The sequence below is a fragment of the Isoalcanivorax pacificus W11-5 genome (assembly GCF_000299335.2).
Classification (GTDB): Bacteria; Pseudomonadota; Gammaproteobacteria; order Pseudomonadales; family Alcanivoracaceae; genus Isoalcanivorax; species Isoalcanivorax pacificus.
Genome location: NZ_CP004387.1, coordinates 2,927,317 through 3,040,961, shown reverse-complemented (window position 1 = coordinate 3,040,961; position 113,645 = coordinate 2,927,317). Strand labels below are relative to the sequence as shown.

At 62.2% G+C, this 113,645-nt stretch carries 101 protein-coding genes, 2 tRNA genes and 2 pseudogenes (1 of these 105 running past the window's edge); 30 read left to right on the top strand and 75 right to left on the bottom strand.

Annotation, left to right across the window (positions count from 1 at the left end; all coding sequences use genetic code 11):
• Positions 1–69 precede the first annotated feature (69 nt).
• Both S7S_RS13440 and S7S_RS13435 read left to right on the top strand, forming a co-directional pair.
• Positions 70–348 (top strand): CopG family ribbon-helix-helix protein, encoded by a 279-nt coding sequence (locus S7S_RS13440; RefSeq protein ID WP_008734248.1) that lies wholly within the window; start codon positions 70–72, stop codon positions 346–348.
• A complete protein-coding gene (locus S7S_RS13435; protein ID WP_008734250.1) occupies positions 336–629 on the top strand; it encodes a type II toxin-antitoxin system RelE/ParE family toxin in 294 nt (97 codons plus the stop codon). Before S7S_RS13440 ends, S7S_RS13435 begins: the two co-directional genes overlap by 13 nt.
• A gap of 257 nt (positions 630–886) precedes the next feature.
• Here S7S_RS13435 and S7S_RS13430 read toward each other — a convergent pair.
• The 17 genes and pseudogenes from S7S_RS13430 to S7S_RS13350 all read right to left on the bottom strand — a co-directional run bounded on the left by S7S_RS13430 (position 887) and on the right by S7S_RS13350 (position 16,154).
• Positions 887–963: transfer RNA gene (locus S7S_RS13430), tRNA-Met, on the bottom strand.
• Positions 964–1,022: 59 nt separating this feature from the next.
• Positions 1,023–1,781, bottom strand: a complete 759-nt coding sequence (locus tag S7S_RS13425) for an IclR family transcriptional regulator (RefSeq protein WP_008734251.1) — start codon at positions 1,779–1,781, stop codon at positions 1,023–1,025.
• Positions 1,782–1,844: 63 nt separating this feature from the next.
• Positions 1,845–2,435, bottom strand: a complete 591-nt coding sequence (locus S7S_RS13420; protein WP_008734253.1) for an NUDIX hydrolase — start codon at positions 2,433–2,435, stop codon at positions 1,845–1,847.
• 15 nt (positions 2,436–2,450) lie between these two features.
• Positions 2,451–3,464 (bottom strand): 2Fe-2S iron-sulfur cluster-binding protein, encoded by a 1,014-nt coding sequence (locus S7S_RS13415; RefSeq protein WP_008734254.1) that lies wholly within the window; start codon positions 3,462–3,464, stop codon positions 2,451–2,453.
• Positions 3,465–3,466: 2 nt separating this feature from the next.
• On the bottom strand, positions 3,467–3,817 hold the full coding sequence (locus tag S7S_RS13410; RefSeq protein ID WP_008734257.1) for a non-heme iron oxygenase ferredoxin subunit: 351 nt from the start codon (positions 3,815–3,817) through the stop codon (positions 3,467–3,469).
• A gap of 29 nt (positions 3,818–3,846) precedes the next feature.
• On the bottom strand, positions 3,847–4,743 hold the full coding sequence (locus S7S_RS13405) for a DMT family transporter (protein ID WP_008734259.1): 897 nt from the start codon (positions 4,741–4,743) through the stop codon (positions 3,847–3,849).
• Positions 4,744–4,771: 28 nt separating this feature from the next.
• On the bottom strand, positions 4,772–5,578 hold the full coding sequence (locus S7S_RS13400) for an SDR family NAD(P)-dependent oxidoreductase (protein ID WP_008734260.1): 807 nt from the start codon (positions 5,576–5,578) through the stop codon (positions 4,772–4,774).
• 37 nt (positions 5,579–5,615) lie between these two features.
• Positions 5,616–6,473: a VOC family protein gene (locus S7S_RS13395; protein WP_008734261.1), complete on the bottom strand. Its 858-nt coding sequence runs from the start codon at positions 6,471–6,473 to the stop codon at positions 5,616–5,618.
• A gap of 24 nt (positions 6,474–6,497) precedes the next feature.
• Complete coding sequence (locus S7S_RS13390; protein WP_008734262.1) at positions 6,498–8,444, bottom strand: TRAP transporter permease; 1,947 nt, start codon at positions 8,442–8,444, stop codon at positions 6,498–6,500.
• Between the two features lie 116 nt (positions 8,445–8,560).
• On the bottom strand, positions 8,561–9,886 hold the full coding sequence (locus S7S_RS13385; protein WP_008734263.1) for an OprO/OprP family phosphate-selective porin: 1,326 nt from the start codon (positions 9,884–9,886) through the stop codon (positions 8,561–8,563).
• Positions 9,887–9,983: 97 nt separating this feature from the next.
• On the bottom strand, positions 9,984–10,961 hold the full coding sequence (locus S7S_RS13380; protein WP_008734264.1) for a TAXI family TRAP transporter solute-binding subunit: 978 nt from the start codon (positions 10,959–10,961) through the stop codon (positions 9,984–9,986).
• Between the two features lie 226 nt (positions 10,962–11,187).
• The gene (locus S7S_RS13375; protein WP_008734265.1) at positions 11,188–11,718 is read right to left on the bottom strand and encodes an aromatic-ring-hydroxylating dioxygenase subunit beta; all 531 of its coding nucleotides are present in this window, start codon (positions 11,716–11,718) and stop codon (positions 11,188–11,190) included.
• A 27-nt stretch (positions 11,719–11,745) separates the two neighbouring features.
• Positions 11,746–13,047, bottom strand: a complete 1,302-nt coding sequence (locus tag S7S_RS13370; RefSeq protein WP_008734266.1) for an aromatic ring-hydroxylating oxygenase subunit alpha — start codon at positions 13,045–13,047, stop codon at positions 11,746–11,748.
• 53 nt (positions 13,048–13,100) lie between these two features.
• A complete protein-coding gene (locus S7S_RS13365) occupies positions 13,101–13,934 on the bottom strand; it encodes an alpha/beta fold hydrolase (protein ID WP_008734267.1) in 834 nt (277 codons plus the stop codon).
• Positions 13,931–14,137 (bottom strand): annotated as a pseudogene (locus tag S7S_RS13360) (2-hydroxymuconate tautomerase family protein); the annotation flags it as partial. The pseudogene S7S_RS13360 and the gene S7S_RS13365, both read right to left, overlap by 4 nt.
• A gap of 18 nt (positions 14,138–14,155) precedes the next feature.
• Positions 14,156–15,166, bottom strand: coding sequence for a 4-hydroxy-2-oxovalerate aldolase (gene dmpG / locus S7S_RS13355; protein ID WP_338010709.1), 1,011 nt, complete (start codon positions 15,164–15,166; stop codon positions 14,156–14,158).
• A 19-nt stretch (positions 15,167–15,185) separates the two neighbouring features.
• Positions 15,186–16,154 (bottom strand): acetaldehyde dehydrogenase (acetylating), encoded by a 969-nt coding sequence (locus S7S_RS13350; protein ID WP_041026007.1) that lies wholly within the window; start codon positions 16,152–16,154, stop codon positions 15,186–15,188.
• Between the two features lie 497 nt (positions 16,155–16,651).
• On the opposite strand from S7S_RS13350, the gene S7S_RS13345 reads away from it, so the two are divergent.
• From S7S_RS13345 to S7S_RS13340, 4 genes are all read left to right on the top strand, one after another.
• Complete coding sequence (locus S7S_RS13345) at positions 16,652–17,143, top strand: MarR family winged helix-turn-helix transcriptional regulator (RefSeq protein ID WP_008738654.1); 492 nt, start codon at positions 16,652–16,654, stop codon at positions 17,141–17,143.
• Between the two features lie 407 nt (positions 17,144–17,550).
• Positions 17,551–17,715, top strand: a complete 165-nt coding sequence (locus tag S7S_RS20045) for a hypothetical protein (RefSeq protein WP_008738651.1) — start codon at positions 17,551–17,553, stop codon at positions 17,713–17,715.
• Positions 17,712–17,900 carry a phage integrase N-terminal domain-containing protein gene (locus S7S_RS20040; protein WP_238582898.1) on the top strand — a complete coding sequence of 63 codons (189 nt, stop codon included), beginning with the start codon at positions 17,712–17,714 and terminating at the stop codon, positions 17,898–17,900. The genes S7S_RS20045 and S7S_RS20040 overlap by 4 nt, the downstream gene beginning before the upstream one ends.
• A complete protein-coding gene (locus tag S7S_RS13340; RefSeq protein ID WP_008738649.1) occupies positions 17,879–18,442 on the top strand; it encodes an integrase domain-containing protein in 564 nt (187 codons plus the stop codon). The genes S7S_RS20040 and S7S_RS13340 overlap by 22 nt, the downstream gene beginning before the upstream one ends.
• 48 nt (positions 18,443–18,490) lie before the next feature.
• On the opposite strand, the gene S7S_RS13335 is transcribed toward S7S_RS13340, so the two are convergent.
• The 14 genes from S7S_RS13335 to ychF form a co-directional block, all read right to left on the bottom strand.
• Positions 18,491–20,209, bottom strand: a complete 1,719-nt coding sequence (locus S7S_RS13335; RefSeq protein ID WP_008738647.1) for a DUF262 domain-containing protein — start codon at positions 20,207–20,209, stop codon at positions 18,491–18,493.
• Positions 20,210–20,223: 14 nt separating this feature from the next.
• Positions 20,224–20,991 (bottom strand): HNH endonuclease, encoded by a 768-nt coding sequence (locus tag S7S_RS13330; protein WP_008738645.1) that lies wholly within the window; start codon positions 20,989–20,991, stop codon positions 20,224–20,226.
• The gene (locus S7S_RS19695; RefSeq protein ID WP_035205309.1) at positions 20,988–23,174 is read right to left on the bottom strand and encodes a hypothetical protein; all 2,187 of its coding nucleotides are present in this window, start codon (positions 23,172–23,174) and stop codon (positions 20,988–20,990) included. The genes S7S_RS13330 and S7S_RS19695 overlap by 4 nt, the downstream gene beginning before the upstream one ends.
• Positions 23,171–24,361: a hypothetical protein gene (locus S7S_RS13320; RefSeq protein ID WP_008738640.1), complete on the bottom strand. Its 1,191-nt coding sequence runs from the start codon at positions 24,359–24,361 to the stop codon at positions 23,171–23,173. The genes S7S_RS19695 and S7S_RS13320 overlap by 4 nt, the downstream gene beginning before the upstream one ends.
• Entirely contained in the window at positions 24,361–26,373 is a 2,013-nt protein-coding gene (locus S7S_RS13315) for a coiled-coil domain-containing protein (RefSeq protein WP_008738637.1), read from the bottom strand. The genes S7S_RS13320 and S7S_RS13315 overlap by 1 nt, the downstream gene beginning before the upstream one ends.
• A 16-nt stretch (positions 26,374–26,389) precedes the next feature.
• The gene (locus tag S7S_RS13310; RefSeq protein ID WP_041026006.1) at positions 26,390–30,988 is read right to left on the bottom strand and encodes an Eco57I restriction-modification methylase domain-containing protein; all 4,599 of its coding nucleotides are present in this window, start codon (positions 30,986–30,988) and stop codon (positions 26,390–26,392) included.
• Between the two features lies 1 nt (position 30,989).
• Positions 30,990–32,450: an ATP-binding protein gene (locus S7S_RS13305; protein ID WP_144401670.1), complete on the bottom strand. Its 1,461-nt coding sequence runs from the start codon at positions 32,448–32,450 to the stop codon at positions 30,990–30,992.
• 8 nt (positions 32,451–32,458) lie between these two features.
• A complete protein-coding gene (locus tag S7S_RS13300) occupies positions 32,459–35,725 on the bottom strand; it encodes a DEAD/DEAH box helicase (protein ID WP_035205305.1) in 3,267 nt (1,088 codons plus the stop codon).
• Positions 35,722–36,525 (bottom strand): hypothetical protein, encoded by an 804-nt coding sequence (locus tag S7S_RS13295; protein ID WP_169745571.1) that lies wholly within the window; start codon positions 36,523–36,525, stop codon positions 35,722–35,724. The genes S7S_RS13300 and S7S_RS13295 overlap by 4 nt, the downstream gene beginning before the upstream one ends.
• A gap of 121 nt (positions 36,526–36,646) precedes the next feature.
• A complete protein-coding gene (locus tag S7S_RS13290; protein ID WP_008738627.1) occupies positions 36,647–39,448 on the bottom strand; it encodes a helicase-related protein in 2,802 nt (933 codons plus the stop codon).
• Entirely contained in the window at positions 39,445–44,742 is a 5,298-nt protein-coding gene (locus tag S7S_RS13285) for a DEAD/DEAH box helicase (RefSeq protein WP_008738625.1), read from the bottom strand. The genes S7S_RS13290 and S7S_RS13285 overlap by 4 nt, the downstream gene beginning before the upstream one ends.
• A 9-nt stretch (positions 44,743–44,751) precedes the next feature.
• Complete coding sequence (locus S7S_RS13280) at positions 44,752–45,852, bottom strand: Fic family protein (protein ID WP_008738624.1); 1,101 nt, start codon at positions 45,850–45,852, stop codon at positions 44,752–44,754.
• A gap of 197 nt (positions 45,853–46,049) precedes the next feature.
• Positions 46,050–46,526: an integrase arm-type DNA-binding domain-containing protein gene (locus S7S_RS13275; RefSeq protein ID WP_008738623.1), complete on the bottom strand. Its 477-nt coding sequence runs from the start codon at positions 46,524–46,526 to the stop codon at positions 46,050–46,052.
• Positions 46,527–46,732: 206 nt separating this feature from the next.
• Positions 46,733–47,824, bottom strand: a complete 1,092-nt coding sequence (ychF, locus tag S7S_RS13270; RefSeq protein WP_008738622.1) for a redox-regulated ATPase YchF — start codon at positions 47,822–47,824, stop codon at positions 46,733–46,735.
• 207 nt (positions 47,825–48,031) lie between these two features.
• On the opposite strand from ychF, the gene S7S_RS13265 reads away from it, so the two are divergent.
• Entirely contained in the window at positions 48,032–48,790 is a 759-nt protein-coding gene (locus tag S7S_RS13265) for a glutathione S-transferase family protein (protein WP_008738621.1), read from the top strand.
• Here the strand turns inward: S7S_RS13265 and pth are convergent.
• The 7 genes from pth to S7S_RS13230 form a co-directional block, all read right to left on the bottom strand.
• The gene (pth, locus tag S7S_RS13260) at positions 48,777–49,367 is read right to left on the bottom strand and encodes an aminoacyl-tRNA hydrolase (protein WP_008738620.1); all 591 of its coding nucleotides are present in this window, start codon (positions 49,365–49,367) and stop codon (positions 48,777–48,779) included. The two genes, S7S_RS13265 and pth, sit on opposite strands and share 14 nt — an antisense overlap.
• Positions 49,368–49,382: 15 nt before the next feature.
• Entirely contained in the window at positions 49,383–50,021 is a 639-nt protein-coding gene (locus S7S_RS13255) for a 50S ribosomal protein L25/general stress protein Ctc (RefSeq protein WP_008738619.1), read from the bottom strand.
• Between the two features lie 144 nt (positions 50,022–50,165).
• Positions 50,166–51,125: a ribose-phosphate pyrophosphokinase gene (locus tag S7S_RS13250; protein WP_008738618.1), complete on the bottom strand. Its 960-nt coding sequence runs from the start codon at positions 51,123–51,125 to the stop codon at positions 50,166–50,168.
• Between the two features lie 96 nt (positions 51,126–51,221).
• Positions 51,222–51,297 (bottom strand) — tRNA-Gln (locus S7S_RS13245).
• 3 nt (positions 51,298–51,300) lie between these two features.
• Complete coding sequence (ispE, locus tag S7S_RS13240) at positions 51,301–52,164, bottom strand: 4-(cytidine 5'-diphospho)-2-C-methyl-D-erythritol kinase (protein ID WP_008738617.1); 864 nt, start codon at positions 52,162–52,164, stop codon at positions 51,301–51,303.
• Positions 52,161–52,736 (bottom strand): lipoprotein insertase outer membrane protein LolB, encoded by a 576-nt coding sequence (lolB, locus tag S7S_RS13235; RefSeq protein WP_008738615.1) that lies wholly within the window; start codon positions 52,734–52,736, stop codon positions 52,161–52,163. Before lolB ends, ispE begins: the two co-directional genes overlap by 4 nt.
• Positions 52,737–54,464, bottom strand: a complete 1,728-nt coding sequence (locus tag S7S_RS13230; protein ID WP_008738613.1) for a tetratricopeptide repeat protein — start codon at positions 54,462–54,464, stop codon at positions 52,737–52,739.
• 194 nt (positions 54,465–54,658) lie between these two features.
• Between S7S_RS13230 and hemA the strand changes: the two genes are divergently transcribed.
• The 5 genes from hemA to S7S_RS19355 are packed head-to-tail and all read left to right on the top strand — an operon-like array spanning position 54,659 to position 59,212.
• Positions 54,659–55,939 (top strand): glutamyl-tRNA reductase, encoded by a 1,281-nt coding sequence (gene hemA, locus S7S_RS13225; RefSeq protein WP_035205291.1) that lies wholly within the window; start codon positions 54,659–54,661, stop codon positions 55,937–55,939.
• Positions 55,936–57,024: a peptide chain release factor 1 gene (gene prfA, locus S7S_RS13220; RefSeq protein ID WP_008738609.1), complete on the top strand. Its 1,089-nt coding sequence runs from the start codon at positions 55,936–55,938 to the stop codon at positions 57,022–57,024. The genes hemA and prfA overlap by 4 nt, the downstream gene beginning before the upstream one ends.
• On the top strand, positions 57,024–57,881 hold the full coding sequence (gene prmC / locus S7S_RS13215) for a peptide chain release factor N(5)-glutamine methyltransferase (protein WP_008738607.1): 858 nt from the start codon (positions 57,024–57,026) through the stop codon (positions 57,879–57,881). Before prfA ends, prmC begins: the two co-directional genes overlap by 1 nt.
• The gene (locus tag S7S_RS13210; protein ID WP_008738605.1) at positions 57,871–58,644 is read left to right on the top strand and encodes a HesA/MoeB/ThiF family protein; all 774 of its coding nucleotides are present in this window, start codon (positions 57,871–57,873) and stop codon (positions 58,642–58,644) included. The genes prmC and S7S_RS13210 overlap by 11 nt, the downstream gene beginning before the upstream one ends.
• Before the next feature lie 58 nt (positions 58,645–58,702).
• A complete protein-coding gene (locus S7S_RS19355) occupies positions 58,703–59,212 on the top strand; it encodes an REP-associated tyrosine transposase (RefSeq protein WP_008738604.1) in 510 nt (169 codons plus the stop codon).
• 166 nt (positions 59,213–59,378) lie between these two features.
• On the opposite strand, the gene S7S_RS13205 is transcribed toward S7S_RS19355, so the two are convergent.
• Positions 59,379–60,251, bottom strand: a complete 873-nt coding sequence (locus S7S_RS13205; RefSeq protein ID WP_041026005.1) for a MaoC family dehydratase — start codon at positions 60,249–60,251, stop codon at positions 59,379–59,381.
• 240 nt (positions 60,252–60,491) lie between these two features.
• On the opposite strand from S7S_RS13205, the gene S7S_RS13200 reads away from it, so the two are divergent.
• A complete protein-coding gene (locus S7S_RS13200) occupies positions 60,492–62,324 on the top strand; it encodes a hypothetical protein (RefSeq protein WP_008738602.1) in 1,833 nt (610 codons plus the stop codon).
• 51 nt (positions 62,325–62,375) lie between these two features.
• Here S7S_RS13200 and S7S_RS13195 read toward each other — a convergent pair whose 3' ends face one another.
• The gene (locus S7S_RS13195) at positions 62,376–63,011 is read right to left on the bottom strand and encodes a TetR family transcriptional regulator (protein WP_008738601.1); all 636 of its coding nucleotides are present in this window, start codon (positions 63,009–63,011) and stop codon (positions 62,376–62,378) included.
• Positions 63,012–63,208: 197 nt separating this feature from the next.
• Between S7S_RS13195 and S7S_RS13190 the strand changes: the two genes are divergently transcribed.
• The 3 genes from S7S_RS13190 to S7S_RS13180 all read left to right on the top strand — a co-directional run bounded on the left by S7S_RS13190 (position 63,209) and on the right by S7S_RS13180 (position 66,637).
• Positions 63,209–64,327, top strand: coding sequence for a ferredoxin reductase (locus S7S_RS13190; protein WP_008738600.1), 1,119 nt, complete (start codon positions 63,209–63,211; stop codon positions 64,325–64,327).
• A gap of 77 nt (positions 64,328–64,404) precedes the next feature.
• Positions 64,405–65,529, top strand: coding sequence for a fatty acid desaturase family protein (locus tag S7S_RS13185; protein ID WP_082027730.1), 1,125 nt, complete (start codon positions 64,405–64,407; stop codon positions 65,527–65,529).
• A gap of 106 nt (positions 65,530–65,635) precedes the next feature.
• Positions 65,636–66,637, top strand: coding sequence for an AraC family transcriptional regulator (locus S7S_RS13180; protein ID WP_008738598.1), 1,002 nt, complete (start codon positions 65,636–65,638; stop codon positions 66,635–66,637).
• Between the two features lie 72 nt (positions 66,638–66,709).
• Here S7S_RS13180 and S7S_RS13175 read toward each other — a convergent pair whose 3' ends face one another.
• Positions 66,710–68,128, bottom strand: coding sequence for a 3-oxoacyl-ACP reductase (locus tag S7S_RS13175; protein ID WP_008738597.1), 1,419 nt, complete (start codon positions 68,126–68,128; stop codon positions 66,710–66,712).
• Between the two features lie 294 nt (positions 68,129–68,422).
• On the opposite strand from S7S_RS13175, the gene S7S_RS13170 reads away from it, so the two are divergent.
• Positions 68,423–69,709, top strand: a complete 1,287-nt coding sequence (locus tag S7S_RS13170; protein WP_008738596.1) for an acetyl-CoA C-acetyltransferase — start codon at positions 68,423–68,425, stop codon at positions 69,707–69,709.
• A 38-nt stretch (positions 69,710–69,747) separates the two neighbouring features.
• On the opposite strand, the gene S7S_RS13165 is transcribed toward S7S_RS13170, so the two are convergent.
• Positions 69,748–70,374 carry a TetR/AcrR family transcriptional regulator gene (locus tag S7S_RS13165; RefSeq protein ID WP_008738593.1) on the bottom strand — a complete coding sequence of 209 codons (627 nt, stop codon included), beginning with the start codon at positions 70,372–70,374 and terminating at the stop codon, positions 69,748–69,750.
• Positions 70,375–70,486: 112 nt separating this feature from the next.
• Here S7S_RS13165 and S7S_RS13160 point away from each other — a divergent pair, with 112 nt between their 5' ends.
• A complete protein-coding gene (locus S7S_RS13160) occupies positions 70,487–72,523 on the top strand; it encodes an NADPH-dependent 2,4-dienoyl-CoA reductase (protein ID WP_008738584.1) in 2,037 nt (678 codons plus the stop codon).
• An 89-nt stretch (positions 72,524–72,612) separates the two neighbouring features.
• Here S7S_RS13160 and S7S_RS13155 read toward each other — a convergent pair whose 3' ends face one another.
• The 12 genes from S7S_RS13155 to S7S_RS13095 all read right to left on the bottom strand — a co-directional run bounded on the left by S7S_RS13155 (position 72,613) and on the right by S7S_RS13095 (position 84,412).
• Positions 72,613–72,972: a hypothetical protein gene (locus S7S_RS13155; RefSeq protein WP_144401669.1), complete on the bottom strand. Its 360-nt coding sequence runs from the start codon at positions 72,970–72,972 to the stop codon at positions 72,613–72,615.
• Positions 72,973–73,136: 164 nt separating this feature from the next.
• On the bottom strand, positions 73,137–73,487 hold the full coding sequence (locus S7S_RS13150; RefSeq protein ID WP_008738580.1) for a DMT family protein: 351 nt from the start codon (positions 73,485–73,487) through the stop codon (positions 73,137–73,139).
• A gap of 85 nt (positions 73,488–73,572) precedes the next feature.
• Positions 73,573–74,106, bottom strand: coding sequence for a hypothetical protein (locus S7S_RS13145; protein WP_008738558.1), 534 nt, complete (start codon positions 74,104–74,106; stop codon positions 73,573–73,575).
• Between the two features lie 171 nt (positions 74,107–74,277).
• Positions 74,278–74,691 carry an MliC family protein gene (locus S7S_RS13140; RefSeq protein ID WP_008738554.1) on the bottom strand — a complete coding sequence of 138 codons (414 nt, stop codon included), beginning with the start codon at positions 74,689–74,691 and terminating at the stop codon, positions 74,278–74,280.
• A 139-nt stretch (positions 74,692–74,830) separates the two neighbouring features.
• Positions 74,831–76,036: an acyl-CoA dehydrogenase family protein gene (locus S7S_RS13135; RefSeq protein WP_008738551.1), complete on the bottom strand. Its 1,206-nt coding sequence runs from the start codon at positions 76,034–76,036 to the stop codon at positions 74,831–74,833.
• A gap of 25 nt (positions 76,037–76,061) precedes the next feature.
• A complete protein-coding gene (locus S7S_RS13130) occupies positions 76,062–77,369 on the bottom strand; it encodes an acyl-CoA dehydrogenase family protein (protein WP_008738549.1) in 1,308 nt (435 codons plus the stop codon).
• A 291-nt stretch (positions 77,370–77,660) separates the two neighbouring features.
• Complete coding sequence (locus S7S_RS13125; protein ID WP_041026004.1) at positions 77,661–79,265, bottom strand: Ig-like domain-containing domain; 1,605 nt, start codon at positions 79,263–79,265, stop codon at positions 77,661–77,663.
• 44 nt (positions 79,266–79,309) lie between these two features.
• Complete coding sequence (locus tag S7S_RS13120; protein WP_008738546.1) at positions 79,310–80,386, bottom strand: OmpA family protein; 1,077 nt, start codon at positions 80,384–80,386, stop codon at positions 79,310–79,312.
• 630 nt (positions 80,387–81,016) lie between these two features.
• Positions 81,017–82,180, bottom strand: coding sequence for an OmpA family protein (locus tag S7S_RS13110; protein ID WP_008738539.1), 1,164 nt, complete (start codon positions 82,178–82,180; stop codon positions 81,017–81,019).
• A gap of 211 nt (positions 82,181–82,391) precedes the next feature.
• Entirely contained in the window at positions 82,392–83,174 is a 783-nt protein-coding gene (locus tag S7S_RS13105; RefSeq protein ID WP_008738537.1) for a GGDEF domain-containing protein, read from the bottom strand.
• 104 nt (positions 83,175–83,278) lie between these two features.
• Complete coding sequence (locus S7S_RS13100) at positions 83,279–83,806, bottom strand: chalcone isomerase family protein (RefSeq protein ID WP_041026003.1); 528 nt, start codon at positions 83,804–83,806, stop codon at positions 83,279–83,281.
• A 30-nt stretch (positions 83,807–83,836) separates the two neighbouring features.
• The gene (locus tag S7S_RS13095; protein ID WP_008738533.1) at positions 83,837–84,412 is read right to left on the bottom strand and encodes a nuclear transport factor 2 family protein; all 576 of its coding nucleotides are present in this window, start codon (positions 84,410–84,412) and stop codon (positions 83,837–83,839) included.
• Between the two features lie 103 nt (positions 84,413–84,515).
• Between S7S_RS13095 and S7S_RS13090 the strand changes: the two genes are divergently transcribed.
• From S7S_RS13090 to S7S_RS13075, 4 genes are all read left to right on the top strand, one after another.
• Positions 84,516–85,085 (top strand): DUF2878 domain-containing protein, encoded by a 570-nt coding sequence (locus tag S7S_RS13090; protein WP_144401667.1) that lies wholly within the window; start codon positions 84,516–84,518, stop codon positions 85,083–85,085.
• Complete coding sequence (locus S7S_RS13085; RefSeq protein ID WP_008738528.1) at positions 85,082–85,855, top strand: DUF1295 domain-containing protein; 774 nt, start codon at positions 85,082–85,084, stop codon at positions 85,853–85,855. Before S7S_RS13090 ends, S7S_RS13085 begins: the two co-directional genes overlap by 4 nt.
• Positions 85,845–86,882: an SAM-dependent methyltransferase gene (locus S7S_RS13080; RefSeq protein WP_008738526.1), complete on the top strand. Its 1,038-nt coding sequence runs from the start codon at positions 85,845–85,847 to the stop codon at positions 86,880–86,882. The genes S7S_RS13085 and S7S_RS13080 overlap by 11 nt, the downstream gene beginning before the upstream one ends.
• Positions 86,883–86,959: 77 nt before the next feature.
• Positions 86,960–88,258, top strand: coding sequence for a sensor histidine kinase (locus S7S_RS13075; RefSeq protein ID WP_035205321.1), 1,299 nt, complete (start codon positions 86,960–86,962; stop codon positions 88,256–88,258).
• 25 nt (positions 88,259–88,283) lie between these two features.
• On the opposite strand, the gene S7S_RS13070 is transcribed toward S7S_RS13075, so the two are convergent.
• Entirely contained in the window at positions 88,284–88,985 is a 702-nt protein-coding gene (locus S7S_RS13070; RefSeq protein WP_008738519.1) for a response regulator transcription factor, read from the bottom strand.
• Positions 88,986–89,072: 87 nt separating this feature from the next.
• Positions 89,073–89,531 (bottom strand): YaiI/YqxD family protein, encoded by a 459-nt coding sequence (locus S7S_RS13065; RefSeq protein ID WP_008738518.1) that lies wholly within the window; start codon positions 89,529–89,531, stop codon positions 89,073–89,075.
• 319 nt (positions 89,532–89,850) lie between these two features.
• On the opposite strand from S7S_RS13065, the gene S7S_RS13060 reads away from it, so the two are divergent.
• Positions 89,851–91,611 (top strand): DEAD/DEAH box helicase, encoded by a 1,761-nt coding sequence (locus tag S7S_RS13060; RefSeq protein WP_008738517.1) that lies wholly within the window; start codon positions 89,851–89,853, stop codon positions 91,609–91,611.
• 183 nt (positions 91,612–91,794) lie between these two features.
• On the opposite strand, the gene S7S_RS13055 is transcribed toward S7S_RS13060, so the two are convergent.
• From S7S_RS13055 to S7S_RS13025, 7 genes are all read right to left on the bottom strand, one after another.
• Positions 91,795–92,127: a type II toxin-antitoxin system HicB family antitoxin gene (locus tag S7S_RS13055; protein WP_008738516.1), complete on the bottom strand. Its 333-nt coding sequence runs from the start codon at positions 92,125–92,127 to the stop codon at positions 91,795–91,797.
• Complete coding sequence (locus S7S_RS13050) at positions 92,124–92,378, bottom strand: type II toxin-antitoxin system HicA family toxin (RefSeq protein WP_035205267.1); 255 nt, start codon at positions 92,376–92,378, stop codon at positions 92,124–92,126. The genes S7S_RS13055 and S7S_RS13050 overlap by 4 nt, the downstream gene beginning before the upstream one ends.
• A gap of 99 nt (positions 92,379–92,477) precedes the next feature.
• Positions 92,478–94,835: a fatty acid cis/trans isomerase gene (locus S7S_RS13045; protein ID WP_008738515.1), complete on the bottom strand. Its 2,358-nt coding sequence runs from the start codon at positions 94,833–94,835 to the stop codon at positions 92,478–92,480.
• Between the two features lie 131 nt (positions 94,836–94,966).
• Positions 94,967–96,022: a lipase secretion chaperone gene (locus S7S_RS13040; RefSeq protein ID WP_082027727.1), complete on the bottom strand. Its 1,056-nt coding sequence runs from the start codon at positions 96,020–96,022 to the stop codon at positions 94,967–94,969.
• 2 nt (positions 96,023–96,024) lie between these two features.
• Positions 96,025–97,374 (bottom strand): sphingomyelin phosphodiesterase, encoded by a 1,350-nt coding sequence (locus S7S_RS13035; RefSeq protein ID WP_008738513.1) that lies wholly within the window; start codon positions 97,372–97,374, stop codon positions 96,025–96,027.
• A 356-nt stretch (positions 97,375–97,730) separates the two neighbouring features.
• A complete protein-coding gene (locus S7S_RS13030) occupies positions 97,731–98,306 on the bottom strand; it encodes a hypothetical protein (protein ID WP_008738511.1) in 576 nt (191 codons plus the stop codon).
• A 193-nt stretch (positions 98,307–98,499) separates the two neighbouring features.
• Positions 98,500–98,985 (bottom strand): DUF1643 domain-containing protein, encoded by a 486-nt coding sequence (locus S7S_RS13025; protein ID WP_008738508.1) that lies wholly within the window; start codon positions 98,983–98,985, stop codon positions 98,500–98,502.
• Between the two features lie 136 nt (positions 98,986–99,121).
• Between S7S_RS13025 and S7S_RS13020 the strand changes: the two genes are divergently transcribed.
• Positions 99,122–99,844, top strand: a complete 723-nt coding sequence (locus S7S_RS13020; protein WP_008738506.1) for a nitroreductase — start codon at positions 99,122–99,124, stop codon at positions 99,842–99,844.
• Between the two features lie 9 nt (positions 99,845–99,853).
• Here the strand turns inward: S7S_RS13020 and S7S_RS13015 are convergent, their stop codons facing one another.
• The 4 genes from S7S_RS13015 to S7S_RS13000 all read right to left on the bottom strand — a co-directional run bounded on the left by S7S_RS13015 (position 99,854) and on the right by S7S_RS13000 (position 102,813).
• Positions 99,854–100,090: a hypothetical protein gene (locus S7S_RS13015; RefSeq protein WP_008738504.1), complete on the bottom strand. Its 237-nt coding sequence runs from the start codon at positions 100,088–100,090 to the stop codon at positions 99,854–99,856.
• A gap of 132 nt (positions 100,091–100,222) precedes the next feature.
• Positions 100,223–101,848 carry an ABC1 kinase family protein gene (locus S7S_RS13010; RefSeq protein ID WP_041026002.1) on the bottom strand — a complete coding sequence of 542 codons (1,626 nt, stop codon included), beginning with the start codon at positions 101,846–101,848 and terminating at the stop codon, positions 100,223–100,225.
• 75 nt (positions 101,849–101,923) lie between these two features.
• Positions 101,924–102,424 (bottom strand): hypothetical protein, encoded by a 501-nt coding sequence (locus S7S_RS13005; RefSeq protein ID WP_008738501.1) that lies wholly within the window; start codon positions 102,422–102,424, stop codon positions 101,924–101,926.
• Between the two features lie 107 nt (positions 102,425–102,531).
• Complete coding sequence (locus tag S7S_RS13000) at positions 102,532–102,813, bottom strand: DUF427 domain-containing protein (protein WP_008738499.1); 282 nt, start codon at positions 102,811–102,813, stop codon at positions 102,532–102,534.
• A 323-nt stretch (positions 102,814–103,136) separates the two neighbouring features.
• On the opposite strand from S7S_RS13000, the gene S7S_RS12995 reads away from it, so the two are divergent.
• The gene (locus tag S7S_RS12995) at positions 103,137–105,008 is read left to right on the top strand and encodes a choice-of-anchor I family protein (RefSeq protein WP_008738497.1); all 1,872 of its coding nucleotides are present in this window, start codon (positions 103,137–103,139) and stop codon (positions 105,006–105,008) included.
• A gap of 145 nt (positions 105,009–105,153) precedes the next feature.
• Here the strand turns inward: S7S_RS12995 and S7S_RS12990 are convergent, their stop codons facing one another.
• Together S7S_RS12990 and S7S_RS12985 are read right to left on the bottom strand one after the other, a co-directional pair.
• A complete protein-coding gene (locus S7S_RS12990; RefSeq protein ID WP_008738495.1) occupies positions 105,154–105,870 on the bottom strand; it encodes an MgtC/SapB family protein in 717 nt (238 codons plus the stop codon).
• 57 nt (positions 105,871–105,927) lie between these two features.
• Positions 105,928–106,566, bottom strand: a complete 639-nt coding sequence (locus tag S7S_RS12985) for a peroxiredoxin (protein WP_008738494.1) — start codon at positions 106,564–106,566, stop codon at positions 105,928–105,930.
• Between the two features lie 236 nt (positions 106,567–106,802).
• On the opposite strand from S7S_RS12985, the gene S7S_RS12980 reads away from it, so the two are divergent.
• The 5 genes from S7S_RS12980 to S7S_RS12960 all read left to right on the top strand — a co-directional run bounded on the left by S7S_RS12980 (position 106,803) and on the right by S7S_RS12960 (position 109,494).
• Positions 106,803–107,201 carry an acyl-CoA thioesterase gene (locus S7S_RS12980; RefSeq protein WP_008738492.1) on the top strand — a complete coding sequence of 133 codons (399 nt, stop codon included), beginning with the start codon at positions 106,803–106,805 and terminating at the stop codon, positions 107,199–107,201.
• Positions 107,202–107,243: 42 nt separating this feature from the next.
• A complete protein-coding gene (locus S7S_RS12975) occupies positions 107,244–107,570 on the top strand; it encodes a YbjQ family protein (protein WP_008738490.1) in 327 nt (108 codons plus the stop codon).
• Entirely contained in the window at positions 107,567–108,016 is a 450-nt protein-coding gene (locus S7S_RS12970; RefSeq protein WP_008738489.1) for a YbjQ family protein, read from the top strand. The genes S7S_RS12975 and S7S_RS12970 overlap by 4 nt, the downstream gene beginning before the upstream one ends.
• Positions 108,013–108,828 (top strand): M48 family metallopeptidase, encoded by an 816-nt coding sequence (locus S7S_RS18915; protein ID WP_008738487.1) that lies wholly within the window; start codon positions 108,013–108,015, stop codon positions 108,826–108,828. Before S7S_RS12970 ends, S7S_RS18915 begins: the two co-directional genes overlap by 4 nt.
• A gap of 102 nt (positions 108,829–108,930) precedes the next feature.
• A complete protein-coding gene (locus S7S_RS12960) occupies positions 108,931–109,494 on the top strand; it encodes a chalcone isomerase family protein (protein ID WP_008738485.1) in 564 nt (187 codons plus the stop codon).
• Positions 109,495–109,729: 235 nt separating this feature from the next.
• On the opposite strand, the gene S7S_RS12955 is transcribed toward S7S_RS12960, so the two are convergent.
• From S7S_RS12955 to S7S_RS12935, 6 genes and pseudogenes are all read right to left on the bottom strand, one after another.
• Positions 109,730–110,173 (bottom strand): DUF4351 domain-containing protein, encoded by a 444-nt coding sequence (locus S7S_RS12955; protein WP_238582897.1) that lies wholly within the window; start codon positions 110,171–110,173, stop codon positions 109,730–109,732.
• 272 nt (positions 110,174–110,445) lie between these two features.
• Positions 110,446–110,955, bottom strand: a complete 510-nt coding sequence (locus tag S7S_RS12950; RefSeq protein WP_052269213.1) for an Rpn family recombination-promoting nuclease/putative transposase — start codon at positions 110,953–110,955, stop codon at positions 110,446–110,448.
• A gap of 317 nt (positions 110,956–111,272) precedes the next feature.
• Positions 111,273–111,617, bottom strand: coding sequence for a DUF3301 domain-containing protein (locus S7S_RS12945; protein WP_008740502.1), 345 nt, complete (start codon positions 111,615–111,617; stop codon positions 111,273–111,275).
• Positions 111,618–111,837: 220 nt separating this feature from the next.
• A complete protein-coding gene (locus S7S_RS12940) occupies positions 111,838–112,524 on the bottom strand; it encodes a methyltransferase domain-containing protein (RefSeq protein ID WP_238582896.1) in 687 nt (228 codons plus the stop codon).
• Between the two features lie 33 nt (positions 112,525–112,557).
• A pseudogene (locus S7S_RS20150) lies at positions 112,558–112,695 on the bottom strand (putative RNA methyltransferase); the annotation flags it as partial.
• A gap of 126 nt (positions 112,696–112,821) precedes the next feature.
• Positions 112,822–113,645 carry the 3' portion of a LysR family transcriptional regulator gene (locus S7S_RS12935; protein WP_008740504.1) on the bottom strand. It continues 67 nt past the right edge of the window, so 824 of the gene's 891 nt are visible here — the last part of the coding sequence; the start codon falls outside the window, past its right edge; its stop codon occupies positions 112,822–112,824.

Here is a 113,645-nt window from a genome sequence, read left to right as displayed (position 1 = left end):
ATCATGGACAGCGAGGCGTGCACTGACTATAGTCGCGAAAGGTATTACCTTTTAGCAAAAGGAGCGATCATGGCATCCGCGACCTCGATCAAGCTCGATGACGAACTCAAAGGCCGTGTGCAGCACCTCGCTGAATCCCGGCGCCGCACGTCGCACTGGATCATGCGGGAGGCTATCAGGCAGTACGTTGAACGCGAGGAAAAGCGCGAGGCGCTGAACCGGGACACGATCAAGGCGTGGGAGGAATTTCAGGCCACCGGGCTGCACGCCACGGCAGACGAAGTCGATAAATGGCTGGAGAGTTGGGGAACTGAAAACGAGTTGCCCGCGCCCGTATGCCACAAGTGATTTTTGCCCCGGCCGCGCTCCGGGATTTGCAGCGGCTGCGTGATTTCTTGCGCCCCAAGAACGCCGACGCTGCCCGCCGGGCCGGTGAAGCGATCCGGCAGGGGGTGCAAGTATTGAGCGCGCACCCGCGAATGGGGCTGCTGGTGGAAGACCTCCCGGAACAATACCGGGAGTGGCTCATCGACTTTGGCGATAGTGGCTACGTTGCCCGATACCGCATTGACGACGATGCGGTGATCATTCTTGCTGTGCGGCACCAGAAGGAAGTGGGCTTCTCATGACGGAACAGCTCCATTGTCATCGCAAGTCCGGTCATCGCAAGTCCGGTCATCGCAAGTCCGGTCATCGCAAGTCCGGTCATCGCAAGTCCGGTCATCGTAAGTGCCATGCATATATGTGCCTGGCCAGCGTGACCGCCGGACCACCTGAGCAGGGCGATATCGCCCAATCCGCTGGCCCTGAGTCAGGATTGGGGCAACGTTGAGTCAACCAGCAAAACAAAAAGGGCCTAGGCGAACACGCCTAAGCCCTTGATATTTGGTGGCTACGGGTGGACTTGAACCACCGACCCCAGCATTATGAGTGCTGTGCTCTAACCAACTGAGCTACGTAGCCATTTCGGGAGCGCGAATTCTCAGACAGTGGCTGCGTGCTGTCAAGCTTCCGTGTTTCCTTCAGGGCGCTTTCGCCAGCTTCGCTTCAATCTCCTGGGCATGTTGCTGCAACGCGCGCGCCACTTCACGGATTTTGCCCGGGTTCAGGCGCGTGGTCGGCGCTGACAACGAAATGGCCAGCCGCACCGGTCGCACGCCGGGTACGGCCACGGCGACACAGCGCAGGCCGGTTTCCACCTCCTCGTCATCGACCGCATAGCCGCGCCGGCGGATCAGCCGCAGCTCGTGGCGCAGGGCGTCCGCCGAGACGGTGGTCTTGTCGGTAAAGCGCTGGAAACTCTGCTGGCTGATGCAGGCTTCCAGCGAGGCGTCGTCCAGTTGCGACAGCAGCGCCTTGCCCAGCCCGGTGCAATAGGCCGGCAGTCGTTTGCCGATGTGGGTGATGACTGTCAGGCTGCGCGAGCCTTCTCCCTTGGCCACATAGCACACCATCTCATTGTCCAGAATGGCGGCATGGATGGTTTCGCCGAACTGTTGTGCCAGGGCCTCGACATGTGGCTGCGCAAGGCTGTGCATGGCATCGCTGATGGACACGCGGCCGCCGAGATCGGCCAGCAGCAGGCCCAGTTCAAAGGCGCCGTTTGGTGTGCGTACCACCGCGCCGACCTGTTGCAGCGTGAGCAGAAAGCGGTGCAGGGTGGCAACGTTGATATCCAGCCGTGCGGTGAGCTGCGCCAGTGTCAGCTTTTCGCCGGCATACGTGAACGCATTGAGAATACGGAATGCCTTGGTCACGGAGGCGTTGACGGGGGTTGCCATGGAAGTCCCTTGCCAGTGGTCACGGGCCGGCCAGTGTAATACGCGGCCGGCAGGGCGGACAGCTCAGGCAGGCAGCAATGCCCGCCGCAGCTCGCGCATGATGCGGGCCGTCAGGCCCCAGATGGCATGGCCGCCGTAGTCCATGACCAGCGTGTCGCGCAATTCGCCGCGATAGTAGCGATGGCGCGGCAGGTAATGCTGTTCCGCCAGGAAAAACGACAGCGGTACTTCCAGCACTTCACTGACCTCGGTCGGTTGCAGCCGCCAGGCAGGCCGCTGCGTGAGCGTGCCGAGCACCGGGTAGACGCGTACGCCGCTGCTGTTGCGCAGCGCCGGCAGCACGGTGCGGACCTGCACGGTGTTGGGTGGGAGGCCGAGTTCTTCGTCCGCTTCGCGCAGCGCGGCGTGCACCACGTCGGTATTGTCTTCCGGTTCCAGCAGGCCACCGGGCAAAGAGATTTCCCCGGCATGATGGCGCATGTCGGCGCCGCGCCGGGTCAGGATCACCGGGCAGTCCGGCTCGGTGGTCAGCAATGCGATCAGCACCGCTGCCACGCGGTCTTCGCCCGGGGCGGGAAACGGTCCCGGCGGCGCGCTCGCACTGGCGGCGCCGCCGAGGGTGCTCAGACGGTGGTGCAGTTGTTCTGGCGTCATGGCGAGCCCCGTCGCTCAGAAGAATCGGTCAAAGTGTACCTGCTGTTGCGGTACCTGGTGATCCAGCAGCAGCATGCGCGTGGTCGCCTGCACCATCGGTGGCGGGCCGGCCAGGTAGCATTCCAGCGTGGCCAGCTTCTCCCCGAGTGTGCGCGAGACCAGTTCATGGATAAAACCGGTGGCGCCGTGCCAGTTATCGCTGGCGCCAGGTTCGGACACGGCGACGTGAAACCCGGCGCGCTCGTTGAAACCGGGCAGGCGTTGCAGTTCTGCCAGGCCGCAGATATCTGCCGGCGTTCGTGCACCGAAAAAGAAATGCAGCCGGCGTTCCGCCAGTGCCGGGTCGCTGAGCAGTCCGCGTGCGATCGACAGCACCGGTGAAATGCCGGACCCTCCGGCAATGCACAGCACGTCGCGCGGCGAGGCCGGTTGCAGGTGCGCGAGGCCATAAGGCCCGTCCAGCAGCAGGCTGTCGCCCGGATGCAGGGATGCAAACAGCGCTTCACTCACTTCACCGCCCGGTTTGCGCCGAATCCAGAAATCCCAGACGCCGTCGTCATTGCCGAGGTTACTCATTGAATAGGCGCGTGGCGTGCGGGCACCGTTCAACGTCAGCATGGCGTACTGCCCCGGTAAAAAATGCGCCGGCGCGTCGGTGTGGAAACGGAATTCGATGATATCCGCAGTGACATCGCGGCGGGCCACCAGCGTGGCGCGCTGGCGTCGTGGCCGGTGCAGTGGCACAAACTGCGCATCGTTCGGCATGCGAATGGTGATGTCGCCGAGCGCACGGCACTGGCAGGCCAGTTTGCGGCCTTTCCTGATGTCGCGCGGTGTCAGCGCCGGCGCATCGGGCCAGAGTTCCTCGATCTCGCCGTCCAGCAACTCGAACTTGCAACTGCCGCAACCACCGGAGTTGCACTCGTACGGCAGGCCGATGCCCTGGCTCAGGCCGGCGCGCAGCAGCGTGTCGTGCGCCTCGCTCTGTTCGAAGCGGATATCGGTATTGTGCAGATGAACTGTCGGCATGGTTACTCCTTCGCGCGGCCGGCGCGCAGATTGATATAGACCTTGCCGTCTTCCACTGCCACCGGATAGCTGCGCACTGGCAGCACGCAGGGAAACGACAGCGCCTCGCCGGTCCGGATATCGAAGGTGCCGCCGTGCCAGGGGCACTCGACCACGAAATCCTCGTCCACCTCGCCTTCTGACAGCAGCGCCTGGCCGTGTGAGCAGGTATCGTCGGTGGCGTGGAATTCATCATTCACGCGATACAGCGCCACCGGATCATGGCCCGGTGGTTTGATCTGGCGAATATGGTTGTTGGCAAGTTCGCTGGCCTCGCACACATAGAAGCGGGCGAAATCAATGACGGCGTTCATGGGTATCTTCTCTCCGTGTTTAAGGGGGCTCAGGCGATACCGTAGGCGCTGACCAGCACCACGCCGGCCACGGTGGCGACCGTGCCGGTGATGACTTTGGGTGTGAACAGCTCGTCGGCACGCAGGAACAGCCAGGACACCAGCAACACGAACAGCGGCGTGGTAGCGGCAATCGGTGCGATCACCACCAGTGCTTCGCGTTGCAGGGACAGGTAAAGCAGCATTGGTCCCAGCCCGGAAAACACCCCGGCCAGGACAAAAAAGAAAAACTCGCGCCGGCTGCAGCGAATCTCGCGTACCTTGCCGGTGGCGAGCACATACAGGCTGGCAAACAGCCAGGACGAAAAGCAGGTGACCGCTGCGGCGGTAATGGCGTCCGTGCCCAGGTCGATGCCCATCTTGCGGAACACCACCGAAATGCCGTAGCACAGCGAGGCGGCCAGCGGCAGCAGCAGGTAAGTGCGTGGCACCTGCGCCAGGCTGCGTGTGCCCTGCTGGCCGCCTTCGGAGCCGACGATCACGCTGCCGACCACTACCAGCAGGGCGCCGGCCATGCCGAGCCAGGACAGATGCTCACCAAGAAACAGGATCGCCAGCAGTACCGACACCACCGGGTGCGTCAGTGTCAGCGGTGTGGTGATGTTGGCGCCCAGGTAGGTCATGCCGTGGAACTGGAACATGCGGCCCAGCAATGGCGCGAACATGCCGGACAGGAAAAAGTAGCGCCATTGCCACCAGTCGCCGAACTGCGGCCCGTGCATCACCAGGCTGATCAGCCACAGAAATACCACGTTCACGGACAGGGTGACCCACAGCGCCGTCGTGGTGCTGGCTGTCTTGACGCCAACACGCACACAGACGAAGGTCAGCGCGAACATCAGCGCGGACAGCAGTGCAATGACGACGGGAAACAGCGCGGGCATCATCGTACTGACACTCCGGTGAGGCGGGCCATCACACTCTGTCTCCGTCGATACGTGTGCCGCGTTTGCCGGTGTCGATCACTTCGCCGGTGACATAGGCGGCGTCGTCCGACGCGAGAAAGGCAATCACGGCGGCCTGTTCCTCCACCGTGGCCGGATGGTCGAACAGGCCTTCGCGGGTCACGTAGTCGTAGAAGTAGTCGTTCCAGCGCTGCTCTTGCTCATCCAGCGGGCGTTCCAGGCGTGGTGTCGGCCGTTCCCTGACCGCCGTGTTGCCCGGCGCCACGCAATTGACGCGGATGTTCAGGTGCGCCAGCTCGACCGCAAGGGCGGTGGTCAGGCCCACTACGCCGCCTTTCGAAGCGGAATAGGGAATGCGGAAAATGCCCATGGTCGCGTTGGAGCCGACATTGACGATGCTGCCGCCGTACTGCATGTGCGGGATGACCGCGCGGCAGCACCACAGGGGCGGCCAGAAGGAGCGGTCGACTTCTGCCCGGATTTCCTCTTCGCTGTAGTGCCAGAACGGTTTTTTCCAGATGGTGCCGCCGACATTGTTGACCAGCACATCAATTTTGCCGAAGGCGTCCTGGGCGCGGGCCATGGTGTCCTGGGCGCCGTCGAAGGTCGCCAGGTCGGCGACCGCCGTCACGGCCTGATAGCCTTCCGCACGCAGGGCGTCGGCCGCCGCCTGTGCTGGGCCGGCGGCCTTGTCAGCCAGTACCACGCTGGCGCCTTCGCGTGCCAGCCGCCAGGCGGTGGCCAGGCCGATGCCCTGGCCGGCGCCGGTAATCACTGCCACTTTGCCGATAAAGCGTTTGCAGCCGTGTTCGCTCATGCAATGTTCTCCTGTCGAGACGGGCGGTGCCCGTCGATCACTCACTGAATTCCTTCACGTTTGGCCGCGCGCCCCACATGCAGAAGGAGGTCGGTTTCATTTCGAAATGCCGTGGCACATAGCCGGCTTCATCGGTAATGCGCTTGACGCCGGAGGAATACTCATAGACCCGTTTGTCCGGGCCGAGGAAGTAGATGAAGATCGCCGTGGAGGTCGGATGGCGGCCGGGGCCGAACACGATCGGCACGCCCTGTTCCTGCAGGAAGTACCAGGAGCGCATGACGTCGTCGATGCTCTCGACCTGGAAATTGACGTGTTGCACGCCGGTCTTGTCCGAGGAAAACAACGCGATCTTGTGGTGCACCGGATCAATGCGCAGCAGGGCACCATCGCCGATACGGTCGCTGACACGCGCATTCATGGTCTGCGTCCAGAAGGCGAGATCGCGTTCGATGTCACGGCTGTGCAGGCCAAAGTGGCCGAACTCGGTAATGCCTGCATCGCGGGAAGGAAAGTACCGCACACCGGTGACATGCGGACGGTACACCAGCTCTATGCGGTTTTCGTTCGGGTCAATGAACTCGAAAAAGGCGTCCACGTGCCGTTCGGCACAGGCAGCCTCGTCACCCCATTGCACCGCGATACCGAGGGCCTGGAGTTCATCGGCGGCCTGTTGCAGGTGTGCGTATTCTCTCAGCGCAAACGCCGAGGCGTCGTAGCTGGCATCGCCCTGGATATAGCACAGGTTGAACACACTGTTGTCGCCGCGCAGATAGGCGTGGGTGGCGGTGCGTTCGCGTAGCTCCAGGCCGAGGATACGGGTGCCGAAGTGCACCATTTCATCCAGGTCCCGGCAACCCAGGCGGAGATAGCAGATGTCATGCAGAGAAATCATGATAAATCTCCTGATCGAAAAAGATCACTGTTTGCTGTGGGCAGCATGTTGTTTCAGCGAGCTGAAGCGCGGTGTGCCGCGCAGACGACGGCTGATCAGGTAGCCACCGGCCAGCACCAGTGCGGTAATGCCGACCGACGTCCAGGGCGAGAATGCCAGCAGGACCGCTGCCACCAGTGCCACGCGTAGCGCTGTGGAAAGCTGGCCGTGGTACCAGCCTTCGGAAGTGCAGGCGAGGATCATCACGGAGGCGGTAGCGAGTGAGATGTCCATGACGATCTGTGGCCATTCGCCGATCAGCAGCAGCCCCGGGTGGTAGATAAAGGCGTACGGCAGCGCGAACACCACCATGCCGATGCGCGCGGCGGTCAGTGACACCGCCATCGGGCGTTCATCGGCGATGGTACTGGCCACGTAGGCGGACACCGCCACCGGTGGTGTGATGTAGGAGGCCACGGCGTAGAAAATCAGAAACAGGTGCGCCTGCAGCACGGTCAGGCCGGCATCCACCAGCGCCGGGGCGACCATCACCGCAACCAGGGAATAGACCGCCACCACCGGCATGCCCATGCCGCAGATAATGGTGACCACGGTGGCCAGCATCAGCGCCAGCAACAGATGTGCTTCGGCAACACTGAAGATCAGCGCCGACAGTTTTGATGCCAGGCCGGTGAGATTCAGGCCGAGCATCAGGATGCCGGCGCCGGCCACGGCGGCGATCAGTGGCGCCAGTGCAGTACAGACTTCCACGCAGCCTTCGATAAAGCGTTTCGGCGTGATGCGCTGCCCTTTGATCAGCCAGCTCGCCACGATCACCGTCAGCAAGGACGTGCTGGCGGCCAGCGCGGGCGTGTGGCCATTGAGCATGTAGTAGACCAGCAGCGCCAGCGGCAGGATGAATATCCAGCCGGTGCGCACCACCGTCCAGAAGGAAGGCACCAGTTCGCTGTCGATCTGCCCGACTTTGTGGCGGCTGGAATAGTTGTGTACCTGAACATAGATGCCCAGGTAGTAGAGCAGGGCGGAGGCCAGGATCGACAGCAGGATGTCGCTGTAGGCGATGCCGGTGAATTCCACCATCAGGAATACCACCGCACCCATGACCGGCGGCAGCAGCGCACCGCCGGTCGACGCCACTGCTTCCACGGCCGCAGCATAGCGGCCGCCGTAGCCGGCACGTTTCATCATCGGAATGGTGATGGAGCCGGTGGTCATCACGTCCGCCGCCGGGCTGCCGGAAATCATCCCGAACAGACCGCTGGAGGTTACCGCGACTTTGGCCGAGCCGCCGACACGACGACCGGCCAGCAGCGCGGACAGGTTGAAGAAAAAATTGCCGCCGCCACTTTTTTCCAGGAACTTGCCGAACGTCACGAACAGGAACGCATACACGGCTGCGACCTGTACCGGCGCCGAGAACAGGCCGCCATCATGAGGCGATACCATCAGGCCTTCGAGAAGATAGTCCCATTCCAGGCCGCGATGACCGAAAAAGCCGGGCAGATGATCGCCGAACAGGCAGTAGGCGATCACCGTCCAGACCACTACGGAGATGCCGGGCCCGACGCATCGGCGGAGCAGTTCCAGCGTCAACAGCAGATACAGCCCGGCCACCAGCAGGTCGGCCGTCTCAAAGTAACTCAGGCCGCTGATCCATTCATGGTAGCGGCCCATCTGGGAAATCAGGTAAAGCCCGCCCGCCAGGGCGAGCGCAGAAAGCAGATAATCCACCGGCGTGCTGCGGTGTACGTCCGGTGCATAACTGAATGCCAGAAAGGCAATCACATACATCGGCACAATGAACACGATCGCCAGCTCCAGGCGACCGAATTCGCCGGCCAACGCGTACCAGATCTCGAACAGGGTCAGTGGCACCGCCAGGCAGGCGAAGAAAATATACTTGTAGCGGTTCATGGGCACTTTGTTGCCCATCTGGAACAGCAACCAGAATGCACGTTTGATGTAGTACATAACACACCTGTTGGGTGGCAGTTACGGGCAGGCCCCGGTTGTGCCGTGGCCTGCGCGGTCAGGAGAGCGGGCCGGCCACGTCAGCGGCCCGCTCCGGTGTCACGACCGGCCAGGGGTTACCATTCCACCTGGGCACGGGCCTGGACGAAGGACGGCTCGTCACCGTCGTTCGGACCGCCATCGACTTTCAGCACGCTGCCGTATTCCAGCGTGAAGCGCAGCCGTTGTTCCGGGAACCAGTTGACGCCGAGCGAGGCCATGTCGATCTGGCCGCCGGTGATGCTCTGGTCACTCAATTCCAGCGTGCTGTAGCTGGCGACAAGCTGCCAGGCACCGACACCACCCTGGCTCAGCGGGCGTGCCGGAGTGGGTGGGCCGAACACATTCAGTCGCGGATCGTAGGCACGGGATTCACCGGTCAGGAATACGCCGGCGTTGACAAAGGCACCGGTGAATTCCGGCTTTTCGCCATCGGCGGCACCGCCCTGGATGGCGTCATACTTTTGCTGAAAGTATTCCGTCTCCAGTTCAAAGCGACCGTGCTGATACATGGCCTGGGCGCCGGCGGCGCTGAAACCGTCTGCAACAAAGGCGCCTGTGTCCACCGGGCGGAACGGACTCAGGTTTGTTTGCGGACGAGTGCGCAGCCGGTGGCCGTCAGCGCCTTTCGAGGATTGTTCCCGGAAGGAGGCGCCGAACATCAGTACGTGGCCCTTGTCGCGGATGGGCGAGTAGGTCACCTGGGTGGCCACATCCACCGGGTCGTCCAGGTTGCTGTCGGTGGCGCGGCTGCCCAGCGGCGCGCGTGCCACCGCCGTGCTCCAGCGCCAGCCGTCCCCGAGTACATCGGCGCGCAGGCTCAGGCGGCGTGCGCCGGCACCCAGCATCAGGCTGGGGTTCGGCTGCTCCATGAACAGGGTGTACTTCGGGCTCTGCTGGCCGAGAAAACCGAACGGCAGGAACTGGTTGCCCAGGCTGACCAGCACCGGCGTGCCGGCCACGTCCAGATTGTTGTAGCGCAGGTAGGCATCCTTGATGCCGTCTTCGGCGCTGCCGGTGAAGTCGTACTGGAACACATAGGACCAGTGTTTATAGAGCGTGCCGCTGGCTTCCAGGCGCGCCTGGCGGAACTTGGTGCCACCGCCCATGGGCGAGATGTCTTCGTCGTACCAGGCGGTATCGAGCAGCATGCGGCCGCCGACGCGCGCGGTGAAGTTGCCGTCATCGCTGTTGAACTGGATACGGCCGCCGCGTTGCTGCGCACTGACATTGCCCTTGTTGCTGTCTTCCAGGCGTTGTTCCAGCTGGCGAATACGTTCGGCCAGCTCTTCATTGCTCTGGGCCTGGGCCGGTTGTGTGCCAGCGGCGAGCAGGCCGCCAAGCAGCAGCAGGGACAGCGGTGCGCGGCGCGCGCGCAGTGAGTCAATTGAGAGTCGATTCATCACGGTTCCCTTTATCATTCTTAAATAGTGAGAATTCATCTTCATATCTGTGCAGGCTAAAAAAAGGGCGGCGCTGGCCGGTGACGGCCGGCGCGGCTTACTTGATCAGCCCGACTTCCCGGTAAAAGGCCTCGGCACCCGGATGCAGCGCCAGGCTGCCCATGTCCGGCAGGCGCTCGCGGCTGGCCAGCGACAGCGCCGGGTGCAGCGAACGGTAGCGCTCCATTTGCTCGTACATGGCTTTGGCCAGCTTGTAGGCATCGTCGAAGGTGGCTTCCGGCCCGGCCACAATGATGAAACTGGTGAACGGCACGATCAGGTCTTCCTGCTGGAAGCTGTAGCTGCCGCCGGGAATCACGCCGGTCTGGATGCCGAGTTCCCCGGCGACGTATTCGGCCAGTTCTTTCGACAGAGGCACAAAGGCGATGTCCTGCACGCTGCCGAGCTCGACGATCGAGCCGGACGGTGTGGCGCCGCCGGTGATGATCACGTCCAGACGGCCATCACGCATCAGATCGTTGGATGCCCCGGTAGGTTGTGGCACCAGACGGCCACCCCAGCGCTCGATGTCCTCCATCGTCTTGTCGTAGTAGGCCAGCAGCGCGCGCACATGTTCGCGTGCCCAGAGGTTGCCTGGCTGGTTGACGGAAACACGCATCGGGACCTGTTTTTTGATCAGGTCGTCAAAGGTCTTCACGCCGTGTTCTTCGAGGAAGGCGCGCCGTGCGTACACTTTCAGTGCAAACACATCCGGTGCGCCGTTGAGCACGCCGGTGATGCTGCCTTCGGGGTAGGGCGAGCGGAACGGCGCGCGGCCGGCATAGGCCATGCGCGGTTCAATGATGCTTTCCAGCGCGAAGGGCCGGCGTCCGGTACGCAGGTGCTCAAGGCCACCGGCCGGGTTGCCCGGTTCATAAATGATGCTTGAATTGGGGTAGGCGCGGCGCACGGCGTCGATCACGCCTTCACCGAATACGGTCACCTGGCCGCCGGAGGAATAGCCGGCGATAGTCACGTTGACGGGACTGTCGTCCACCTCGGCCGCATGGCCGGACAGGGTAAGGCAGGTCAGCATCCCTCCGAGAAGGGCAGTCACAATGAAGCGGCAAGGCCGCTGTAGCGCGTTCAGCATGGCGTTTCTCCGTGTGTGTCGTTTCTTGTAGAAATAGTTTTTCCTGCCGCGGGCACTCCGGCCCGTCGTCGATCCGCACCGCGTGGGTAAACGCGGCTGCGGACAGCTCCTTCTGAAGCGGACGCCTGGCGTCTGGCGCCCGCTGTTCCTGCGGTAGACGTGGCCTGCCTTACACCAGAAAAGTGAGATTCGGCATGGCGTCGTCGTTGTTCAGTAACATCACCTTCTTGCTGCGGATCCGAAACCCATTGGCGGTGTCCACCAGCCGGTACAGTGTCTTGCCCAGCCAGAGGTTCTGCTGTCCGACGCGGGTCTCGCCGAGCACAAAGCTGGCGGCCACTTCCATTTCATCGCCATCCACGGACAGCGGCAGCACGCCGCTGACACTGCGCACCAGTTTTGCCAGTGGCCGGTACGCGTGAGCGGTCTTGTCTTTCAGGCGCATGATCCGTTCCAGCAACCGGGTGCGGTCGTCGTAGATGATGGCGATGCCGGTAGACGGGTCCTGTTCGTCGCTGTTGCAGGGCACCCAGTACAGCACCTCGTCGCTGTCCCACAGGGCCAGCCAGCGGTCGTATTCGTGCGCGTCCATCAATGCCGCTTCCAGCGCCAGGAAGCGCTCCAGCCGTTGTTGTGTCTGTGTGTCGACGATGCCCTGGTGGATGACTTCCGGCATTGCCTTGACGATCTGTTGAGCCATTGAAGTGTTCTCCTCGAAGCGCGGGCATCAGCCCCGGGTCATCAGCTTTTTCCATTCCTGCATCTGTGCGCGCTGCGTGATCTCGTCGCTGATGCAGGACGCCACCGAGCCGTCTTCATCCACTTCTTCACGGTGAATGCCACGGCCAAGCTGCACCCAGGGATCGGCGTCGGCCAACAGGCCGCGCTGGGTTCGTTCGAAAATTTCCGCATCGTCCGGCGAGCCGGCCGCTGCCGGGCCATAGAACGCCTCGTGGGCGCGCAGGCGTTTCTCGTTGATCGACGGGCCGACACCTTTCAGGAATACCGGGTACATCAACACTTCGGTTTCGCCGGGGCTGATCGGGATTACCACGCGCACATGGTCGTGGATCAGTTGCAGATTCGGGAACAGGCCCAGGTGCGGGTCGCCGTGCCAGGCAATCAGATCGCGGGCACGCTCCTCGCCATAGGCGCTGATCATGTCGTCGACGTAACGCGCGCCTTCCTCGCTGCGGCGCAACTCCTCAATGGAGGCATCCGCGTGGGGACGTCGCTGTTCACGAAAATCCAGGCAGGCATGGCCATGCGGGAAACCGCGTGTACGGCTCTTGGACACATCGGCAAACGGATCTTCCAGGTGCAAGGCCCCGACGGCGGAACCGGTGGTGCTTTCGCGCTTGCTGAAAATCTTGAACACCGACATGTGCACGTAGTGCGGGTGATAGCCGTCCATGCCCACCTGCTTCCAGTTGCCCCGGTAGCGGGTGCGGTTGACCACGCCCGGTTTGACCTGAAGCTCGCCGATGGGGGAGGCATCCACCATGATGTCGATATAGGGTTTGGTCGAGCCAAGATAGTCCGACAGCGACATGCCTTCCCTGGCCACGCTGGCGAAAACAAAACCACGATAACTTTCCACGCGCGGTATCCGGGTCAGGCCGTGCGCGTCGCACTTGAAATCCTTGTCGTAGGCTTCCGGGCCGGTCAGGCCGACCAGATCGCCACGGGTGTCATAGGTCCAGCCGTGATACCAGCACTGGAATCGACGCGTATTGCCGTGACTGGATTCGCACACCTGCGCACCACGGTGGCGGCAGCGATTGATCAGCAGGTGGATCTCGCCCTGCTCGTCGCGTGTGGCGATGACCGGGTAACGGCCGATCTGCAGGCGCTTGAAATCCCCGGCGTTGGGAATCTCACTCTCGTGCAGGGCAAACAGCCAGGTGGTATGGAAGATACGTTCCATCTCATCCTGAAAGATCTGCTCATCAGTGAAGATCGCGCTGTGTACGCGGTCTTCCTGTACCAGCGCGCTGTAGTCGCGACCGGTGGGGATGCGGGTTGTCATTGCCTGTGTCCTCGTTACTGCGCTTGCGTCATGATGCTCATCGGTCAAAGCAGTCACTCATCCAGAAAATGCGTGACCAGAAGATTGAAGCGCGCCGCGTGCTCGATCTGCGTCCAGTGGCCGCACTGGCCAAACAGGTGCAGTTGCGCGCGCGGCAGCAGGGAAAACAGTTTTTCAGAGGTTTCCGGGGGCACGATGATGTCCTCGCGGCCGTGGATGATCAGCGCCTCCTTGTCGATGGCGCGGATGTCGTCGTCGCGGCTGGCCAGTGCATCGACCCAGCGCTGCCGTGGCGCAGGAAACATTTTCGCGAACGATTCCTGATAGCCCGGGCGCACACTGGCGCGATAGCGCAGCTCCGCCAGTTCGTCGCTGACCAGGTCCTTGTTGAAGGCAAAAGTATCCATCAGCGTGCGCATATTGCTGACCGAGGGGGTATAACCCCACACCTGGTCCAGCCCCTGGGTGAGCGTGAAGGGCACGCCCGCCGCTCCCATCAGTACCAGGCGGCGTACCCGTTCCGGATGACGGATCGCCAGCGCCAGCGCCAGGGCGCCGCCGTAGGAATTGCCGACGATGTCGGCCTGCGGAATATCCAGTGCATCGAGAAAACCGATGGCATGGCCGACCCAGGTATCCAGGTTGTACTCGATACCTTCGGGGCGTTCGGTATAGCCGAAGCCGACCATGTCCGGCGCCACCACACGGCGACCGCTGGCCAGTACCGGGATGTTCAGGCGCCAGTTGGCCCAGGCGGTCACGCCCGGCCCGGAGCCGTGCAGCAGCAACAGCGGTGTGCCGGTGTCATGGCCCTGGTCGTGATAATTGGTATCGATGCCGGCGGCCTGGATATGCAGGCCGATTTCAGGGTTCTGCGCGCTGCTCATTGCGCACCTCCATCACGTTTCGCAAGCGAAACGCCGGCGCTGCCCCAATGTGTTTTGGGGACTTCCTGAATCACGACGCGCACGGATTCCTTTTTTACGCTGAGCGTATTCACCAGCGTGTCGGTCATGTTGGCGATCAGTGCTTCGATCTGTTCTGGTGTGCGGCCGTGGGTCAGCGTGACCTGCAATAGCGGCATGGTGTTCTCCCGTTGTGTTGTGCTTCAGGCGTTGAGCATGTCCAGCGCCACGTCCACGATCATGTCTTCCTGGCCGCCGACCATGCGGCGACGGCCGAGCTCGACCAGGATGTCGACGGTCTTCAGGCCGTATTTCTGTGCCGCCACTTCGGCATGGCGCAGGAAGCTGGAGTAGACCCCGGCGTAACCGAGCGCCAGCGTTTCCCGGTCCACCCGCACCGGCCGGTCCTGCAACGGCCGCACGATGTCATCGGCCGCGTCCATCAGCGTGTACAGGTCGGTGCCGTGATCCCAGCCCAGCCGTTCGGCAGCGGCGATAAACACTTCCAGCGGCGCGTTGCCGGCCCCGGCCCCCATGCCCGCCAGGCTGGCGTCGATGCGGTCACAGCCCTCTTCCACCGCAGCAATGGAATTGGCCACGCCCAGCGACAGGTTGTGGTGCGCGTGGATGCCGGTCTGGGTTTCAGGTTTCAGGGCGTCTTTCATGGCGCGGAAGCGATCGCGCACGTCCTGCATGCCCAGCGCACCGCCGGAATCCACCACATAGATGCAGGTGGCGCCGTAGCGCTCCATCAGCTTGCCCTGCTCGGCCAGCTGCTGCGGCGTGGTCATGTGGCTCATCATCAGGAAGCCCACCGTGTCCATGCCCAGTTCGCGGGCGTATTCGATGTGCTGCTTCGACACGTCCGCTTCGGTGCAGTGGGTGGCCACGCGCACGATGCGGGCACCGGCACTGTAGGCGGCTTTCAGGTCATGCACGGTGCCAATACCCGGCAGCAGCAGGGTCGCCACTTTTGCATGGGTCACGGTGTCGGCCACCGCTTCGATCCACTCGAGATCGGTGTGGGCACCGAAGCCGTAGTTGAAGCTGGAGCCTTGCAGGCCATCGCCGTGGGCCACTTCGATGGAATCGACTTTCGCTTTGTCCAGCGCAGCGGCGATATCGCGCACGTTCTGCAGGGAATACTGGTGGCGGATGGCGTGGGAGCCATCGCGCAGGGTCACATCGGAGATATAGAGTTTCTTGCTCATGATCGCCTCCTTGATCGGCCGTTCAGGCCGCACCGGCCGCGCGGACGCGCAGGGCCAGTTGTTCCGCGGTGGCCAGGGCCGCCGAGGTCATGATGTCCAGGTTGCCGGCGTAGGCGGGCAGGTAATGGGCCGCGCCTTCGACTTCCAGGAAGATCGAGGTCTTCAGGCCGGAGAAGGTGCCGACACCGGGCAGGTGCAGCGGATTGGCGTCGTCGAAGACGTCAAACTGCACTTTCTGCTTCAAGCGATAACCCGGCACATAGGCGTTTACCTTTTCGGCCATGGCCTCGACGGCCGCTTCGACCTTCGCCTGGTCGGCCAGCTCGGAGAGCACGTAGACGGTGTCGCGCATCAGCAGCGGCGGCTCGGCCGGGTTGAGGATGATGATGGCCTTGCCCTTGGCAGCGCCGCCGATCACCTCGATGGCGCGGGAAGTGGTCTCGGTGAACTCGTCAATGTTGGCGCGGGTGCCGGGGCCGGCGGACTTGCTGGCAATGGACGCGATGATTTCCGCGTAGTGGACCTTGGCCACGGAGGAGACGGCGGCGACCATCGGGATGGTGGCCTGGCCACCGCAGGTGACCATGTTGACGTTCGGGGCGTCGAGGTGTTCGTCCAGATTGACCACGGGCACACAGTAGGGGCCGATGGCGGCTGGCGTCAGGTCGACGATGCGGAGACCCGGCTTCGCTTCACGCAGCAGTTTGTCGTTGTAGACATGGGCGCCGGCGGAGGTGGCATCGAAGACGATGTCGATGTCGGCGAATTCGGGCATGGCAATCAGGCCCTCGACGCCGGTGGCGCAGGTGGCCACACCCATGCGTGCCGCACGGGCCAGGCCGTCGGAGGCCGGGTCGATGCCGACCATCACGCCCATTTCCAGCGCCTGGCCATGGCGCAGGATCTTGATCATCAGGTCGGTGCCGATGTTGCCGGAACCGATGATGGCGGCCTGCAGACGGCGGGCAGCGTGATGCCGGATGTCACTCATGGTCTGGCTCCGTCAGCTCCGGCTGGATGACGCCCAGGCGTCTCGCCGGAGATTTGTTGTTCTCAATATGTGAGACAAGCTCTCACTATTTGTTTCTTCCGTATAAAAGCCACGATACCCTGTCGCCGGGTCGTGGCCACCTGCTTCGTGCCCAAGGTGTCGCCCGGTGCACAGCAGGTCAAATAATCATCTAACTTCGTAATCTAAGTTAGATATCTAAGATATAATCAGACCCCCCTGGCGTGTCAAGCGTTTTTCGGTTGAGCCGGCGTGTCCGGGGAGGGGCCTGGCGGGCAAGGCATTTCGGGCCTGCGGACAGTGGTTGCGCCACCTTCGGCCTGTTCGCGCGCCTTGGCGCGTTAGCCTCTGCGGAGGGAGTGTGGCTACACTACGCATCGCCTGCCTTGCCGGGCAGGTGGCTCAACAATAAGGCAGGCCTTCGACTGGCACGGATGGTCACGGGCCACGGTTGCCGAACAGACATGGATTTCCAACGCATGAGCAAAAAAGATGATCACGCTGGCGAACGCATCCTGCGTCACTGGCGGGAAGAAGTACCGGACGACCGGCTGGCCCACCTGATCCGCGATGCGGCGCGGATACTGGCGAAAAGCATGCAGATACGCCTGAACGAATACTCGGTGAGCTTTGGCCACTGGGCGTTTCTGCGTGTGCTGTGGGTGACCGAGGGGCTGACGCAGCGCGAATTGAGTGAGCAGGTGGGGTTGATGGAACCGACCACCTTCACTGCGCTGAAATCCATGGAGTCACAAGGGCTGATCGAGCGTCGGCACCAGGACGGCAACCGGAAAAAAGTGCATATCTACCTGACCGAAAAAGGCCGGGCACTGAAGCATGAACTGATCCCGATTGCCGAGGAACTGAACGAAGTTGCGGTGCGTGGCCTGACGGAAGAAGAGCGGAAAATCATGCACCGTGGCTTGCTGGCGGTGATTGAAAATCTGGTGGCGGCCGGCGCGGTGTCGTAGGGAATCTCTGACAATTCCCCGGCGATTCTGCGGGCGCTACAGCTGTTGTGGCGCCCGCTTCGAACAAGGGCCATGAGGCTCAGACGTTGATCACACGTTTAAACGTTGATCGGTTGGCAAAGTGCCGTGGGTGCTGGGTTTCGCGGGGAAATCGGGCCACGGCCTTCGCGGGAATCGTTGGAAGTACCCCCAGTTGTACCCCCAAGGGAGGGTATCGGGATGATAGATCAGTCTGGATGCGGGTGCCAGAACTGCGGGTAGCCGGATAAAACGGTTATGGCGCAGACCGAGACCGCACATGCTATGCCGTACGAGCAGAACCATACGTATAAGGCGTACTTGTATAAAAAAGAACGAACGTACCGCACGCGTACGATGAGGCTGTTTCACCGAGGATTCCGACGGCGTTGCTACCATGCCGGGCCAACATCAAGGAAGACCAGCAACGGGACGTGCTGGTCGCATTGAGGCGGCTGCCGGTACAGCATCGCCAAGAGGTTCTGGACGAATTGCAAGCACTCAGCCAGAGCGGCCCCGTGCGCAATGCCGTCGTCTACATTTCCGACGGATGAAAGCTTCGTCGCTCAAGGGCAAGCATGTCCAGGCGCTGCTGGATCGCTGGCAAGGCGAAGGCTTGTCGTCTGGCACCATCAAGAATCGACTCTCTCACCTGCGCTGGTGGGCCGAAAAAATCGGCGAGTCTGGCACTTGCCGGCGGACAACACGCAACTCGGCATGGCCGAGCGCCGCTATGTGACCAACATCAGTAAGGCCCAGGAACTGGGCACAAGTCTTGAACAGATCACTGACGCGCACGTGCGCATGAGCCTTCAGCTACAGGCCGCCTTCGGATTACGTCGGGAGGAAGCGATCAAGTTCCAGCCCAGTTACGCAGATCGGGGCGACCACATCGCCCTCAAGGGATCGTGGACCAAGGGCGGTCGGGAGCGAACTGTGCCCATCACCACGACAGAGCAACGCGACGCGCTCCACGCAGCACACCACTTGGCGGGCACAGGATCACTGATCCCGGCAAACAAGACCTACATTCAGCAGCGGCATGTCTACGACGGCCAGTGCAAAGCGGCGGGTCTGAGTCATATGCATGGCCTTCGCCATCAGTACGAGCAAAGCCGTTATGAGACGTTGACGGGGAGGCCGCCGCCAGCGGCAGGTGGACCATTAGTCACGGAGTTAAGTCCAACGCAGCGGATAGAAGACCGCCATGCTCGTCAGACCATCAGGCGTGAGTTGGGACACGAGCGCGTTCAAATCACTGCCATCTACCTCGGTAGCTAGGTCAGGCAGTATGAGACCCCTGGCCTACATACACAGCCGTCCACCGGCTTAATCTGCAGGCCCAACAAATGTATTCAGCGCCGTTGCAATCCTCTTGCGTCGCTCAAGCAAGAAAGCCTTGTAGCTCTCCACTTCCAGCAGGGATGCCTCAACCGGGATGCACTGTGCTGCGAACGCTGGCTCGCCAAGCTGGTCCACCAGCGGGGGCAGGTAAACCGCCGGGACCTTGTCGCTGATCGCGCGATTCGTCTTGCCGCCGATAAAGGCCAGATTGGCGATGTCATCCGCCTCGCGGGCAGTGAAGAAGCTGGTCTTCAGTACAGCTTTGGGAAAGATGTGATGGAACTGCAAGCGATGCTGGGCGCCCGAATGATCCAGAGCAATGGCCAGATGGCTGCGCCAATCTTTCGCACCGGCAGCGCGGAAAGCCAGGAACATGGTCTTGAACAGCGCGCTGCGCTGGTTGCGGCCTTCCAGCTCCTCCGCGGTAATGTCCAGGCGGCCGAACTGCAGGCGCAGCCGGTCGATCAGCTCGCTCACCGCTCCGCCCTGCCGAATACTTGCCAAATCCTGATCCAGAATGGTTTCGCTGGAGCCTCGGGAGAAGCGGCCTTTGGCATTGGCCATCAGCGCCCAATAGCGCAGTTGGCGGGCCTCATCGTTACTCAACGCATAGTTGCGGCTATGTCCGAAATACGCCAGCACCACCAGCAGGAAGGGCGACGACAGCAGCGCGGGGCTATCGATGCCCAGATTGCTGCGCAGGAAGTTGAGCGCGAATTCCATGCCCTCGCAGGCTTCTTTCCACGCCTTCTTCAGCTTCTCCACACTCAGGCTACCAACGATCTGGAAACGTGATTGACCGGTGGCAAACGCCATCAGGTTCTTCAGGTGCAAACCGAGATCGAGGTCAAAGCCCGTCTTGGCACAGGCCTTCTGAAAATCCTGGAACGTCTGCAGCGAGTGCCGCCACTTGGCGGTGATCTGCGCCAGAGCCAGGTCGGAACTGCGCAGTTTGGCTCCCAGTGAATTGACCCGGACGAAGATTTCCGTGACCTCATCGTAGGAAAGCGTCCGTTCCAGTACATCCATCCGATAAACGTACTTGCGGATGCCACGTAGCCGGGCCAGGCGCTGGCTGTACTTCTCGTAACGAGGATCGTCAAAACCACTGATGCCAGCACGTTTGAGGAAAGGCGCATCGTTGTCGGTCTTGAACACTTCTGACACTTTCACCCAATGCGGCAACTGCTCCAGCTTCCTCGTGGCCACCACGAACGTCATCTTGTTGAAGCGCTTGAGCAGTTCGTCCTCGGTCGAGTCCGTCTCATCGCCAATCAGTTCGCTATCGTCGTCAACATCGTCCTCGTCGTCGCCGTTCTCTTCCACTTCGGTCACCACTGCCAACTGGTCGGGATGCTCCAAGTTGAACAGCAAGTCGATAGGCCGACGACGGCCACGCACCGATACTGGCTCGCCGCGAATGACGGCGGAGAGCGATGTCAGACGCTGCTGACCATCCAGCAGAAGCCGCGTGCTCTGGTAAGGATTCGTGCTCTGGCTGACCGCGAAATCCTGCAGCGGCACAGCTTCATCCGTTTCCCAAAGCAGGATTGCGCCCGATGGGTAGCCGCGATACAGCGAATCCAGCAGATCGCGCACCCGCGTAGAGCGCCACACGTACTGGCGTTGCATCTCCGGCAAGCGCAGCTCGCCGCGCTCGATCATGGATACCAGTTCTTCAACGCTTGCTTCGGCCTTGGCCATGTTTTTTCCTTCGATCAGGCACCGCGCAGGAAGCGCTCGCGGTGCCACTGCAAATAAGGCCGGTGCTCGCTGGCCAGCCAGCGCAGCGTCATGCCCGGATGAATGCCAAGTCCGCTCAGATCACTCTGGGATAAATGGGCGCTGGTCAGCAGATGCCCGGTATCGTCGAAGCTGATCAGAAAGCGGTCGAACAGCGCATCGAGATTGGCCACCAGTAGGAAGCCATTGAAGGCATCCAGCCGTTCGGCGTCGTCGGCACATTCGGCCCAGGGCTTGGCGTGGCTGGCACGTAGCGCTTCGGTGACGGTGACGCCGGTCACGGCACAGGCGCCGACCCAGTAGGTCAGCAGGGCATCGCGGTAGCGTTCCTGGCCGACGCGCTGGCGCACCAGCCGCTCCACTTCCGTACTCCGACGCTCGGCAGGCAGCGCCTCCACCGCCTGCGCCACAGCCGTTTGATAGTCGCGCACGGCCTGATTCGGTAACGCCTGCGACAGGCTGGCTGCACGGCGCAACAGGATTGCCAGATCGGCCAGGGTGGGCACGCGGAATACGCCATCGGTTCCGGCCCGGGGTTGGAAGTCGCGCAACAACTCCGGCAGCAGCGCGGGTGTGGCTGGTTGAACGCGCACGTCGAAGCCATCGGCCAATGCCGTCACCGCCGCCTGGCTTCGATGACGGGCCGAGGCCAGTGTCACCGCATCGCCAGCGGATGGCAGCGCGTGCTCGAAGCCGTTGTCGTGGCCGGTTTTTTCGATGAGGGTGCGTTGCAGGGGGCTCATGCTCGGATTTCCGGAAACTCGGTGAGGCGATCAAAAATAAACCGGATATCCTCACTCATTTCGTCAGATTTTAAAGCGCAGACCTCTCGAAGATGTTCGTTGATCAATTGAAGGCGCCTTGTCCAAAGCGCCATCAAGAACTCCAATGCGGCCTCTCCCTGATCGTTGTTCCAGTTATTGATCACAGAAAAAATCACATCTGCCATTCGGCGGCTGAATGCATGGTCAACCCGATAATCCATTTCTACCGGCAGAGCCGATCTCAATATGCAAGCCTGAATGATGCCGTCGTTGTATCGGTCAAAATTCGCGGGGCTTATCAGCGTGATGTGATAGGTTGTCGCCAGACCATCATTTTCACTTTTGTTGCGAAGATCATGCAGAACGCACTGTATAGTCCAATATGCATCCGCCTGCCTTGTATTCGTCAATCGCTGTTCAGAAAATCCAAGGTCAGACCAGAATGCAAATGTGCGGCGCAATCTTAGCGGGTTGCCTGCGTGATCAGGGAGAAAAAGACCATTGGGGTCGCTGGAATACCTAGCAATAGACTCTTGTCTGTTGGTCAACAATCCGGGCAATCGTACAGTAGCATCTCCCAGAGGGTCATCATCGGTATACGGCTGCAAAACCTCGCGCTCCCAGTCCCAGGACGTTTTGGTGTGCTCCTTGATGCGAGGCACGGGGCAGCGCGCTAAAACAATCAGTTCGTGCCCGCCTTGGCTTAAATCTTTTCTTAACTGATCATGAGCGGCTTGAGTTGGAAGCTTTGAGAAGCCCACGAGATAAACAATGGAAGCCAGCGGATCAATACAGCGAAGCTTTCTGGAAATTGACAAAAGACTTCTTCCTGAAGTGATTGCACCGGCAATCACCAAAACCGATGCAGACCCGCTCATCTCGTTTTCAGCAAGGCTGTCAGAATACAGCCAGCGAATCGAGTCGGACTCTTCACCCAAGTGGTCTTTGATTCTGCGTTCCAACGCCTTCGAGCCTTCATCGTTAAATGTAATAACGGTAGCCAAATCCCTGGAAATATATCGTTTTATATTCTTTGAAATATGCTTTTCAAATTTATCGGAACTGCGGTTGATTGCGCGCTCAACCGCTATATAAAAATGCTCTCGGCTGTCCTCTATATTGCTGGTGACGGTATTCCACTCTAACACTTTGGTGGCGGCAAATTGCCTGAAAAATTTCTGCCTTTCTGCACCGAAGTCAGCCTTCTTGATTATCAATTGATCATGCTGAGGAACTTCCGGAAGAAACTGGTCTCCAGAAATGCGTATCTGTTTTGATCCCGACTTGCAAAAAGGGCACTCTCCCGATTTCTTTGAGACGATACCTCCAGAAACTGCCGGTGAAATATCGAAAACACCCTGTTGGCCGCTGGGTAGGTCGAGGTGGAACAAAGTGACGATCTGGCTGCTGCCGAACCGGGTTTGAGTCTGCAATCGCTTTGCGAGCGATCCGCTCGTGGTTGCAGAAATCAGCACCAGACTGGATGCGTCCTCTACAAAATCGTATGGTTCATTGAGGGCGGCGTAGGATTCGAAACTCTCAATGATCGGAGCAGATTTTGAAAACTGGCCATATAATCCAAGAGCTATGCTGACAAGAAATGAAATAGAAGATGTGTCAACGTAAATCCGTCTCAAGTCACGACGCAAATAGGGCAGCAAGGAAACAGCGAGAAATGAAACCTCTACGCTGGAAACCAGCAAGTTGGATGCCCGAATAAATTTATCGCAGTGATCGCCAGATGGTTTGACGAAGTGATACCCATGATTGGAAACAATCAGACCGGAGTGCCTTTTAAACAGCGAAATCATTCCTTGCTGGAGAATTGCCTTTGTGAGGTTTTCATCCAGAACTTCTCCACTGCAATACGCGAGAGCTCCATCTGAATCTGCCTTCAGACAAAAAAGTGAATTTTCAATATCGCCAATATAGGCGTTGTATTCATTTATGAAGGAGGTATCGCCCAGGCATTCCGTCCGAGTTATTGAGCATCCATCTGGTGAAAACAAAAAAACTTTTTTAGGAACAAGGTTGTTAAAAACATCCTGTTTCAGCACTTTTGCCAACATATCAAATGATGGCTTGGTCGTTGAAAAAACAACCAGGCATCGCTGCTGGTTATCGTTTGGTTCGCAAAACCGAAAGACAAACTGGTCGCTCATGATTTTGCCTCCAGCGGAATCAAGAGGCTAATTGCAACGCCGGCGACATGTGTCATACGGCTCAAATCTTGCTCGGCAGAGGTGCGCTTCAACCAATCGAAAAAAACACAGGAATCCTGGTCTGAGTAAGGTGATGTTACGAAATCCCGGTAGACTGAAAGGCGTCCGCTGCGGATGCGCATCAAACCATTCAGCCGGGTCAATCTATCCATTACCACAGGCAAGCCATTTCCCTTATTGTCTTCCGATGTTGAAGTTTGGCGAAATTTGAAGCATTTCTTGAAGGTTTCGTATTCAGCATCTAGCGACGGGCCATCTGAAAAGTTGTCTAGTGGGTGATCGGCCTGCCAGCGCCCACAATAGCCTAAGCCTGAGTCGATAATACCCAGCTCCAGAAAACGGCGGCTCCCCTGAACATTTAGCTTGCTTTCAATGGACTGAACATAATCAGACAATACCGGCTGCTGGCTGATAATGCCCTTGGTGCCAGCCTCGCTGAGGTTGATTCCCTGGGCATAAATAATCCGCACTCCGGGCTTGAGCCATTCGTGACGCAACTTTCCTTTAGTGCCATGCTCGTGTGTATTGAGGAATAGCTCGTAAAATATTCTGCCGAGGTGATCAAGTGCCTCATGTTCAGGAGCTTTGGCCCCCCCAGGAACGCTGATGGCTTTTTCCGTCATGGATTTAATGATTGTCTTGAACTGCTCGGGCTGACGAGGCTCGGGGTTTTTGTCGGTTTTTTTTATGTAAAAATTCTGGTCAAAACCCTTGGAGCTGTGGTCAACAAACCCAAACCAACAAAGACCGCCGCGTTGCTGGCCATATTGGTGTTGAGACTGCGCATGGATCGCTTGCCTGGCTTTGCTGTTGACCAGTGGTCGAAGGTCAGAATCCTGCGAATCATTCATGACGATGGAGCGTGATGACATGGCTGCCACAAACTTATGGGGTCTGGCTATAAGGTCATCAACAACATCACTTGCGTCACTTTTGCGCAATTCAATTCGGCGGGTTTCACTCGATCTAACCCAAGTGTTTACTGCCTGAATGGCGCTCGCCAATCCACCGAATGCATACCCTTTGGTTCCGACGGGAAATTGCAGCGATACATCACTTTTGGCTGCTTCCAGGTCGTTCAGAAATTTTTCGCACGCCTCGACACTGAGACTTTTTGGAAAATCCATCAATGAAGCTCCTCTGTTCCTTCCAAACTCATTCGACGACCATCGTGAAATCGCTTTCCAAACAACAATCCTTCTTCGGAGCTGGGGTAGAGGGTCAAACAAACGTCCTTGTTTTGCAGTGCTGTCGGTGGTGGTGTGGTCGTGGTGATGATGTACTGAAAATGTGGCTCGCCATCCATACGCCGTTCTTTTTGCAGCAAGTCAATCAAGGACAGGTAGTTTTCATACAGCCCTGTACTCATGTCCGCCTCCCTTGGGCAGTCGTGGATGAACAGGCCGGGCAACGCGCTTTCCGGGCTGGCGCTATCCAGGAGGCAGGCGATGTCTCCGAGCAGCACTTCGAGGACGCGGTAGGCCTCACCGCCGCGCATGGATAAACGGAATGGTCTTGCTTCGTCGCGTGGATCGAAGGTGCCGATGGCGCCGTCGGGCAGTAACTGGCGTGTCAGATCATCGGTAATATGAGCCAGGGTCTTTTCCCGTTCGGAGCGATTTTGTTGCAGCAGGGCCAGTTTCGTGCGCGCGCTGTTCAGTTCGCCTTCGATACGGTCGCTTTCCATGTGAGAGGCATTGATGTCCGCCTGTGCCTGTGTAGAGCCTGCTGCCCGCTCCCAGCGATCTAGCTCATCGAGCAGATCGGGCCAGCGGTTGGCTTCGATTTCGGCCGTTCTCCTGGCCAGGCGGGTTTTCTGCTGGGCGGCTACCAATAGTTTTTCCTGGCGCTGCATCGCTTCGATCTTTTGTTGCAGATCGTTCTTGCGAGCGAGTGCCCCACCAGCGCGGGCAGCCGAATCGGCCATGACTTGCTGAAGATTCTTCTTGTCCCGCACGTCGTGCAGGCTGGCCTGTTCCAGCTTCGCTATTTCTGCCTGCACATGCTGGCATTGCGAAAAAGGCAGATTGCCCTCCTCACAATGACCACTCAGTTGCCGGAGGTTCAGCAACTGTGTGCCAATGGCGCGGAATGCATCTTCATCTTGGCGTTTTGCGGCGTCGGCAAGGTCATATTCGGACTGTGCCCTGTCAAATTCGTTTTGGAGATTTTTCAGATTGGCGCGCAGGTCGGCTACGGCTTGGTCGTCTTTTTCCTGCTTGGCGTTCCACGTTGCCAAGCGTGCAGCGGCTTCCTCGCTGGCTACTTTTATGTGTTGTTCAACGGAATCTGCGAACAAGTCATCGGTTCGAATCGGAAAATCGTCTGGCAGATTTCCTCTTGCACGCAGATTGGATTCGATGCGGTGCCGGATCAGCGTCGGCTCCTGAAGCAGGACCTCCGTTTTCTGTTGAGATCGCTTCAAGTCTTCCTCCAGTGCGGCGATCCGCACCAGGAGATCGGATTCGCCGCGATCCAGCAGCCCCAGCACCGCACGCATGACGATGGGCGGGTCTTTCTGCCTGCGTTGCAGCCCCGTTCCCTCACCTTCACGCCATGCGAAGAAGGATTTGAAGCGAGAACCCTGATCCCGGCTGATCCATGCCAATACATGCTTCCATTCGATGGGTTGGTTGGTTTCCGGGATGTTTTTCGGGAATACGCGGCCCATCATTCCATCCGCCAGCTTCTTCAGGAAGGCGCGATCACTGTCTTCTGCTGGGCGATTCCAGATGCCTGCGGTATCGGTACCCGTGCAGGCAATCCCTTCCTTGTGAGGATTGAAATAGCGGCACAGTGTGAAGGGCTGGCCGTCCGCATGAATGACGGCGATCACTCCTCCCTGGGCAAACTCGCCGAGCAGTTCTTCCCGTAAATCCGCTACGGCTTTGGATATATCGCCCAGACAGAAGCGCAGCAACAGGCATAGCGATGTCTTGCCCACACCGTGGCCAGCCGCGCGCGTACCTGTTGCACTGCCAGCAGCCGGTTCCTTGGCCCAGACCAGATTCAGCCCGCGATGGAGGGGAATGGTGCGAACGACATGGGCTTCATCAGGCTCACTGAAGATCACCAGGCGTTCAAACCACAGTCGCGGGAAACATTGATCAATCGGCAAGTGCTGGGACAGTGGCTCCATAGTGCATTCTCCGTGACTACGCCTGCTTTGCGTCAGGCGAAGATGCCTGATTTTCGCTGCGTGGTGTGCTTGCAGATATGCGGATGGCCGCCTGGGTCAGAACCGTTGCCACACGCGCAGTCTCCTCATCCGCAATCGCATAATCGGGCATTGCTGCACCTTGAACGGCTACAAGCAGTCCATCGCCTGTCTCCTGACGAATCAGTCCGGTCAACTCAAAGTGGCGCAGCCATTGCTGGATGCGAGCACCAGTCAGCCGCTCTTCGCTGAAAATATCTGGATGCGATTGCTCGAACGAACGCAGCAGACTGATGCCTTGCTCATCGAGGAGACGGTTCTGTGATGACGGTTGGCTCACCAAGGTCAGGGCATCGGTCAGATGACGACGCGGCAAGCGTTTCGACTGGCGGATCATTGTCAGCAGCAGGCCCGTCAAGCGGGCGTCAATGTCATCTCGAATAATGCCGTGGGCTGAATAGCTGGGAGCAGCCTGCTCGCCGGGTGGCGGATTGAGCAGGCTGGTGTATGGCTCCCCATTGGCATCAGCTAGGCTCATGCGGGTGAAGGCCTCCAGCACCAGCCGTTGGGTGCGGTATTCGCCAAACTCTTTCAGTTCCTTGTTCTTGAGCACGCGGAAGGTTTCGCTGGGGTAGTCCTCGCCCATAATGTCGGCGGGGTCGAGGATGTAGCGCAGTTCTGCCTCGTTGAGGCCGTAGAGTCTGGCGTAGTAAGTGTCGAGTTCGGCGCGCAGGGTGGCGCGGCGGTCGGGGTCGAAGGGGAATGGGGTGAGTGGTGAGCGGCGAATGGCCTGCGGCGTGCCGGGCTTCCATTCACCATCGGCCAGGCGCCATTCGCTGACCAGTGCTTCGGCCCAGGGTTTCATGTCCCAGGCGGTGTAGGTCAGCTCCAGTACACGCGGGACGATAAAGGTGAGATCGGCTTCGGTGTAGCGGTCGGGTGGCAGACACACTATCTGCTTTTTGACATGGTATTTCAGATGTGTGCCACCTATTTTTTGTCGGGCAACAAAGTCGTGTACCAGCGAGCATTGATCAGCCAGCAGACACGCCCTACGAGAACCATGCTTGATGTCTGGAAACATCAGAAGCAACGTATCCCCGGTTCCTACCCTTGGCACCACCGACGCAATCACCGTCCGTTCATCGGTTGCACGGCAAATATCCCGCCACCCCATCAGCCAGTCGTGCGGCCATTGCCAGGTCACCTGGCCATCGCGGTCGCGTTTGCACAGGCGCTCTTCCACCTCGGCGCGGCTGACCCAGTAGCGCGGGGTGATGGTGAAGTCGGGGTCGGCCTTTTCGGTCAGCGTGGCGTCGCGGCTGCTTCCTTCTTCCGTGTAGGTGGCCCAGCGGTGGTCGAACTGATGGATGAGTTTGGCTTCGTATAGCGGCAGGCAGTCGGGTGCAGGCTCATCCTTGAACAGGTGGCTTGCACTGGTCATGTTGAACAGACCTTGCGAGAACGAAATACCCCACGGGTTTTGCTCGGGCTCCACCACTTTGGCCTGCTTGCCCTCGCCTGCCATCAGGGCGTCGCGTATCAGCACCGGGGCGGCGCGGTAGAGCTTCTTGGTCAGTTCCGCGTCGCGCTCGCTGCGGAACACCGGGCAGGTGAGCGTATTGGGGTTGATCAGGCGGAATTCGTCGGGCGTGAGGGTGAAGCGGCGGCGCGGGTCGGCCAGTTGGCTGACCTGGGTGGCGAAGCAGACGAATTCGGCCCGCTGCGCCGCGCCCAGGGTGAGCAGGCAGAACTTCATGCGGCTATCGACGGCGGGGAACAGCTTCTCGCGGTTCTCGATGTCGTACAGGCTGACCAGCCGCCGGTGCTGCGTGATATGGCCGAAGTACGCCTTGGTGCTGTCGTCGGTGGCGATGCCGGTGGGCACGATGAAACCGGCGCGGCCAGTGTCGGCATGGATTTGCAGGATGGTTTCGGCAAACAAGGGATAGGTGTTGAGCTTGCCGACAGCCGTCAGTGGAAAGCGCCTCGATTCTCGGTAGAAGTTGTTGGCGGCGGCGATCCGTTGGCTTTCCTTGACAAACTGATCCCACAGACGCGGATCGGTTTCAGGCAGTGCTGCAATAGCCTGTTTGCGCGCATCGCCCGCCAGTTCCGCGATGTGCTGCGCGCGCGTTGCGAAAAATTCCTCTTCGCCCATCTGCGACACCTCCCACGGCGGGTTGCCCAGCACGCAGTCGAAACCGCCTTGCGCGAACACCTGCGGGAAGGCCAGCGGCCAGTGGAATACGCGGGCCTGTTCGCAGGCGGCGTGGGCGGCGGCGATGGGGGCGGCGTGCTCGGTCTGGGCGCGTTCCGGCGCGGTCAGCAGTGCGTGCAGGGTGATGCTGGTGGGGGTGGCGTCGGCGGTGTGTTCCGCCTTGGGCAGCAGGTAGGCGCCCACCAATGCATCGGCGGCCTGGGCCAGCGGGCTGTGGGCGGAGTCTTCCAGAAAATGGCGCCAGGCGTGTTCCTTGGCGGCTACCTGTTCGGGGGTATCGGCGGGCAGGGTTTCGAGGGCGCGCAGGGCATCGAGGCCGGTCTGGTTGTCCACGCCCAGCAGCATCTGGCGGCCTTGCAGGTCTTTGGCGATCTGCTTGAGGCCAGCGGCGTTGGCCCTGGCCAGTGCCTTGCACAGGTCCTTGTCGTCGCCGCTCAAGGGTTTGAAGGCGTCCTTGGCGATGCCTTGTTCCAGCGCGTTCAGGTCGGTCAGGCCGAGCAGGGCGTCGCCCACTTGCAGGTGGTGGTCGAGAAAGCTCAAGGGGCGGCCTTCTTCAAAGCCTTCCAGCCACAGGGCCATGCGCGCCAGTTCGATGGCCATGGGGTTGCGGTCCACGCCGAAGATGCAGTGGGCCACCACTTCGCGCAGGGCGTGGCGGTAGTCCTGCGGCTGGATGGCGCCTTCCTGCCCGCCTTCGAGGCTGCGCAACTGGGCGAGTTTTTCCGCCAGACGGCGGGCGGCGGCCAGCAGAAAGTGGCCGCTGCCGCAGGCGGGGTCGATGACGCGGATGGCCAGCAGGGCTTCGGTGGGCTTGGCCGGATTGGCGGCCAGGCGCTGTTCGATGACGGGGTCCAGTGCACTCTTGATGAGTTCCTGCACCAGGCTGTCGGGGGTGTAGTAGCTGCCGGTGAGCTTGCGGGCGTTGCCCTTGGCGGTTTCACTGGCGCTGCCGCCGTCTTCGGTGCGGCCGACGAAGCCGAAGGTGCGCGCGGGCAGGTCGATGGCGGGCACCAGTTCCAGCAGGCTTTCATAGACGCTGCCCAGTTCTTCCGGCCCCATGTTGCGGTAGTCCACCGGCACCAGGCTTTGCGCGCCGGTCGGCTTGGCCCAGCGCAGGTGTTGCAGGGCGGCGAGCAGGTGGGCGTTGTCCAGGCTGGCGCTGTCCAGGTCGGGGCATTGCGCGGGGGCGAACAGGCCGCCCAGCGCGGGCAGCGCCAGGCGCGGCTCACCCTGGGCCAGGCTGCGAAAGACGATGCGGATGGCTTGCCACTGGTCGTCGTGGCGGGTGCGGGCGCGGCGCTTGAGGCACAGCTCGCGCAGGCGAGCCAGGGCGTAGCCTTCGGTGTAGGCGCGGCGGGCGCTTTGTGCTGCCGGGGTATCGTGCTGGTCTTGAGATTGAGGGTGCAGTACGCCGCGCTCTTCCACGGTGAAGACGAAGATGAGCCGGTAGATCAGGCGCAACAGTTGCTGGAAGTAGTCATCCTGGCTGAGCGTGCCGTCGTCGAGGGCGGTGCGCAGGGTCTGGTTGGCGGGGTGTTGCAGAAAGCCCTGGCCGAAGGTCAGCAGGGCCTGCTCGACGCCGTTGCGCAGACCGTCGCGCACGCGGGTGCCTTCCTGCTGGCCTTCGCTGCGCCATTGTTCCCAGATGCAGATGGGTTGCCCCCTCTCCCCCAGCCCCTCTCCCGTAAGGGGAGAGGGGAGTGAATGCGGCGCACGGCTGGCGTGCAGCAGCCGCCAGACGCTGGCGAATTCGGCGTAGCGCTGTCCGCTGAGCAGGTCGGCCAGATCGACTTCGAGATAGCTGGGGCGGGTGAGCGAGGCGGCGTCGCGCAGCAGGCGCAGTTGTCTGCCGTTGCTGACGATGCCCCAGAGCTGATCGGGCGTGGCGTTGAGCCGTTCCTGCATGGCCAGAAAAGGCGCTTTCCTGCGGCTGCTGCCGCCCTGCACGGCAAACTGCGGGGCGGCGTCGTCCAGCCCCAGGGTGTGCGGGGCCACCAATACGGGCAGGTGGTCGGCGATCAGGCTGACCGGGTAGCGCAGTTCGCCCACCGGCTGCGCTGGCGCGGCTTGCAGGGTGGCGTAGCCAAAGGCGTGGCGCAGCAGTTCATCAACGAAGCGGGTGGTGAGTTGCGCGGCATCGACATCGGCGCGTTCCATCTGCGCGGCGAAGTGCTGCCACTGGGCGCAGGCGATCTGGAAAGCGCGGCTGTATTCGTCCTTGAGGCGGACGCCCCTGGGGGTGCCGTAGTCGGCCTCACTTTGGGCACTGGCGCGGCCCTGGGCGGCTTTTTCCAGTTGGTCGGGCAGGAATAGTCCGCCTTCGAGCTTGAGGGTGGGCAGGTTGAGTGTGGCCTGGGTCTTGCGGATGCGTTTCATGTTATTCGTCGGCCTTTGTGATGACTTTCCAGTAGCCGCCTTTGGTGGGGCCAACGTGGCGCAGCTTGCCCTGCTTCTTCAGTTGCTCCAGGTGGTAGCGAACACCCTTTTCCGTGATGCCGACTTTTTGGGCAAGGTCTTTGGCGGTGCTGGCCGGCTCTGATTGCAGGTGGCGCAGGATTTTTTGTGCTGTTGGAAGCCCGGCCAGGGTGTCTGGTGAGTTGGCTTCTGTCCCTGATTCTCTGCTGGTTTTCGTGCTTTCTATACCAGTTTCTCTACTAGCTTCAATGTTTTCTCTACCAGTTTCCGTGCTTTCTGTACTAGTTCCTCTGCTGGTTTGAGTGTCTTCTCTGCCAGTGTCTGTGCTGGTTGCCTGGGTAGTCTGCTGGGCACTTGGCCGCGTAAAGCGGGTGATGAACAGGCCTCCGATTTCGACAAAGCTGGTGGCTGGCGCGTTTTCCAGAATCAGCGGCACCCCCCGGCCCCAGGCTTCCACCAGATGAATGCGGCGCAGCAGTTCGGCAATTTTCGGGTTGCGGCGGCGGGAGACGTTGCCCTGGCGTATCTCGTCAAAGGTCAGGTTGCCGTAGAGGCTGCCGGGGCTGCGGATTTCCAGCCGATCCTTGAACACGGCGACCTGCACGAAATCCGGGTCGCGCCAGTCGCGGTGGCAGAAGGCATTGACCAGCGATTCGCGGATGGCCTTGAGGGAGATTTCGGGCACGTCCACACGGCGCAAGCCTTCCAGCCTCATGCCGATGTGGATGTTTTTCAGGGTGTATTTTTCGGCTTCTTCGATCAGTTCGAGGATGTCGCCATCGAAATCGTGACGGTCGATGATGGTGGAGCTGGTGTGGGTGGCAAATACCGCGCAGCGCAACTGGATGGGTTCGTCGGCGAAAAAAAGTTTGGCGGCGTTGATGGGCGCGCCCTGACGCAACAGGTCGAGCTTTTCCAGGGCGTTGGCGGCGCTGTCTGGCGGCAGGTCGGCGCGTGCAAGGAAGTGGCTGATTTTTTCGGGGTTCAGTTGTTCCAGGGTCAGGCCGCTGGGTTCGTTTTCCCAGCGCAGCGCATCCTGATTGCTTTGCAGGATGAGGTTCTTCAGTTCGCTGGCGCTGAGTTTTTTATCTTCATCCGCCACCCGCATGTAAGCACGACCATAGGCCAGATAAGGCTGCTGCCAGCCCTCGGCCTTGATGTGCAGGCACTGCTTGCCGTCGATGCGCTGTTGGGTGATGTGTGGATAGATGGCCGGTTCGATATGCGCGGCAATGGCTTGCGACACATCGCGCAGGGTTTTCTCGGTCACATCCAGCCCCACGGCCTTGCCATTGGGCGCGATGCCGAACCACAGCTCGGCCTGGCCGTGCTTGTTGAGCATGGCGGCCAGCGAGATCAGGCCCTGCTTCAGTTCGGCTAGGGACTTTTTCAGCTCGGTGGTTTCGGTTTCGGTTTCGGTCATGGCGTGGTTCACCCTTCCGTTCCGGACAAAACACGCCAGACATTCCGATATTCCGCTGCGGAAAGCGGCGAGCTTTCTGACCTTGCCTTGTTCCAAGCCGAAATTTCCGCCGATGCAATGAAATCACGTACCGCATGTATGGAGGCTTTTTGTTTTGAATCACCTGATGCCTGACGGTAACTTTCACCCAACGTTTCTGCGATGGAGCGCGGCACACCATTCATCCGCATCAAAACGCCTTCTTCCGTCTTCACGCCGTGGTAGATCATGGCTGGGAGTAGATTGATATGGCGCTTTTGCTCGTCGGGCAATTGCTCGAAATCAATGCCAGACAACCGGCTCAAGGCCGACAAACCCCAGGTACCGTTGTTGATGAGGTTACGATAGATGGCCTTGCATGCATTTGTAATAGCTTGAGTTTGATTTTCTTCGGCGCGGAAGTAGGTCGACGCAATTTGCTGAATGCTCTTGCCATCTACCCAATCCCGCGTAATGGATGCCAACTGCTGATGCTCCATTCCATTAGTCGTGATGTCCTCAAGGTTTCTGGCCAACTGGGGAATTTTGAGCATGATGCCGTAAAGATCGGACATGCTGGAGGCATTGCCGAAAAGCTTATCTGCCGAAAAATCTGCCGTTGTCAGATCACGGTTCAGTTCGCGGATACCATGCAAGGCTCTGCCAACGCCCTCAAACGAAAAGCCGGTGTTGTCCGCACGTGCGACTTGCCCTGGATTCTCCGAAATCTTGCGCGCATAAAGCTTGGTGGCCTCAATCAGTTTTTGTGCGCGGGTTCGGCCCTCGGACGATTCCTGCAAGATCCGATAGCCATAGGTATTGCGAAGCGAGTTCTCCATGCTGGCTATTACGCGATCCAGATTGCCGATCTCGTGGACAAGATGATTTACATAGCAACGGTAATCCTCCCACTGATCAGCACGAAGTACTCCAAGCAGTGCCTCGCCGTCGTTGGCCTGATCCAGCTCAGCAACCACGCTGACGAGTTGGGAAACCAGTTCTCCTGCCGCATCCCGCACATACTGCCGAATCTCGTTGCCACGATTGGTGTCGGCGATGCCGACTACGCCAACGCTGTCCTGATTCATCCGCCCGGCACGTCCGGCAAGATTCCAGAACTCTCGTTTCTTGAACGGGACTCCGTACGGATACTTTGTCGTTGCGAGAAACACCGATGAAACCGGGAAGTTGATTCCCTGTGCCAAAGTCGTGGTTGCGCACAGAACCTTGATGTCTCCTTCCTCAGTCAGCCACTCGATGAGTGAACGAACTTCATCGGATAGCCCCGCGTGATGCACGCCGACCCCATGCGAGAGCATCTTGATCAGTTCGAACTGCGGGCTGATTTCTGCCGCCAGAAAGTGCTGAACAAGCTGAACCCGATCAGACACACTCTCCTGTGTCGGCAGCGCCTTGACCACTTCCCGTGCCATGCTCCATGTCGTGCCGGGGTCGCTACCCACCGCAATGCTGGTGCCACGAGCAGAAAACACCGTCGCCATGGCGGCGGCCTGTAAATTGAATCCTTGCTGCTGCCCATTTGCCTTGATGAACTTTGATCGTGCGACATCCAATGGCTTGACGCTGCCGACCGGGTGCGTGCCGGACAGGTGAATCGTCTTGCGCGTAGTCAGCAGAGACTCGAACTCCAGTTGCCATCCGGCGCGCACCGTATCGTCTGTCTTAGCGCGGAACATGCCCACCAACTGCTCATTGGGGCGCCAGGGACTGGTGCCAACACTGATGGAGCGCCCGGAATTCGGATCGCTTGCCAGCCAACGTGCCAGTGCATCGGCGCGCTCAACGAACGGCATCAGCAGCAGGAAGTTGGTGCCAGCGCATTCCTGCTTGACGGTAGCAAGCAGCAATTCAATGCGCAGGCCGCGCGCCTCACTCTCCATGTTGTGCGCCTCGTCCATCACCATCAGCGATAGCGGACGGCTTACCTTTTTGTTGCGAATAATCAATTGCAGTTTTTCCGGCGTGGCCACCAATACGTCGAACGCTCTGGTTTCGCCGGTCTCTGTCGAAGACAGCAGGGATTCCTCGATGGCGTCGATTTCCACTGCGCCAGTGAGCTGCTCGACACGCACGCCGACAGGGCTGAAATCACGCCGCAAGCGGCGCGTGATCTGGTTGCCCAGCGCCTTGGTGGGCACGACATAGGCTACCCAGCCACCGCGTTCGGCAAATTGGTTCAAGGCCTGGAGTATGCGGAACTGCGCAAGCAGTGTTTTTCCGCCCGACGTCGGCAGGTCGATAACCACGGCGGTCGCCGCTGCATCCAGCAGCCCCTGTTCCTGTAGTGCGGCCCGTTGGGGCGGTAGCAACTCGAACATGGCTTGATGCTTGGTCGCCGAGCCGACGAAGCGCGTCACCCTGGAGTTGATCGAATGGGCAACCCACCACAGTGAGCCTGCAACCATCTGGCGCGAGCTTGCATGCAGCCAGCGCATGAGCACTTCCAGCGCCGCATCACCGCCCACCGTGGCGGCATCCGTCGCCGCCTCGAAATGCTTGTCGAGCACGGCATGAACACCGCGCGGCTCACCCTGGAGAACGTAGCGGGCTAGCACTTCGGTCGCCTTGGCCCAGTGGTAGAGCGCAATCAGGCGTAAGGCCATGGCTCTGTCCTGGGCGTTGGAGCCGCTGTCCAGCGAGGATTTTTCATACTCGCGTTGATCTTCCCGCAAGCCGGCAATGATTTCGCGGATCTGATCTAGGTCGTCCCAGCCGTTCTTGCGCAGCAACCGTACCCAGCAATCGAACAGGCGATACAGCAGACGCAAATGCCACGGCTGATTGGCCACCGACGGCACGGCAATGGCCGTCCGATTTTCCGTGAACCAACGCCGAATATCCGACCAGCGATCACCGCAATAGGCCAGGCCCGCCAAGTGCAGCACCTGAAAAATCCTTTCCTCAGTCGCGGTGGCAACAGGCATCAAACGGCGGAACTCGAATGCCCGCCAAGCCCCTGCCACGCATTGCAGGCGCAAATCATCCTGTTCGGGAGACTGGCTCAGGAACGCGGGCAAACCTTCAATGGCGGCCATTTCGTAGGCCAGCGCCACCCGTTTCAGCAAGTCTTCCGTGTGGGCGGAATCTGCCATCGGTAAATGCAACTGCCGTCCCACTGCTTTTTGCACCAAGCTGGACTGGGCCAGTTCCGTGGCTTGCTGACGCGCATCGACAGGGATTGCTGCCACCGCCCAGTGCGACTCCAATCGCTCCAATGCCTCTTGCTTAAGATTCATGAGTCACCCCCGTGCTGACGGGACGCGACCACCTTGGCCGAGAGATTGGCAATGCTTCCAGCAGGCAGATAGATTGCAATCAAGCCAATCGCCATCGCATCAGGGCAAGCATCCGTAAGCGTGTTGACCCGCACGCGCAAATCGTCTTCATGGGGAGGCACATCCCGCACCAGCATGCCGAACAGCCGCACCTCGCAGGTGTCGTTGAGATAAACCGCCACCGCAGCCTGATAGCGCGCACGCCAGGCCGCTCCGTTCGCCCGATGCCCTAGGTAACGCACCAGGCCATCGCGTATCTCGCGGCGGTTGCGCAAGTCTTCCATCTGCCGTTTCAACCCGTGTCGGCCATAGACCGCACTCGGTGGGTAACTTGCGTGGGACGAGGTTTTCACCTCGCCAAACACAAAACGCTCGCAGCCGTTCTTGTGCTGAAAGCCAACAAGGTCTGCGCCCGGCAAGCTGGAGCCGCGTTTGCGCTCATCACGCCCATCGGGCCACGGAAAGAAGCAATCATGATCTTCGCTCAGATGATGCTCGGCCAGTGCTTCACCAACACGCCAGTCCTCAGGTGCTGAGGTATCTGCCAGTAACGCATCCAGATTTTCCCGCGAGAACTCCGTATCGGCCAGACCATCGAGCAGTTCGCCAAGGCTGCGGACACCGACGTCATCAAAGACCAGAGCGGCCACCGGCCCGGCAAGCTGCTGATCCAGTTGATCGACAGGCAGGCCAAAGCCCACGCCTGTCACGGGTGCAGAGCCAAGCTGATAGTGTGGTGTGGTGGTTGGGGGCGTTATCACACCTTGGCCTCCGTCTTGATGATGACGAGAAGATCGGCACTGGAGGCGATATCTGCCAGTGAAATCAGGCTTTTTTCCAGATCGGTGGTTTCCGTCTCTGTCATGGATGGCTCGCGCTTCATCAGAGTGAATCCGGCAGCAGTACATACACGCCCATCACATCGACCGGCAGGCAAGGGCTGACGCTGTACTGGCCGACGTCACGGGTGGCCTCACGCACGCGCTGGTGGTCGGCCAGCAGGGCATCGGCCCGCTGCCGGGCCAGCGTTTGCAGTTGCTGCGGGTGCGCAGTGAGGAAGTCGAGTGCGGTACGGATTTCGCGCTGTGCCGCCTCTGGCGGCAGGTTGCCGCTGGGAGTGCATTCGAGCAGGCGACTCACGCCATCGTCGGCCAGCCATTGGGGAGCGTTGCGACCCTGCACAGCCAGAGCAACGGTTTCCTCCGCCATCATCTGGAAGGGTTCGCGACGGCGTACGTAGCTGAGCTGGTGGCGCAGGCGCAGCAGGTAAAGGGTGGTGACGACCTCCACGTCATTGGTAAGAGTGGCAGCGCAACGGGCGGCCAGCGGACGTTCGCCGCCAAGTGCGTCTTCCAGCAGGTGCTGGGCCAGCAGGCCAACCAGCGGGTGGCTGCGGTGCAGTTCGTTGAAGTCGATGAGTTGGGGGGCGTCGATACCCTCATCGGCCAGGCGCTGGCGCAGGGCTTCGGGCAGGTGCTGGGGCAGGAAGCGTGCGCTCTGCTTGCGGCCGATTTCCAGCGGTGACCCTAATCGCACACAAGCGCTTTGCAGAAAGCGCTGCACGTCAGCCTGGGTGCCTAGGGCCTGTTGCTGTTTGTGCCATTCGGGCAGCACTTCATCGGGCCTGATGCGGCGCTGGGCGAACACGGTGCGGTTGGCCCTGGCTTTTTCCAATGCGTCGCGCCATTGGGCTTGCAGCGGGGCGAGCAGTTGTTCCGGCTCGCCGAAATCGAAGGCGGCTTGCGGTGATGCGGTACGGCTGTCGCTGCGTTTCATCAGTGCCGCCTTGACCAGCGCCTGATTGATGCGGGCTTCGTCTTCGGGCAGGGGCACCAGCACGCCCAGTTCTTTCTGGATGGCTTCGCCTTTTTTGAGGATGACGTTGAGCACGAAGCCATCCACCGGGTTGTCCTGGCCGTAGAGCATGGTGCAGCGCACTTCATCGGCCTGCTGACCGAAGCGATCGACGCGGCCTTCGCGCTGTTCGTGGCGGGTGGGGTTCCAGGCCAGGTCGTAGTGGGCGACGGCGGTGAACAGGTGTTGCAGGTTGATGCCTTCGGAGAGGCAGTCGGTGGCGACCAGGATGCGTTGCTCGGCATCCTCCATGCCGTCCACGCGCTCGCGGCGTTCTTCGGGCGTGAGCTCGCCGGTGACAGACTCGATGACGGCTTTGGGAAAGGCGGCCTTGAGGTGCTCGGCCACGTAATGGGCGGTGGCGATGTAGCGGCAGAACACCACCGGGTGGTAGCCGTCCTTTACCAGCAGGTCGATATGCCGGATGAGTGCGGCCAGCTTGGGGTCACCCGCTTTGCCGCTAAGGCGCTGGGCATCGGCGATCAGGGCTTGCAGCCGGTTGGTATCCTGCATTTGGGCGGGCGGCTCCAGATCGTTGCTGGAGAGATCGTCGGCCTCGCCGTCGTGCAGGCGCTCGTCACTGAGCAGATCGCCGTCATCCGGCAGGGCGCCTTCCAGCCGGGTGGTCAGTGCCTTGACGGCGGCGGCGGGTGATGACGCCACGCAGCGCAGCAAGGCCAGGGTGGCGTACCAGATCAGGCGGGCGCCGCCTTGTTGTTCTTGCTGCCCGACGTGCTCTTCAAAATTCAGGGCCAGTTCGCGGCAATAATCCTGCACGGCGTCGAAGAATGCGCCCCAGTCACCGGAAAGCTGGTAGGTCAGCTCGGTCTTCATGCGGCGGGGAAAGCCGCGTCCGTCGCCGGTTTCGGCCTGCCATTCGGCGATGTCCTTGCGGCGGCGCTGGACGAAGTGGCGGGCCAGTTCCTGACGCAGCGGGTCAGCGGTGGTCATGCGGCCCTGCAAGGCGGCAAAGCGCGGAGCGAGCAGCGACAGCAGGTTGTAGAAGGCGGTTTCGTCACCGGAGTGCGGCGTGGCGGTGAGCAGGATCAGGTGGCGCTGTTCATCTTTTGCTAGACGTTGCAGCAGCTCGAAGCGCAGTTGCTTGCCCGCGCCGCTGCTGGCGCAGGTGTGGGCTTCATCGACGATGATGCACTCGGGTGCGGTGGCGAGAAACTGCTCGCGGTGGCGCTCGCTCTTGATGTAGTCCAGGCTGACTACCACCACGGGATGGTGGTCGAACAGGCGCACGCCATGCGGCAGATCACGTTCGATGCGGGAGGCCGAAGACGAAGTCAACGCCACGGCCTGAAGGTTGAAGCGGGCTTCCAACTCACTTTGCCACTGCTCGACAAGGTGTGGTGGGCAGAGAATGGCCAGGCGGGCGATTTCGCCACGGTCCATGAGCTCGCGTGCGATCAGACCGGCTTCGATGGTCTTGCCGATGCCCACGTCATCGGCAATCAGCAGGCGCACGGTGGACAGGCGCAGTGCCATCAGCAGGGGTACAAGCTGGTAGCCGCGCGGCTCCACGGCGATATTGCCGAAGGAGCGGAACGGGCCGGCTCCGGCGCGCAGGGTCAGGCGCAGGGCATCGCGCAGCAACAGCACGGCGGCGTGGTTGCCGGCGCGGGCGGGATCGGGCCAGTCGAAGCGGGCGGGTTCGACGGGATGCAGTTCCAGCTCGGGGATCAGGGCGATGCTTTCGTCATCGGCACCGCTCAAGGGACGCAGGCGCAGCCAGTCGCGGCGGGAGTCGCTTTGCACCACCCATTCGCGGCCTCGGGCGCGCACCAGGTTGCCGGGCAGAAAGTCGTGTTCGAGGATCGTCATACGCTTTTATTTCCTGTTCTCTCTTCCCCAGCGCCGAATACATCGGCGTGCGCGGCGAATTGTTGTGGCCAGCGTGAAGCGTCCGAAAAATCGAGCACCTGCCAGCCTTTGTCCTGCAGTACGCTGGCGGTCTGCTCATCCACCGCGGACAGAAACACCAGAGCACGAGCGGCCTTGTACTGGGCGGCGGCGATGGCGGCGCCATTATTGACGGCTACGTTGAGCGCATCGGGTTGTACCGCGCCTGCTTGCTGAAGTGCTGTCAGCCAGGCATCGAGTGGTTCGTTCGTTGATGTGGTTGCAGCAACGGCAGTCAGGCCGCTCGTCACCGGCTGCACCTGGGCGTTGGCCAGCGCCACCAGCAGCTTGAGCGCATCGGCGTTGCGGCGGTTGATGTGCTCGTGGTCGGGCTGGTTGAAGTAGGACAGCAGGCACTGGTAGCAGCCGGCTTCGCACGGATGATTGCCAAGCGTATCGGTCTGTTCCAGCGACGACAGATCGCCCAGCGTCCAGATGCCGCTCTGCGGTTTGCGATAGTGAATCAGTTGCAGGGCATTGCTGGCTATGAGCGCAAGGTCGTTTCGATTGTTTGCCAGGCGTGTGAGCACACCCGCACCGCCTTCCGCCGCTTCATAGAACAGCAGGGCACGGCGCTCGTCGGACTTCGGCAGTGGCTCGACCACCAGTTCGGATTCCTCGATCTGGAAGGTCATTTCGATACCGCGCCTGAGTGCGGCCTGCAAGGTGGCCATGGCTTCCAGCGACAGGGCCTGTTCGGGTGCGAAGATCAACAGATTGCGGTGGTCTTCCACAAAGGGAACGATGCGCTGGTTGGGCACCTTTTCCAGCAAGGTATCGTTATCGCCCTTGTCGTCTTCCGCATCCGGTGCGTCCTGCTTGCTCCAGGTGCCGGTGATGGGGTTGATGTAGAAGCCCAGTTGCTCCTTATCCTTGCGTCTGCGCCAGCCGCGGTTGATGCGCCAGATTTGCGCGGCGGGGGCATAGGTGAGTTTGCCCAGCGGATCCTCGCCCTGTTGGATCAAGGCCTGCTGCTGCTGGATACGGCCATCGGGGCCGGGCAGAAAGCGGTAAGTGGTTTGCAGCTCGAAGCCCTGACGCTGGCGCTCCTCATCGTTGATGGAGATGCGCTCGGTGGCCACGGTCTCCACGGTTTCGATGCGGTACAGCTCGCGCACCCAATCGTGCTCGGTGAGCAGGGCATCGCAGTTTTCGCAGCGGTTGACCAGCGGCTGTTCGCCGCCGGGCTCGCCGAGATGACCGTAACCGCACTGGCTGCATACCAGCGAGGCGATGGTGGCCAACTGGCTGTTGCCGGAGATGTGATCGCTATTGCCGACGTTGAGCTTGGCGCGCACCACGCGGTACATGCGGCCCTGGTGATAGATGAGGCTGCGGGGGCCGAATTCGGACAGCGCCAGAAAGCGCGGTCGGCTGACCATGCTGCCTTCGTCATCTTTGCCGTTGACGGTCTGACCGCCACGTGCGGGAATCCAGGCCATCAGCGGCAGGCGCGGGAAGTTGTAGCCCGGCAGGAAGCCCTGGCTGGCGAGGTAGCGGTAGGTGTAGAAGTCGTTGTTCTGGCCGTTGCCGGACTTGAGCAGCACGGCATACTGGCGTGCGGCGTCACCGTAACGGCGCTGGGCATTCTGGCGTTCCGTGTGCGAGGCGGTATGGCTTTTGACGATGCGGTCGGCCATTTCCATTTGCTCGCGGGTGGCTTCAAACAGCTTGCGCCAGCGCTCCAGCGCCCCGGAGAACGCTTGTGCCGCGTTGTCGATCACCTGGCGCACATAGTCCGGTGTGAACCAGGTGCTGCCTTCAAGCTCGCCAGCGAGCTGGTCGATCACCCGCCCGGCGCTGGCCAGAGCCCGTTGCTGAACGGCTTGTGCCTGTAGCGCGTTCTGCAAGGGCTGTTTCAGTGGCTTGCGGGACTGATCGAGGTCCAGCATGGGCGCAATGCTGTCGTCCAGCGGCACCTGGGTACTGGCCAGCCAGACCGCTTGCAGATGGCTGTCGATGAGATCGCGGTTGCTCAAGTCAAGGGTCGGCGCGCGCACGACACCATGTACCATCTGCTCGGCATTGTGGAAGAACCACTGGTCATGCGGACTGAGGGCCGCGCAGTAGGTGATGACCAACGCCTGCTGGCCCGAGCGACCGGCACGGCCGCCACGCTGGGCGTAGTTGGCGGGGGTCGGCGGCACATTGCGCAGGTACACGGTGTTGAGCGCGGAGATGTCCACGCCCAGTTCCATGGTGGGTGAGCAGAACATCACCGGCAGCCGCTCCAGCGGCGCTTCGTGGGCCGGGTTCTGCGCCCAGTCCTGCCTGTCTTTCTCGGTGTAGCGAAAACGCTGCTCCAGCAACTGCCGGCGTGGTGCATCCACCTGGGCCGTGTGTTCCTGGGCTTCGAAGTCGAACAGCGGATGCGAGGGTCGTCGCAACAGGTCGGCAATGCCGAGATACAGGGTGCGGAAATACTGGTTGATTCGATTGCTATCAGTTTGTGGCTGATCGGCAATCAGGCACCAGTCTAGAGCAGCCGCATTCAGGCGCCAGCCGACGAGTTGGGCGTCGATGGGTTGGCGCTGCACATAACCATAGTTTCCTGCGGCCTTGAGCATGTCTTCGATCAGCTCGGCCCAATCGGCATCTTTCCACTGCGCGACCTCGCTAGCGCAGGCACTGTCGCGCCAGAAGGCGGCGGTCTTGATCTGTCGCAGCAGGCGCGAGCGCGGGCCACCCGCCACCAGATCGGTACGTGGCTTGCCCCTGTATTCGGGACGCTTGCCGAGGATGAGATATCGGCCGGTATCGAGCTTTTCGTCGGGCGCAAAAGCCCAGCGTTCGTTCAGGTAGGTGTGGGCGTTGGTGCGGGCCTTGTCCTGCTCGACCGGGTCGAGGTAACGACTTTCCAGGCACAGATGGCGGCGCAGGGCGTCGAACAGCAATGCGAACAAAACTGTCCGCTGCGCAGCCGTCAATTGGGCCAGGGTGCCGTTCGCGGCAAAGACGCTGGCGTCAGCGCAGAAGGCATCCAGATCCCGGTAGCGAATCTGCAACAGGCCGAGCTGGTCCAGATTCGGATTGTTGAAGCGCCAGCCGTGCCGCAGATCGCGCAGCAGTCGATGAGCAATGATGAAACGCAATGTGCGTTGTGCTTCCTGCCGGGCCAGCCCCATGAGCTTAGGGGTGCGCAGATACTCCACCAGGGTCGCTTCATCCACCGCTTGAAAACCGAGGGCCCTGAAGACGCTTTCGGCCAGGTGTTCTTCATCGAGCTGGCCGCCGCTGCCTTGAAGTGCGCCGATCAGGCCGGCACGCAGCGTCAGCAGGAAAATGAAGTCGTTGAAATGTCCCGCTTGCAGAGCCGCATCCTGGCGGTTGTCGCTGAAGCCGAGCAATTTGCGCGGGTCGGGCTGGCCGGGGGCGGGTTCAGGCAGCGCGAACAATTGCTGCAAGGCCGCCAGCGCAATCATGGTGGTGGCCGAGGAGCGGCCTTCGCCGGACAGGCTGGAGAGGCGGTTGGCATCCTTGCCGTGGGCTTCGTGCGTCCTGCCGCAGTTCAGGCAGAAGCGGAACTTGCCGGGGATGAACCAGAACTCCGTCCCCGAGCCCGTTTGTCCTTTGGCATCGACCGTAACCTCATAAGGAACGGCATTCTTGTAGGTTGGCTTGACTCTGTCTTCACTGCGGCTGGTATCGATCCAAGTCTCTGGCAAGTCTTTGAGCAGGCCACCGTATTGCTGCCCGGGCACCAGGGGGCACAAAAAGCCATGGCTGGCGTCGTCTTCCGCCGCGATATCGTCGATTTCACGGGCACTGAAGCTGACCGGATGCTGGGCGTGCCAGACCGGCAGGTATTCCTGGCCACAGTCGCGGCAGAAGTGCGCGGGGTAAAGCAACACATTCTCTTGCTGTCGCCCCGGCGCGAAACGCTGGGCATCGAGCGTGACATGGCGTTTGCCGCGTTCTTCCAGCGTGGTGAGTACCTTGCCGGGGCCGCTGATGAACTGGTGCAACTTGAACGCGAACGGCGGCCTGCCCTGAGGCGTGCGCACATCATGGGCTGCCACCAGAAAGCGTTGCAGGGCGGCGCGGGCCGCGTCAGGCGGGCAGCCTGCGTCTTCGGCAAGGCGGCAGCTGGCTTCTTCCAACATCATGGGCCGGGCCCGGCGGGGAGGTTCATCAGACGGAAGGTCGATGCCCAGATTCAACTCGACCCAGATGGCCAGCGGATCGTCGCGGAACGCATCGAAATCCGCCCAGGCATCCTGTTCGCGCGCAATGGCCGCCGTTAGTTCTGGGCGGATGGCGTTGACGTCCTTGAGCGGGTTGGTGACCCGTTCCAGGGTCTCGCCGATGACGTCATGCTCGCTGATCCGGGTGCCAAACAGTTTGCTGGCCACGTCGGCCACCACGCGGTTGCGGTCGGCCTGGCTGCCGGTGCTGGACATGGTGGCCGAGGTGCCAATGCATACCAGTTGCGCGGCGTTCAAGCGCTCGCGCAGACGCCGCACCAGCAAGGCAACGTCCGCACCCTGACGGCCACGATAGGTGTGTAGCTCGTCCAGCACCAGAAACTCAAGCCCCTCGCAGTGCGCCACCACGCGCCGGTCCACTTCGTCGAAGCGTGTGAGGATGTACTCCAGCATCATGAAGTTGGTCAGCAGAATGTCGGGCGGGTCATCCGCGATGGCCGCGCGCTCCGCCTGGCTTTCCTGGCCGGTGTAGCGCTTGACGGTGAAGGGACGAAGCTCCGGCGCATAGCCATGCAGAAACTTGTCGAGCTCTTCCAGCTGGCTGTTGGCCAGGGCATTCATCGGATAGATGACAATGGCCCTGGTACGTGCTTTGCCATCAGATTGCTTGGCCTTGAGAATGCGGTCGATGATCGGGATGAAAAAGGACAGGGACTTGCCCGACCCCGTGCCGGTCGTGACCACGTAGCTTTGGCGTTCCTGGCCTTTGGCCAGGGCTTCCATCTGGTGCTTGTAGAGATGCAGGGGTTGTGGCGTGCCTTCGGACTTGCCGACCTGGAAGATCTCTGCGCAGGCAGCGTGCAGGATGCCCTGCGCCACCAGTTGCTGCACCGTGCCCTGGCGTTGGTAATTCGGGTTGATCTGCACCAGCGGTTCGGGCCAATAGCGGCCTTGCGCATATTGATGTTCGATCTCGGCCTGGATATCGGGCGCGGCGATGCGAACGAAACTGCGGGAAAAGCTGCCGTATCGTTCGATAAGCTGGTCGCGGAACTGGAAAACGTTATCCATGGGGAGTCCTCACTGATCCATCTTGTGGCCAATCGCCAAAGCCGCTGTACGACTGGAGGTGCCTGCTGTGACGCGCTTCCACTTTGCCCCTCGCCCCTTGCCCATCGATTCGATCAACCCCTCTGATTTCATCGCTCGCAGCACTAGTCGAACCATGTCCCGGCTCACGCCCGGGCAGGCTTCTACTATCTCGGAAATCGAAAACGGCAGGCGGCGCTCCAACACTTCTGCCCGCACCCGGTCGCCCTTGCTGCCACGCCCTCGCTCAATGGTGCCGACACGCTCCTCGAACTCACGATGGGCCTGCAGCAAGGCACCCCAGAAGTAGTCGAGCCAGGGTTTGACGTCGTGCTGCCCTTGATGCCACCCCTGCGAACTGGCTTCCAGCGTCTTGTAATAACCGTCCTTGGTATCTTCGAAGATGCGTTCCAGGCTGATATAGCGACCCACGGTATAGTCGAAGTGGCAGAGCAGCAATAGAGTCAGCAAGCGGGACATGCGACCGTTGCCATCTGGGAAGGGGTGAATGCACAGGAAGTCGAGCATCGCCAGCGGCGCCAGCACCAGCGGGTCGGCCAGGTGCTGGTCCAGTGCGGTGGCGTAGCGCCCTGTCAGATCAGCCATGGCCAACGGTGTGAGATGCGCAGCCACCGGCTGGAAGCGCAGACGCGAAGTGCCATCCGAGAGACGTTCGACGATATCGTTATTGGTGGCCTTCCAGCGTCTGCCAGCCTGCGGCATGTAGCGATACAGCAGGGTGTGCAGTTGCAACACCACGCTTTCGTTGAAGGGCATGTGCTCAGCGGGCTCGTGGATCAACGCCAAGGCATCACGGTAGCCGGCGATCTCCTGTTCGGAGCGGTTCTTCGGCCTTGCGTTGCGGATGACCAGAGACTTCAACCGCGACGGCGCGACAACAACCCCTTCCAGCCGGTTGGACGACCCGGTGGATTCGACCACCGCGATCTGGCGTAGCCCCTTGAGAGCTTCGGGCGACTGCACGGCGTAGAGTTGCTGCTTACCCTGATACTCGCCCAGCGAGCGCAACGTGGCAGCCTGAGTGCCATCGAAGCGAAGCGCGGCAAGGTACTCGGGTGTGAGCGAGTGCATGGAAATGTAAGCCTAGGCTGTCTAAATGGGGTAATCATAGCCGCTAAATGGGGTAATTTCTCCAAAAATGCCTCGTTACTCGTGTTTGACTACCCCATTCCCTGAATCGGACTGGTCGTAAGGAGCTGGCATGGCCGTCCAGGAAGGAAATGAGTGATATGAATTTAAAAGGGGCATTAATGTCAAAATTACCCCATTTACTCCATTTTCACGCCAATGTCGCTCATCGGCATTCCATCGAACTTGGGCGACAGGTACTTCCTGATGCGGGACTCTTTCGTGCGGTAGGAACTGAGCGCAAAGACAGGCTTGATCTCGGCCAGATACGCCTGCGCCACCTTGGCAAACGAGCTTTCACGAGCGCGCTTACGTTCTTCCAGCGCTTCGAGGTTGCGCTGCTTGACCTGCTGCCGCTCATGCGCAGGGTGGATACCTTGCTTGACCAAGGCACGCGCTTTCTCGCGGGCAGCGCGAGCCTCCGCAAGGCTTACCTGGGGAAAGCCACCAATGGCAAAGAGGTTCTCCTTGCCTTGCAGGCGGTACTTCCACCGCCAGAGCTTGCCGCCGGTGGGCTTGACCAGCAGGAACAAGCCCCCGCCGTCTGAAAGTTTCCAGTCTCGATCAGTTGGTTTGGCCGACCTGATCTTGGCATCGGTGAGTAGATTCTCGGGCATCGTTGGACTCCACTGCGGGGAAAAGTACCCCCACGGTTGAACACGAGTACCCCAACGCTACCCCCGAATTTTTCAGACCTCGATGAACAATAGGAACGCTCAGTAGACCGTATTGTTTACGCAACCCATTGATTTAAAGTGGGATAACCAATCCACCAAGCGCTACTGAGCACCACCGAGATCCAGCGAAATTCGTCAGACGTTGATCACACGTTAAACCGGAAGTGCACCACGTCGCCGTCTTTCACCACATAGTCCTTGCCTTCCAGGCGCCATTTGCCGGCGTCTTTCGCGCCCTGTTCGCCGTTGTGCTGGATGTAGTCGTCGTAGCCGATCACTTCCGCGCGAATAAACCCTTTCTCGAAATCAGTGTGGATCACGCCCGCTGATTTCGGCGCGGTGGCGCCCACGGGAATAGTCCAGGCGCGTACTTCTTTGACGCCGGCGGTGAAGTAGGTCTGCAGGCCAAGCAGGTTATAACCGGCGCGGATCACGCGGTTCAGGCCCGGCTCGTCCATGCCCATTTCCGAAAGGAAATCGGCTTTTTCGTCGTCGTCCAGTTCGGCGATTTCGGATTCGATCTTGGCGCAGATGGCGACCACGCCGGCGCCTTCGCTCTCTGCCAGTGCACGCACGGCGTCGAGCAGGGCGTTGTTCTCGAAGCCGTCCTCGGTGACGTTGGCGATGTACATGGTCGGTTTCAGGGTGAGCAGGTTGTAGGAGCGTACGCGCTTGAGTTCGTCGTCGCTCAGGGCGACGCTGCGCGCCGGTTTGCCGTCACTCAGGGCGGGCAACAACTTGTCCAGCACGGTGACCAGCGCGGCGGCGTCCTTGTCCTGACCCTTGGCGGCCTTGGCCGCACGCAGATGGGCCTTTTCGACAGAATCCAGGTCGGCCAGGGCCAGCTCGGTGTTGATGGTGTCGATATCATCCAGCGGCGACACCTTGCCGGCCACGTGAATGATGTTGTCGTCATCGAAGCAGCGCACCACGTGGGCGATGGCGTCGGTCTCGCGGATATTGGCCAGGAACTTGTTGCCCAGGCCCTCGCCCTGCGAGGCGCCGGCCACCAGGCCGGCGATGTCGACGAATTCCATCGTTGCCGGCAGTATCCGCTCCGGTTTGACGATGGCCGCGAGCTTTTCCAGGCGCGGGTCAGGCACCGGCACCATGCCGGTGTTGGGTTCAATGGTGCAGAACGGGAAATTCTGGGCTTCGATGCCTGCTTTGGTCAGGGCATTGAACAGGGTGGATTTGCCGACATTCGGCAGCCCTACGATACCGCACTTGAAACCCATCTCTCTGCTCCGCTTTCCGTTATGCACCGGGGCCGCAATGCTACTCAAGCCCGGACGGAAAAACCACCGATAGACCCTTAGGATTGGCTGCCGCGACCATTGGCCGGGGCGCCCACGCCGTGGCAGTGGCGGCGGGGGATTCTAGACTCTGTGGCTGAACCGTACCGGCGGCAGGGATGCGTCGGTCGCACAGCAGGAGTCAGAGCAATGTCCGAACAGCGCGTGGTCTACCAGTTTCCGATTTCCCATTACTGCGAGAAGACCCGCTGGCAGCTTGACCACAAGGGCATGCCGTACCAGATCCGCAACCTGTTGCCCGGCGCACACCGCCTGTTTACCCGCACCCGTGCCGGCGTGAATACGCTGCCGGTGCTGCGCGATGGCAAGCGCCTGATCGGGGATTCCACCCGCATCGCCTATTACCTGGAAAAGTATTACCCGCAAGTGTCGCTGCTGCCGGCCGACAGCGCCGCGCGGCAGCAGGTCATTGAGCTGGAGCAGCAGTTTGACCGCTATGGTGTGCACGTACGCCGCTGGATCTACGGTCAGCTGCTCGGCCGGCCGGAAGTGATGCGCGCCATGCTGGGGCCATACCGGCTGCCGGGGGTTGTGAAGAAAATCTTGGTGCCGGTGATCGAGCAGGGTGTGGCGCAGTTGTACCGCATTCGTCCCGAGCCGGTGGCGCAGTCACAAGTGCGCATGGAGGAAGGGCTGGCGCTGATCGAGGCCCGTATCCAGGGTGATCCGGAGCGCTATCTGGTGGGCGAGCAACTGACGCTGGCCGATATCGCCGCGGCATCGCTGTATGGTCCGTTATTGGCACCGGCAGGTACGCCGTGGGATTTCATGGATGAAAACGATCTGCCCGCCGGGGTGGTGGCGCAACTGCATGCCTACCGGGACCGTCCGGCGGGGCAGTGGGTGCTCAGGCGGTACGAGAAAGACCGGCGCGTTACTGCGGCTTGAAGCTGTTGATGCCGTTCATGGCACGCGGCAATTCGCCGCTGACGATCTCGCCGGTGTAGCGCAGCGCTTCATCGATCGCCCGTTCGATCAGGATGCGGTCGTCCTGTGAGGGTTTGCCCAGTACGTGCGGTGTCACCAGTGCGGCATTGCCGGGGTGGCCGATGCCGATGCGCAGACGCACGAAATCCTTCTGATTGCCGTGCCGGCTGACGATGTCGCGCAGCCCGTTGTGGCCGCCGTGGCCACCACCAATTTTCAGGCGTATGCAGCCGGGTGCCAGGTCGAGTTCGTCGTGGGCGACCAGCATCTGGGTGACGGGAATACGAAAGAAATTCGCCAGCGCTGCCGTGGCCTGGCCGCTGCGGTTCATGAAGGTGGTGGGGATCAGCAGGCGAACGGTTTCACCTTGCTCGGTGAAACTGCCGGTGAGGCCGAAATACTTCCGGTCCTCGGAAAGTGAAACGCCCCGGCTTCGCGCCAGGGCGTTCACATACCATGCGCCGGCATTATGGCGGGTGTCCGCATACTGTGCGCCCGGGTTTGCCAGGCCGACAATAAGTTTGACCGGATCCGCCATGATGCCTGGAAACGCTTAGGCTTCGCTGGCTTCGTCGCCAGCAGCGTCTTCGGCTTCGTCGGCCGCAGTGCCCTTCGGCGCGTGTACCGATACCACCGGCAGATCGTGGTCTGCGCCGTGGGTCAGGGCTACCAGCTCGACACCTTTCGGCAGTTTGATGTCGGACAGGTGAACCACCTGGTCCAGCTTCACGTCTGCCATGTCGATTTCCAGGAACTCCGGCAGGTTCTGCGGCAGACAGCTCACTTCCACTTCGGATGCGTTATGGGTGATCTTGCCGCCCTGCTGCTTCACGCCCACACACTTGTCTTCGTTGAGGAAGTGCAGCGGTACCTGCATGGTGATCTTGTGGGTCTTGTCCACGCGCAGGAAGTCGGCGTGCATCGGGGTGCCCTTGGCCGGGTGGCGCTGCAGGTCGCGCAGTACCGCCTGCTGGGTTTTGCCGTCGATCTTGAGGGTCAGGACATGGCTGTAGAAGGCTTCGTTCTCCAGCGCCTTGACCAGCTCGCGCAGTTCCAGGGTGACCATCTGTGGTTCGGCGCTGCCGCCGTAGACGATGCCGGGAATACGGGCTTCCTGACGACGCAGGCGGCGGCTCGCACCTTTCCCTACGTCGCTGCGGCCCTCGGCATGCAGCAAGAATTCGTTGCTCATGGTGTTCTCCAGTGGTGCCTGGACAGCTCCTGCGACCGGATACTGTTCAGGGGGTCATAAAAGGGCGGGCATTATCCGCTGACAGGCACAAAAAAGCCAGAGGGGCGGGCCGCCTCTGGCTCCTGTGTCCGGCCGGGCGTGGGGTCAGACCAGCTCAAGCCGGTCGAACATTGCCGACAGGGATTCCTCGTTGTTCACGCGGCGGATGGTCTCGGCCAGCATGGGGGCCAGCGACAGCACGCGGATGCGGCCGCTGTCGATGGCGGTGGTGGACAGCGGGATGGTGTCGGTGACGATCATCTGGTCCAGCGCCGATTCCTTGATGTTGTTGATGGCGGCACCGGACAGTACCGGGTGGGTACAGTAGGCGACCACCTGGCGGGCGCCGTGGTCTTTCAGGGCGCGGGCGGCCTTGCACAGGGTGCCGGCGGTGTCGACCATGTCGTCCACCAGTACGCAGCTGCGGCCTTCCACTTCGCCGATGATGTGCATGACCTGGGATTCGTTCGCTTTTGGGCGGCGCTTGTCGATGATGGCGAGGTCGGCGTCGTTGAGCTGCTTGGCCAGGGCGCGGGCACGCACCACGCCGCCCACGTCCGGGGACACGACCATCATGTCCTGGTAATTCTGGCGCTCGATATCGGCCACGATCAGCGGGGTGGCGTAGACGTTGTCCACCGGGATGTCAAAGAAGCCCTGAATCTGGTCTGCGTGCAGGTCAACGGTGACCACGCGATCAATGCCGACGGTGGTGAGCATGTCGGCCACCACCTTGGCGGTGATCGGCACCCGTGCGGAACGCACCCGGCGATCCTGGCGGGCATAGCCGAAGTACGGCATGACGGCAGTGATGCGACCTGCGGAAGAGCGGCGCAGGGCGTCGGCCAGCACCAGGATTTCCATCAGGTTGTTGTTGGTCGGATGGCAGGTGGACTGGACGATGAACACGTCCTTGCCGCGCACATTCTCGTGAATTTCGACGGCGACTTCGCCATCGCTGAAGGTGCCGACGTCAGCGGCGCCCAGCGGGATGTTCAGTTGCCGGGTCATGGCCTTGGCCAGTTCCGGGTTGGCGTTGCCGGTAAAGACGACGAGTTTGGACACTGGCGCTCCCCCGCGGGACTGTTGTATGGCTCGTGGTGGTCGCGCCCTGCGGGACGCAACCGTCAGCTATGCAGCGTAAGTGTACGAGAAGGAAGATGGCTGGGGTACCAGGACTCGAACCTGGGAATGACGGGATCAAAACCCGTTGCCTTACCAACTTGGCGATACCCCAACACTAACTGTTGTCGCTGTGCGAAGCTGCCAGGGCCTCGTGAAGAGGTGACAGGTTCTGGCTCCGCGCGACGAAACCTTTCCAGTGCGGTGGCAATGCGGCGAGCAGTGTTTCGCCGTGTTGCCGATCCGTGACCGGCGCAAAAATGCAGGCGCCGGTGCCGGTCATGTGGCTTTCGCCAGCATGCTTTTCGAGCCATGACAACGCTGCGTCAATTACCGGAAAAAGCCTTCTGGCAACTGGCTCGCAATCGTTGCGAAATGCCGTTCGGGTGGCCGGCTCAAGAAAGGCCGCTACTGTACTGACGGGGGTATTTCTTGTCAATTCCCGGTCACTGAAAATTTGTGCGGTCGCGACACTCACACCGGGATGCACAACCAGGTACCACTGCGGCGGCAAATCGACGAACGAAAGCTGCTCGCCGATGCCTTCGGCAAACGCACTGCGTCCGTGCACGAACACCGGCACATCGGCACCGAGCGTCAGACCGATAGCGGCCAGTTCCGGCAGGGAAAGGCCCAGTGACCAGAGCCGGTTCAGGCCCAGCAGGGTGGTGGCAGCGTCGCTGGAGCCGCCGCCGACACCACCGCCGGCCGGCAGGCGTTTGACCACGCGAATCTGTGCGCCGCGTTGACAGCCGGTGTGTTCACGCAATCGCGTGGCGGCGCGCCAGACCAGATTGTCCTGCGGTGCGCCGGCGACTCCGGGGCTGTCCAGGGTCAGGGTATCCGCCGCTGCAAAATGCAGCGTGTCACCGTGATCGAGCAGGGTGAACAGGGTTTGCAGGGTGTGATAACCGTCGCTGCGGCGGCCGGTGACGTGCAGGAACAGGTTCAGCTTGGCTGGCGCGGGCAGCGTCAGGGTCACGGTTGCGGCACCCAGCGCTGCACCAGCAGCGTGAAACGGTCATCGGCGTGGCTGGCGCGTACGCGGTGTGGCAGGGTCAGGCCGGCCACCGGCTGGTAGCGGTCGAAGCGCAAGGACCAGCCGAGCTGCTCCAGGGCCACCAGCTGGCCGGTTTCATCGTAGGTGGGCGTGCCGTGGGCCAGCGGCCAGGGCATGCCGCGCACCCAGTAGTAGAGGGCTTCGACCGGAATCAGCAGCCCGGTCAGGTACCAGGCCAGTTCGGCCGGTGAGCCGGCGGTGCGCTGCTCGCGGCCGTTGTCCAGCGTGGCGCGGTGGTCGTTCCAGTGCAGCTCGGCACTGCCGAAACCCATCGGGCCGGAGAAGTGGATCTGGCCGCCGTCACGGCGCTGGCGCCATTCCATGTTGGCGTTGCCGCCGTCGGCGGCGGTGCGGTAGCCGAGCCGGCCGCTGATATCCCAGTGGCGCAGCTCCTCCGGGTGGTCGAAGGTGATGTCGGTCAGCGGGGCGCGGCTCTGGCAGGCACTCAGTGCCAGTGGCAGCAGGATTGCCAGCAGCAGGTGACGCAGGCGCATTCAGCGGCCCCCTTCGAGGCGGTCACGCACGGCACGCAGGTGGCGGCTGCCGGGCTGCTGTGCCTCGGCCTCCTGCCACACGGCACGCGCCTCGTCCTGGCGACCCAGTGCCCAGAGCACTTCGCCCAGGTGGGCAGCGACTTCGGCGTCGGGGAACATGTCGTAGGCCCGTTGCAGGTGTGCCAGCGCTTCCTGGTACTGGCCCAGGCGATAGAGCACCCAGCCCATGCTGTCGATGATCGCCGGGTTGTCCGGTTGCAGAGACAGGGCGCGGCGGATGTAGCGATAGGCTTCATCAAAGCGGTCGGTGCGGTCGGCCAGGGTATAGCCGAGCGCATTCAGGGTTTCCGGGTCGTCCGGGCGCAAGGTCAGGATGCGGCGCAGATCGGCTTCGGTCTGGTCGAGGCGGTCCAGACGCTCGGCCAGCAGGGCGCGGGCGTACAGCAGCTCGGTGTGTTCCGGCAATTCGTGCAGTGCTTCATCCAGCAGGGCGAGGGCGGCTTCCGGGTCGCTGCGGCCAAGCAACTCTGCCTCGGCGGCATACAGCTCCGGCAGTTGCACCGGGTGATGCTCGCGCAGGGTCGCCAGCAGGGCGCGCATGGCGGGGATATTGCCCTGCCGTTCGTACAGTTGCGCTGCCTGAAGCTGCGCGGCAAGGGCGTTGTCGCCTTCCTGCACGGCCAGGTAGTGCTCGATGGCGGCGTCGTCGTCACCCAGCATCTCGTCGGCCTGGGCCAGGTACAGGTGAATCTGGTCCGGGCGGTAGCCTTCGTCCAGCAGGGCTTCCAGTGTTTGCCGGGCGCTGTCGACAGCGCCCCGCTGCAGGCCGTACAACGCCAGCGAGAAACGCAGGTCCTGGTCTTCCGGAAAACGCTCGGACAGCGCCTGGAGCTGGGTGATGGCCTCTTCTTCGCGGCCGTCTTCCAGCAACAGGCGGATATAGAGGACGCGCGGACGGCGGGCATCCGGCGCCTTGCGCACCATGCGGCGCAACTGGCGCAGCGCGGCGCTATGGTCGTCCATCTCGAACAGCAGGCGTGCTTTCAGCAATTGCGCATCTTCGTGCTTGCGATTGAGCTTGAGGGCTTTTTCGTTGGCCTGGAAGGCGTTTGCCAGATCGCCCTCCATTTGCAGGTGCAGCGCGCGGGCGTACCACAGCGGCGCCTGGTCGGGATAGCGGTCAGTGAGCTGTGCCAGGGCTGCCAGCAGCTGGGTGTTGCCCTGCTGGTCCAGGCCTTCGGCCTGGGTCACAAGACGGATCAGGCCGGTCTGCGGGTCATCGGCCAGCAGTTGGTCAATATGGGCCGCCGCAGCGGTCGGGTTCTCCATCACGATCTGGGCGATGGCGGCGATTTCATGCGCGGTGCGGTTGCCCGGTTCCTGGGTCAGCCAGCGCTCGGCCATTTCCAGCGCCAGCGGGGCGTCCTGCATATAGGCTGCCAGTTGCGCGGCCTGGCCAGTGACGGCGGGGCTGTTGTGGCTGCGCGCGGTTTCCACGTAATAGCCCAGGCTCACGTCCAGGGCATCGCGTTGCGCGGCGACTTCCGCCACCAGCAGATCAGCGAGCACCGCAGGGTCATAGGGGGCGGTGACCACCGGCTCAGGTTCAGGTGCCGGCGGTGGTTCGGCCGGCTGCCTGGCGGCGCAGGCGCCGAGCATCAGGGTGGCCACAGCCAGCGTCAGCCGGCGCGGGCGCTTCGGAAAACAGTCTCGGAGGCAGATCGGCATTACGCTGACGGGTCCAGTATCCAGAGTGAGGGGCAATAATGGCACAGGCGCCAGGGCCTGCCCACCGAAGGTCCGTCGCGCGGTCCGGTGACGGAGGCGGGCGGGAGTGCACTGGGGCTATGACATTGTTTCGGGTGATTAAATCCCGCAAAATGCGCCACCCGATACCCGCTGCGGTGCTGCGACCCCCTGACATGAAGCTACTGGCTACAGGCGTCAATCACACCACCGCGGAGCTCAGCCTGCGCGAACGGCTGACCTTCCCGGAGGCCCAGATCCCCGCCGCGCTGCAGGACCTGCGACGCCTGCCGGGGGTCGTCGAAGCCGCGCTGCTGTCGACCTGTAACCGCACCGAAATCTACTGCCTGACCAGCGACGACACCCCCGACCTGACCCAGTGGCTGGCCCGCTGGCATGGCCTGGACGGCCAGCGCCTGCGTGAAGCCCTGTACCGGCACGAGAACGATGCCGCCCTGCGCCACATGATGCGTGTGGCCGGCGGGCTGGATTCACTGGTGCTCGGCGAGCCGCAGATCCTCGGCCAGATGCGCGATGCCTATGCCCGTGCCCATGAAAGTGGCGCGCTCAATGGCGAACTGGCGCGTACCTTTCAGCAGGTCTTCAGCGTTGCCAAGCGCATCCGCACGGACACCGGCATTGGCGCGAACCCGGTATCGGTTGCCTATGCCGCCGTCTCGTTTGCGCGGCATATCTTTGCGGAGCTGCGCGACAGCCGGGCGCTGCTGATCGGCGCCGGCGACATGATCGAACTGGTGGCGCGCCACCTGCGTGACCAGGCGGTGGGCCACATCACCATTGCCAACCGCACCCTCAGCCGCGCCGAGGCGCTGGCCGCCGAGGTACAGGGACAGGCGGTGTCACTGGAGGATGTGCCGGTGGCGCTGGAAAAGGCCGACATTGTGATTACCTGCACGGCCAGCCCGGTGCCGGTGCTGGGCAAGGGCGTGGTCGAACGGGCGCTGAAAAAACGCCGTCACAAACCGATTTTCATGGTGGACATTGCCGTGCCGCGGGATATCGAGCCCGAAGTGGGTAAATTGCAGGACGTATACCTCTATACCGTGGACGATCTCCACGAGGCGATCGAAGAAAATGTCCGCCAGCGCCAGGAGGCCGCCCGTCAGGCAGAGGCCATTATTGATGCCGCACTGGACCGGCATGAACGCGAACGCCGCGAACTGGCCGCCGTCGACACGCTGCGCAGTTATCGCGAGCAGGTGCTGGCGCTGGGCGAAGAGGAACTGCGACGCAGCCTGACCCAACTGGAAGGTGGCGCAGACCCGGCGGACGTACTGCGTCGCTTCCAGCGCACGCTGCTGAACAAGGTGCTGCACGGCCCGAGCGTGCAACTGCGCCGGCTGGCGGCAGACAATCGCGGCGACGCGCTGCGGCTGGCTCGCGAACTGCTGTTGCGTGATGATGAGCCGGACTCCGACGGAACAGGTTCTGCATGAAAGACAGCCTGAAGCACAAACTTGAACGGCTGGTGGAACGCCACCAGGAACTTGCCGGCCTGCTGGCCACCCCGGAAGTGATCAGCGAACAGGGCCGTTTCCGCGATCTGTCCCGCGAGTACGCCGAGCTGGAAGACGTGGTCAGCTGCTTCAATGATTACTGCCGTACCCAGGAAGACCTGGCTGCTGCACGCGCCATGCAACAGGACAACGACCCGGATGTGCGCGAGATGGCGGGCGAGGAAATCCGCGACGCCGAAGCCCGCGCAGACGAACTTGCGCAGACACTGCAACGGCTGATGTTGCCGCGTGATCCCCGGGACGGCAGTAACGTCTTCCTGGAAATCCGTGCCGGCACCGGTGGCGACGAAGCGGCGATCTTTGCCGGTGACCTGCTGCGCATGTACAGCCGCTACGCGGACCGCACCGGCTGGCGCGTCGAGATCATCAGTGCCCACGAGGGCGAACACGGTGGTTTCAAGGAAGTGATCTGCCGGGTGGCCGGTGACGGCGTCTACTCCCGGCTCAAGTTCGAATCCGGCGCGCATCGCGTGCAGCGGGTGCCGGCGACCGAATCACAGGGGCGTATCCATACCTCGGCCTGTACCGTGGCGGTGATGGCCGAGGCCGAGGAAATTGGCGAAGTCGTGATCCGCACCGAAGACCTGCGCATTGATACTTATCGTTCCTCCGGTGCCGGCGGTCAGCACGTCAATACCACCGATTCCGCCGTGCGCATCACCCACCTGCCCAGCGGCCTGGTGGTGGAGTGCCAGGAAGAACGCAGCCAGCACAAGAACAAGGCCAAGGCGATGTCTTGGCTGAAAGCGCGGCTGTACGACAGCATGCAGCAGAAACAGCAGCAGGAAATGGCCGCCACGCGCAAATCACTGGTCGGCTCCGGCGACCGCTCCGAACGTATCCGCACCTACAATTTTCCGCAGGGACGGCTCACCGACCACCGTATCAATCTCACCCTGTATCGTCTGGGTGAAGTCATGGAAGGTGATCTCGACGAAGTCATCGGCGCGCTGCTGGCGGAACATCAGGCCGAGCAACTGGCCGCCCTGGCCGAGGCGCACTGATGGACGCCACTGTCGCCACGCTGTTGAGCGAGGCGCGTGCACAACTGGCGGGGTATTCACCCAGTGCGGCGCTGGATGCCCGCGTGCTGCTGGCCCATATCCTGGGCAAGCCTGAAACCTTTCTGTTCACCTGGCCGGAACATGCGCCAACCGATTCGCAACAGCGGCAGTTTCGCGAGTGGATTGCGCGCCGTCGCGACGGCACCCCGGTGGCGCATCTTGTCGGCCGGCGCGAATTCTACGGGCATGAGTTCCTGGTCTCGCCGGACACGCTGATCCCGCGTCCGGATACCGAGCTGCTGGTCGATATCGCGCTTGCACTGTTGCCGGATAACGTCCCGCAACGGGTGGCAGACCTGGGCACTGGCACCGGCGCCATCGCCATCAGCCTCGGCCTGGCACGGCCGCAATGGACTGTGCTGGCGGTGGATTTCACCGTCGCCATTCTGGATCTTGCCGAGCGCAACGTACGGCGGCTTGGCGCCGCCAACGTGCAGGTGCGCCAGTCGAGCTGGTGCCGTGACCTGCCGGGCCAGTATCACGCGCTGGTCAGTAACCCGCCCTATATCGCTGACGATGATCCGCACCTGGACGAAGGCGATGTACGGTTCGAGCCGCACTCCGCGCTGACTGCCGGGGCCGACGGCCTGGACGATATCCGCACATTGATCGCGCAGGCGCCCGCGCATCTGTTGCCGGGCGGCTGGCTGCTGCTGGAACATGGTCATGATCAGGGTGATGCCGTGCGTGCGCTGATGAGCGCCGGCGGTTTTCACGCCGTGCAGACGCGTCGCGATCTCGGTGACCGTGAGCGCGTCACGCTGGGGCAGATGCCGGGGAGCAGCGATGCTCAGTGACGACCAGTTGATGCGCTACAGCCGGCAGTTATTGCTGCCGCAATTTGATGTGGCCGGTCAGGAAGCCGTCGCCGCTGCACGCGTGCTGATCATCGGCGCGGGTGGGCTGGGCTGTCCGGTGGCATTGTATCTGGCCGGCGCCGGTGTCGGTGAACTGCTGGTTGTCGATCCTGACGAGGTGGACAGCAGCAACTTGCACCGGCAGGTCGCCTATCGTGAAAGGGATGTTGGTCAGCCCAAGGCGGAAGCGCTGGCCGCGACCCTGCGCGCGCTGAACAACGACATCGTCGTCACCCCTTATGTGCGTGCTGCCGACGGCGACTGGCTGGCGGCTACGTTGCCGGGTGTCGCCCTGGTGCTGGATTGCTGTGACAATTTCGCCACGCGCAGCGCGGTGAATGCAGCGTGTCACGCCGCGGCTGTGCCGCTGGTGTCGGGCGCGGCCATCCGTCTGGAAGGGCAACTGGTCGCGTTCGATTTCCGTGATCCGGCAACGCCCTGCTATGCGTGCCTGTACGGCGATGGCGACGGGCCGGACACGCTGTGCAGCGAATCCGGCATCCTCGGCCCGGTGGTGGGGACTGTCGGGACACTGCAGGCGCTGATGGCGCTGCGTCTGCTGACCGGCCACAAGGTCGATGGCGTGTTGCATCTGTTTGACGGCGCCACCTTGCAGTGGCGGCAGATGGCCTTGCGCAAGGACCCCGCCTGCCCGGTATGCCACCGTCCTACCAGGCTGACACCCGATGGCGGCAAACACTGACAAACCTTTCCGTCTTACGCCACTGCAACACAGTGTGCCGCTCGCTACCCTTGCCGGCATGTCCCGTTATCACCGTGCCTGGCAGCCAGGTGGCACCTGGTTCTTCACGCTAAACCTGGCCGACCGCCGCCGGTCGTTGCTGACCGATCACGTTGCTGTATTGCGTCGTGTTGTCAGGCAGGTTCAGCAACGCCATCCTTTTACCGTTCATGGCTGGGTGGTGTTGCCTGAACACTTGCACTGTGTTCTTGAATTACCGGCCACGGACAGCGACTTTGCGCTGCGGTGGCGTTTGATTAAAGGGCATTTTTCACGTTCGATACCGCCCGGTGAATTTATCAGCCTTTCCCGCCGTCGGCATGGCGAGCGAGGCATCTGGCAAAGACGCTACTGGGAACATCGCATTCGCAACGAGCGGGATTATCGAATGCACATGGATTATCTGCATTTCAATCCGGTGAAGCATGGTTGGGTCACACGGGTACGGGACTGGCCGTATTCCACATTTCACCGGCTGGTAGCGATGGGCGTTTATGCAGAGGATTGGGGAGGGGCGATGGCGATCTAGGGTATTTGCCGGAGTGAGGCTGGTGGGATTCGCTGCGCTCTTCCCACCCTACACCCCGTCGAAGCTGCCGTAGGGTGGGAAGAGCGCAGCGAATCCCACCACGTCCAAGCCCCTCCTCACTCCCGCAAGCTGGACAACACTCCCCCTCAAACGGCCCTGCCACCAATCAGACCGCCGATTGCACAGAGCCACTCAGATGCGGCTTCACCCCATCACTGGCCAGCAGGCGGAAATCGATGCCGCCGGCGCTTTGTTCGTGGGCGAATTTCACCGTGGCGGGAATGAACATTGGCAGCTTGAACTGCACGTCCACCGTGAACGGGCCTTCCGGCAGTTGATCATGCAGCGCCGCCAGGCAGCGGGCTTTTGACCACATGCCATGCACGATCTGGCGCTTGAAGCCGAACAGTTTCGCGGTCAGCGGGTACAGGTGGATCGGGTTGCGGTCACCGGAGACGGCGCCGTAACGGCGGCCAGTATCGCCGGGCACTTTCCACTGTTCGAAATCGGTCACCGGGGCCGGTGTGGCCGGCGCTTTTCTGTCCTGCCCGCCACCGGTGCCACCACCACGCCGGAACATGGTGGATTCACTTTCCCAGACCAGTTCGCCGGCGGTGCTGACGCTGGTGAGAATGGAAAACTCAAAGCCCTTTTCCACCTGTACCAGTTCGCCGAAACGGCATTCCACATCCAGTTGCTCACGCTCGTTGATGCGGCGGTACTGGGTGATGCGGTTGCGCACGTGCACCAGCCCCATGGCGGCGAACGGGAAATCCGCGTGCAGCAGCAGGCTCATGAACAGTGGGTGCGCGTGCAGGTGCGGATAGGTGATAGGCAGGTATTTGTCCGCCGGGAAGGCACAGACCTTGCGGTAAGTGGCCAGGTGCTTCTGGTCCAGTACCACGTCGCGCAAACGCACGCCGATATCCGGCAGGGCCGGGGACTTGCCCGGCTTGACGCCGGCCCGCAGCACGGCCTTGGCGAACAGCGGCAGCATGGCCGGTGCGTTGCGCAGTTCTCGAATATGGGCGGTGGTCATGGCGCAAATCCTTTTCGATTCATGTCAGAACGAATGCCCGGCAGTATAGGCAGCGGCCGTCGGGCGTTGATTGGCCGTATAGACTGCCGGTGGCGGCCTGCATGCGGCAATGCCGGGGCTGGGGAGCCTCGGATAACCGCCGGGAAAGCCGCGCAGAAGCGCCAGGGAGTTATTCAGTGGCTCCCTGGGGCACAATGAGCGCAGATGGGCCACCTTCCCGGTGGCAGGGAGCAGAGGCCGATGGGCGTTGGGGTGTGGCGATTGCTGTGGCTGTGTGGGCCGGCGTTGCTGCTGTTGGGGCTGAACGTGCTCGGGGCACGCCTGCCGACGGCGGTGCTGGGCCTGGCATGGCTGCTGCTCAGTGCGGTGATTGCCGCCGGGCTGTGGCGGCGCGCGCTGAGCCGGCGGCAGGCATTCGTGCAGGCCTACATCCTGCCGCAGAGCCGGCTGGCGCGGTGGCTGCGCGGCGGTTGGCTGCTGCGCCTGCGGCAGTGGTGCGTGGCGTTGCTGCTCGGGCTGGTGCTGCTGGTGGGCGTGATCCGCCTTGAGGACGGCCTGGCCTGGTGGGTGTTGCTGGGTGGCCTGCTCCTGCTGGCGGTGTGCACAGGCCTGGCCGAGCGGTACCTGGGCCGGCATGTGACGCCGGTGTATCTGCCGGCGCTGAGCATGCGCGTGGCGCTCTGGAGCAGCTTTGTGGCGTTGCTGTGCCTGATGACGATTCCGGCGCTGTTCAGTCATTACCCTGATTTTCAGCATATTTCCCTGATTGATGCGCTCTGGTCGGAAGCAGGGCGGCAGCATGCCGTCAGCGAGCCGCTGCTGTGGCTGTTGCAGGCGGCGGCGATGAAAGATGCGCTGGCCTGGTGGCTGGGGCAGCAGTGGTTGCCGGGGCTTGGCGAACCGCTGTTCCGCTACGGCGGCTGGCTGGTACTGCTGGCGGCGGACGGGCTGTTCCTGCTGGCGCTGCTGATGCTGGGGGGCGGCACACTGGCACGGCTGCCGGCACCGCCCCCCCGACGCGGTGTCCTGCTGGCTCTGCCACTGGTACTGCTGGCGACGCTGCTGGTGGCGGACCATCGCGCCACGCTGCGCGCGCAGTGGCTGCCGGCGGCGCCGGTAACGGTGGCACTGGGTGGCAAGGTGTACCAGGTGCCGGCGGCCCGCGCACAGCAGCTGGCGCTGCTGTCGGCGCTGCGTTTTACCGAGGGCGAGGCCGGAGCGCGTTCGGCGCTGGACAGGCACCTGACGCAGGGGCTGGACCGGTTGTTCGCGCAGCTGGAGGCGCAATTGCCGACGTTTGCTGACTGGTATTACTCACTGGGTGGCGAGTACGCGCGGCTGTCGATGATGATGCTGGAACAGAACAGCGGCGATTATCTGCAGGAAAAAGCCCTCGAACTGATCTACGAACCGGTCGGCTTTGCACAGCAGGTCGATATCCTCAGATTGCAGGCCGACGGCACCCTGCTGCGGGCAGCGGAGGACGCTCGTGAAGCCTGGCTGGCGGAAATGATCCAGGCGCTGACCGGTGAACGGGCCGGGCAGGGCCCTGCATCGGCGCCGGTGTCGCTGGACCTGGATACGGCGCTGGGCGAGTTGGACCGCTACAGCAGTCCGGCTTTCATGCAGAGGATGTCGGTGGCCGGCGGTGCGGCCACGGCTACGGCTGGCGTGGTGCTGTTCCGCGCCTTTGCTGCCCGCGCGGCGGCACGCTCGGGCGCGGCACTGGCCGCGCGTGGTGCGGCAAAAGGCGCCGCCAGGGCCGGCGCAGCCGCCGGGGCGGGAACGGGCGCGGCGCTGTGCGCGCCCACCGGGCCGGGTGCACTGGCCTGCGCGCTGGCGGGTGGCGTGGTGTCCTGGGTGGCGACCGACTGGGCGCTGCTGAAGATCGATGAGTACGCCAACCGCGATGAACTGATCGCGGACCTGCGGGCATCACTGGCGGAGGAGCGATTGCAACTGGAGGCGCAGTGGCGCGCGGCCTACGACACGGTGATCGCGGCGCAATACGGCGGCATGCGCGAAGACATCCAGCGTACGTTCAGTCCGGGACGCGCAGTCCGGGACGCGTAGTCCGGGACGCGCAGTCCGCCGGTGACTCGCCGTCCGGTTAGCGCACGCTGATCACTTGCTGCGCCACGCCAACGCGCCAAGAATAATGACGCGCAACTGTTTTTCCGCCGTGCGGATCAGGAACTGTTCTTCCTCCGCGTCACCGGCCGGCAGGTCGAGAATCTGCTCGGTCAGCGAAGTCATGTTGTTCACCACCAGCCCGGCCATCATCTGCAGGTCCTCGGCGCTGACCTGATTGAGCATCGGGAAGCGCGACAGGTCGGTGGCCAGTTCACTGGTGAACAGCCGTATCTCCTGGCGGATGGCAGTGCGGATCGCCTGGCTGCCGCTGAACCGTTCCTTGGCAACGAACTGAAAGTGCCGCGCATTGGCGCGCACATAGGCGACATAGGTCTCCATCGACTGCCGCATCACCTGCTTCACCGGCACGCTGGTGGAGCGCACTTCCCGCATCAACTGGCGCAGGGTGCGGAAGGATTCATCCACCAGTGCCAGCCCGAGCGAGTCCATGTCCGGGAAGTGTCGATAGAAAGCGGTGGGTACCACGCCGGCCTTGCGCGCCACCAGTCGCAATGACAGGGCGGTGAAATTGTCTTTCTTTTCAACGAGTTCCAGTGCCGCGTCCATCAGTGCGCGGCGGGTGCGGCCGCGTCGCGGGTCGCGGCGTGTCTCGGTGCTTGGCTCCATGAGGCGGGGTTATCCGGCTGTTCGTGTGTACAGGATTGTGGCCTCTGGCACCCTCAAAAGAAAGTGATCGCGAGTGTTCACTTTGCAACTTATTGAATATAAAAGGATATACATTATTTTGTGTACAGGTGTTGACATTTATGCCCTGGCGAAAATAAAGTGCACGCATGTTCACATCAATAGCCGGAGTCGCTGTCATGAACACAGGGAACATCGCCGAGCGCAAGACCCCGGGCCTGAACCGCCTGGGTTATCGCCTGCTGGATAACGCCGTCACCCGGGCGCTGGCCTCGCCGCTGTCCGTGGACGACTACCTGAGCCAGTTCAACCCGCTCTGGTCGGTCAGCGAAGTGCGTGGCCGTATCACCCGCACCGTACGCGAAACCGCCGACGCGGTGACACTGCATATCCGCCCCAATCATCACTGGCAGGGCCACCAGGCTGGCCAGCATCTGGTGCTGGGCGTGGAGATCGGTGGCGTGCGTTACACCCGCTGCTTCTCTATCTCTTCCGCACCGGCCATGCAGGGCGAAATTACCGTGTCGGTGAAGCGCAACGGCAACGGGCTGGTCAGCAACTATCTGGTCGACAAGGCCCAGGCCGGCGAAATACTGCATCTGAGCCAGGCGCGTGGCGATTTCCTGCTGCCGCAGGACGATGCACCGCTGCTGATGATCAGTGGCGGCAGCGGCATCACGCCGCTGATGGCCATGTTGCGCCAGCGTGCGGCCCTGGGTGCCACCGGCAGCGTGGTGTTCGTGCACTACAGCAACAGCTACGCCGACACTCTGTTCTACGGCGAACTGCGGGCGCTGGCAGAGCGTTGCGACTGGCTTGACCTGCGCCTGGTGATTGGCCAGGGCACGCCGATTGGCGAGGACCGGCGTGGCCTGTTCAGCATCGAGCAGCTCGATGAACTGGTGCCGGACGCCAGCGCACGCACTGCGCTGCTGTGCGGGCCGCCGCCGCTGATGGAACGTGTCAACGAGGCGTTCACCGCCCGCGGCTGGGCGCGCCCGGCGCAGGAACAGTTTCAGGTCAAACTCGCTGCGGTGGCGGGCGAGGGCCAGGTGAGATTCGTGAAAAGCGGCCGTGAAGCCAGTGGTGAAGCCGCGCCGAACTTGCTCGAACTGGCCGAAGGACAGGGCCTGAACCCGCCGTCGGGTTGCCGCATGGGCATTTGCCATGGCTGCAAATGCCGCGTCCAGGAAGGCCAGGTCCGTGACCTGCGCAACGGTGAAGTGCGCACCGTGCGTGACGAAGACATTCAACTCTGTGTGCATGCCGCCGCAGGCAGCGTGCAACTGGAACTTTGACCGGCGGTTAACAAACCGCCTGCACGGATGACGCTGAAGAGCGCGCCGTCACATCAGACCAGATTGGGAGAACGGACATGAATGCAGCAGTATCAGCCAGTGCGCTTGCTCAAACCACGACGCCGGTTCCCCGTGGCTGGCGTCACCTGAGTGCTGAACAGGTGGAAGCCTTCGGCGCCGAGATCGAAGCAGTGCGCCGCGAGGTGATGGAATCCCTCGGCGAGCGCGATGCGCGCTATATCCGCCGGATTCTGAAAACCCAGCGTTATTCAGAGATCGCCGGGCGCGGTCTGCTGTTCCTCGGCTTCCTGCCGCCGGCCTGGCTGGCGGGCACGGCGCTGCTGTCGTTGTCGAAGATTCTCGAGAACATGGAGATCGGCCACAACGTCATGCACGGCCAGTGGGACTGGCTGAAAGACCCGGCGCTGAATTCCAGCACCTACGACTGGGACAACACCTGCCCGGCGGAACAGTGGAAGCACTCGCACAACTATATGCACCACACCTACACCAACATCGTTGGCAAGGACCGCGATGTCGGCTATGGCATCCTGCGCATGTCGGATGACCAGCCGTGGCACCCGGTGTATCTGGCGCAGCCGGCCTATAACTGGGTGCTGGCCGGCCTGTTCCAGTGGGGCGTGGCGCTGCACGACCTGGAAATCGAGCGCGTCGGCAAGGACAAGAGCTGGACGGAAGTACGCCAGCAACTGCGTCAGATCTGGAAAAAGTCCAGCAAGCAGGTGCTCAAGGATTACCTGCTGTTTCCGGCGCTGGCCGGCCCGGGCTTCCTGTTCACACTGGCGGGTAACGTGACGGCCAACCTGGTGCGTAACCTGTGGTCCTACGCGGTGATTTTCTGCGGCCACTTCACCGACGGGGTGGAGATGTTTTCCGAGGACGACATCGTGGGTGAAACCCGGGCGCGCTGGTACCTGCGCCAGTTGCTCGGCTCAAGCAACCTGGAAGGCGGCCGTGCATTCCACATTCTTACCGGCCACCTCAGCCACCAGATCGAGCATCACCTGTTTCCGGACATGCCGGCGCACCGCTATGCGGAAATCGGTCCGAAGGTGCAGGCGATCTGCGAGAAGTATCAGCTGCCTTACAACACCGGCAGCCTGCCACGTCAGTTCGGCACGGTGATGAAGCGTATCCTGCGCCTGTCGCTGCCGGGCCGTCGCAAGCCGGCCACGGCCTGAGGTCTCCGACAGTCGGGGGCCGGGCCGGCAGCATGCCGGTTCCGGCCCCGCCCCGGCCTGTGCTAATCTGCCGGTTCTTCAAGCACTGTCAGGATAACCAAGCAGGATGGCAGAACTGACTGATTCAGGTGTGCTGCTGCGTATGGCCTACACCGCCATGCGTGCGGCCGGCATCGACGCTGACGCGGTACTCCAGAAAGTGGGCCTGCAGGCCTCAGTGCTCAAGCAGGCTGATCTGCGCACCCCCCATGACGCCCAGGAATGGTTCTGGCAGGCGGCGGAGGAAGTCTCCGGCGATCCGCACGTTGGCCTGCACCTTGGCGCCCACATCCCGATCTTCAAGGGGCAGGTGCTCGAATACCTGTTTCTGAGCAGCTCCACCTTTGGCGAGGGCCTCAAGCGGGCACTCAATTACCAGCGCCTGCTGTCCGATGCCGCCCGTGGCGAGCTGGAGGAAGAGGGCGATACGGTGGTGCTCAAGCAGATGTTCTGGAGCCGCCGCCTGCACCATTTCAATGAGTGCGGCATGGTCGGCCTCATCAAGTTCTTCCGCTTTGTCACCGACGGCGCGTTCGAGCCGCTGCAGATCTACTTCAAGCATTCCGCGCATGCCGACATGGAAGAGTACGACCGCATCTTCGGCTGTCCGATCCTGTTCGACCAGGAGCACACCGGCCTGCGGTTTGATCGCAGCCTGATGGACCTGCCGTCCTCGCACCATGAACCGGAATTGCTGCGCCTGCACGAACAGCTCGCCATCGAACAGGTGGCGCGTCTGGAAAAGCAGGATCTGGTTGCGCAGGTGAACCGCCTGATCGCCGAGTTGCTGGAATCCGGCCACGCCAACCTGGAAGATGTGGCGGCACGGCTGAACATCAAGCCGCGCCAGCTACGCACGCGGCTGGCGGATGCCGGCACCAACTTCAACCAGCTGGTGGCCGACTACCGCTGCCGCCTGGCCAAGCGTCTGCTTGGCGGAACGGAAGAGTCCATCGACGAGATTGTCTACCTGACCGGCTTCTCCGAGCCGAGCACTTTCTATCGTGCCTTCAAGCGCTGGGTCGGCATGACGCCGATCGAGTATCGCAAGGCGAAAAGCGACGAATAGGCCGGCGCTTGATACCGGGCATAAAAAAACGCGGGTCAGGCCCGCGTTTTTTTATGCGTGATTCCCTGGTGATCAGGCGCCCAGCAGGCTCTGGCCACACACGCGCACCACGTTGCCGCTCACGCCCTGGGACGCCGGGCTGGCGAAGAAGGCGATGGTTTCCGCCACGTCCACCGGCTGGCCGCCCTGGTTCATGGAGTTCATGCGGCGGCCGGCTTCACGGATCGCGAACGGAATCGCTGCCGTCATCTGCGTTTCGATAAAGCCCGGTGCGACCGCGTTGATGGTGATGTCGCGCCCGGCCAGTTCGCCGGCCATGCCCTGCACCATGCCGATGACCGACGCCTTGGACGTGGCATAGTTGGTCTGGCCCATGTTGCCGGCGATGCCGGAGATCGAGCTGACGCAGACAATGCGGCCGCCTTCGTTGAGCGTGCCGTCCGCCAGCAGGCGGGCGTTGATGCGCTCTTCAGAGGCGATGTTGATGTCGATCACCATGTCCCAGAACTTGTCCGGCATGCCGGCCATGGTCTTGTCACGGGTCACGCCGGCGTTGTGCACGATGATGTCCAGGCCGCCGAGTTCGCGTGCCTTGTCACTGATCAGCTGCGGGGCATCGGCGGCGGTAATGTCGCCTTCCAGTGCAATGCCGTTGATGCGCGAGGCCACTTCGTTCAGGTCTTCGGCCATCGGCGGGATATCCAGCACGATCACGCGTGCGCCGTCGCGGGCCAGTACCTGGGCGATGGCCGCACCGATGCCGCGCGCGGCGCCGGTGACCAGCGCGGTCTTGCCGGCCAGTGGCTGCTGCCAGTCAAAGCCCTGGCCGGTGAAGCCGGCGTTGCCGACACGCACGACCTGGCCGGATACATAGGCGGATTTCGGTGACAGGAAAAAGTGCAGCGCGCCGGCAAGCTGGGGTTCGGCGCCGGCATCGGCATACACCAGGTTGGCGGTGGCGCCGCTCTTGATCTCTTTGCCCAGGCTCTTGACCAGCCCTTCCAGGCCGCGTTGCGGAATGCGCTGCTCGATATCGCAGGTTTCCGGGGTGCGACCGATCACCACGATGCGGCCGCATTTTTCCAGCTTGCGGACCACCGGGTTGAAGAAATCCCAGATGGCGCGCAGCTCGCCGGTGTTCTTGATGCCGGTGGCATCGAACACCAGTGCCTTGAAGCGCTGGCCGTCTTCGCGGCTGGGGCTGTAGGCATTGACCTGTTCGCCGGCGGCTTCGGCGGCCTTGCGGATGTCTGCTTCGGCAGCGGCGCCGGCCAGGGTGCTGACGACTGCTTCCGGGGCCGATTTCAGCGTGGCCAGCACGCTTTGCGCCGCACTGCCGCCGGCAGCGGCGCCCAGCACCACGCCGCCCTTGATAAAGGACACGGCGCCGGGCTCAAAGCGCTCGAGCATTACGGGAATCGGCAGGTTCATCGCGCTGAAGACTTTCTTGCCAACGGCGGAGTTGGCAATGGCCTGATAGACGTCGCTCATTATCCTCACCTTGAGAGTAGGTAATCCGGTTGATGTGGGGGCGTGCATGCGGCGCCGGGCCGCAGCAGGGTGCGCCAGAGACAGCACCTTAACATGGGCACCCCCAGGCTGGGCGCTATTGAAGCACCACGCGCCCCGGTCGATATTGACCCGCAGCGGAAGCCCGGTCGGCGGCGCAGCCAATGAGCGCGCAGGGCATCTGGCTAGACTGCGCCCACTGTTCTTGTTTAGTTTGGTTCTTTATGGCTTGGCCCTGCGTGCGCGCCCCGCGCCGCCCTGACCGGAGGAAGGAAGATGTTAGCAGCCAGTAAAGTACGTAGAGTGGCCATCATCGGTGGCAACCGGATTCCGTTCGCACGCAGCAACACCGCCTATTTCGGTGTGTCCAACCAGGACATGCTGACTGCCGCCCTGCAGGGCCTGGTACAGCGTTTCAACCTCAAGGGCGAACGCATCGGTGAGGTGGCCGCTGGCGCGGTGATGAAGCACTCGCGCGATTTCAACCTGGTGCGCGAATGCGTGCTCAGCTCCGGCCTGGCGCCGGAAACCCCGGCCTATGATCTGCAACAGGCCTGCGGCACCGGCCTGGAAGCGGCGCTGCTGGTGGCGAACAAGATCGCCCTGGGCCAGATCGACAGCGGTATTGCCGGTGGCGTGGACACCACCTCCGATGCGCCGCTGGGCGTCAACGACGAGAAGCGCAAGGTGTTCATGGCCATCAACAGGGCCAAGACCAATGGCGAGAAAGCCAAGCTGGCGCTGAAACTGCTGAACCCGAAATGGTTCCTGCCGGATATCCCGAAAAACGCCGAGCCGCGCACGGGCCTGGCGATGGGTGACCACGCCGCGATCACGGCGGTCGAGTGGGGTGTGACCCGCGAAGCGCAGGACAAGCTGGCGCTGGCCTCGCACAAGAACCTGGCCAAATCCTATGAAGACGGCTGGCAGAAAGACCTGATCTCCCCGTTCAAGGGCCTGGAGCGCGACAACAACCTGCGCGGCGATTCCACCCTGGAAAAACTCTCCAGCCTGAAGCCGGTATTCGGCGGCCCGGAAGGCACCATGACGGCGGCCAACTCCACACCGCTGACCGACGGCGCCTCCGCCGTGCTGCTGGCGTCGGAAGAGTGGGCCAAAGAGCGTGGCCTGCCGGTACTGGCCTACCTCACACTGGGCGAAGCGGCGGCCGTTGATTTCGTCAACAAGAAGGAAGGCCTGCTGATGGCACCGGCCTACGCCGTGCCGAGCATGCTCGACAAGCTGAACCTGACACTGCAGGACTTCGATTTCTACGAGATCCACGAAGCCTTCGCCTCGCAGGTGCTGGCGACGCTGAAAGCCTGGGAAGACGAGAACTTCTGCAAAACCCGCCTCGGCCGCGACAAGGCCCTGGGCAGCATCGACATGAGCAAGCTGAATGTGAAAGGCAGCTCGCTGGCAGCGGGCCACCCGTTCGCTGCCACCGGCGGCCGCATCCTGGCCAACGCGGCCAAGCTGCTGAACGAAAAAGGCTCCGGCCGCTGCCTGATTTCCATCTGCGCGGCAGGTGGTCAGGGTGTGGTAGCGGTACTGGAAAAATAAGCCTCCCGCAAAACGCCTGGCGCGCACGGCAGTGAGCGTCAGGCGTTTTTGCCGCCCAGCACCGCGACCATCAACCGCACAGCTTCCTCGCTCACTTCTTCCATATCCCCGCGATCGACATAAATACCGTCCAGCATCAGCTTGCACAGGCCGTGCAGCGTGGCCCAGCTGGCCTGCGCCAGCCGTAGCGGCCGGCTGCCCTGTGGCAGCTGCGTCTGGCTGACCAGCGCGCCGATGCGCTCGGCGTAATGGCGGAAGGCGTGGTAGGCGATATCACGCAGCTCGGCGGTCGGCTCGGCGTTTTTCCAGATCGCGCGGCCGAACATCAGCTCGTACTGTTCCGGATTCTCCGTCGCAAACCGCAGGTAGGCGCGTACGAAGTTGCGCAGGCCATCGCCCAGGTCTGCACCGGGCGCCAGGTGGGCGTCGGTGATCATGCTGTCCAGTGCGCTGAAGCCTTCACTGGCCAGTGCGCACAGCAGCGCGTGCTTGTCCTTGAAATGGTGATAGGGCGCCATGCGCGAAACGCCGGTGCGTTCGGCCAGCCGGCGCAGGCTGAGGGCCTCGACGCCGTCGTCACGCAGTAACAGCGCCGCTTCACGCAGCAGTGCGCTGCGCAGATCGCCGTGGTGGTAGCGTGGAGTGGCAGGGTGCTTGTCAGTCATGCGCGGCAGTATGAGGGTTGTCTTGACAGCGTCAAGATACGCCCCTATCTTGACGCTGTCCAGATGCCGGGGCCAACCGCCCGCCTGGCCTGCTATCAGGGGAGAGACACCGATGACTGCCAACGCCGCAGCCACTGCAGCACCGTATCCGCACATGCTTGAACCACTGGATCTGGGGTTTACCACCCTGAAGAACCGTGTCGTGATGGGCTCCATGCACACCGGCCTGGAAGACCGGCTGTGGCACCGCAAGAAGCTGGCCGCCTATTTCGCCGAGCGTGCCCGGGGTGGCACCGGCCTGATCATCACCGGCGGTTTCAACCCGAACCGCAAGGGCTGGTTCTATCCGTTTTCCGGCAGCATGCTGAATATCGGTGACGCGCTCAGCCATCGTGTGGTCACCCGCGAAGTGCACAAGGCTGGCGGCAAGATCTGCCTGCAATTGCTGCACGCCGGCCGTTACAGCTATCACCCGTTGTCACGCTCCGCCTCGGCGGTGAAGTCGCCGATCAATCCGTTCAAGCCGAAGGCGATGTCGACGAAAGAAGTGCGGCAGACAGTTAAGGATTTTGCCAATGCCGCCCGGCTGGCCAAAAAGGCCGGCTATGACGGGGTCGAGATCATGGGCAGCGAAGGCTACCTGATCAACCAGTTCACCGCGCCGCGCACCAACAAGCGCACAGATCAGTACGGTGGCAGCAGCGAAAACCGGCGCCGTTTCCCGGTGGAAATCGTCGAGGCCGTGCGCAAGGCCTGTGGCCGGGATTTCATCATTGTGTTCCGTATGTCCGTCATCGATCTGGTGCCAGACGGTTCCACGCACGAGGAAGTGCTTGAACTGGCCCGCGCGCTGGAAAAGGCCGGCACGGATATTCTCAACAGCGGTATCGGCTGGCACGAGGCGCGGGTACCGACCATTGTCACCTCGGTGCCGCGCGCCGCCTTTATCGAAGCCACGTGCCAGGTGAAGCAGGTGGTGTCGATTCCGGTGATCGCCTCGAACCGTATCAACACCCCGGAAGTGGCCGAGCAGATCATTGCCGACGGGTTTGCCGACATGGTGTCGATGGCACGGCCGATGCTGGCCGACCCGCATTTCGTCAACAAGGCGGCGGCCAACCAGGCGGATGCGATCAATACCTGCATCGCCTGCAACCAGGCTTGCCTGGATCACACTTTCCAACTCAAGCGTGCGTCCTGCCTGGTGAACCCGCAGGCGTGCCATGAAACCGAGCTGGTCTACCTGAAAACGCGAAAGCCGAAAAAAGTGGCTGTGGTCGGTGCCGGCCCGGCAGGGTTGTCCGCCGCCACTGTCGCCGCCGAGCGTGGTCATGACGTGACGCTATTCGATGCGTCCGACCGTATCGGTGGCCAGTTCAACATGGCCGCGCGGGTGCCCGGCAAGGAAGAGTTCTGGGAAACACTGCGCTATTTCAGCAAACGCATTGAACAGACCGGGGTGAAGGTCGAACTGAACCGCCGTATCGGCCAGGGCGAACTGGAGCAGGCGTTCGACGAGATCGTGATCGCCACCGGCGTGCTGCCGCGTCAGCCGGCCATTGAGGGCATTGATCATCCCATGGTGTGTTCCTACGTGCAGGTGCTGACCGGTGAGGTGACGGTGGGCGCGCGCGTGGCATTGATTGGCGCCGGCGGGATCGGATTTGATGTCGGTGAGTTCCTCGCCCATGACCACGGCGCCACGCAGCCGCAACCTCTGGCACAGTGGCAGCAGGAGTGGGGAGTGAGTTTCCACACCGACACACCGGGCGGCCTGGAACAACCGCAGCCGCAACCGTCTGCACGCCGCCTGTACCTGCTGCAGCGCAAACCGACCTCGCTGGGCAAGGATCTGGGCAAGACATCCGGCTGGGTGCACCGCGCGGTGCTGAAAATGAAAGGTGTGGAAATGATCGCCGGTGCCAGCTATGACCGTATCGACGACAAAGGCCTGCACATCACTGTCGGTGGCGAACAGCACCTGCTGGAAGTGGATAACGTGGTGATCTGTGCCGGCCAGGAATCGCTGCGCGAGCTGTATCAGGAAGGTAACGCCAAGTACCACCTGATCGGTGGTGCGGAACTGGCGGCGGAGCTGGATGCCAAGCGCGCGATCCGCCAGGGCGCGGAGCTGGCAGCGAAACTCTGAGGTAGGTGAGCGCGCGCCTTCGCTCTACTCGCCTGGCCGGGCTGCGTTGGCAGGGTGGGGCGAGTGAAGGCGCCACCCGCCTGCGCTGGTCAGCGGCAGTATTGCCCGTAGCGGTTCAACGCCCGCGTGGTTGAACGTTCCACGATGTCTACCCATACCCGGATTGTTTCATCAGTACGCTGGTTCACCAGCGTACTGAAATCCCGTGGCATCAGATCGGCGTCGGCAGTGAGCCGGTCGCCCGGTTGGGGGGGCTCGCCGTCCAGCAGTTTCAGCAGCGCCTGGCGGCCGGCAAGATCCAGCAGCAGGTAATCGCATTGCTGGCTCAGCAGCACCGTGCCGGTGGGGCCGTCGGCGTGTGCCGGTGCTGTGCCGAGCAGCGCGGCCAGCAGTAACAGCATGCTGTGGTGACATGGCATCCATGCCCGGATGCGACGGACTGATCGCATTAGGTGGTGTTCTCCTTGTTATTGGCGGCGATGCAGCAGGCGCGTCGCCCTCGACCGCCGTCAGCTTACACAAGCGGTCGCTGTGGTGTTTCAGTCTTTCGTCTGGTTTTTATGGCTTTACGTTGCCCGAGCCGTGGCGCCGGAGTCAATCGCAGGCCCGGCTATCAGGCACTGCGAAACATGAAATACACCGCGCCGACCAGGCACAATCCGGCCCAGAGAAAATCCCATTTCAGTGGCTGCTTCATGTAGAACATGGCAAACGGCACGAACACCAGCAGCGTGATCACTTCCTGGGTGATTTTCAGTTGCGGCAGGCTCATCACGGTAAAGCCGGTGCGGTTGGCAGGCACCTGCAGCAGGTATTCGAACAAGGCGACCCCCCAGCTCAACAGGGCTGCGATGATCCAGGGTTTGTCGTTCAGGTGTTTGAGGTGGCCGTACCAGGCGAAGGTCATGAAGACGTTGGAGCAGGTCAGCAGGATCAGGGTGGTCAGCAGCGGGTAAGCGGTCATGGGCAGTGATTCCGGACAGGCAGAACGGGCTGGGATGGCCCGATTCTACGCCTGTCCGGATGCTGCGCCACCGGGCGCCGTCGCCTCAGCGCCGGCGCGGCGGTATCCAGTACAGCGCGGCAACCACGTAGATCAGCACCAGCCCCCATTTGCCTGCCGAACACAGCCAGCTCATGAAGACCAGGCCATCAGTGAGTGCGGCAGGATGGTTCAGGAACATGGCCTGCATGCCATTTTCCAGCACATCGAGCAGGCCGGACAGCATCGGCAGGGGCAATAAACGGTCCCAGGCAGCGCTGGCGCCGCGACGGCTGAACAGCACGGCCAGCACGCAGGTGGCAAAGGTGGCATACCAGACCGGGTGCAGTGCATCGAGAATCAGGTGGGCCTCATACGCGCCGAGCACACCGGCCGCTTCCCACGCGTTGAACTGTGCCTGGTAGTCGGCGGCGGTGGTGAACAGCAGTTGCACCCGGAACAGAATTTCCGGCTCGCCGAGCGGGACCAGTGTCAGCGCCAGGGCGGTCTGCGAAATGATGAAGACAATGCCGGAAACCAGCATCAGCCAGGGCAGGTTGAGCAGCGTGCGCAGGCGCGGCAGCGTCAGTGGTACGGTCATGGTGTCCCTCTCGGTATGGCCGGCGTGGCGTTATCGGTATGGCCGGCGGTGATCCCTGTGGAGCCTGCTATTCTGTCGTGCGGGTCGTGGCGGGATCAATACGGGAGGGCGGGCGCGGGCCGATTGGCCGGGCGGGACTGCTGCCCCCGGACCTGCCGGGGGCGAACGCGATTATTCGGTGACGCGCAGGCAGACGCGCGTGTCGTCGCCGCCGGTGAGCACGGCTTCGTCGCCCTTGGTGTGCCATTCGATCGCATCGTTGCCATACAGGGCGCCGGAAGCCGACACCTGCTGGGTCAGCGCATAGCGCTCGCCATCAATCACCAGCGTCGCGCTTTCGTTGCTGTAGGTGGCTTCCACGATCAGGTCGCTGGCGCACTGATAACGCACCGTGATGGCCGGCTGCGGCGCGGGGGTGTCCGCGTCCGGCACGGCGGGTTCCACTGGCGCGGTATCTGCTTGTTCGGTCGGTGCCGGGGAAGGAATGGCGGTGGATGAACTGGCCGGCTCCTTGTCGCCGTCACTGCAGGCAGTCAGTGTCAGCAGCACGGCAGGCAAGAGCAGCAGGGAAGCAAGGCGGGACATAAGGCACATCCTGTTTGTGTCAGGCGGAGGTGGCCATTATGTCGGATTGAGAACCAGGTCGCAGCGGCCCGGGATGTAAAAAATCAGCTAACAATGGCGCCGCACCTCCGTGCCGGGACGGGCACGGAGGTGCGGGCGGTCATTTCAGTTCGGACGATGACAGCCCCAGCAGACGGCGGGCGATGATCAGCAACTGGATCTGTTGTGTGCCCTCGAAGATGTCGAGGATCTTCGAGTCACGGGCCCATTTCTCCAGCAGTTCTTCTTCGGTATAGCCCAGCGTGCCGGCCAGTTCCACGCAGCGCAGCGTGATGGCGTTGCCGACGCGGCCGGCCTTGGCCTTGGAGATCGAGGCTTCCAGCGAGTTGGACTTTTTGTTGTCCGCCATCCAGGCGGCCTTGATGGCCAGCCAGTAAGCGGCTTCCCACTCGGCCTCCATGCGGTACAGCTCGGCTTCGACGGCGGAGCAGTTGTCCACCGGCTTGTCGTAGTCGTACTCGATATGGTCGGCCAGCAGTTCCCGCAGCCGCTCCAGCGAGGCCTTGGCCACGCCGATGGCCATCGACGCCACCAGCGGACGGGTGTTGTCGAAGGTTTCCATCACCCCGCCGAAGCCTTTTTTGACATCGATCTCGGGGTTGCCCAGCAGGTTTTCCGCCGGCACGCGGCAGTCACTGAAATTGATCGCGGCAGTATCCGACGCCTTGATACCGAGCTTCTTTTCCAGCCGTACCAGTTCCATGCCCGGCGTGCCCCATTCGACCACGAACGACTTGATCGCCGCGCGGCCGACAGACAGGTCCAGTGATGCCCACACCACCACGCAGTCGGCGCGTTCGCCGGAGGTGACGAAGATTTTCTCGCCGTTGAGCACGTAGTGGTCGCCGTCCTTGATGGCGGTCGTGCGGATGGCGGCTGAATCGGACCCGCAGCCCGGTTCAGTGATTGCCATGGCAGCCCATTTGCCCTCAAAGCGCTTGAGCTGCTCGTCGTTGGCCACTGCGGCGATGGCGGCGTTGCCCAGGCCCTGGCGCGGCATCGCCAGCAGGAAGCCGGTGTCGCCGTAGCAAAGTTCCATGGCGCCGAGACAGGTGCTCATGTTGGCACCGTTCTTTACCGTGCCGTCATCGTTGATGCGGCCCTTGCCGGTACGGGTGGCGCCGGCACTGGACTCCGGGTCGCCTTCATTGAAGCCGTCGAGTACCGAGGCGAGCATGTCCAGTTCTTTCGGCGCTTCGTGCTCGGCCTTGTCGTATTTGCGTGAAATCGGGCGGAACACACTCAGCGCCACCTGATGGGCGTTGTTGATGATCGGCCGGATCTTTTTCGGGATTTCGATATTCATGCTGTGCTCTCCTGGATGCGCGCAGTCAAAGATGCAGGCCGCCGAAGGCGACACCAATGGCGCGCAGGTCGCGATACCAGCGCTCGACAGGGTATTCCTTGGTGAAGCCGTGGCCGCCGAGCAGCTGCACGCCGTCGGTGCCGATCTGCATGGCTTTTTCCTTGCACAGGGTGCGCGCCAGGTGCGCTTCGCGGCGGAATGATTTGCCTTGTTCGGCGCGGCACACCGCACGCCAGGTGAGCATGCGCATGGCATCCAGTTCGATCGCCATGTTGGCGATCAGGAACGCGACGGCCTGGCGCTGGCTGATCGGCTCGCCGAAGGCCTTGCGCTCGTTGCAGTAGGGAATCACGTAATCCAGTACCGCCTGGCTGGTGCCGATGGCCAGCGCACACCAGGCCAGCGTGCCGAGATCAACAAAGGCGCGGTAATCGAAATCGTCATCACCGAGTTTCTGTGCGGCAGACACACGCACGTTGTCCAGCAGCAGCGGACGCTGGCCACTGGCGCGTATTCCCATGGAGGGATCGTCGCCGGCGCGCAGCCCGTCGGTACCGCCTTCGACGATGAACACGGCCGGGCCGTCATCAGTCTGTGCGGCGATCAGGAACAGTTCCGCTTCGGCGGCCAGCGGCACCAGCGACTTGGTGCCATTGAGCACATAGTGATCGCCGTCGCGCCGGGCGGTGGTCTGCAGCTGCAGCGGATCGAACAGTGGCCTTGGCTCGGCCACGGCGAGGGTCGCTTTGGGCGGGTTCTCGCTGGCGAACGCCGGCAGATAGCGTGCCTGCTGATCGGCGCTGCCCCACTGCGTGAGCGCGTTGGCCACGCCCATCGGTGCGAGGATGGCAATCGCCTGGCCCATGTCGCCCCAGGCCAGATCCTCGGCCACCAGCATGGTGGTTACCGGCGAGCGTTCGCTGGCGGCACCGCCGAAGGATTCCGGTACGGCGAAGAAATTCAGGCCCAGTTCCAGTGCCGCAGCCACGGTTTCGTCGCTGGTGCAGCTGGCCGCATCAGCGGCTTCGGCGCGGGGGCGCAGCACGTCATCCGCAAACGCTTTCACCGAGTCGCGAATCATCTGCTGTTCGTCGGTGATGTTCAGGTCGAACAGGTCGGTAGTGTGGCCGGGAGTATTCAGGCGTTCCGGACGCTTTGGGGTGCCCGCGCTCTTGAAAGTGCGTGCACTGGTAGTGATGACCTGGAAGCCGGTGCGGGTCAGGGTATAGGCCATCCGTTCCGCCAGCTTGCGCAGCCCGAGCCTGTCCAGCAGATCGGAGCTGGCCATCTTGTTCAGTGCGGTCAGTGCATAACCGACGGCATCTTTGGCCATGTGATATTCCTCATGATTGAAAAGCAGGTCTGGAAAACTGAGTCGGCCCCGATTATGGACGCGACCCTGATGCTCACAATGACTCCGTCGCCTGGCGCGGATGGCGGTGCGGCAATTGGTCGCGGCGCGCGCGTGCAGCGTCGTTCAGGCAAAGGGTGGGGATAAACAGAGGGGAAACGCGCAGGCGTGCAAGAGGACAGGCCGCGACACAGCTGGCGCGGCGTGCCGGAAAAAAAGGGGGCGCCCCGAGGGGGGAGGCGCCCCAAGCCGCATCATGCGGGAGTCAAATCATCAACGCAGACACAGCAGCGGAATGGTGTTGCAGAGCAGTTCGTTGAGCGGGTCCAGAACCGGATCCAGTGCGCCGAGCACCGGGTCCAGGACGTCGTCCAGCAGCCCGCCGCTGATGTTCAGCAGGGCGCCGGTGCTCGGGTCGAGTACCTGCAGGTCCAGCAGGCGGTCTTCTTCGTCACCCACGCCCAGTGCCAGCAGCGAACCGGACAGCAGGCCCAGGTCCACCACGCTGCCATCCCCGAACAGGCCAAGCTGGTCGATCAGGTCGTTGAGCATCGGCACCTGCGACAGGCCGTCTTCCAGCGCACCGACCACCATGTCGAGGGCGTCGCCCAGCCCCGGTACGGTATCCAGCAGTTGCGTGACACCCGGCAGGCCATCTTCCAGCAGGCTCAGGTCCACGGACAGCACGCCGTCTTCAGCCACCAGTGCGTTGGTCAGTGCGTCCAGCACCGCCTGCGGATCACCCGAGGTGAGTTCGTCTGCGAGGGTTTGCAGCGAGGCAGGATCCAGGCCGACGTTCAGTTTCAGCGCGCAGTCCTGTGCCGGGTTTTCCGGGTCACAGACCGCCACCAGCAGATCGTCGAACTCGGTCGGATTGTTGATATCCGTCGGCAGTGGCAGCGTGATGATGGCCAGGTTGTCCAGATTGCCCACGCCGCCGCCTTCGTCCGGCACCAGTCCGATCTGGGTCAGCAGGTCAGCCAGCGGGCCATTGACCAGATCACTCAGGCCGGGAATCTGGCTGACCAGCGTGTTGTTGAGGGCGACGACCACACCGCCGACACGGAAGCTGCTGGTGCCAGCGTCCTGCAGTGCGTTGTCGGCCAGGTCACGAATGTTGGTGGAGACGTTCAGGGTGTAGTTCTGTTGCATCTGCAGGGGTGAACTGGGCGTGAACACCACGATCTCGTTTTTCACGTCGAAGTTGCCGGCGATGTCCGTGCCGGAGCTGTCGTGTGTCAGAGTGATGGTGTCGGCGCTGACAGTGGATGCCTTGACCGGCTCGCTGAAGACGATGGTCACACTGGCGTCCTGCGGGACCAGCGTGGCGCCGTCAGCGGGCGTAATGGAGACGATGGTTGGCTGTTCACTGTCCGGCTGGGTGCCGGTGGTGAAGGTGGTATCGCCCACATCATCGCTGCTGATGAATTTTGGCGTCTTCGGTGGCAGACACAGCGCGGTGGCGATGTCGGCACCGACATTGATGGTGTATTCGGTGTTGCCCACCAGGGGGGATTGTGGTGTCAGGGTCACGTTGCGGCCGTTGACCTGATAATTCACCGGCACCACGGTGCCGCCGTTGGTGATGAACAGCGTGGTTTCATTGACCGACGCGGCGCTGACATTGTGCGTGAAACGCAGGTTGATGACGCTGTTCAGGGCCACGTCCGTGGCGCCATCCGCCGGCAGGATGCCGTTGCTGTCGATACCGAAAATCTGGTCCGGATCATCGCAGAATTCCGGGGTGCGCGGATCTTCGCCGCCAGGGACGTCGATACGGCTCGAGTTCGGCCCGCCGCCACCGCCGCAGGCGGTGACCAGCAGTGCAGCCAGCAGCAGTGATGTGCCGGTGATCCAGGGTTTCTTGATCTCGTTCATGTTCCTTCTCCCGCATGCCATGCATGCCTGTTCGTTCAATTCGGTTAGCGCATCTGGATTTCTTCACGGCTCGCCTGGATCACGGCTTCGACGCGACGGTTCTGCGCGCGGCCTTCGGCGGTGCCGTTGTCGGCGATCGGCTGGGATTCACCCATGCCCGAGGTGCGGATGCGCTCGGCGCCAATGCCGAATTCAGAGATCAGGACACGCATGACCGCGTTGGCGCGGGCGACAGACAGGTTCTGGTTATAGGTGGCCGGGCCGGTGGAATCGGTGTGCCCTTCCAGCAGCACTTCCGCGCCGGGGTACTGGGTCAGTACCTGCGCCACTTCCTCGATCTCCGGCAGGTAGCCCTGCTTCACGGTGGTGCTGTCGTGGTCGAATTCCACGTGCAGGGTGATGTTCACGGTTTCGGTCAGCACCAGGTGGCAGCCAACGTCGTCCACCAGTGCGCCCGCCGGGGTATCCGGGCATTGATCCAGATGGTCCGGTACACCGTCGCCGTCGCTGTCGATCCACATCGGCTCTTCCTTGCGCGGCGCGGGTTTCGGTGCCGGCGCTTCGGCGTAGCGCTTGCCGAACAGCCAGTTCAGGCCGATGTAGGGCTGTGAATCGAAGAAGCGGTCATCGGTTTCCAGCAGGCCGCGCACGCCAAGGTCCAGCATGAAAGAGCGGCTCAGCAGGCGCTGCAGGCCCAGTTCGCCCACCACCATGTCTTCTTTCTTGGTGTCGAGCAGTTCCGGATCGAGTTCATTACGGCCATAGCCGAGGCCGGCGTAAGGCTGGAAGCCGATCACCGACCATTCGGGGAAATGCAGCCGCCCGACGATGCTGGCCAGTTCAGCGTCAACATCCAGGTCGATGTTCTTGGCGCTGGTTTCCGCCTTGCCGTACTGCAGCTGGGCGGAAAAACGCGGATTGAAGCGGTAACCGAGGTTCACCGCCGGTTGCCAGTAGTTCTCGACGTCGCCGATGGCCTCGCGACCGTCTTCGATATCGTAGTAAGACCCCTGTATGCCCAGGTAGCCGAAGGATTCCGGCCACTGTTGCCCGGCAACGGCGGGGGTGCCGAGGATGAGGCCCAGCGCGCCCGCTGCAAGCCCGATTCTGGAAAAGTTCATGTGCATTCCCTCTTGCTGACTCCCAAAGAAAACAGTCGGCGCCGGGGCAGGGCCGGTGCCGCAGCGCGAATGATCGCGGATCACCGGATGTGTTCGGGGCCCGATGCCGGGGAATGGCCATGGAATGGCGCGGCAGATGACGAATTCGCCACGCCGGGCAGGAGGGGAAATGGTCGATATATCAGTGGCTTGGGCGGCAGTCGCCGGTACAGGGTGTGCCGGCAGGGTTGGCACGCCAGTGTTGTATTTATGTCATCAAATGTATGTGAGGCGGGTCCTTGCTGAGAAGAAAGTACTGATCGTTTACGTCCGGCGAGGTGCAGAGGGGGAGAAAGGGGGGATGCAGGGTGGGGAACGGGGGTCTGTCTGTATCCATATGTAACCGCTTGATAACTATCGAAACAATTGTCTTGTAAGAAAATGCTTACAAGACAAGGAGGTTATTTCGTACAAAAAAGGTGGCAAAAACGGCTATCCGTTCCGTGTTCTGTTGTGATGTCTATTTGATATATATGGCGTTTGCGGGTTTCCCGGCCAGGTGGACGGGGACGGGGTCCAAAACAAGACGCCGCCCATACGGGCGGCGTCTTGCGGTATCGAGGGCCCCGCCGGAATGGCGGGGCAATGGCATTACTCTTCGTACAGGGCTTCACGCTTGGTCGCGCGCAGGATCGCCTCGACGCGGCGGTTCTGGGCACGGCCTTCGGCGGTGGTGTTGTCCGCGATCGGCTGTTCTTCACCCCGGCCCACGGTATCGATGCGGTCCGGGTTGATGCCGAAGCTGTTCACCAGCGAGTTCTTCACTGACGCGGCACGTTCACCCGAGAGACGCATGTTGTAGGAGGCCGCACCGGAGCTGTCGGTGTGGCCTTCCAGCAGCAGGCGCGCGGACGGGTACTGCTTCATCATCTCGGCCAGTTGTGCCAGTTCACCGATGTACTCCTGGCGAATCTCGGCCTTGTTCAGCTCGAACTCCACGTACAGTGTTTCACGCACATCGCTTTCCAGGTACTTCTGGCAGCCCTGCTCATCCACCAGCGCGCCGGCCGGGGTGTTGGGGCACTGATCCTGATAGTCCGGTACGCCGTCACCGTCGGTGTCCAGCGGGCAGCCGCTGGCGTCCACGGCAACACCGGCCGGGGTGTTCGGGCAGTTGTCGCGCTCATCCGGCACGCCGTCATTGTCCTGGTCATACACCGCCGGGACGACTGGCTCCGGTGCCGGTTCAGCCTTGCGGGTGGCGCCGAACACCAGGTTCAGGCCAGCATAGACTTCACCTTCGAAGCGGTCGCGCCATTCGGTCCACAGCGGGCGCGCGCCGATGTCGAAAATCCAGTGCTCAGCCAGCCGTGCCTGCATGCCGAATTCGGCGCCTGCCACGGTTTCCTCGTCCTTTTCATCGCCACGACGATCAAAACGCAGCTGACCGGCTGTCACGCCCGCGTAGGGTTCGAACGGCCCCCAGGACGTGTCATGGAAGTGATAGCGCAGGGAACCCAGCGCCAGGTTGGCATAGCTCTTGTCATTGGTGATCTCGGTGCGCACTGCATTGCGTTCCCACCAGAGCTGGGCAGACCAGTTTGGTGCGAAGCGCGCGCCGGCCTGCAGGCCGGGCAGTGTCACGGTGTCATAGCCGTTCGGGCCGAGTTCGTCCTTATCGAACCAGTACTGGCTGACGTGGCCACCGAGGTAAATGTATTTTTCCGGAATATCGTGTGCCTGGGCGGAAACGCCGATCAGCGAGGCGCCGGCGAGGCCCAGCAGGGAAACGTATTTGCGAGTCGTGGCTTTCATCTTGGTCCGTCCTGGATGGGGGGAATGAATAACGCCGTCATTTTCTGTTACATCCGTGCGGCAGGTAAACCGGAACGGCAGGCAGTCAATAAAAATTAACATACTGCGGCTGAACGGCAGGACGCAAAAAAATGCGCTGAATCAATGCAGGCGCACACGTATCGTGCATGGCCCATGCTTGCACCATGGTGCGCAAGGTTGCAGTGCAGGATCAGGCGTCGACCACAGCACCGTTCTGCTTGCGCGCGTTGTACAGCGCATAATCGGCGTCGTTCAGCAGGTTCTGCAATGTGCGGCTGCTGTGTTCGGTGGAGGCAACGCCGAAGCAGGTGAGCAGACTGATAGCGGCGCTGTCGGTGTTGATGTCCTGGCGATTGAGCAGGCGGCACAGGTTGTCGCTGATGCGCAGTGCATCGCGCAGCCCGGTGTGGGGCAATACCAGCATGAACTGTGCGCCTTCTACGCGCCCGAACAGATCACTCTCGCGGATCTGCGTGCGCACTTCCCGCGCCACCCGCTGCAGCGCCTTGTCAGAGGCGTGGCGACCGAGGCGGTCGATGATGTCGCGGTTGTTCTGAATGTCGATCAGCATCAGCGACACGGGATAATCGTGCCGGCTGGAAAGGGCCAGCTCGCGTTCGAGCATGTTCAGCATATAAGGACGATTGAACAGTCCGGTGAGGTGATCGTGGCGGGCCAGTTGCTGCAGGTGGTGATTGCTGCGGGCAAGCGCCGCGTTGCGGCAACTGATCGGGTAGACCACCAGCGGCGTCACCAGTAGCGGAATCAGGATCGACAGGCCCAGTGCGAACACCCAGTTGCGTTCGCCGGTGGCCAGCACGCAGATTGCGGTGATCGTCACGGCCAGCAGCAGCATCAGCAGCGTCAGCCATGCGGCCTTGCTGACCGCACGCAGCCGGTCCTGGCTGGTGATGACCGGTTCGTTGTCCTGCATCGGCAATGATTGCGCCGCACCCTGATTCCAGAAGCCCATCCGTGTCCCCCGCGCCCGCTGCTGGCTTGCCGTTGACTGTTCCGGGGCAGTGTAGCGCAGCCCCCCGGCGGATATAAGACGGCTGGCCCGGGTGTGCGGGCGGCTCACTGTCCCAACAGGGCCTGCTTGAGATCAGTGGAATAGGGACGTTCGCCGAACCAGATCGTCAGGTAGGCACGGGCGAAATCATCGCCCTGCTCCATCACCAGTGGCTGGCCGTTGAGGCTCAGCAGCAGCCGGCCGTCGGCGGCATAATCCAGTTGATAGACGTCGCCAGCGCCGATATCGCGGTAATGGCTGTTGAATGCCTGCAGCCGGGGTTTGAGTTGCCGGAAGGCGTCCTCGCTGATGTTGCGGCCGATCATGGTCTCGGCGGCCTTGCCGAAGGCATCGCCGGGCACATCGCGGCGATAGCGGAACAGCAGCCGCAGGGGCGGGTTGAGATCGCCGTCGCAGCGGGCGCTGGCCAGCGTTGCCTCGCCGACGCGGAAAAAGCGCAGTGCCCGCACTTCGCCGCTGCCGCAGTCGGTCAGCGAAACGTCCTCAGCGAAAAACTGCGCCGGCGAAGGCGGTAATGCATGGGTCATCGGCGGCAGCAGGGCAATCAGCAGTGTGAGTACAAGACGCTGCATGGCATCTCTCCCGGTGGGCCGGAGGCTGTTTCACAATCGGCTGCGGACCCAGCGGATCATGCCGCCGAGCACCGGCACATGTTCCAAGAAGCCCTGGCTGCTGTCCCAGAAATCCTGATGCAGCACCACTTGGCCGGCATCGTTGAAACGCAGGTGCGTCATGCCGATGGTGCGGGCATCCACGTCGCGCCCGGCCATCGAAAACCGGGTATGCATCAGCCAGCGCACGTAGACCTCACCGTCCTGGGCGGTCCAGCCGAGAATCTCTACCTGCATGGCGTCCATGGCCTGGCCGGTGCCGGCGAGATGGTCGGCCAGCGCCTCCCGCTGCGTGGCGGTATAAAGGGTGTCGTTGAAAAACAGATCGCTCGCATAGGTCCTGGCGACGCGTTCGCGGATATCCGTGGCCGTCATGTGAGTGAACACGTCGACAAAATGCTGCATGGCGGTGTCCAGGTCTGCCGTGGTGCTGGCGGGAAACCGCTCCAGGGCGGCCAGATACTGGGCGGCGAAATCCTGCGGCGGGCGATGGGCACAACCGGTCAGCGCCAGCAGGCACAACAGCGGCAGCAGCAGAAGATGGAAAGATCGGAAAAGTGGGCGCATGGGCAAAAGTGTCCCGCTTGTGCGGTGAACCCGTTGTGAATCGGTGCGGAGATGATTCACGGTGGCTTGACCGCGTGCGGGCTAGCGTCTGCGAATGCAGATCATGAAGCGGCTACAACAGATTCCTCCGGCCATTCTGGGCAACGCGGTATTGTTCCAGGCGTTGTGGTTTGCTGCGGTGCTGGGTGCGGCGCAGGGGCTGCAATGGCCAGCGCTGGCGACGTTGTTGGCGCTGGTGGCGCTGGCGTTGGGCAGTGGTGCATCGTGGCGTGCGGAGGGCCGCATGGCACTGGCCGGGTTGCTGGCGGGCGTGTTGGCGGAACGTGTCTGGTTGTCGCTCGGCCTGATTGAATATCGCATGGCCTGGTCATCGGGCTGGCCGCCGCTCTGGATCATGATGCTCTGGGTGGGTTTTGCCATGAGTCTGAATCACAGCCTTGCCTGGTTGCAGGGGCGGGTGCGGCTGGCGGCGCTGTTCGGCGCAGTCGGCAGCATCGCGTCGGTGCTGGCCGGCGTGCGATGTGGTGCGGCCAGTGCGCCTGCCGGCCTGTTGCCGCTGGCGGTGTGTTATGGCCTGGTATGGGCACTGCTGGTGCCGGCGCTGGCCTGGTGGGCCGCGCGCGGTGCCGGGCCGGGCGGGCAGACAATGTGGCCCGGGGAGGGCAGGACATGATGCTGGTGTATGGCGCCTTATTGCTGTTGATCTGGAGCCTGCTGGGCTGGTGGGTGCAACAGCGCACGGCCAACGGCGGTTACGCCGATGTGGTATGGGCCTACGGTGTGGGCGCCGTGTCGCTGATTTATCTGTGGATGGGCGAGGGCGTCTGGCTGGTGCGCCTGGTGACGGCTGTGTTGCTGGGTTTCTGGTCGTGGCGCCTGGGCACGCACATCCTGTTGCGGGTGCTGGGCGATGCCGAGGAAGGTCGTTATCGCGCCATGCGTGAGGCACTGGGTGCGCGCATCGGTCTGTTTCATTTCTTTTTCTTTCTCGGGCAGGGCCTGCTGGCGTGGCTGTTTGCCCTGCCGGCATTCGTGATCAGCGGTCATCAGGGGCCGGTGCAGCCCCTGTGGTTGTTACTCGGGAGTGTGCTGGGCGTGGTCGCGCTGATTGGCGAGAGCACCGCCGACCGCCAGCTGGCGCAATTTCGTGATGATCCGGCTCACCGTGGCAAGACCTGCCGCGAGGGGCTGTGGCGTTACTCGCGGCATCCGAATTATTTCTTTGAATGGTTGCACTGGTTCAGCTATCCGGTGCTGGCCATCGGCGCCCCCGGCGCCGCCTGGCTGTGGCTGGCACCGCTGATGATGTGGCTGTTCCTGTGGTTCGTCACCGGCATTCCCTATACCGAACGTCAGGCGCTGAAAAGCCGGGGCGAGGACTACCGGCGTTACCAGCGCACCACCAGTGCCTTTTTCCCATGGAGACCGCGACATGATGGTTGATCTCGCCGAGCGCCGCTGGGTGCCCGACAGTCTGATCCGTTTTGGCATTCGCCGACTGCTTGACCAGCGCTTGCGCCAGGAGCATGCCGATGAACCGGGTGCGGTGGAGGCGCGCAAGCAGGCGTTGATGGCGCAGCTTGCCGACGGGCCGGTGGCGGAGCAACAGCAGGCCGCCAATGATCAGCATTATGAAGTGCCGGCTGCGTTCTATCGGCGTGTGCTCGGGCCTTACCTGAAATATTCCTCCTGCCTGTGGGGAGAAGGTGTCCGCACCCTGGCGGAAGCCGAAGAAGCCATGCTGGCGCTGACCTGCCAGCGCGCTGGCCTGAAGGATGGCCAGCGGGTGCTGGAACTGGGCTGTGGCTGGGGGTCGCTGTCCCTGTGGATGGCGCAGCATTATCCGAACAGCGAGATAGTGGCCGTCTCCAACTCGGCGTCGCAGAAAGCCTGGATTGATGACCAGGCACAGCAGCGCAACCTGCGAAACGTGCGCGTGATCACCGCAGATGTCAGCAGCTTCAATCCCGAGGGGGATTTTGACCGCGTCGTCTCCGTGGAAATGTTCGAGCATGTGCGCAACCACCGGGTGCTGATGCATCGCATTCACGACTGGCTGCGGCCCGGCGGCAAGCTGTTCGTGCACATCTTTTGTCACGACAAGGTGTTCTATCCGTTCGAAACCGACGGCGAGGAAAACTGGATGGGGCGCATGTTTTTCAGCGGCGGCGTGATGCCCTCGTTCGATCTGCTGGAGCGCTGCCAGGACAGGCTGGTGTTGCAGGATGCCTGGCGTGTGAATGGCCGCCATTATGCGCGCACGCTGGAAGCCTGGCTGGATAATGCAGACCAGCGCCGCGACAGCCTGATGCCGGTGCTGGCGGCCACTTATGGTCGTGAGGATGCACGCCGCTGGCTGCAACGCTGGCGCATGTTTTTCATGGCCTGTGCGGAGCTTTTCGCCTATCGTGACGGCAATGAGTGGTTTGTCGGCCACTATTGTTTTGTTCGCCCGGAAGCACCGCATTGACGCAGCAGGCTGCCCCGCAGCCGCCGCTGCGGGACAGGTTGAAGCGCGCCGCCGGGCGCTCCGTGCGAGAGGATGCCATGGCCAGCCGTCGACGTTCCGGCGTGCAATACCGGCTTGCCCGGTTCTACCTGACGCAGGTCGTGCTGATCAGCCTGACCACGGTGCTTGGTGTGATGGCGACGGCCAAGATCATCGAGCACGTGCTGGTCAAACAGGCGCTGATGCTGGAGGCGCAGCATTTCTGGCAGCTGTACGACCGGCAACCGGATTTTCCCCGACCGAACACCCGCCACCTGCTCGGGTTGCTGGATGACCCGGCGCATGCGCATGACCGTATCCCGGATGCGTTCCTGAACCTTGAGCCCGGTTTCCACCGGGTGCCGCTGGGCGGCGACCAGCCGATTGTCTATCTGGAGCGGCGGGGTGACCTGACGCTGTACCTGATCTTTGACGAACGACGGGTGTCGGCACTGGCGCTGGTATTCGGTGTTGCGCCGCTGGCCGGCGTGTTGCTGGTGATCTACCTGATGTCGTTCCTGACCTGGCGCAAGTCGCGGCAGCTGATGTCGCCACTGGTACAACTGGCAGAGATGCTGCGTGACGTACCCTTGCGCGAAACGGGAACGGCACGGCCGGATTTCGCCAGCATCGAAACCGAAGCGGATTCCGAAGTGGCGGTGCTGGTCTCGGCGCTGGAAGCCTATTCCGACCGGCTGCTGGATTTCGTCGTGCGCGAGCGGCAGTTTTCGCGTGACGCCAGCCACGAATTGCGCACGCCACTGGCGGTGATCCGTGCCAATCTTGAGCTGCTGTCCGAGCGCTATCCCGGCACGCCCTCGGTCCGCCGTATCGAGGACACGGTCGGTGACATGGAGGCGCTGATCGAAACCCTGTTGCTGCTGGCGCGCAGCGAATACAAGGCGCTGCCCTCGGATCACCTGATCGTCAATGATCTGGTGCTGAACCTGGTGGAACGCCTGCAGCCGCTGGCGCAGCGCAAGGCGGTGACACTCGACTGCACGCAGCGCGCCATGCTGACACTGGAGGTGCCGGAGCAGGTGCTGTCGATTGTTCTGACCAATCTGGTGCGCAACGCCATCAATTACACCAACTCCGGCTCTGTGGAAGTGATCATCGGCGAGCAGGAGATCCTGGTGCGTGATACCGGGCCGGGCATCAATCCGGAAGAGCTGGAACGCTTGTTGCGCCCGTTTGAACGCGGGCAGGGCAATGCCGAAGGCGGGCATGGTCTTGGGCTGGCGATCGTGCAACGCCTGTGCGAGCACTGCCGGTGGGAACTGGAAGTGGCCAGCCAGCCGGGGCAGGGTACGCAGGTGCGTATCTCGTTTCCCGGCTGGCAGCGGCGCGGCGAATAATCCTGCCCGCGCCGCCGGTCAGCCGTCAGGCTGCCGGATTGCGGATCGAGAACCCGACGCCCGGCAGCGTCTCCAGCAGGGCTACCTCAAAGGGCTTGTCGATCACTTTGCGCAGGTTGTAGAGATGGCTGCGCAGCGCATCGGAATCCGGTACCAGATCACCCCAGAGTTCATGTTCGAGTTGTTCGCGGCTGACCACCTTCGGTGTTTCGCGCATCAGGATACGCAGGATGCGGAACGCCGTGGGGGACAGTTTCAGCACCTGGCCGTCGCGGCGCACTTCCTGGCGTGCCGGGTCCAGTTCCAGATCGGCCACGGCCAGTACATGCGGCGCCACTTCACGGCGTTCGCGGCGCACCAGCGCCTGGATGCGCGCGGACAGCTCCGGCAGTGCGAAGGGTTTCACCAGATAATCGTCGGCGCCCTTTGAGAAGCCTTCGAGTTTGTCGTCCAGGTGGTCGCGGGCGGTCAGGAAGATCACCGGCGTGTCCAGGGTCAGCTCGTGGCGCAGGTAACGGCACAGAGAGTAGCCGTCTTCACCGGGCAGCATCACGTCGAGCAGGATCAGGTCATAGTGATGTTCGCGCAGCAGTTCGCGCGCCAGGGCAGCATCGCCGGCATAGTCGGCGGTGGCTCCCAGTTCCTCCAGGTATTCGACAACGGTCTGGGCCAGCTGGCGGTGGTCTTCCACCAGCAGGATGGCGAGTTTTTCCAGAGAACGGCTCATGATCGGGGCCCCTTGCAGCGTGACGCCGGTCGTCCTGACCGGCCTTGGATTATTGATCATGCTGCCCGGTGGCGCGTCAAGGGCGCATCAACGTGAAGGCGCCCGGCGGGCAGTGAGCCAGCGGTCCAGGGCATTGGCGAAGACCTGCTTGTCACGTTCGGTCATCGGTGGCGGGCCGCCATGGGCCAGGCCGGCGCCGCGCATTTCCTCCATGAAATTGCGCATCGTCAGCCGCTGGCTGATGTTGTCCGGGGTAAACAGCTCGCCCCGGGGGTGCAGGGCGGTGGCGCCGGCTTCGATGGCGCGGGCGGCCAGCGGGATATCGGCGGTGATCACCAGTTCGCCGGGCTGGATCTGGGTGGCAATATAGTCGTCCGCCTCGTCGAAGCCGCCGGGCACCTGGATGGCGCGGATCAACTGGCCTGGCGGGGTACGCACCGGCTGGTTGGCGACCAGCACCATGGGCGTGTGGGTACGCTGTGCGGCGCGGAACAGCACGTCGCGGATCATGTTCGGGCAGGCGTCGGCGTCGACCCAGATGGTCATGGCGGGCTCCGGTCAGGTTGGCGGCGCTATTGTGGCATAACCCACGTGCCACTGGCGCTGGCGATTGCAATTCGCTATACTCCGCGCCGCTTTGATGCAGCATCCCGACGCAGCCGCGTTGGACACAGCAAGCTGCCACGTCCGCACATTGCGGCGTTGATCCCGTTTTCGGCCCCTCCCCCTATCTACGCGATACGGCCGGGCTTCTCGCGGGAAGCCTCGTAACCGGTGAGCGAAACCCAGGACCTGTCCGTCCCGGGGTATCCGGTATTATTCCATCCACGTCCACAGCGGCTGCTGTGGCGATGCAAGGTGATTCATGTCCGAACAGTTGACCGCCCAGCCCGGTTTTGATGCGCTGGAGCTTTCCCCTACCGTCAAGCAGGCCATCCGTGCGCTCGGTTACCAGACGCCGTCTGCGATCCAGCAGGCGATTATTCCCCATATTCTTGAAGGCCGTGACGTCATCGGCCAGGCACAGACCGGCACCGGCAAGACCGCCGCGTTCGCGTTGCCACTGATTTCCCGCTTTGGTGATGCGCCGGCCGGCGCCGTGCAGGTGCTGGTCCTGGCGCCGACCCGTGAGCTGGCGCTGCAGGTTACCGAGTCGTTTGAAAAATACGGCCAGCAAACGCCGTCACTGCGTGTGGTCACGCTGTGCGGTGGCATGGACTACCGCCCGCAGACCCGCGCCCTGCGCGAAGGTGTGCAGGTGGTGATCGGTACGCCGGGCCGGGTGGTCGACCACCTCAAGCGCGGCACCCTGAAGCTGGACGCGCTGCGCTGCCTGGTGCTGGATGAAGCCGACGAAATGCTGCGCATGGGCTTTATCGACGACGTCGAGTGGGTGATGGAACAGACCCCGGCAGCCTGCCAGGTGGCGCTGCTCTCGGCCACCATGCCGCCGCCGATCCGCAAGCTCGCCCAGCGTTTCCTGAAATCCCCGCAGGAAATCACCGTGGCCACCAAGACGGCCACCGTGGCGGCGATCCGTCAGCGCTATCTGTTCATCAACCAGCGTGACAAGCTCGACGCGCTGGTGCGTGTACTGGAAACCGAAACCTTTGATGGCGTGATCCTGTTTGCCCGCACCAAGGAAAGCACCGTCGAACTGGCTGACTTCCTGCAGCGTGCCGGCTTCCGTGCCACCGCGCTGAACGGTGACATGGCGCAGCCACACCGTGAGCAGGTGGTCGAGCAGATCAAGGGCGGCCGCATTGATATCCTGGTCGCCACTGACGTGGTCGCGCGTGGTCTGGACGTGCCGCGCATCTCCATGGTGCTCAACTACGATATTCCGTTTGACGGCGAAACCTACGTGCACCGTATCGGCCGTACCGGCCGCGCGGGGCGTGAGGGGGATGCGATCCTGTTCGTGACGCCGCGTGAAAAACGCATGCTGCAGAACATCGAGCGTCTGACGCGCCAGAAAGTGGAAGAAATGGCGTTGCCGACCTCGGCGCAGATCAATGTCGTGCGCAAGACACGCTTCAAGGCACGTATTCAGGCGACGCTGGATGCCGGCAAACTGGATCTGTACCGTGAAGTACTGCAGGAATTCCTGCAGGAAAGCGGCGCCGAACCGCTGGCCGTTGCCGCAGCACTGGCGCGCCTGGCCCAGGGCGATGCTTCGCTGTACATGGAAGACCGTCCGGCACCGGTGGTGCGTGCGCGTCAGGAGCGTCCCGAGCGTGAGCCGCGCCGTGCGGAAGGCGGACAGCGTGACCGTGGTGCACCGCGCAAGGCCACCGCGCCGGAAGCAGGCATGACCCGCTACCGTATTGAAGTGGGCCGTACCCATGGCGTGAAACCGTCCAACATCGTGGGTGCCATTGCCAATGAGGTGAAGCTCAACAGCAGCCACATCGGCCGCATCGACATCTTCCCGCAGTTCAGCATCGTGGATCTGCCGGACAGCCTGTCGGAGTCCGCCATCAAGCATCTGCGCACCGTCTGGGTGGCAGGCCAGCAGATGAATATCGTGGTAGATGGCGGTGTTGCACCGGCGGCGGCCCGTCGTCCCGGCAAGAGCGCTCCGCGCCGCGAGGCCAATGCCCCGCGCCGTCGTGCCAATGGCTGACGTCAGCTGAAAAGAAAAAAACCCGCAATGCGGGGTTTTTTTGAATCATCGCAGATTAGCGGGAAAGTAGTGGCGTAGGGTGGGCAGAGCCAACGGCGAAGCTCACCATATCCAAGCGATGATTCACTCCCGCAAGCCTGATCGGCACTGCGGTCTTCATCAGCTTGGGCAGTGTATCACTCTCTAAGCGCGAGCTTCCCGGCTCAGCACATCGGCTACCCACTGATTAATGCTTTTATGCGCGAGTTCTGCTTTCACCGCCACTGTCGCGTGTAGCTCTGGCTCCAGGCGCAAGCTGAGCTTGCCGGAAAACGGTTTTTGCGGTGGTCGATTGAGTTTGGCACATGTGTCGACGTAGTCGTCGACGGCCTCCTCGAAGGCGGCGTGTAATGCCTGAACAGAGTCACCGTGAAAACCCACTACATCCCGGATGCCAGCGATGTGCCCGACGAACAGGTCGTCTTCGTCACTGTACTCAATCCGGGCAGCATAGCCCTTGTACTTCATCGCATTCATGGGGTAACTCCTGCTTGCTCAAGAAAGGCCCGTGCGTCACGGACCTGATACGGCTTGGCCTCCTTGTCGGGATGAGGGCGGTGAAAGGTACCGACTACGCCATTCAGTTCGAAACGCACCCTTGAACCATTCCCTTCGATAGCGTTGGCACCGAGGGCCGCAAAGAGCGACTCAATCCGTTTCCACTCCAGCGATTTCGACGTGGGGCTGGAGAAGACGGCCTTCAGGGTGCTGCGCTGTTTGCTGTTCATGGTATCGAATCGTAATACCACTTTCAGGGGATGACAAGCTCAGCCTGAAACCGTCCCCGGGTGGTTCCAGGCTGGAGACAAAGCGTTGCGAGGCTTTTTTCAGAGATTCTCGAACCTGTTTACGTCGAAGACCCCGGCCTGCAGCGGCTGATGCTCCCGCTGCCAGGCGGTGAAATCATGCAGCACCGCCCAGAATTGCGGATGCGTGCGGCGCACCCCCCAGCTGGTGACGATGCGCTCGAAGTCCTCGTCTTCCTCGGCGCGGCCCAGCAGGGACACAAAGTGCTCCACCTGCGAGGCGGGCACATCAAAGATGAAATTCGGATAGCTGCCGATTATGCCGGGGAACACGGTAACGGTGTCCTTGTCCGGTTCGTAGCGCAGCGATTCACCCAGCATGAAGGCCACATTGCTGTGCGCGCGGTTGCGCAGCAGCGAATACACAGTGCGCTCGCCATCGGTATGGCTGACGCGCACGAAGACCACTTCCGGCAGCTGCTTGATGCCCGGCAGCTCCGCCGCCGGTGTTGAGGCAATGCGCGCCAGCGCCTGGTCGGCGCGCTGAACCCAGGCGGGTTGTTCGCGGCGGCCGCAGTTTCCGCCCTGGCAGCGATTGAGCGCATCATCCGGCATCGCGTTGATGTCACGCAGGCGCTCCAGCAGGCGGATGGCAAACTCCTGTTGTGGGGCCTTGGAGACATAGGGCTCGGCGGAGGGCGCCGTGTCATCCAGATGATGGTAAGAGATGTCCAGACGCAGCTTGCCCAGGCCCTGATACCAGCCACGCTGGATGTCTTTGCGGGTGCCGGCCGGCATCAGCCGCAGGAAGTTCTGCTCGGCGCCGTTGCGGATCAGGTCGAAGTACAGCCGCGTCTGCGCCTGATGGGCCAGGTTGCCGAACACGTCGAAATTCACCACCAGTTCGTAGTAGGTGCGTTCAAACAACGGGTAATCCATCAGCCACAGGGTGAGTGGTACCTCGCCGACCAGCCCGCGGGTGACCGACGCACTGTCGTGGTGACGGAAAATGGTCAGCAGCGCATTAGTGTTGTGGCCGTCGCCGTCCCAGATATCACTGAACGACGCGCCTGCGGGCTGTGCCTGCATGTACTGCTGCTGGCGTTGTGCGAGGTAGTCATTGCGCTGGCCACGATAGTGCAGCCAGTTTTCACCGGCATCCAGCAGCGAGTAATCCTGGCCCGGCATGCCCAGCAGGGGCGTGACTTTCGCCCGATAGTCGGCATCGAGGATGAACTGGTCCCGGTCCGGTGCCTGGAAAAAGGTCCAGAACTGGTCGCGGATCACATCGGTGGCAATCTGGCCACGACACACCGGCCCGCGAATGAAGGTGCGGGTGAAGTACTCGGCCTCATCGAGCATGAACTGGTAGCGCGCCTGCGCCGGGATATCGGCGAAAGTGAGGAATGGATTGGCGCGCGCCACGTCGTCATAGCCGGGCAGGCTGCTCACGGCCCAGTCGTCGCTGAAGAACAGTTCGCGCACACGCGCCAGGCGCGCCTCGCTCAGGGCAAAGGTGATGTGCCGCTTGTGTACCAGGGTGCCTTCCACCGGCCGCAGGCGATAAAAGAATGCCTGCCCCGGTGCGTCGTTCGGGCGCACGGTGGCGATCGGGGCAACCGGTTTGCCAGGCGGGGTGGAAGAACGCACGACGTCGAAGAAACGGGGCTGGCCGTCGATGTCCTCGAAGTAAAGGTGCGCAAGGAACAGGTGCTCGAACAGCCAGCGGGCCACGAGACGATGACGATCGTCCTCGCGATTCAGAAAGCCTTCCCAGGTGTCGACAGCGCGCTGCTCGGCAGCGCTCAGTGTTACTGGCGCTGTATCAATCGGCGCGCCCTGATTCAGCCAGCCGCTCAGCGTGGCGAACTCATCGTCGGTCAGGCCGGTCACGGCCAGTGGCATGCCTTCCAGCGGATGATCCTGCGCGTACTCGTCGAACGCCTCGCTGGTGACGCACTGATTCTGGCGCGCAATGCCCAGCTCGATATCGTCCGGCAGCCGGCTGTTGGGTTTTGGCGGGTGCTGTTTGCCCAGCGCCAGCATGCGGTACAGCACCGACTGCGTCTGTTCGCCGCCCTGCAGTACAGAGTGAAAGCCGCGTGAACGCCAGCCGGCTTCGGTCTGTTCATCCATACCCAGGCGAGTGGGCGACATGGCGTGCTTGCGGGTGCCGTCGTAAACCGGTTCTGGGTTGGCTCCACGCACCAGCCCCTCAGCGGTTTCCAGTTTCAACTGGCAGGGCGCATCGTAACAGCCATGGCAGGCCAGGCATTTGGCATCGAGGATGGGTTTGACGTCTTGCTCGAAGGAGACTTCGCGGGCGGTTGGCATCGGCAACGGGGTGTCGGCGCGGGCCATGTCACGGTTGTCGGTGCAGGCGCCGAGCAGCAGTCCGATGGCGCACAGGGCAAGCAAAGGCAGTGCGGGGTAACGCATTGACCGGCTCCTTGTCGTTCTCTTATCCGGGGGAGTTGCCCCGCCGGCCAGGGCGAGGCAATGGTTCCGATGCTAGAGACTGAGGATGGCCAGCACCACCGCAACACGGCAGGCTTTTGATTGTTTTACTGTTACAGCGCGTTGGCACCGCTACTGAAGTGCGCCTGCCGCAGCGCACTCAGGCGTGCCTGGTACTCGCTTTGCCATTGCGTGGCCGGCAGGGTGCCCTGCAGCGCACCGAATTCAGCGTCCAGGGCGGCGACGGCCGCCTGGTAGGCGGCCAGTTGCTCTGCCTGCGCAGCCAGTTGCTGGTCGCGCTGGTTCATTGCCTGGATCTGTTCATCGGTGAAATATTGCCGGCGCAATGACTGGGTGATGCGTTGTCGTTCTGCCTCGCTGGTGACGCCGGTAAGTTGCAGCGCCAGGGCGTGCTCGTAGGCTCCGCGTGCGCCCTCTACCTCCCGCAGTGCTTCGGCATAGTCGCCGAAGTGCTGTTGGCGCAGCGCATCCAGTGCCTGCTGGCGGGCGTCGGGCGGCATTTGCCCGGCGCTGGCCATCAGCTCGCCGTAACCCAGGCGGTAACGCGCCCAGGCGGCTTCCTGGCCATACATCAGTTCCGCTTCTTCCCTGCCCAGCATCTGTTCGCGTAGCGCCTGCAGGGTGTTGAAGCGCTGAGCCGGCGGTTCACTCATCGACATGACCGTGGACTGCATCGCGGCCTCGTAGGCCGGCATGCGTTCCTGGATGCGTGCGACCATCTCGGCGAACGCCGCGTCCGGGTAACCGGCCAGCACTTCGGCCAGCAGCGCCTGGCAACGTGCCGCGCTGTCGCAGTATTGCGCGAGCTCGCTGAAGAACGCCTGCAGGTTGCCCGGCGCGGCCTGTGCTTCGCTGAGCACATCGCGCAGGTGCGTCAGGGTGTACTGGTAGCGCTGTTGCGCACCCAGGGTGGCTTCGTCGCTGGCCATGATGTCCTGCCGTGCCGGTTGCTGTGGCGGCGGGGGCGATGCCGTGGCAAAGGGCGCGCCGGCATGGGCCGCGCCCGATGGCCCTGCGGACGTTGCGGCGGCAATCAGTTCTGCACTGATCGCTGCCGGATCATCCGCAGCGTTGCTCCACCACAGCCCGGTGGCGAGGCTGAGGATGACGGCGCAGGCCGCCGTCATCCACAAGGTCCGGGTACGCATGATCAGGGCGCAGTGTTGAAGTCAAATTCGCCCATCACCGGGAAGTGATCGGACAGATCCCAGGTGCCCCAGACCGATGACGCCACTGAACGCAGCACTCGTACATCGTTGCGCGAGGTGGTCGGCAGGCGGTGGTCGTTGGCGTAGACCACGTAATCCAGGTATTCCACCGTGGTGCCGCCGGAACCCGCTGCGCCGGCGTTTTCGTTGACGCGCGGATCGAAGGTGGCTTCGGTGTAGCCGGTGCTGACCGGATCGGTGGCGTTCAGGTTGGTCAGCATCTGCGCGTAGTCGGTCGGCCACAGCAGTTTGTTGACGTTGAAGTCGCCGCCCATCAGCACCGCGTCAGTGGACGGAATGCTCTGGTCATCCACCAGGTCGCGGATCTGCAGGAACTGTTCCTGGCGCAGCGTGCGTGCTTCGGTGGTATCGAACGACGCGGTATGGGTGGAAGTCAGGTGGTACGCCTTGCCGCCCTTGATGATTTCCGCATAGATCACGCCCTTGTCGGCGAAGCAGTCCGTGCCCGAGCAATCCGGATAGATGAAATCCGCCGTCGCGACGATCGGGTAGCGGCTCAGGATGGCCACGCCGCTGTCGAAGATATTGAAAGTGCCGAGCTCGAACGGAATGCGCGGGATATGCGTCTGGTACGGGTATTCGCTCGCCATGGCGAGCAGGAAATCGTCGCGTTCGCTGGCAAAGGCTTCCTGCAGCAGGATCGCATCGTAGCCGTCCAGGTGATTGGGCAGCTCTGCCAGGCGTGCGCCGATGTCGCTGGCCACCAGTGGCAGGGCCCAGATGTTATAGGTCAGCACCTTTAACTGATCGGTGCCGCTGACGGCTTCCGTCGGCGTGTTGTTGTGAATGGTGTAGTAGAAGTCATCGTAGCCGCCGGTGAGCTGGGCCTTGAAGCTGTTCACCGAGGCGCGGCCACCGTAAGTGGTCGAGAAGGTGTGGATGTTGCGATCGCTGTACCAGGGTGAGCTGAAGTCGCTGCCGCTGGCACCGTGGACGATGTTGCTGCCACTCCAGGTGCCGACCATGCGCTGCTTGAGCGTGACCGATGAGGTGCCGTTGCTGACCACGGTATCGAAGTGGAACGTCTCGCCGGAATGCACACCCCAGTAACGGTTGTAGCGCAGGACGCGACGGGTGGCGTAGGCCGGGATGGTGGTTTCTTCCTGGGCCCATTCATCGCCCTGGGTCATGGTGTCGGTGCCGTAGTGGTTGACCGAGATGGTCACCGGGTCCGGCGTGCTGTTGGTGACAAAGATGTAGGTATCGGCGGTGGCGGCGGACGACGCGAGTAGCGTCAGTGCGGCCAGCCCGAGCAAAGATACAGAGCGCATGGTGGTCCCTCCCGGCTCAGATGATTGTTGTTGTTGACGGTGTATTCCCTGTGACACGCCCGGTTGGCGTGCCTACCCAAGAGTAGGCAGTCGGGGGGAGGCTGGATAGGAACAATCGTGCCAGCGACAGGAAAAATCGGGACAACCGATGGGCGGAGCGGGACAAAAGGTGGGCACTTTGGGGGCCAGCCTGAAGTTTATTGGCAGGCTGTTGAAAAACAGCCTGTGCTGACGGCTCAGCCAGGCCGTCAGCAAGATCAAGCGCGGTAAACGATTGATTGTGTGTGCTCACCTTTGCGGACCTGTGCCGCAAAGGTGGCGTGCAAAAGCCTCACAGGTTTTTTTTCAACACCCTGTTACAGCTCGGTGGTGCTGGCAGATTGCTGGCACTGGCGGCGGTCATTACTGATCAGCCAACAGCCTTGCACTTGTACGGTTGTGCCGGTCAGGCTGCCGTCGGCCAGTTCCCGGCGCATCAGCAGGGTGAATTCCGCGTCGCCGTAGCCGTTGAATTCGATAAAGCCATCAATCGGCCGGAAAGTCTCACCTTGCTCTTCGGTAATGGTGCAGCTGCTGCCGTTCTGTTTTGCTTCGGCCACATAAGCGGTGTGCAGGCGTAACGGCATGTCTGTGTCGTTGCCGCTGAACTCGCGTGTGCCGGCGATGTCCGGCGTCGCGCTGAAAACCAGGCTCCATTCGGACGGGTCAAAGCGGTCGTTGCCGGGCGTGACGACGGCGGCCTGATACAAGAAGGTCTTGCGGTCACAGGTGCTGCTCAGAAACGCATTGATATCGTCATTCACCGCGATCACTTCGGTATCGGCGGATTCGATATAGCCGTTGATATAGGTGCGTGTGTCATCCGAGCTGTCACCGCCGCAGGCGACAAGCGTGGCGGCCAGGGTGCAGGCCAGGACGGGGCGAAGCATCATGCTGTTGTCCTTGTCGGGTCAGGGGAAGGGGCATTCTGGCTGGCTTAGTCTGGCACTGCTGTGCACCGGTTCCGTGCTGCGGCATGATGGCCGCCGTGCAACGACAGACGCGCCACGGGTGACGCTGAACGGCTTTCAGGATACACCAGCTGCGCAGAGTATGACTGTCAGGACGGCCTGTTAGGACGGCCTGTCAGGACGGCCAGGGGCGCGGCGTCAGTCGCGCGGGCAGATACAACGGGTGAGCCGGTTCACCGGAGGCGTTCAGGCGCAGTATCTGCATGTGCGGCAGCAGCCGTCGCACCTGTACCGCACGCGAGCGGTGCGCGCCGTGATTACCCCAGCCACCCACCACCACGGACGCATCGGCGGCGGTTTTGCGCAGCCAGTGATCGTTGCGAGGACCGACCGGTGCCTCGGCGGCCAGCAGGGCGGCGGGGCTGACCGTGCGCCAGGCAAACAGATTGACCACGCACACGCCGCTGTAGCCCCAGTCATGGGCGAAGCGGATGCAGCGGCGCACCGTCGGGTTGTCGACCTCGGGATCATCCGTAGAAGGGTTCAGGCCGACGATCAGGGCGTAGTCGTCGCCGTCGCCCCAGCGGCGCCAGAGGGCGTAGCGATAACGGCCGCAGCGGGAGAAATGCGCGCTCTTGTGATGCAGTCTGATAAGGGTCATGGCGGCCGCAGTATAGCGGCTGCCGACGGCACGGCAAAAAGCACCTGACCGGATCAAGCATGGCTGTACGCTGTGGTCAGTGCGAGGTGGCCGGGAACGCCTTAGTGTGTGGCGGTTATGAACACGGGAGTGTGCGATGGAATTCCGGGATGTATTGCACCAGCGGCGCAGTATCCGCGCCTTTGAGCCGACGCCTGTGCCGCCGGCACTGGTGGACGAGGTGCTGGCGGATGCGCTGGTGTCACCGAGCTGGTCGAACACGCAGCCCTATAAAGTGGCGGTGGTGAGTGGTGCCGAAGTGGAAGGGTTGCGGCAGGAATTCCGTGAACGCTTCCAGCGGCTGGCGGCGCTGCAACGGGCACCGTTCTGGAAGAAGGCGCTGGGTGCGCTGAAAGGCGGCGCCATGCCCGACGGGGATTTTCGTCCGATATTGCGCTACCCGGAGGATCTGCAGCCGCGTCGCGTCGCGACAGGTCTGGGGCTGTACAGGCTGCTGGGTATCGGCAGGGAAGACCGCGCGGCGCGCGAGGAGCAAATGGCGCGCAATTTCATTTTCTTCGATGCGCCGGTGGTGATGTTCGTGTTCGCCCACAAGGGGCTGGGCGTCTATTCGGCACTGGATGCCGGCATCTTCCTGCAGAGCCTGATGCTGTCTGCCACCGACCGCGGGCTGGGCACCTGCGCCCAGGGTGCGCTGGCGTTGTGGCGCTCACCGGTTGCGCAGCGCTTCGAGATTCCGGCGCCGTATCAACTGCTGTGCGGTGTCTCCATGGGATATCCGGCGGATGCGCCGGTGAACCGTTTCAGGCCGGACCGGCAATCACTGGATGAATTGCGGCTGCCACCCCGGACGCAGTAAGGCGCTGATTCATTCGGTGGCCTGATCGATCTGTTGCTGGCGCCGTGCGGCCGCGTCTTCGTTGAACTGCTGCATCTGCTCCTCGAAGGCGTCCATATCCTGGGGTCGCGCGGGCACGCGCGGTGGCGCGGGCGCATCCTGCTCTCTTGCCTCGGGGTGCGGTGTCTCGGTGGGCGGTGTGTTGATGCGCTGGGTGACCAGCAGGCCAATGATGGCCAGGACAATCAGGGTGATCACGATACGCATGGCGGGTTCCTCGCCGGCGTGGTTGGCTGCATTGGGGAGTGAAGGGCATTTGACACCCAGCGAGCCGGAATCGCAAGGCCAGGGGAGCGATGTGCCAGCGCGGCGCTCCCCTGGTCAGACGAAGGCTCTTCGTCACATCAGTCGTCGCCAGAATCCTGTCGGCGCCGTCGCATTCACCGGCAGAATGTCCTCCCGCGTCAACAACGGCAGCAACCGCGCTGCCATATCCAGCGGCGGCTGGTAGTGCAGGAACAGCCCGCCCAGTGAACCGAATACCCGCGCCAGCATGATGAACTCCGCCGGCAATTTGTCGACCGGGTCGGCTTCCGCCTGCGCCAGCAGGTCACGTGCCCGGGTCAGCATCTGCTCCGGAGTAGGCCAGGCGAAATGAATGTCGCCCTGCAATGCCGCCTCACGCAGTTGCGCCAGCATCGCATCGGCGAACGCGAGCAGCGTGTCAGGGCGGCCACTGCGGGTGCCGAAGCCCAGTTGCAGCAGTGTGTCGGCGATCAGGGTGCTGTCACCGACAATGCTTGCCTGCAACACGCGGAAATACCCCTGGCGGAAAGGCTCCGGCAAGTGCGCGGTACTGCCAAAATCCAGCAGTACCAGGTCGCCGTCCCCGGCCAGCAGGATATTGCCCGGGTGCGGGTCAGCGTGGAAACAGCCGCCGACCAGAATCTGGTGCAGCCAGGCATCCAGCAGCCGGCTGAGAATGTCGGCGATGGCGGCGTTGTTACCGGCTGCGCGATGGCGGTCCAGCACGTGGGTGAATTTTTCGCCGTGCACGAAAGTGGTGGTGAGCACACGTTTGCTGCACAGCGCGTCGACAGTATCGGGGACACGCACACCGGTGACGTCTTTCAGTGTCACGCCGACCTTGCGCATCGCGCGCGCTTCAGCGCGGTAATCCAGTTCGCTGCGTACCGAGCGCTCGATTTCGTCCAGGATGGTGGGCAGATCGGTGGGCGGCAGCAGGTGGCTGATGCTGTCGATGAACAGCCGCATCAGCGTCATGTCCAGTTCAATGATGTCCGGCAGGCCGGGCCGCTGGATTTTTACCGCCACCTCGCGGCCGTCCTCCAGCACCGCGCGGTGCACCTGGCCGATACTGGCGGCGGCCAGCGGTTCGTCGTCGAACTCGCGGAACAGCACCTCGACCGGCAGGCCGAATTCTTCTTCCAGCACGGCGCGCATCTGTGCCGGGGACTCAGGGCGTGCGTTGTCCTGCAGGGCGGTCAGTTCTTCCACCCAGGGGGCAGGCAACAGGTCCGGGCGGGTCGAGAGCAACTGGCCTATTTTCAGGAAGGCGCCGCCCTGTTCCAGCGACGTCTCGGCAAAACGACGTGCGTTACGGCGATGCAACGTGGCCAGTGCCCCGGCCTGCCGGTGCGCGGGCAGGAAGGCTGAACGGGTGCCCCACAGGCGATAGCTGGCGGTGAGGCGCGTCAGCATCCAGCCGGTTTTCGACAGGCGCTTCAGGCGCGCCGGCCAGCGCTTCGCCTCCGCAGACAGCAACTGGTACTCAGTGGCCAGATCGCTGGCGCCGCTTTCCACCAGGCGCCAGGCCTGGATGGCCTGGCCGGCCAGCTTGCGGCCCTGCCAGGCGGTGCGTTCCAGGGCGGCGATACTGGCGTCGAGCACGTTGAGCCAGGCGCGCAGGCCGTTGTCCTGGCCGTCACTGAAGGCATTCAGCGCCTGCCAGCGGGTCGGCGAATGGCTGTCACGCGGCGCGGCGGTGGCAGTGTCTTGCGGCATGTCAGGCTCCTTTGTCATTTTTTGTAGTACAAAACTGGTCAAAATAAAGCCGTCACGAGGGGACGGCGGTATCAGTCAGAGATTGTTCAGGCAGTGCCCGCACAGCCACACGGCGGGAGTGCCGGGCTGGTCGCTGAGGCCGCGAAAGGCATGTTGCCCGCGCGGCAGGTCGGCGCCGCACTGGATGCAGTGGCCGGGCCGGTTGACGATCACGTCCTGCCAGGCGTCCACCGAGGCCAGCAATTCGCGGGCGGTATCACCACCCTCGGCAGCCGGCACCAGGGGCTTGTCGGCGGGTACCTGTCCGCGGGCACTGGCGGCCAGGCGCCGGGCGTCACGGGTCACATTGCCGACCAGGCTGGCGGAATCGGCGACGATGTTGTCGACCAGGTTGAAGGTGTCTTCCAGGACATGCCGGATCAGATGCGAGACGCTGACGCGCTCCCGCTCTGCCGCATCGCGCAGGGTGGTCTCAAGATCGCGCGGGACACGGGTCTGGATGACCCGGTCCTTGCGCTCGGTCTCGCTGGCGGGCCGGCGGCCGCGCCCCCGGCGTTCTGGTCTGTCAGGACTCATCTCAGGGCTCTTCTCAGGGCTCGTCACACCTGCCTCTCGAATTGATGTAGTACAAAATAATACATCCATCCGAGGGGGTAGGGTCAAGCCTGCCGGTCTGCCGCCGGTCAGTGGCCGATGACAACGCCCTCGCCAAAGGCGATATAGCCGGAGATGGCCGCCACATCATCGACGGGGGCGGGGTAGTACCAGGCCGCGTCGGTGATCTGGCGGTCTTCGGACTGCAGGTGGAAGTAGCAGATTTCGCCGCGCCAGTCGTCCCGGGTGCGGCGTTCGCTCGGCACCAGGAAATTGCGGCGTACGCTCTCGGGCGGAAAGAAGTGCTGGCCGCCCATGAAAATCACGTGGTTACTTGCTGCGAGCACGTGGCCCTGCCAGATCGCTTTCATCAGAACCCCCGGATCTCCAAAAAGGAAAAAAGGCATTACAGCCGGAAATTGAGACGTGCGTGGCGTAAAAGCCCTGTTGCGGCACGGTCTGCTCCGGTGTAAGCGGGCGGCAGTTTAGGGATTCCGGGCGAACAAAAAAACAACAATCCGGGACGAAGCGACGTGCGGTAGAGGGTGATATTTTTGGCTGATATTCCATTTCATGCCAATGGGCCAGCAATCTGGCTGTCATTAAATAGCCATTTTTTATCAATCGAACGGTCATCCCCCTGCGTTAGTTATTGCCACTTCAAATTCATACGCTCTGACTTTGGGGAAAACGCATGAAGCACTGGCTTGCCCTTTCCGTTTCGGCCGTTCTGGTCACCACGCTGGCCGGCTGTGGTGGCAGCAGCTCCGACCGTAATCCACCTCCGGGTGAACAGACACCCGCGTCGCTGTCGTTGAGCCTGCTGGGCCGTTACAGCACTGACCAGTTTGACGAAAGCGCGGCGGAGATCACCACCTATGACGCAGCCGGGCAGCGCGTGTTCGTGGTCAACGCCCAGAAAGGCGCGGTGGATGTGCTGGATGTGAGCCAGCCCGGCGAGCCGGTGTTTCTGGAAGAGCTGTCGGTCACGGACCTGGTACCGGGTGCGACCGTCAACAGTGTGGCACTGCACGGCAACCTGATGGCGCTGGCGGTGGAAGCGGCCGTCAAGACGGATAACGGATATGTCGCGCTGTACAGCCTGGATGACCTGACCCGCATCAACCATGTGGAGGTGGGTGCACTGCCGGACATGCTGACCTTCACCCCGGACGGCCGGTATGTGCTGGTGGCCAACGAAGGGGAACCGTCTGATGACTACCAGACGGACCCGGAAGGTTCGATCAGCATCATCGACGTGACCGATCCGGCCAGCCTGACAGCAGAGACTGCGGACTTCACCGCCTTCAACGGCCAGGAAGCGACCCTGCGTGCCAGCGGTGTGCGCATCTATGGTCCGAACGCCAGCGCCGCGCAGGATTTCGAACCGGAGTACATTGCCGTGTCAGCCGACGGCAGCACTGCCTGGGTAATCCTGCAAGAAAACAACGCGTTCGCGCGGATTGATATCGCCACCGCCACCGTGACCGACATCCTGCCGCTGGGTTACAAGGACATCGGTGCCGAAGGCAACGGCATTGATGCCACCGACGAAGATGGCCTGATCAATATCGCCACCTTCGCCGGCGTCAAGGGCATGTACCTGCCGGACGCCATTGCCGCTTACGAGGTGGACGGTGCGACCTATATTGTGTCCGCCAACGAAGGTGATGCCCGTGCCTGGGGTGAGGACAATGACGCCTACTGGGGCAGCAGCGATGATTGCTCTGACGCCGATCCGGGCCAGGGTTTTGTCGAAGAACTGCGCGTGAAGCATCTGGTGCACAGCAACGGCTTTGCACGTCGCTGTGGCGATGACATGCCGCCACAACTGATCAGCCTGGCGGCGGGCGGCCTGCTCAACCCCGGCGTGTTTGGCTACTGCGGCGCGACCGCCGGTGACGCCGGCGACTGCCGCGAAGACGACGTCCTCGGCCGCCTGAACATCAGCTGGGTCATGGGCTACCGCCAGAACACGGATGGCACGCCGGTGATGTTCAACAGCGCCGGCGAAGAGGATGCCGCCGGTGACCGCATCATGTACGACGCACTTTATGCCTACGGCGGCCGTTCATTTGCCATCTGGGATGCTGACGGCCAACTGGTGTGGGATTCCGGTGATGCCTTCGAACAGTACCTGGCCAGCGATGAATGCATGGTTGGCTCGCAGCGCAGCATTCCCTGCAAAGACTACTTCAACTCCGGCCATGATGAAGGCGACGCCTTTGACAGCCGTTCCGACGCCAAAGGCCCTGAACCGGAAGGTGTCGCTCTGGGCAAGATCGGCGACAAGACTTTCGCCTTCATTGGCCTGGAGCGCATGGGCGGCGTGTTTGTCTATGACATTACCGACCCGCAGGCACCGGCCTTTGTGGATTACTTCAACAGCCGCGAAAACTGGACCGCCGATCCGGAAAGCGCGCTGTCGATCATGGGCGATCTGGGTCCGGAAGGCCTGACATTCGTACCGGCATCGCAATCGCCGAACGGTGAAGCGCTGCTGGTCATCGGCAACGAAGTAAGTGGTTCCACCGCAGTCTTCCAGGTGAACCAGGTATTCGAGTGAGGTTTTGATTCGTCACATTCTTGGTCCGGATGATGATGATCGGGCGGTCGGATGACCGCCCTTTTTTTTTAACCATCTACGAGCCGCGAGCTGAACAGTGGGCTTCGCCTGTTCTGGCCTCTGGCCAGTAGCGCGCAGTTCCCCCTCAATCCCCCGTTGGATCAATTCTGAACGTTTTCACCGACTCCATCTTTGCCAGGGCATCCGCCAGCCGCCGGATATTCGACGCAGCACGTGTCCTGATCACCATGCGATACTCCAGCCCCGGTGAATCCTCGCCGTAGCGATAACTCAGCATGGAAAGGTGAAAGCCATGCTCGCCCAGAAATTCGCGCAGGGCCTGTTCTGTCATGCCATGGCCGGGCTGAAACGTCAGACGGTGGTGGGCATAGGCGTGCGACGGCATATGCGACTCGATCCAGCGAAAGGCCGACAGGGTGCCCAGCGTCATCAGTGTGGCAAGGGTGGCCGGTAGAAAGAACCCGACGCCCAGCAAAATGCCGATACCGGCGGTCACCCAGATGGAGGCGGCGGTGGTCAACCCGCGCACCGTCGGGCCTTCCTTGAAGATCACGCCGGCACCAAGAAAACCGATACCGGTCATGATGCCCTGCGCCATGCGGGTCGGGTCGGTACGCACGGCTTCCAGCGGTATGTCATTGCCCAGCCAGCGCCACTGCCAGGTGCTCGCCAGCATCAGCAGGGCCGACGCCAGACAGACCAGCGCATGCGTGCGAAACCCGGCCGGGCGGCCATGGTAGCTGCGTTCCAGGCCGATCAGGCTGCCGGCCAGCCAGGCAGCCGTGAGGTGACCGAGAATGGACCAGGTGGCGGGATCGGCAAGCAGGGTGGGGAAGGGCATCTCGGGAACCCGCGCGTGCCGCCGAAACGGCGCACGCGGGGCAACACCTTGCAGCGTTTACTTGTTCGGCTGCGGGGTAATGCGCAGGTACGGCTTGATCGCCTTGTACCCCTTCGGGAACCGGCGCTTGATCTCCTCCTCATCCTTGATGCTCGGCAGGATCACCACATCGTCGCCATCCTGCCAGTCCACCGGCGTGGCCACCTTGTGCGAGTCCGCCAGTTGCAGTGAATCGATCACGCGCAGGATTTCCGCGAAGCTGCGGCCGGTGCTGGGCGGGTAGGTGATGGTGGCGCGTACCTTCTTGTTCGGGTCTATAAAGAATACCGAACGGACCGTCACGGTTTCCGAGGCATTCGGGTGCAGCATGTCATACTGCGTGGCCACGCTCTTGTCGGCATCCGCGATGATCGGGAAGTCCACCTCGCACTGCTGGGTTTCGTTGATGTCCTCAATCCAGGTACGGTGCGAATCCGCCGGGTCCACGCTCAGGGCCAGGACCTTGACGCCGCGCTTGTCGAACTCATCCTTCAGCTTTGCAGTGCGACCCAGTTCCGTGGTGCACACGGGGGTAAAGTCGGCCGGGTGCGAATAGAACACGACCCAGCTATCACCTGCCCATTCATGGAAATGGATCTTGCCAATGGATGAATCCTGAGTGAAATCCGGCGCAGTATCGCCGATACGCAGTGACATGGTGCTTCTCCTTGGTCAGAACGGTTCAACGGCAGCGCGCAGGCATCAGCCGGCCTGCCCTGGTGTTCCGACGCTACTCCGTCGCTGCGGGCTTGTGAAGTGGTGAATATGTCTTTGCTCATTCCAGCCGGTTATAAGTGCAGGCACCCTGCATGCGGTGCCGGACCCGGCAGTCACCGGTGAGCGTGCGCGGCGGCTATAATGGACCGTTGCTGTTACACATATCAGGATGCTGCATGATCACGCACGAGATTTTTCCCCGCTTTTATGAAACCGATGCCTTCGGCCACATCAACAACACCGTGGTGGCGGGCTGGTTTGAAACCGGCCGCGAGGCCATTTTCCGTATCTTCTCGCCGGACCTGGACCCATCCCGGATGAATCTTATCCTGGCGCGTATCGAGATTGATTTCGTGGCCCAGATCTATTACGGCCATGAGGTGGAAATCCGTACCGGCGTGGAGCGGCTGGGCAACAGCTCCTTTACCGTCTGCCAGGAAGCCTGGCAGCAGGGCCAGTGTGTGGCGCGCGGCCGTGCCGTACAGGTATATTTCGACCACGGCAGCCAGCGTCCGCAACCCCTGCCGGGGGCGTACCGCGAGGCGCTGGCGGCCTTGATGGAGAACAAGCCCTGACAGGGCGGCCTACAACAAACAGACTGTTCACTGGGGGATGCAATGCTGATCAGTAATATGGAAATCGTACCGGGCCTGCGTATTGTCCGGCATCTGGGGCTGGTGCAGGGCAGTACCGTGCGGGCCAAGCATGTTGGCCGCGACATGATGGCCGGGTTGAAAAACATCTTCGGTGGTGAGCTCAAGGGGTACACCGAATTGCTGAACGAATCCCGCGATGCTGCTCTGGAACGTATGAAAGAGCAGGCCAGAGCAGCGGGTGCCAATGCCGTACTCAACGTGCGTTTTGGCACCTCCACCATCGCGCCCGGCGCCTCCGAGATTCTGGTGTACGGCACCGCCGTCGTGGTCGAGAATCTCGCGCCATGATTGAACTGGCCGTCTTTCTTACCCTGCTGACACTGGGGTACGTGTTTGGCAGGCTCAACGAGCGGCGCCATTATGCGTCCATTCAGCAGCGTGAGGATGAGTACCGCGCACTGCTGTTGCTGCCGGGCCGTTACGTGCCGGAACAATACATCCATCACAACAGCACGCTTGTCAGCGGCAATGTGGTGGTCTCGGTGGATTACTTCAAGACCATCGCGGCCGGGCTGCGGGGGCTTGTCGGTGGCCGCATCGCGTCTTATGAAAGCCTGATCGACCGCGCCCGCCGCGAGGCCATTCTGCGCATGCAGGAAGAAGCCGCTGCACTGGGGGCCGAGGCCATCCTGAATATCAAGATGGAAACCAGCCGTGTGGCCGGCAACGACCGCAATGGCCTGGGCTCCGTTGAAGTGCTGGCCTATGGTACCGCGCTGTTTCCACGACGATGAGGCTGCCCGAGGGTAATCCGCGTCCGCCGGAGCACATCAACAACCCGCCCAGCAGCGCCCTGCTGGAATTTGCCTGGCTGCTGGGTGCCGTGGCGCTGGCGGTCGTTGGGATTACCTTGGTGCTGTTGTTGCTGGCCCGCCAACTGGCGCCACACATTCCCTTTGCATGGGAAGTGGCGGTCACGGAGCATCTCACCGACGAGTCGCCTCCGGACCCGCGTAGCCAGGCCCTCGACACGCTGGCTGCCGCGCTGGCTCAGGCGGGTGGTGTCAGCGAGGATATCCGCATCCGGGCGCATTACATGGATGCGGACCTGCCGAATGCCTTCGCCACGCTGGGCGGGCATGTCTTCATCACGCGGGGCCTGTTGCAGAACGTGTCATCCGAGAACGCGCTGGCAATGGTGCTGGCCCACGAGATCGGCCATGTTCATTATCGCGATCCGGCGGCCCTGTTGAGCCGTCAGGCTGTGCTGGCGGTGGTCTGGGCAGTGGCCACCGGCGACACCGGCGGTGCGGGTGTTCAGCAAGCACTGATGCAGGCCGGCATGTTGACGTCACTGAGTTTCGATCGCGACATGGAGCGCCGGGCCGACCGCTTCGCGCTGGATACACTGAAAGCCTATTATGGCCACGCTGCGGGCGCCGAAGAGTTCTTCCAGCATATCCGTGATCACTACGACGAATCAGAATGGGAAACGCTTTTTCGTTCACACCCACTGACCCAGGAACGCCTGGATCGGCTTGCCGGTGAAGTGCCTGCGACGCCGGTGACGCTGGCCCCGTTGCCCGATGTGCTGCAATTTGAGTAACGCCCCTGCCTTTACCGCTTTTTACGTCGCAGCGCGCTGCGTACCAGATGTGGAATGCTAAACTTTCGGTATTGAATGAAGTGCAGCACGGGAGAATGTGCAATGAAGATACTGAAATGGAGTGCCATGCTGCTGCTCTGCGGTGCGCTCGGCACTGCACAGGCTACTGAAGTAAACGGAGTGGCCTTGCCGGAAACGCTACAGGTGGACAATACCAGTCTGGTACTGAACGGTGCCGGCGTGCGTAACAAATATTTCATGAAGGTGTATGTCGCTGGTTTGTATGTGCCAGAGCCATCATCCGATGCTGCTGCGATCATGAACGCCGATGAAGCACAGGCCATGCGAGTGGAGATCACCTCGTCCATGATTACGCGTAGCCGTTTCCAGGAGACGGTACAGGAGGGGCTGAAACAGTCCGCCGGGGACGAGTACCCGAAGTACGAGCACATGCTGGACGCGTTGTGGGCGGATGAAAATCTGGATGTCGACAAGGGCGATGTGTTCGAGTACCGCTATGTCCCGGGCGAAGGGACACAGTTCCTGCGTAATGGCACTACTTTGAAAGTGGTCAGGGGGCTGGATTTCAAGCGCGTGCTGTTCGGCATTTACCTCGGGGATGATCCGGTGCAGGAATCGTTGAAGGCGGAATTGCTGGGGCAGTAGCTGTACGCGGTATCTGTCGATGTCCGGTAACACATGCCCGTTGCCATGACTGCCTTGGCGGCTTACGCATCATTGCGCCGTAGCGTTGCACGAAAGCGTGTGGGACCAGCCCTGTTAAGAATGCGGGAAGCCGCTGCAACGTTCCTTTGTCTCGAAAATAACCTGCGCCGCGAGCACAGCATCATGAGGTAGGAGTTAAAATGGCCGTGTGGGTAGGCAGGCTGGCCCACGTGACTCAGCCAATCAATTCCTCTGGTGACGTCGCATCAAGAATCCGGTCAGCCCACAGTTCAAGCCGTTCCAGCGAAGCCGCCTCGAGGCGTGCTTCAATAGCGGGCGACAGCTCACCAAAGCGCTGTGTCATCAGCCGTGACAGAATACGGCGGGCTTCGTCATTGCGGCCCTGCGCCACGCCGGCCAGCAGCCCTTTGCGTTCGTACTCGGCGTACCATTCCTGCACACGTTCAGCGAGCATGTCATCCACCTCCTGCAATTCCTGCATGGCCGGTATTGTGATACCTGGCAAGCGGCCCGGCAACAGTACCCGCCGGAGCCATTCGGTAAAACTGCGGCGCAGGCCCGCCTGCTGGGGGGCGTGCAGCCAGTCTGTCAAATGCCGCAGTATCCGCTGAATGGCGGCGGCGTCACGGCTGTTCTCCAGCCGGAACAGGGCGGCCACTAGGTTCTGCAGCGGTGCTAGGGAACCTCTGAATAACTCCCCGGTGGTTCTGGCTTTCTGGGCGGCGCCTGATCAAGGCGCGACTTCGAAGGCATAGCGGGCTACGTCGAGAAGTCGTAACGCGGAGCAGGCGCCGCCCAGAAAGCCCCGCAGGGCGGGCGCTACAGCACGCATTAGCCGCGTTGCGTCGCTTGGCAAGGGCGATGCCATTGCCGGCGCGCCGCGCCTTGCTACTGCATGCTGTAGCGCCCGCAGAACCACCGGGGAGTTATTCAGAGGTTCCCTGGATCCTGGTCCTGAAAGCGGCCCTCGTCCAGCAGCAGATAGCGCAGCCGGGGCTGGTACCTGGCCAGTTCACCATGGACGGGGAAGACCAGGTCGCTGATATCGGTGGCCGCCTGCCAGCGCGGCCGGCCGTTGTAGAGCACCAATGGCACGATGGGGGGCAGGTGGCCGGTCTCGCCCAGTTGGCGGGTGCGGATCAGGTCCTGATAGAGCAGGGCGGCATAGTCCATGATGCGGACGGCCATATACGGGTCCACGGAGGACTGGAATTCCAGCAGCAGGTAGAGATAGAGCCAGTGTTCGCCCCATCGGACCCGCCAGATGACATCGGCACAGCGGCTGCGCAGATCGTCCGTGACGTAGCTGCCGTTTACTTTTTCGAGAGTGTCCAGGTCCAGTTCGGCCACCCAGCTCTCCGGCACAAAGCCGGTGAGCAGGTCGCGGACCATCTCCGGGTGGGAGAACAGCAGTCGGTAGCCGGTATCGTGGTCGTCCATGGCATGCTCCGGTGACACCGATGTCTTCCCTGGCACCGGTTCAAACACAGCATGACACGAAATAATGGTGCGCCTGTCAGCCAGGGACGCTTCTGTGAGCACGCGATTGCCGTCAGTGGATGCAGGATATCTGCCTGATGGTTTGTCAGAGATTCGCTCATAGACAATCGGGGAGGGGGGAGCTTGGCTTTGTGACGGCACCAACTGAAGCGGGAATGCCCGCAGGAACTCTTCAGAAACGCCCGCTACACATCAGAAAGCTTGACCCAAAAAACCACCGCGAAAAACGCCACGAGCACCCCTTGCACGCCAACGTTTCAATGCAACCGCTCCTCCGGTGCTTCCGAAACAAACCGGTGCGGCGGCAATTCAATACGCAACACCCTCGGCCCCAGCATCTCCGTATGTCCGGTATACCGCTCCCCGCCCGTCACCGTGAATTCAAACTGATACAACCGCCAGAGCCGCATGCGCTGCGATGCATCCCGCCGTAGCCATACTTTCTTCAGTGCCACCGTCTGGTCCAGCAGATCCACCGCTTCCCGCTGGCAGTGCAGCCGTGTCGCCTGCAATGCATACTCACGTGCCCCCTGTGCACGCCAGAACCAGGCACCAGCAAGGGCAAACAATGTAAGCAGTAGCAGGTCGGAAAGGCTAAGCATGTTATGGTCCTGGCTGGAGAGTCAAAAAGCCCACGTAGTTTGAACAGGCCCACCAAAGTGGACTGCACATCAACCGCTTGTTGTGCGTGACCATGCCGGCGGCATGACGGAGGTGTCAGCGCAGGCTGATGTTCCGCAGCCTGCCGAATAGTCCGGCGGCGCACGGGAAGGCGAGGTGGCCAGCCGGCATCCAATGCACTCTACACGCGGCGATGCCAGTCTAGCAGAAGGAAGAGCCAGCTTGACCAGTGGGCTTTTCCAGAATCTGGATGCAGATATCAAGCGTCACATCCAGATGATCCAGCGCTGCTGCGGCGGCCTTGCCCTCAGCGGTCGCGCGATACAGATGCGGTGTCATCACCAGCAATTGCGCAAGATGCTTCGTGTTGAGGGCGATGTGATACTGCTTTCGCTCTGAAGATACCAGGCGCAACCCCGCTGCCTGCGCTGCGTCACTGCGCGGCAAAGATTTTTCCTTGACCTGCGGATAAATGATTTCTCGCAGTTCGCGCAAATGATCCGGCCCCGCCTCCACCAGCACCAGATGCCCACCGGGCCCCAGCACATCGCTGAAACCGGGATAACTCTGGAACCCGAACATGCACAGCAGGATATCTGCGCTGCCCGGTGCCAGCGGTGGTTGCCGATTGGTGCTGACCAGCCAGTTGACGTCGCACCGGCGGCGTGCGGCGCGCTGTATGGCCCATTTGGAGATATCGAGCCCATAGCAGTGCTCCGGCGCCAGGGGCAGCGCGCCAAGCAGTTGGTCGAGGTAATAGCCCTCACCGCATCCGGCGTCGAGCAGCACGGCCTGAGGATGGCTGACGGGTGTCAGCGCCTGGGTAACGAATCCGGCCACCGGCGCATACAGCCCGGAGGAGAGAAACGCATGCCGTGCTGCAACCATCTCCTTCGAATCGCCCGGTGCGCGTGACCGCTTGTGCTGCACCGGTAGCAGATTGACATATCCTGGTTGACCGATGTCAAAGCTGTGCCCCTGTGCGCAACGCAGTTGCGGCCCCTCAACACGGAGCGGGGATTGGTCCAGGGGACAGGTAAGGCGGGTAAAAGGGGCCATGACAGACACACCGGCGGTGGTTAGCGGCGCAAGTGTAGGCCTTCGGCAGCTGAGGGCAAGTGCGTGGTCCGGCAGGGTATTTAAAGACATCTCCGGCAGGGCCGGTGGACCCCGTGTCAACAGACCCTAGGCGCCCATGATGTGTTGCTCGATGAACTCGACAAAGATGCGTGTGCGTGACGGCAGGTTCTTGCGTCCGGCATAGATGATATAGAGGTCCATGTTGGGCAACCGGTAATCCTCCATCACCGGCACCAGACGGCCGCTCTGCAGGTCCTGGCGTATCTCGAGATCGCTGCAGATCGCCACCCCGAGCCCGGCCATCACCCACTGATGCAGTACCTCGCTATCGTCCGTGATCATGCTGGGCTGCACCTTGATGATCTCCTGGCGCCCGTCGCCCCGCAGCGGCCAGCTTTCCCGGAACGAACCATGGCAGTCCAGCACCAGGCAGGCGTGGTCCTTCAGGTCGGCAGGCGAGTTCAGTGGCGGCCTGCCGCGCAGATAATCCGGCGAGGCCACCAGATACGAGCGATTTGCCACCAGCCTTTTCGCCACCATGGTGGAATCCGAGGGCTGCCCGATGGTCACTGCCACGTCATAGCCATCGCGGATAAAGTCCACCTGCTTATCTTCCATGTGAAACTGGATCACCATCTGCGGATGTTCATAGGAAAAACGCAGGATCAGTGATTCCACCTGCCGTTTGCCAATGGACAAACTGGACACCACCTTCAATGAGCCATGGATGTCATCCCCTGTGCCGGATGCAGAAGCAATGGCTTTCTCCAGATCATCAAAGATCACCAGCAACCGGTGGTACAGCTCCTTGCCTGGTTCAGTCAGGCCCAGTTCGCGGTTTATACGCTGTACCAGCGTCACCCCCATGACGGATTCCAGGCGCAGCAGGCGCTTCTTCACGGACACCGGCGCCAACTGCAATTCACGGG

Bases quoted from the DNA above. Each gene is read 5' to 3' on its own strand.
- S7S_RS13000 (WP_008738499.1), bottom strand. From the start codon at position 102,813: ATGAAAGCGATCTGGCAGGGCCACGTGCTCGCAGCAAGTAACCACGTG.
- hemA (WP_035205291.1), top strand. From the start codon at position 54,659: ATGAAGCTACTGGCTACAGGCGTCAATCACACCACCGCGGAGCTCAGC.
- S7S_RS13265 (WP_008738621.1), top strand. From the start codon at position 48,032: ATGTCCGAACAGCGCGTGGTCTACCAGTTTCCGATTTCCCATTACTGC.
- S7S_RS13305 (WP_144401670.1), bottom strand. From the start codon at position 32,450: ATGACCGAAACCGAAACCGAAACCACCGAGCTGAAAAAGTCCCTAGCC.
- S7S_RS13285 (WP_008738625.1), bottom strand. From the start codon at position 44,742: ATGGATAACGTTTTCCAGTTCCGCGACCAGCTTATCGAACGATACGGC.
- S7S_RS13335 (WP_008738647.1), bottom strand. From the start codon at position 20,209: ATGGCCAAGGCCGAAGCAAGCGTTGAAGAACTGGTATCCATGATCGAG.
- S7S_RS13185 (WP_082027730.1), top strand. From the start codon at position 64,405: ATGAATGCAGCAGTATCAGCCAGTGCGCTTGCTCAAACCACGACGCCG.
- S7S_RS13005 (WP_008738501.1), bottom strand. From the start codon at position 102,424: ATGAGTCCTGACAGACCAGAACGCCGGGGGCGCGGCCGCCGGCCCGCC.
- S7S_RS13010 (WP_041026002.1), bottom strand. From the start codon at position 101,848: ATGCCGCAAGACACTGCCACCGCCGCGCCGCGTGACAGCCATTCGCCG.
- lolB (WP_008738615.1), bottom strand. From the start codon at position 52,736: ATGCGCCTGCGTCACCTGCTGCTGGCAATCCTGCTGCCACTGGCACTG.
- S7S_RS13090 (WP_144401667.1), top strand. From the start codon at position 84,516: ATGAAGCGGCTACAACAGATTCCTCCGGCCATTCTGGGCAACGCGGTA.
- S7S_RS13230 (WP_008738613.1), bottom strand. From the start codon at position 54,464: ATGCCGATCTGCCTCCGAGACTGTTTTCCGAAGCGCCCGCGCCGGCTG.
- S7S_RS18915 (WP_008738487.1), top strand. From the start codon at position 108,013: ATGAGGCTGCCCGAGGGTAATCCGCGTCCGCCGGAGCACATCAACAAC.
- S7S_RS13210 (WP_008738605.1), top strand. From the start codon at position 57,871: ATGCTCAGTGACGACCAGTTGATGCGCTACAGCCGGCAGTTATTGCTG.
- S7S_RS13050 (WP_035205267.1), bottom strand. From the start codon at position 92,378: ATGAACAGCAAACAGCGCAGCACCCTGAAGGCCGTCTTCTCCAGCCCC.
- S7S_RS13070 (WP_008738519.1), bottom strand. From the start codon at position 88,985: ATGAGCCGTTCTCTGGAAAAACTCGCCATCCTGCTGGTGGAAGACCAC.
- S7S_RS13390 (WP_008734262.1), bottom strand. From the start codon at position 8,444: ATGTACTACATCAAACGTGCATTCTGGTTGCTGTTCCAGATGGGCAAC.
- S7S_RS13155 (WP_144401669.1), bottom strand. From the start codon at position 72,972: ATGCGATCAGTCCGTCGCATCCGGGCATGGATGCCATGTCACCACAGC.
- S7S_RS13085 (WP_008738528.1), top strand. From the start codon at position 85,082: ATGATGCTGGTGTATGGCGCCTTATTGCTGTTGATCTGGAGCCTGCTG.
- S7S_RS12985 (WP_008738494.1), bottom strand. From the start codon at position 106,566: ATGTCACTGCGTATCGGCGATACTGCGCCGGATTTCACTCAGGATTCA.
- prmC (WP_008738607.1), top strand. From the start codon at position 57,024: ATGGACGCCACTGTCGCCACGCTGTTGAGCGAGGCGCGTGCACAACTG.
- S7S_RS13275 (WP_008738623.1), bottom strand. From the start codon at position 46,526: ATGCCCGAGAATCTACTCACCGATGCCAAGATCAGGTCGGCCAAACCA.
- S7S_RS13205 (WP_041026005.1), bottom strand. From the start codon at position 60,251: ATGACCACCGCCCATATTCGAGAACTGCGCAACGCACCGGCCATGCTG.
- S7S_RS13035 (WP_008738513.1), bottom strand. From the start codon at position 97,374: ATGCGCTCTGTATCTTTGCTCGGGCTGGCCGCACTGACGCTACTCGCG.
- S7S_RS13410 (WP_008734257.1), bottom strand. From the start codon at position 3,817: ATGAACGCCGTCATTGATTTCGCCCGCTTCTATGTGTGCGAGGCCAGC.
- S7S_RS13055 (WP_008738516.1), bottom strand. From the start codon at position 92,127: ATGAATGCGATGAAGTACAAGGGCTATGCTGCCCGGATTGAGTACAGT.
- S7S_RS13160 (WP_008738584.1), top strand. From the start codon at position 70,487: ATGACTGCCAACGCCGCAGCCACTGCAGCACCGTATCCGCACATGCTT.
- S7S_RS13120 (WP_008738546.1), bottom strand. From the start codon at position 80,386: ATGAACTTTTCCAGAATCGGGCTTGCAGCGGGCGCGCTGGGCCTCATC.
- S7S_RS13385 (WP_008734263.1), bottom strand. From the start codon at position 9,886: ATGAATCGACTCTCAATTGACTCACTGCGCGCGCGCCGCGCACCGCTG.
- S7S_RS12980 (WP_008738492.1), top strand. From the start codon at position 106,803: ATGATCACGCACGAGATTTTTCCCCGCTTTTATGAAACCGATGCCTTC.
- S7S_RS12945 (WP_008740502.1), bottom strand. From the start codon at position 111,617: ATGCTTAGCCTTTCCGACCTGCTACTGCTTACATTGTTTGCCCTTGCT.
- S7S_RS13175 (WP_008738597.1), bottom strand. From the start codon at position 68,128: ATGAGCGACGTCTATCAGGCCATTGCCAACTCCGCCGTTGGCAAGAAA.
- pth (WP_008738620.1), bottom strand. From the start codon at position 49,367: ATGGCGGATCCGGTCAAACTTATTGTCGGCCTGGCAAACCCGGGCGCA.
- S7S_RS13180 (WP_008738598.1), top strand. From the start codon at position 65,636: ATGGCAGAACTGACTGATTCAGGTGTGCTGCTGCGTATGGCCTACACC.
- S7S_RS13330 (WP_008738645.1), bottom strand. From the start codon at position 20,991: ATGAGCCCCCTGCAACGCACCCTCATCGAAAAAACCGGCCACGACAAC.
- S7S_RS12990 (WP_008738495.1), bottom strand. From the start codon at position 105,870: ATGCCCTTCCCCACCCTGCTTGCCGATCCCGCCACCTGGTCCATTCTC.
- S7S_RS19695 (WP_035205309.1), bottom strand. From the start codon at position 23,174: ATGAGCGACCAGTTTGTCTTTCGGTTTTGCGAACCAAACGATAACCAG.
- S7S_RS13130 (WP_008738549.1), bottom strand. From the start codon at position 77,369: ATGGCCAAAGATGCCGTCGGTTATGCACTGACCGCACTGAACAAGATG.
- S7S_RS13125 (WP_041026004.1), bottom strand. From the start codon at position 79,265: ATGAACGAGATCAAGAAACCCTGGATCACCGGCACATCACTGCTGCTG.
- S7S_RS12970 (WP_008738489.1), top strand. From the start codon at position 107,567: ATGATTGAACTGGCCGTCTTTCTTACCCTGCTGACACTGGGGTACGTG.
- S7S_RS13320 (WP_008738640.1), bottom strand. From the start codon at position 24,361: ATGGATTTTCCAAAAAGTCTCAGTGTCGAGGCGTGCGAAAAATTTCTG.
- S7S_RS13350 (WP_041026007.1), bottom strand. From the start codon at position 16,154: ATGAGTGACATCCGGCATCACGCTGCCCGCCGTCTGCAGGCCGCCATC.
- S7S_RS13405 (WP_008734259.1), bottom strand. From the start codon at position 4,743: ATGATGCCCGCGCTGTTTCCCGTCGTCATTGCACTGCTGTCCGCGCTG.
- ychF (WP_008738622.1), bottom strand. From the start codon at position 47,824: ATGGGTTTCAAGTGCGGTATCGTAGGGCTGCCGAATGTCGGCAAATCC.
- S7S_RS13095 (WP_008738533.1), bottom strand. From the start codon at position 84,412: ATGCGCCCACTTTTCCGATCTTTCCATCTTCTGCTGCTGCCGCTGTTG.
- S7S_RS13110 (WP_008738539.1), bottom strand. From the start codon at position 82,180: ATGAAAGCCACGACTCGCAAATACGTTTCCCTGCTGGGCCTCGCCGGC.
- S7S_RS13015 (WP_008738504.1), bottom strand. From the start codon at position 100,090: ATGCGTATCGTGATCACCCTGATTGTCCTGGCCATCATTGGCCTGCTG.
- S7S_RS13030 (WP_008738511.1), bottom strand. From the start codon at position 98,306: ATGATGCTTCGCCCCGTCCTGGCCTGCACCCTGGCCGCCACGCTTGTC.
- S7S_RS13435 (WP_008734250.1), top strand. From the start codon at position 336: ATGCCACAAGTGATTTTTGCCCCGGCCGCGCTCCGGGATTTGCAGCGG.
- prfA (WP_008738609.1), top strand. From the start codon at position 55,936: ATGAAAGACAGCCTGAAGCACAAACTTGAACGGCTGGTGGAACGCCAC.
- S7S_RS13150 (WP_008738580.1), bottom strand. From the start codon at position 73,487: ATGACCGCTTACCCGCTGCTGACCACCCTGATCCTGCTGACCTGCTCC.
- S7S_RS13020 (WP_008738506.1), top strand. From the start codon at position 99,122: ATGGAATTCCGGGATGTATTGCACCAGCGGCGCAGTATCCGCGCCTTT.
- S7S_RS13255 (WP_008738619.1), bottom strand. From the start codon at position 50,021: ATGAGCAACGAATTCTTGCTGCATGCCGAGGGCCGCAGCGACGTAGGG.
- S7S_RS12950 (WP_052269213.1), bottom strand. From the start codon at position 110,955: ATGGACGACCACGATACCGGCTACCGACTGCTGTTCTCCCACCCGGAG.
- S7S_RS12975 (WP_008738490.1), top strand. From the start codon at position 107,244: ATGCTGATCAGTAATATGGAAATCGTACCGGGCCTGCGTATTGTCCGG.
- S7S_RS12960 (WP_008738485.1), top strand. From the start codon at position 108,931: ATGAAGATACTGAAATGGAGTGCCATGCTGCTGCTCTGCGGTGCGCTC.
- S7S_RS13375 (WP_008734265.1), bottom strand. From the start codon at position 11,718: ATGGCTCAACAGATCGTCAAGGCAATGCCGGAAGTCATCCACCAGGGC.
- S7S_RS13365 (WP_008734267.1), bottom strand. From the start codon at position 13,934: ATGAGCAGCGCGCAGAACCCTGAAATCGGCCTGCATATCCAGGCCGCC.
- S7S_RS13100 (WP_041026003.1), bottom strand. From the start codon at position 83,806: ATGCAGCGTCTTGTACTCACACTGCTGATTGCCCTGCTGCCGCCGATG.
- S7S_RS13140 (WP_008738554.1), bottom strand. From the start codon at position 74,691: ATGTCCCGCCTTGCTTCCCTGCTGCTCTTGCCTGCCGTGCTGCTGACA.
- S7S_RS13345 (WP_008738654.1), top strand. From the start codon at position 16,652: ATGAGCAAAAAAGATGATCACGCTGGCGAACGCATCCTGCGTCACTGG.
- S7S_RS13440 (WP_008734248.1), top strand. From the start codon at position 70: ATGGCATCCGCGACCTCGATCAAGCTCGATGACGAACTCAAAGGCCGT.
- S7S_RS13075 (WP_035205321.1), top strand. From the start codon at position 86,960: ATGGCCAGCCGTCGACGTTCCGGCGTGCAATACCGGCTTGCCCGGTTC.
- S7S_RS12995 (WP_008738497.1), top strand. From the start codon at position 103,137: ATGAAGCACTGGCTTGCCCTTTCCGTTTCGGCCGTTCTGGTCACCACG.
- S7S_RS13280 (WP_008738624.1), bottom strand. From the start codon at position 45,852: ATGCACTCGCTCACACCCGAGTACCTTGCCGCGCTTCGCTTCGATGGC.
- S7S_RS13195 (WP_008738601.1), bottom strand. From the start codon at position 63,011: ATGGAGCCAAGCACCGAGACACGCCGCGACCCGCGACGCGGCCGCACC.
- S7S_RS13190 (WP_008738600.1), top strand. From the start codon at position 63,209: ATGAACACAGGGAACATCGCCGAGCGCAAGACCCCGGGCCTGAACCGC.
- S7S_RS13065 (WP_008738518.1), bottom strand. From the start codon at position 89,531: ATGACCATCTGGGTCGACGCCGACGCCTGCCCGAACATGATCCGCGAC.
- S7S_RS13135 (WP_008738551.1), bottom strand. From the start codon at position 76,036: ATGAATATCGAAATCCCGAAAAAGATCCGGCCGATCATCAACAACGCC.
- S7S_RS13045 (WP_008738515.1), bottom strand. From the start codon at position 94,835: ATGCGTTACCCCGCACTGCCTTTGCTTGCCCTGTGCGCCATCGGACTG.
- S7S_RS13060 (WP_008738517.1), top strand. From the start codon at position 89,851: ATGTCCGAACAGTTGACCGCCCAGCCCGGTTTTGATGCGCTGGAGCTT.
- S7S_RS19355 (WP_008738604.1), top strand. From the start codon at position 58,703: ATGTCCCGTTATCACCGTGCCTGGCAGCCAGGTGGCACCTGGTTCTTC.
- S7S_RS20040 (WP_238582898.1), top strand. From the start codon at position 17,712: ATGAAAGCTTCGTCGCTCAAGGGCAAGCATGTCCAGGCGCTGCTGGAT.
- S7S_RS13170 (WP_008738596.1), top strand. From the start codon at position 68,423: ATGTTAGCAGCCAGTAAAGTACGTAGAGTGGCCATCATCGGTGGCAAC.
- S7S_RS13290 (WP_008738627.1), bottom strand. From the start codon at position 39,448: ATGACGATCCTCGAACACGACTTTCTGCCCGGCAACCTGGTGCGCGCC.
- S7S_RS12940 (WP_238582896.1), bottom strand. From the start codon at position 112,524: ATGGTTGCAGCACGGCATGCGTTTCTCTCCTCCGGGCTGTATGCGCCG.
- S7S_RS13025 (WP_008738508.1), bottom strand. From the start codon at position 98,985: ATGACCCTTATCAGACTGCATCACAAGAGCGCGCATTTCTCCCGCTGC.
- S7S_RS13300 (WP_035205305.1), bottom strand. From the start codon at position 35,725: ATGAATCTTAAGCAAGAGGCATTGGAGCGATTGGAGTCGCACTGGGCG.
- S7S_RS13315 (WP_008738637.1), bottom strand. From the start codon at position 26,373: ATGGAGCCACTGTCCCAGCACTTGCCGATTGATCAATGTTTCCCGCGA.
- S7S_RS13200 (WP_008738602.1), top strand. From the start codon at position 60,492: ATGGGCGTTGGGGTGTGGCGATTGCTGTGGCTGTGTGGGCCGGCGTTG.
- S7S_RS13370 (WP_008734266.1), bottom strand. From the start codon at position 13,047: ATGACAACCCGCATCCCCACCGGTCGCGACTACAGCGCGCTGGTACAG.
- S7S_RS13425 (WP_008734251.1), bottom strand. From the start codon at position 1,781: ATGGCAACCCCCGTCAACGCCTCCGTGACCAAGGCATTCCGTATTCTC.
- S7S_RS13145 (WP_008738558.1), bottom strand. From the start codon at position 74,106: ATGACCGTACCACTGACGCTGCCGCGCCTGCGCACGCTGCTCAACCTG.
- S7S_RS13380 (WP_008734264.1), bottom strand. From the start codon at position 10,961: ATGCTGACCTGCCTTACCCTGTCCGGCCATGCGGCCGAGGTGGACGAC.
- S7S_RS13080 (WP_008738526.1), top strand. From the start codon at position 85,845: ATGATGGTTGATCTCGCCGAGCGCCGCTGGGTGCCCGACAGTCTGATC.
- S7S_RS13400 (WP_008734260.1), bottom strand. From the start codon at position 5,578: ATGAGCGAACACGGCTGCAAACGCTTTATCGGCAAAGTGGCAGTGATT.
- S7S_RS13340 (WP_008738649.1), top strand. From the start codon at position 17,879: ATGGCCGAGCGCCGCTATGTGACCAACATCAGTAAGGCCCAGGAACTG.
- S7S_RS13310 (WP_041026006.1), bottom strand. From the start codon at position 30,988: ATGAAACGCATCCGCAAGACCCAGGCCACACTCAACCTGCCCACCCTC.
- S7S_RS13415 (WP_008734254.1), bottom strand. From the start codon at position 3,464: ATGCCGACAGTTCATCTGCACAATACCGATATCCGCTTCGAACAGAGC.
- S7S_RS13420 (WP_008734253.1), bottom strand. From the start codon at position 2,435: ATGACGCCAGAACAACTGCACCACCGTCTGAGCACCCTCGGCGGCGCC.
- S7S_RS13040 (WP_082027727.1), bottom strand. From the start codon at position 96,022: ATGCGTACCCGGACCTTGTGGATGACGGCGGCCTGCGCCGTCATCCTC.
- S7S_RS13105 (WP_008738537.1), bottom strand. From the start codon at position 83,174: ATGGGCTTCTGGAATCAGGGTGCGGCGCAATCATTGCCGATGCAGGAC.
- S7S_RS13165 (WP_008738593.1), bottom strand. From the start codon at position 70,374: ATGACTGACAAGCACCCTGCCACTCCACGCTACCACCACGGCGATCTG.
- S7S_RS13395 (WP_008734261.1), bottom strand. From the start codon at position 6,473: ATGATTTCTCTGCATGACATCTGCTATCTCCGCCTGGGTTGCCGGGAC.